Source organism: Burkholderia sp. Bp9004, from assembly GCF_003858025.1.
Classification (GTDB): Bacteria; Pseudomonadota; Gammaproteobacteria; order Burkholderiales; family Burkholderiaceae; genus Burkholderia; species Burkholderia diffusa.
This window is the reverse complement of sequence record NZ_QTQD01000003.1, coordinates 1-113,208: the sequence shown is the minus strand read 5'-3', so window position 1 is coordinate 113,208 and position 113,208 is coordinate 1. Positions and strand designations below refer to the sequence as shown.

At 66.6% G+C, this 113,208-nt stretch carries 103 protein-coding genes and 3 pseudogenes (1 of these 106 only partly in view); 44 read left to right on the top strand and 62 right to left on the bottom strand.

The genetic code is table 11. The features are described from left to right. The 3 genes from DIE08_RS04630 to DIE08_RS04620 form a co-directional block, all read right to left on the bottom strand. A protein-coding gene (locus tag DIE08_RS04630) for a 3-keto-5-aminohexanoate cleavage protein (RefSeq protein WP_124622092.1) crosses the window boundary here: on the bottom strand, positions 1–491 show its 5' portion. 439 nt of this gene lie to the left of the window's left edge; 491 of the gene's 930 nt are visible here — the first part of the coding sequence; it begins with the start codon at positions 489–491; its stop codon lies beyond the left edge, outside the window. A gap of 101 nt (positions 492–592) precedes the next feature. After that, a complete protein-coding gene (locus tag DIE08_RS04625; RefSeq protein ID WP_059600224.1) occupies positions 593–1,546 on the bottom strand; it encodes a choline ABC transporter substrate-binding protein in 954 nt (317 codons plus the stop codon). A gap of 317 nt (positions 1,547–1,863) precedes the next feature. Further along, on the bottom strand, positions 1,864–2,835 hold the full coding sequence (locus tag DIE08_RS04620; protein ID WP_124622094.1) for a LysR substrate-binding domain-containing protein: 972 nt from the start codon (positions 2,833–2,835) through the stop codon (positions 1,864–1,866). A gap of 135 nt (positions 2,836–2,970) precedes the next feature. Between DIE08_RS04620 and DIE08_RS04615 the strand changes: the two genes are divergently transcribed. Beyond that, positions 2,971–5,271 carry an NADP-dependent malic enzyme gene (locus DIE08_RS04615; RefSeq protein ID WP_124901128.1) on the top strand — a complete coding sequence of 767 codons (2,301 nt, stop codon included), beginning with the start codon at positions 2,971–2,973 and terminating at the stop codon, positions 5,269–5,271. A 265-nt stretch (positions 5,272–5,536) separates the two neighbouring features. Here the strand turns inward: DIE08_RS04615 and DIE08_RS04610 are convergent, their stop codons facing one another. The 9 genes from DIE08_RS04610 to DIE08_RS04570 form a co-directional block, all read right to left on the bottom strand. After that, complete coding sequence (locus tag DIE08_RS04610) at positions 5,537–6,106, bottom strand: YdeI family protein (RefSeq protein ID WP_124901127.1); 570 nt, start codon at positions 6,104–6,106, stop codon at positions 5,537–5,539. Positions 6,107–6,366: 260 nt separating this feature from the next. Next, entirely contained in the window at positions 6,367–7,494 is a 1,128-nt protein-coding gene (locus tag DIE08_RS04605; RefSeq protein WP_124901126.1) for an aminotransferase class V-fold PLP-dependent enzyme, read from the bottom strand. A 249-nt stretch (positions 7,495–7,743) separates the two neighbouring features. Continuing rightward, entirely contained in the window at positions 7,744–8,121 is a 378-nt protein-coding gene (locus tag DIE08_RS04600; RefSeq protein ID WP_059600228.1) for a RidA family protein, read from the bottom strand. 264 nt (positions 8,122–8,385) lie between these two features. Beyond that, positions 8,386–8,913, bottom strand: a complete 528-nt coding sequence (locus DIE08_RS04595) for a c-type cytochrome (RefSeq protein ID WP_409360389.1) — start codon at positions 8,911–8,913, stop codon at positions 8,386–8,388. Continuing rightward, positions 8,910–9,410, bottom strand: coding sequence for a cytochrome c (locus DIE08_RS04590; RefSeq protein ID WP_124622104.1), 501 nt, complete (start codon positions 9,408–9,410; stop codon positions 8,910–8,912). Before DIE08_RS04590 ends, DIE08_RS04595 begins: the two co-directional genes overlap by 4 nt. Continuing rightward, positions 9,407–9,952, bottom strand: a complete 546-nt coding sequence (locus tag DIE08_RS04585) for a methylamine dehydrogenase light chain (RefSeq protein ID WP_124901124.1) — start codon at positions 9,950–9,952, stop codon at positions 9,407–9,409. Before DIE08_RS04585 ends, DIE08_RS04590 begins: the two co-directional genes overlap by 4 nt. A gap of 39 nt (positions 9,953–9,991) precedes the next feature. Then, the gene (mauD, locus tag DIE08_RS04580) at positions 9,992–10,627 is read right to left on the bottom strand and encodes a methylamine dehydrogenase accessory protein MauD (RefSeq protein ID WP_124901123.1); all 636 of its coding nucleotides are present in this window, start codon (positions 10,625–10,627) and stop codon (positions 9,992–9,994) included. Further along, the gene (locus tag DIE08_RS04575; RefSeq protein ID WP_124901122.1) at positions 10,624–11,178 is read right to left on the bottom strand and encodes a MauE/DoxX family redox-associated membrane protein; all 555 of its coding nucleotides are present in this window, start codon (positions 11,176–11,178) and stop codon (positions 10,624–10,626) included. Before DIE08_RS04575 ends, mauD begins: the two co-directional genes overlap by 4 nt. A 7-nt stretch (positions 11,179–11,185) precedes the next feature. Beyond that, on the bottom strand, positions 11,186–12,343 hold the full coding sequence (locus DIE08_RS04570) for an amine dehydrogenase large subunit (RefSeq protein WP_059600232.1): 1,158 nt from the start codon (positions 12,341–12,343) through the stop codon (positions 11,186–11,188). Positions 12,344–12,584: 241 nt separating this feature from the next. On the opposite strand from DIE08_RS04570, the gene DIE08_RS04565 reads away from it, so the two are divergent. The 5 genes from DIE08_RS04565 (at position 12,585) to DIE08_RS04545 (ending at position 18,642) form a co-directional block, all read left to right on the top strand. Then, positions 12,585–13,547, top strand: a complete 963-nt coding sequence (locus DIE08_RS04565; RefSeq protein WP_124901121.1) for a helix-turn-helix domain-containing protein — start codon at positions 12,585–12,587, stop codon at positions 13,545–13,547. 142 nt (positions 13,548–13,689) lie between these two features. Then, a complete protein-coding gene (locus DIE08_RS04560) occupies positions 13,690–14,634 on the top strand; it encodes a GlxA family transcriptional regulator (protein WP_124901120.1) in 945 nt (314 codons plus the stop codon). A gap of 483 nt (positions 14,635–15,117) precedes the next feature. Then, positions 15,118–16,830 (top strand): M36 family metallopeptidase, encoded by a 1,713-nt coding sequence (locus DIE08_RS36520; protein ID WP_124901119.1) that lies wholly within the window; start codon positions 15,118–15,120, stop codon positions 16,828–16,830. A 78-nt stretch (positions 16,831–16,908) separates the two neighbouring features. Further along, a complete protein-coding gene (locus DIE08_RS04550) occupies positions 16,909–18,162 on the top strand; it encodes a M20/M25/M40 family metallo-hydrolase (RefSeq protein WP_124901118.1) in 1,254 nt (417 codons plus the stop codon). Positions 18,163–18,279: 117 nt separating this feature from the next. After that, on the top strand, positions 18,280–18,642 hold the full coding sequence (locus tag DIE08_RS04545; RefSeq protein ID WP_059600237.1) for a YbjQ family protein: 363 nt from the start codon (positions 18,280–18,282) through the stop codon (positions 18,640–18,642). A gap of 6 nt (positions 18,643–18,648) precedes the next feature. Here the strand turns inward: DIE08_RS04545 and DIE08_RS04540 are convergent, their stop codons facing one another. The 4 genes from DIE08_RS04540 to betC form a co-directional block, all read right to left on the bottom strand. Then, complete coding sequence (locus tag DIE08_RS04540; RefSeq protein WP_124901117.1) at positions 18,649–19,872, bottom strand: MFS transporter; 1,224 nt, start codon at positions 19,870–19,872, stop codon at positions 18,649–18,651. A 196-nt stretch (positions 19,873–20,068) separates the two neighbouring features. Beyond that, entirely contained in the window at positions 20,069–21,208 is a 1,140-nt protein-coding gene (locus DIE08_RS04535) for a porin (protein WP_059534205.1), read from the bottom strand. A 256-nt stretch (positions 21,209–21,464) separates the two neighbouring features. After that, positions 21,465–22,433, bottom strand: coding sequence for a choline ABC transporter substrate-binding protein (gene choX / locus DIE08_RS04530; RefSeq protein ID WP_124622124.1), 969 nt, complete (start codon positions 22,431–22,433; stop codon positions 21,465–21,467). Positions 22,434–22,478: 45 nt separating this feature from the next. After that, positions 22,479–24,014 (bottom strand): choline-sulfatase, encoded by a 1,536-nt coding sequence (gene betC / locus DIE08_RS04525; protein WP_124901116.1) that lies wholly within the window; start codon positions 24,012–24,014, stop codon positions 22,479–22,481. Between the two features lie 202 nt (positions 24,015–24,216). Here betC and DIE08_RS04515 point away from each other — a divergent pair, with 202 nt between their 5' ends. Both DIE08_RS04515 and purU read left to right on the top strand, forming a co-directional pair. After that, complete coding sequence (locus DIE08_RS04515) at positions 24,217–25,143, top strand: choline sulfate utilization transcriptional regulator (RefSeq protein WP_124622127.1); 927 nt, start codon at positions 24,217–24,219, stop codon at positions 25,141–25,143. Positions 25,144–25,405: 262 nt separating this feature from the next. Next, positions 25,406–26,293: a formyltetrahydrofolate deformylase gene (gene purU / locus DIE08_RS04510; protein WP_059600242.1), complete on the top strand. Its 888-nt coding sequence runs from the start codon at positions 25,406–25,408 to the stop codon at positions 26,291–26,293. Positions 26,294–26,443: 150 nt separating this feature from the next. On the opposite strand, the gene DIE08_RS04505 is transcribed toward purU, so the two are convergent. The 11 genes from DIE08_RS04505 to DIE08_RS04455 all read right to left on the bottom strand — a co-directional run bounded on the left by DIE08_RS04505 (position 26,444) and on the right by DIE08_RS04455 (position 40,784). After that, entirely contained in the window at positions 26,444–28,099 is a 1,656-nt protein-coding gene (locus tag DIE08_RS04505) for an APC family permease (protein WP_124901115.1), read from the bottom strand. Between the two features lie 225 nt (positions 28,100–28,324). Further along, a complete protein-coding gene (locus DIE08_RS04500; protein WP_059692033.1) occupies positions 28,325–29,188 on the bottom strand; it encodes a glycine betaine ABC transporter substrate-binding protein in 864 nt (287 codons plus the stop codon). A 138-nt stretch (positions 29,189–29,326) separates the two neighbouring features. After that, positions 29,327–30,475, bottom strand: coding sequence for a hybrid-cluster NAD(P)-dependent oxidoreductase (locus DIE08_RS04495; RefSeq protein WP_059600245.1), 1,149 nt, complete (start codon positions 30,473–30,475; stop codon positions 29,327–29,329). Between the two features lie 30 nt (positions 30,476–30,505). Beyond that, positions 30,506–31,747 (bottom strand): aromatic ring-hydroxylating dioxygenase subunit alpha, encoded by a 1,242-nt coding sequence (locus DIE08_RS04490; protein ID WP_124622131.1) that lies wholly within the window; start codon positions 31,745–31,747, stop codon positions 30,506–30,508. Between the two features lie 52 nt (positions 31,748–31,799). Continuing rightward, entirely contained in the window at positions 31,800–32,585 is a 786-nt protein-coding gene (locus tag DIE08_RS04485) for an electron transfer flavoprotein subunit beta/FixA family protein (RefSeq protein ID WP_124901114.1), read from the bottom strand. Next, positions 32,582–33,751, bottom strand: a complete 1,170-nt coding sequence (locus DIE08_RS04480; RefSeq protein ID WP_124901113.1) for an electron transfer flavoprotein subunit alpha/FixB family protein — start codon at positions 33,749–33,751, stop codon at positions 32,582–32,584. The genes DIE08_RS04485 and DIE08_RS04480 overlap by 4 nt, the downstream gene beginning before the upstream one ends. Before the next feature lie 4 nt (positions 33,752–33,755). Next, positions 33,756–35,681, bottom strand: coding sequence for a (Fe-S)-binding protein (locus DIE08_RS04475; RefSeq protein ID WP_124622137.1), 1,926 nt, complete (start codon positions 35,679–35,681; stop codon positions 33,756–33,758). Positions 35,682–35,683: 2 nt separating this feature from the next. Continuing rightward, positions 35,684–37,747 carry an NADH:flavin oxidoreductase gene (locus tag DIE08_RS04470; protein ID WP_059600250.1) on the bottom strand — a complete coding sequence of 688 codons (2,064 nt, stop codon included), beginning with the start codon at positions 37,745–37,747 and terminating at the stop codon, positions 35,684–35,686. Between the two features lie 74 nt (positions 37,748–37,821). Beyond that, positions 37,822–38,355, bottom strand: coding sequence for a DUF5943 domain-containing protein (locus DIE08_RS04465; protein WP_006488993.1), 534 nt, complete (start codon positions 38,353–38,355; stop codon positions 37,822–37,824). 139 nt (positions 38,356–38,494) lie between these two features. Then, the gene (locus tag DIE08_RS04460) at positions 38,495–39,466 is read right to left on the bottom strand and encodes a dipeptidase (RefSeq protein ID WP_034186088.1); all 972 of its coding nucleotides are present in this window, start codon (positions 39,464–39,466) and stop codon (positions 38,495–38,497) included. A gap of 43 nt (positions 39,467–39,509) precedes the next feature. Beyond that, complete coding sequence (locus tag DIE08_RS04455) at positions 39,510–40,784, bottom strand: serine hydroxymethyltransferase (RefSeq protein WP_059600252.1); 1,275 nt, start codon at positions 40,782–40,784, stop codon at positions 39,510–39,512. A 448-nt stretch (positions 40,785–41,232) separates the two neighbouring features. On the opposite strand from DIE08_RS04455, the gene DIE08_RS04445 reads away from it, so the two are divergent. Continuing rightward, entirely contained in the window at positions 41,233–42,258 is a 1,026-nt protein-coding gene (locus DIE08_RS04445) for a GlxA family transcriptional regulator (RefSeq protein WP_059600253.1), read from the top strand. 55 nt (positions 42,259–42,313) lie between these two features. On the opposite strand, the gene DIE08_RS04440 is transcribed toward DIE08_RS04445, so the two are convergent. Continuing rightward, positions 42,314–43,726 (bottom strand): discoidin domain-containing protein, encoded by a 1,413-nt coding sequence (locus tag DIE08_RS04440; protein ID WP_124901112.1) that lies wholly within the window; start codon positions 43,724–43,726, stop codon positions 42,314–42,316. A gap of 284 nt (positions 43,727–44,010) precedes the next feature. Between DIE08_RS04440 and DIE08_RS04435 the strand changes: the two genes are divergently transcribed. Then, complete coding sequence (locus DIE08_RS04435; protein ID WP_124901111.1) at positions 44,011–45,432, top strand: PLP-dependent aminotransferase family protein; 1,422 nt, start codon at positions 44,011–44,013, stop codon at positions 45,430–45,432. A gap of 8 nt (positions 45,433–45,440) precedes the next feature. Further along, positions 45,441–46,274, top strand: a complete 834-nt coding sequence (locus DIE08_RS35495; RefSeq protein ID WP_185715830.1) for an ATP-dependent serine protease — start codon at positions 45,441–45,443, stop codon at positions 46,272–46,274. A 93-nt stretch (positions 46,275–46,367) separates the two neighbouring features. Here DIE08_RS35495 and fdhA read toward each other — a convergent pair whose 3' ends face one another. The 9 genes and pseudogenes from fdhA to DIE08_RS04385 all read right to left on the bottom strand — a co-directional run bounded on the left by fdhA (position 46,368) and on the right by DIE08_RS04385 (position 56,280). After that, positions 46,368–47,564, bottom strand: a complete 1,197-nt coding sequence (fdhA, locus tag DIE08_RS04425; RefSeq protein ID WP_059600256.1) for a formaldehyde dehydrogenase, glutathione-independent — start codon at positions 47,562–47,564, stop codon at positions 46,368–46,370. A gap of 268 nt (positions 47,565–47,832) precedes the next feature. Further along, a complete protein-coding gene (locus DIE08_RS04415) occupies positions 47,833–49,023 on the bottom strand; it encodes an efflux RND transporter periplasmic adaptor subunit (protein WP_124901108.1) in 1,191 nt (396 codons plus the stop codon). Then, positions 49,023–50,819, bottom strand: coding sequence for an efflux transporter outer membrane subunit (locus DIE08_RS04410; RefSeq protein WP_409360391.1), 1,797 nt, complete (start codon positions 50,817–50,819; stop codon positions 49,023–49,025). Before DIE08_RS04410 ends, DIE08_RS04415 begins: the two co-directional genes overlap by 1 nt. Positions 50,820–50,917: 98 nt before the next feature. After that, the gene (locus DIE08_RS04405; RefSeq protein WP_124901106.1) at positions 50,918–51,847 is read right to left on the bottom strand and encodes a glycosyltransferase family 2 protein; all 930 of its coding nucleotides are present in this window, start codon (positions 51,845–51,847) and stop codon (positions 50,918–50,920) included. Positions 51,848–51,857: 10 nt separating this feature from the next. Continuing rightward, positions 51,858–53,444 carry a DHA2 family efflux MFS transporter permease subunit gene (locus DIE08_RS04400; protein WP_124901105.1) on the bottom strand — a complete coding sequence of 529 codons (1,587 nt, stop codon included), beginning with the start codon at positions 53,442–53,444 and terminating at the stop codon, positions 51,858–51,860. Next, complete coding sequence (locus DIE08_RS36670) at positions 53,441–54,244, bottom strand: glycosyltransferase (RefSeq protein WP_409360390.1); 804 nt, start codon at positions 54,242–54,244, stop codon at positions 53,441–53,443. The genes DIE08_RS04400 and DIE08_RS36670 overlap by 4 nt, the downstream gene beginning before the upstream one ends. Positions 54,245–54,328: 84 nt before the next feature. Next, positions 54,329–54,724 (bottom strand): annotated as a pseudogene (locus DIE08_RS36665) (glycosyltransferase); the annotation flags it as partial. Between the two features lie 16 nt (positions 54,725–54,740). Further along, a complete protein-coding gene (locus DIE08_RS04390) occupies positions 54,741–55,310 on the bottom strand; it encodes an isoprenylcysteine carboxylmethyltransferase family protein (RefSeq protein WP_059685557.1) in 570 nt (189 codons plus the stop codon). Between the two features lie 67 nt (positions 55,311–55,377). Beyond that, positions 55,378–56,280 carry an alpha/beta fold hydrolase gene (locus DIE08_RS04385; protein ID WP_124901103.1) on the bottom strand — a complete coding sequence of 301 codons (903 nt, stop codon included), beginning with the start codon at positions 56,278–56,280 and terminating at the stop codon, positions 55,378–55,380. Positions 56,281–57,000: 720 nt separating this feature from the next. On the opposite strand from DIE08_RS04385, the gene betI reads away from it, so the two are divergent. Genes betI through betA form a run of 3 tightly spaced genes read left to right on the top strand, consistent with a single transcriptional unit; the run spans position 57,001 to position 60,813 of the window. Then, the gene (gene betI, locus DIE08_RS04380) at positions 57,001–57,585 is read left to right on the top strand and encodes a transcriptional regulator BetI (RefSeq protein ID WP_124901102.1); all 585 of its coding nucleotides are present in this window, start codon (positions 57,001–57,003) and stop codon (positions 57,583–57,585) included. 32 nt (positions 57,586–57,617) lie between these two features. Continuing rightward, complete coding sequence (betB, locus tag DIE08_RS04375) at positions 57,618–59,087, top strand: betaine-aldehyde dehydrogenase (RefSeq protein ID WP_124901101.1); 1,470 nt, start codon at positions 57,618–57,620, stop codon at positions 59,085–59,087. 25 nt (positions 59,088–59,112) lie between these two features. After that, positions 59,113–60,813 (top strand): choline dehydrogenase, encoded by a 1,701-nt coding sequence (gene betA, locus DIE08_RS04370; protein ID WP_124901100.1) that lies wholly within the window; start codon positions 59,113–59,115, stop codon positions 60,811–60,813. A 78-nt stretch (positions 60,814–60,891) separates the two neighbouring features. Here the strand turns inward: betA and DIE08_RS04365 are convergent, their stop codons facing one another. From DIE08_RS04365 to DIE08_RS04340, 6 genes are all read right to left on the bottom strand, one after another. Beyond that, entirely contained in the window at positions 60,892–62,013 is a 1,122-nt protein-coding gene (locus DIE08_RS04365) for a hypothetical protein (RefSeq protein ID WP_124901099.1), read from the bottom strand. Positions 62,014–62,256: 243 nt separating this feature from the next. After that, positions 62,257–62,760 (bottom strand): hypothetical protein, encoded by a 504-nt coding sequence (locus tag DIE08_RS04360; protein WP_059534146.1) that lies wholly within the window; start codon positions 62,758–62,760, stop codon positions 62,257–62,259. 123 nt (positions 62,761–62,883) lie between these two features. Next, entirely contained in the window at positions 62,884–63,708 is an 825-nt protein-coding gene (locus DIE08_RS04355; protein ID WP_059600267.1) for an OmpW family protein, read from the bottom strand. A gap of 73 nt (positions 63,709–63,781) precedes the next feature. Further along, the gene (locus DIE08_RS04350) at positions 63,782–65,035 is read right to left on the bottom strand and encodes a DUF2957 domain-containing protein (protein WP_124901098.1); all 1,254 of its coding nucleotides are present in this window, start codon (positions 65,033–65,035) and stop codon (positions 63,782–63,784) included. A 71-nt stretch (positions 65,036–65,106) separates the two neighbouring features. Further along, on the bottom strand, positions 65,107–66,720 hold the full coding sequence (locus DIE08_RS04345; protein ID WP_059600269.1) for a DUF2957 domain-containing protein: 1,614 nt from the start codon (positions 66,718–66,720) through the stop codon (positions 65,107–65,109). A 629-nt stretch (positions 66,721–67,349) separates the two neighbouring features. After that, complete coding sequence (locus DIE08_RS04340; RefSeq protein WP_059600270.1) at positions 67,350–67,646, bottom strand: cupin domain-containing protein; 297 nt, start codon at positions 67,644–67,646, stop codon at positions 67,350–67,352. 429 nt (positions 67,647–68,075) lie between these two features. Between DIE08_RS04340 and DIE08_RS04330 the strand changes: the two genes are divergently transcribed. The 3 genes from DIE08_RS04330 to DIE08_RS04320 all read left to right on the top strand — a co-directional run bounded on the left by DIE08_RS04330 (position 68,076) and on the right by DIE08_RS04320 (position 70,642). Beyond that, positions 68,076–69,020, top strand: coding sequence for an ABC transporter ATP-binding protein (locus DIE08_RS04330; RefSeq protein WP_059600271.1), 945 nt, complete (start codon positions 68,076–68,078; stop codon positions 69,018–69,020). A 5-nt stretch (positions 69,021–69,025) separates the two neighbouring features. After that, positions 69,026–69,796: an ABC transporter permease gene (locus tag DIE08_RS04325; protein WP_121856849.1), complete on the top strand. Its 771-nt coding sequence runs from the start codon at positions 69,026–69,028 to the stop codon at positions 69,794–69,796. Between the two features lie 144 nt (positions 69,797–69,940). Next, entirely contained in the window at positions 69,941–70,642 is a 702-nt protein-coding gene (locus DIE08_RS04320) for an MBL fold metallo-hydrolase (protein ID WP_059600272.1), read from the top strand. Between the two features lie 42 nt (positions 70,643–70,684). On the opposite strand, the gene DIE08_RS04315 is transcribed toward DIE08_RS04320, so the two are convergent. Next, complete coding sequence (locus DIE08_RS04315; RefSeq protein ID WP_059600273.1) at positions 70,685–70,915, bottom strand: hypothetical protein; 231 nt, start codon at positions 70,913–70,915, stop codon at positions 70,685–70,687. 370 nt (positions 70,916–71,285) lie between these two features. Here DIE08_RS04315 and DIE08_RS04310 point away from each other — a divergent pair, with 370 nt between their 5' ends. From DIE08_RS04310 to DIE08_RS04295, 4 genes are all read left to right on the top strand, one after another. Further along, a complete protein-coding gene (locus tag DIE08_RS04310) occupies positions 71,286–71,717 on the top strand; it encodes a YciI family protein (protein WP_059600274.1) in 432 nt (143 codons plus the stop codon). Positions 71,718–71,849: 132 nt separating this feature from the next. Further along, complete coding sequence (locus DIE08_RS04305; protein WP_124901097.1) at positions 71,850–72,656, top strand: DinB family protein; 807 nt, start codon at positions 71,850–71,852, stop codon at positions 72,654–72,656. Beyond that, positions 72,653–73,384, top strand: a complete 732-nt coding sequence (locus tag DIE08_RS04300; RefSeq protein WP_124901096.1) for an alpha/beta fold hydrolase — start codon at positions 72,653–72,655, stop codon at positions 73,382–73,384. The genes DIE08_RS04305 and DIE08_RS04300 overlap by 4 nt, the downstream gene beginning before the upstream one ends. Before the next feature lie 111 nt (positions 73,385–73,495). Further along, complete coding sequence (locus DIE08_RS04295) at positions 73,496–74,344, top strand: alpha/beta hydrolase family protein (RefSeq protein WP_124622175.1); 849 nt, start codon at positions 73,496–73,498, stop codon at positions 74,342–74,344. An 81-nt stretch (positions 74,345–74,425) separates the two neighbouring features. Here the strand turns inward: DIE08_RS04295 and DIE08_RS04290 are convergent, their stop codons facing one another. Next, positions 74,426–74,656 (bottom strand): hypothetical protein, encoded by a 231-nt coding sequence (locus DIE08_RS04290; protein ID WP_059600278.1) that lies wholly within the window; start codon positions 74,654–74,656, stop codon positions 74,426–74,428. A gap of 280 nt (positions 74,657–74,936) precedes the next feature. Next, positions 74,937–75,842, bottom strand: a complete 906-nt coding sequence (locus DIE08_RS04285; protein WP_124901095.1) for a hypothetical protein — start codon at positions 75,840–75,842, stop codon at positions 74,937–74,939. 78 nt (positions 75,843–75,920) lie between these two features. Between DIE08_RS04285 and DIE08_RS04280 the strand changes: the two genes are divergently transcribed. Together DIE08_RS04280 and DIE08_RS04275 are read left to right on the top strand one after the other, a co-directional pair. Next, entirely contained in the window at positions 75,921–76,259 is a 339-nt protein-coding gene (locus DIE08_RS04280; protein ID WP_044844401.1) for a helix-turn-helix transcriptional regulator, read from the top strand. Positions 76,260–76,861: 602 nt separating this feature from the next. Continuing rightward, the gene (locus tag DIE08_RS04275) at positions 76,862–78,808 is read left to right on the top strand and encodes a Xaa-Pro dipeptidyl-peptidase (RefSeq protein WP_124901094.1); all 1,947 of its coding nucleotides are present in this window, start codon (positions 76,862–76,864) and stop codon (positions 78,806–78,808) included. 167 nt (positions 78,809–78,975) lie between these two features. Here DIE08_RS04275 and DIE08_RS36010 read toward each other — a convergent pair. Together DIE08_RS36010 and DIE08_RS04265 are read right to left on the bottom strand one after the other, a co-directional pair. Further along, a pseudogene (locus DIE08_RS36010) lies at positions 78,976–79,197 on the bottom strand (Zn-dependent hydrolase); the annotation flags it as partial. A 157-nt stretch (positions 79,198–79,354) separates the two neighbouring features. Next, positions 79,355–80,284, bottom strand: a complete 930-nt coding sequence (locus DIE08_RS04265) for a 2-hydroxyacid dehydrogenase (RefSeq protein ID WP_124901093.1) — start codon at positions 80,282–80,284, stop codon at positions 79,355–79,357. Positions 80,285–80,452: 168 nt separating this feature from the next. Here DIE08_RS04265 and DIE08_RS04260 point away from each other — a divergent pair, with 168 nt between their 5' ends. From DIE08_RS04260 to DIE08_RS04240, 5 genes are all read left to right on the top strand, one after another. Beyond that, positions 80,453–81,376, top strand: coding sequence for an ABC transporter substrate-binding protein (locus DIE08_RS04260; protein ID WP_124901092.1), 924 nt, complete (start codon positions 80,453–80,455; stop codon positions 81,374–81,376). Continuing rightward, positions 81,373–82,551, top strand: coding sequence for an ABC transporter permease (locus DIE08_RS04255; RefSeq protein WP_124901091.1), 1,179 nt, complete (start codon positions 81,373–81,375; stop codon positions 82,549–82,551). Before DIE08_RS04260 ends, DIE08_RS04255 begins: the two co-directional genes overlap by 4 nt. Next, the gene (locus DIE08_RS04250) at positions 82,548–83,486 is read left to right on the top strand and encodes an ABC transporter ATP-binding protein (protein ID WP_124901090.1); all 939 of its coding nucleotides are present in this window, start codon (positions 82,548–82,550) and stop codon (positions 83,484–83,486) included. Before DIE08_RS04255 ends, DIE08_RS04250 begins: the two co-directional genes overlap by 4 nt. Next, the gene (locus tag DIE08_RS04245; protein WP_124901089.1) at positions 83,483–84,250 is read left to right on the top strand and encodes an ABC transporter permease; all 768 of its coding nucleotides are present in this window, start codon (positions 83,483–83,485) and stop codon (positions 84,248–84,250) included. Before DIE08_RS04250 ends, DIE08_RS04245 begins: the two co-directional genes overlap by 4 nt. 218 nt (positions 84,251–84,468) lie before the next feature. Next, positions 84,469–85,137, top strand: coding sequence for a lytic transglycosylase domain-containing protein (locus DIE08_RS04240; protein WP_124901088.1), 669 nt, complete (start codon positions 84,469–84,471; stop codon positions 85,135–85,137). 75 nt (positions 85,138–85,212) lie between these two features. On the opposite strand, the gene DIE08_RS04235 is transcribed toward DIE08_RS04240, so the two are convergent. Further along, positions 85,213–86,088: a LysR family transcriptional regulator gene (locus DIE08_RS04235; protein ID WP_124901087.1), complete on the bottom strand. Its 876-nt coding sequence runs from the start codon at positions 86,086–86,088 to the stop codon at positions 85,213–85,215. A gap of 169 nt (positions 86,089–86,257) precedes the next feature. Between DIE08_RS04235 and DIE08_RS04230 the strand changes: the two genes are divergently transcribed. Beyond that, positions 86,258–87,364 (top strand): alkene reductase, encoded by a 1,107-nt coding sequence (locus DIE08_RS04230; RefSeq protein ID WP_124901086.1) that lies wholly within the window; start codon positions 86,258–86,260, stop codon positions 87,362–87,364. Positions 87,365–87,440: 76 nt separating this feature from the next. Here the strand turns inward: DIE08_RS04230 and DIE08_RS04225 are convergent, their stop codons facing one another. From DIE08_RS04225 to DIE08_RS04200, 6 genes are read right to left on the bottom strand one after another with little or no spacing between them, the layout of a single operon-like run. Next, the gene (locus tag DIE08_RS04225) at positions 87,441–87,881 is read right to left on the bottom strand and encodes a dihydroneopterin aldolase (protein ID WP_059452158.1); all 441 of its coding nucleotides are present in this window, start codon (positions 87,879–87,881) and stop codon (positions 87,441–87,443) included. Further along, complete coding sequence (locus DIE08_RS04220) at positions 87,878–88,507, bottom strand: sarcosine oxidase subunit gamma (RefSeq protein ID WP_124901085.1); 630 nt, start codon at positions 88,505–88,507, stop codon at positions 87,878–87,880. Before DIE08_RS04220 ends, DIE08_RS04225 begins: the two co-directional genes overlap by 4 nt. Beyond that, positions 88,497–91,508 carry a sarcosine oxidase subunit alpha family protein gene (locus DIE08_RS04215; protein WP_124901084.1) on the bottom strand — a complete coding sequence of 1,004 codons (3,012 nt, stop codon included), beginning with the start codon at positions 91,506–91,508 and terminating at the stop codon, positions 88,497–88,499. The genes DIE08_RS04220 and DIE08_RS04215 overlap by 11 nt, the downstream gene beginning before the upstream one ends. Next, complete coding sequence (locus tag DIE08_RS04210) at positions 91,505–91,804, bottom strand: sarcosine oxidase subunit delta (protein ID WP_059534095.1); 300 nt, start codon at positions 91,802–91,804, stop codon at positions 91,505–91,507. Before DIE08_RS04210 ends, DIE08_RS04215 begins: the two co-directional genes overlap by 4 nt. A gap of 28 nt (positions 91,805–91,832) precedes the next feature. Then, a complete protein-coding gene (locus DIE08_RS04205; protein WP_006480591.1) occupies positions 91,833–93,077 on the bottom strand; it encodes a sarcosine oxidase subunit beta family protein in 1,245 nt (414 codons plus the stop codon). 15 nt (positions 93,078–93,092) lie between these two features. Continuing rightward, complete coding sequence (locus DIE08_RS04200; protein ID WP_124901083.1) at positions 93,093–94,478, bottom strand: L-serine ammonia-lyase; 1,386 nt, start codon at positions 94,476–94,478, stop codon at positions 93,093–93,095. 261 nt (positions 94,479–94,739) lie between these two features. Here DIE08_RS04200 and DIE08_RS04195 point away from each other — a divergent pair, with 261 nt between their 5' ends. The 8 genes from DIE08_RS04195 to denD all read left to right on the top strand — a co-directional run bounded on the left by DIE08_RS04195 (position 94,740) and on the right by denD (position 102,945). Then, positions 94,740–95,813, top strand: a complete 1,074-nt coding sequence (locus tag DIE08_RS04195) for a GlxA family transcriptional regulator (RefSeq protein WP_059600291.1) — start codon at positions 94,740–94,742, stop codon at positions 95,811–95,813. Positions 95,814–96,019: 206 nt separating this feature from the next. Next, the gene (locus DIE08_RS04190; protein WP_124901082.1) at positions 96,020–96,724 is read left to right on the top strand and encodes a FadR/GntR family transcriptional regulator; all 705 of its coding nucleotides are present in this window, start codon (positions 96,020–96,022) and stop codon (positions 96,722–96,724) included. Positions 96,725–96,808: 84 nt separating this feature from the next. Then, a complete protein-coding gene (gene ltnD, locus DIE08_RS04185) occupies positions 96,809–97,699 on the top strand; it encodes an L-threonate dehydrogenase (RefSeq protein WP_059600292.1) in 891 nt (296 codons plus the stop codon). A gap of 19 nt (positions 97,700–97,718) precedes the next feature. Further along, positions 97,719–99,005 carry a 3-oxo-tetronate kinase gene (otnK, locus tag DIE08_RS04180; RefSeq protein ID WP_124901081.1) on the top strand — a complete coding sequence of 429 codons (1,287 nt, stop codon included), beginning with the start codon at positions 97,719–97,721 and terminating at the stop codon, positions 99,003–99,005. Next, positions 99,005–99,643, top strand: a complete 639-nt coding sequence (locus DIE08_RS04175) for an aldolase (protein WP_124622269.1) — start codon at positions 99,005–99,007, stop codon at positions 99,641–99,643. Before otnK ends, DIE08_RS04175 begins: the two co-directional genes overlap by 1 nt. Positions 99,644–99,782: 139 nt before the next feature. Continuing rightward, positions 99,783–101,108, top strand: a complete 1,326-nt coding sequence (locus DIE08_RS04170; protein WP_170296397.1) for an MFS transporter — start codon at positions 99,783–99,785, stop codon at positions 101,106–101,108. A gap of 60 nt (positions 101,109–101,168) precedes the next feature. Continuing rightward, the gene (otnI, locus tag DIE08_RS04165; protein ID WP_124901080.1) at positions 101,169–101,945 is read left to right on the top strand and encodes a 2-oxo-tetronate isomerase; all 777 of its coding nucleotides are present in this window, start codon (positions 101,169–101,171) and stop codon (positions 101,943–101,945) included. A gap of 28 nt (positions 101,946–101,973) precedes the next feature. Next, positions 101,974–102,945: a D-erythronate dehydrogenase gene (gene denD, locus DIE08_RS04160; RefSeq protein WP_124901079.1), complete on the top strand. Its 972-nt coding sequence runs from the start codon at positions 101,974–101,976 to the stop codon at positions 102,943–102,945. 79 nt (positions 102,946–103,024) lie between these two features. On the opposite strand, the gene DIE08_RS04155 is transcribed toward denD, so the two are convergent. From DIE08_RS04155 to DIE08_RS04145, 3 genes are all read right to left on the bottom strand, one after another. Next, positions 103,025–104,113 (bottom strand): lysylphosphatidylglycerol synthase domain-containing protein, encoded by a 1,089-nt coding sequence (locus DIE08_RS04155; RefSeq protein ID WP_124901078.1) that lies wholly within the window; start codon positions 104,111–104,113, stop codon positions 103,025–103,027. Further along, on the bottom strand, positions 104,110–105,279 hold the full coding sequence (gene hpnI, locus DIE08_RS04150; RefSeq protein ID WP_124901077.1) for a bacteriohopanetetrol glucosamine biosynthesis glycosyltransferase HpnI: 1,170 nt from the start codon (positions 105,277–105,279) through the stop codon (positions 104,110–104,112). The genes DIE08_RS04155 and hpnI overlap by 4 nt, the downstream gene beginning before the upstream one ends. 68 nt (positions 105,280–105,347) lie before the next feature. Continuing rightward, positions 105,348–105,746, bottom strand: a complete 399-nt coding sequence (locus DIE08_RS04145; RefSeq protein WP_124901076.1) for a hypothetical protein — start codon at positions 105,744–105,746, stop codon at positions 105,348–105,350. Between the two features lie 231 nt (positions 105,747–105,977). Between DIE08_RS04145 and DIE08_RS04140 the strand changes: the two genes are divergently transcribed. From DIE08_RS04140 to DIE08_RS04130, 3 genes are all read left to right on the top strand, one after another. Beyond that, positions 105,978–106,637, top strand: a complete 660-nt coding sequence (locus DIE08_RS04140; protein WP_124901075.1) for a response regulator — start codon at positions 105,978–105,980, stop codon at positions 106,635–106,637. Beyond that, positions 106,634–108,085, top strand: a complete 1,452-nt coding sequence (locus DIE08_RS04135) for an ATP-binding protein (RefSeq protein ID WP_124901074.1) — start codon at positions 106,634–106,636, stop codon at positions 108,083–108,085. Before DIE08_RS04140 ends, DIE08_RS04135 begins: the two co-directional genes overlap by 4 nt. Before the next feature lie 70 nt (positions 108,086–108,155). After that, positions 108,156–108,683: a cytochrome b gene (locus tag DIE08_RS04130; RefSeq protein WP_124901073.1), complete on the top strand. Its 528-nt coding sequence runs from the start codon at positions 108,156–108,158 to the stop codon at positions 108,681–108,683. A gap of 269 nt (positions 108,684–108,952) precedes the next feature. Here the strand turns inward: DIE08_RS04130 and DIE08_RS04125 are convergent, their stop codons facing one another. Both DIE08_RS04125 and DIE08_RS04120 read right to left on the bottom strand, forming a co-directional pair. After that, positions 108,953–109,231 (bottom strand): DUF4148 domain-containing protein, encoded by a 279-nt coding sequence (locus DIE08_RS04125; RefSeq protein WP_124901292.1) that lies wholly within the window; start codon positions 109,229–109,231, stop codon positions 108,953–108,955. 71 nt (positions 109,232–109,302) lie between these two features. Continuing rightward, entirely contained in the window at positions 109,303–109,647 is a 345-nt protein-coding gene (locus tag DIE08_RS04120; RefSeq protein WP_124901072.1) for a DUF4148 domain-containing protein, read from the bottom strand. A gap of 204 nt (positions 109,648–109,851) precedes the next feature. Between DIE08_RS04120 and DIE08_RS04115 the strand changes: the two genes are divergently transcribed. Then, a complete protein-coding gene (locus tag DIE08_RS04115; protein WP_124901071.1) occupies positions 109,852–110,541 on the top strand; it encodes an aspartyl/asparaginyl beta-hydroxylase domain-containing protein in 690 nt (229 codons plus the stop codon). A 28-nt stretch (positions 110,542–110,569) separates the two neighbouring features. On the opposite strand, the gene DIE08_RS04110 is transcribed toward DIE08_RS04115, so the two are convergent. Next, complete coding sequence (locus DIE08_RS04110; protein ID WP_124901070.1) at positions 110,570–111,511, bottom strand: LysR substrate-binding domain-containing protein; 942 nt, start codon at positions 111,509–111,511, stop codon at positions 110,570–110,572. A gap of 78 nt (positions 111,512–111,589) precedes the next feature. Between DIE08_RS04110 and DIE08_RS04105 the strand changes: the two genes are divergently transcribed. Both DIE08_RS04105 and DIE08_RS04100 read left to right on the top strand, forming a co-directional pair. Beyond that, positions 111,590–111,988 carry a nuclear transport factor 2 family protein gene (locus DIE08_RS04105; RefSeq protein WP_124622221.1) on the top strand — a complete coding sequence of 133 codons (399 nt, stop codon included), beginning with the start codon at positions 111,590–111,592 and terminating at the stop codon, positions 111,986–111,988. A gap of 61 nt (positions 111,989–112,049) precedes the next feature. Next, positions 112,050–112,127 (top strand): annotated as a pseudogene (locus DIE08_RS04100) (aspartyl/asparaginyl beta-hydroxylase domain-containing protein); the annotation flags it as partial. 241 nt (positions 112,128–112,368) lie between these two features. Here the strand turns inward: DIE08_RS04100 and DIE08_RS36005 are convergent. Beyond that, a complete protein-coding gene (locus tag DIE08_RS36005; RefSeq protein ID WP_260436453.1) occupies positions 112,369–112,590 on the bottom strand; it encodes an ASCH domain-containing protein in 222 nt (73 codons plus the stop codon). A gap of 43 nt (positions 112,591–112,633) precedes the next feature. On the opposite strand from DIE08_RS36005, the gene DIE08_RS04090 reads away from it, so the two are divergent. Beyond that, complete coding sequence (locus DIE08_RS04090; RefSeq protein ID WP_260436452.1) at positions 112,634–112,882, top strand: hypothetical protein; 249 nt, start codon at positions 112,634–112,636, stop codon at positions 112,880–112,882. The last annotated feature ends 326 nt before the right edge of the window (positions 112,883–113,208 follow it).

The window sequence follows — 113,208 nt, the reverse complement described above, 5'->3', positions numbered from 1 at the left end:
TCCGGCTTCACGCCGAGTTCCTGGATGCGCTTCGCGCCGGCGCGCAGTTGCGCGGGCGTCGATACGTAGATGTAGTCGCCGTCGCCGAAATTCAGCGTGCCGCAATCGAGCGTGCAGATTTCCGGCAGCAGTTCCTCGACGTGCGCGAGGCGCGTGAGGCCGCCGACAAGATCGGTGCCCTTGCCGAAGCGCATCGGGTCCTCGCCCGGGCCGATCTCCAGATCGCCGCCCATGCCGGCCGTCAGGTTGATGATCACGTCGACGTCCGCCGAGCGGATCCGGTCGACCACTTCGCGGTACAGGTTCGGGTCGCGGCTGCCGCGGCCCGTCTGCGGATCGCGCACGTGGCAGTGCGCAACCGTCGCGCCGGCCTTCGCCGCTTCGATCGCGGCGGCCGCGATTTCCTTCGGCGTGACCGGAATCGCCGGATGCTTGCCGACCGTATCGCCCGCGCCGGTAACCGCGCAGGTGATGATGACTTCGTGGTTCATGCTGAATGCCCTCGCTTGATTCGGTTTCGTGTCGCTCGACTTCTGTCGTACTGCAGATTATTCGTCGCTGCGCGCCGCCCGCTTGCGGCGCGCACGGGCCGTTACAGGCCGAGATACGCCTTCACGGCAGGCAGGCCGTCCTTGCCGTCGAACGTCTTGACGCCGGCGAGCCAGGCATCGAGCACCTGCGGATTCTTCTTCAGGTATGCCTTCGCGGCGTCCGCCGGTTTCGTCTTGTTCATCACCGACTGCATCAGCTGGTTCTCGAGCTGCGTCGTGAAGCGCAGGTTCTCGACGAGCTTGCCTGCGTTAGGGCAGCGCGAGATGAAGTCGGGCGCCGTCAGCGTGTACACGCGCGCTTCGCCATAGTTCGGGCCGAAACTCGCATCGCCGCCGGACAGGTAGTTCATGCTGATCTGGATGTTCATCGGATGCGGTTCCCAGCCCAGGAACACGACCCACTTCTTCTCGCGGATCGCGCGCTCGACCGTGACGAGCATCCCGGCTTCGCTCGATTCGACCAGCTTGAAGCCACCGAGACCGTATTGATTCGTGTCGATCATCTTCTGGATCGTCGCGTTCGCGCTGCTGCCCGGTTCGATCCCGTAGATCTTGCCGTCGAGTTCCGCGCGGTGCTTCGCGATGTCCTCGAAACTCTTCAGGCCGGCCTGGTATGCGTAGCTCGGCACCGCGAGCGTCGCCTTCGCACCCGACAGGTTCGGCGGCTCGACCACGTTGATCGACTTGCTGTCGAGGAACGGCTGGAGCTGCTTTTGCTGCACCGGCCACCAGTAGCCGAGCGAGATGTCGAGCTGCTTGCTCTTCAGGCCGGCGAACGAGATCGGCACCGATGCGATTGTCGTCGTCGGCTTGTAGCCGAGCCCTTCGAACACGGTCGAGGCGAGCGCCGTGGTGGACGTGATGTCGGTCCAGCCGATATCCGCGAAGCGTACGTTGCGGCAGGTCGCGGCATCCGTTTCGGCGTGCGCCGCGGTCGCGAATGCGCCGGTCGCCAGCACGGCCGCGACGAACGCGGCGATCTTTGTCGACTTCATGGTTTCTCTCCCGATTGGACCGATGTCCGACGGGTTCGCGGAGTGCGTCCCGGCCTGCATCGTGGGAGTAAAAGTAACGAGCCATATTGGTCGAAAGACGACCGGCGGCGACCTTTTCTTGACTATTTGCGACTATGGGTGAAAACCACTACGCTCGGGCAATGGCTTGCATGGCGGGGGTTTCAGGCGAATTACGGTGAAGACGGGTTTGTCCGGATGCGGCGTAACGGATGCCGACGGAGCGTGCTTCGGCGGCGATGCCGGAGCGGGCGTGGCGCCGCTTCCGGCCGGGCGGGTGCGGGCCGGCGCCCGACGCGTTATCGCGGTCCCTCGACGTAGGTTTCCCTGCAGATCTCGCGCAGCGCCTGGACGAGCAGATCCCGCGTCGGCGCATGCGTTTCGGCGGCGCGGGTAAACAGCGCGATGGGCGGCAGCGTCCAGACCAGCGAGTAAGGCACGATCGCCACGCCGGCGATGCGCACCATTTCTTCCGCGATATCGGTCGGCACGATCGATACGGCGTCGTCGCTCGATGCGATCATTTCGCCGATCAGCTTCGACGAGTAGCTTTCGACGATCGGCACGGGCGGCGCGATGCCGGCCGACAGGAACAGGTCGGTCACCTGCTCCCGCATCGGCGTATGCGGCGCGCCGAGAATCCAGTCCAGCTCGTGCAGCTTCTCCCAGTCGAGCTTCATGCGGGCCAGTTTCGCGGCGAGGCGCCGGCTCGCGATCATCCGGGGCTGCTGCTGGTACAGGACTTCGAAGGAAACCTGTCCCAGATCGACCGCCGACGACGCCCGCCCGATGACGAGATCGACGCTGTGGTCCTTGAGCTGGAGCAGCAGCTGGTCGCTGGTGCCTTCGTGGATCGTCACGGTCAGGCGCCGCTCCATCCGGGATTGCAGCCGCTTGAGCGCCGCCGACAGCATCTGGCCCGAGATAAACGGAATCACGCCGATATGCAGGTGGGCGGCATGGCCGGCGGCGACCGCCTCCATCTCGCGGGCGAGATGGTCGAGGTCCTTCAGCATCGCCCTGGCGCGCTCGAGCACGACCGAACCGAGCGCGGTCGGCCGCATCCCGCGCGACGAGCGCTCGAACAGCGGCGTGCCGAACATGCTTTCCAGCTCGGACAGCGCGTTCGTCACGGCGGGCTGGCTGCTCGCCATGTGCTCCGCGACGCGCGTGAGCGACCCGTGCTGCTGGATCTGCAGCAACAGCATCAGGTGCCGCATCTTCAGGCGCGCACCGAGCCGCCTCACCACGTCGTTCGCGTCGAATGTCATTGCCGGACCGCCACATCATCATGAAAAAGTGATGGACCGATATTAAAACAGAATTATCTTCTTATGGACGATCCCTAGAATCACCTCATGGATCGCGTCGGGACTGGCCTGGCGCGCACGCCCGGACCCAAAAACATGAAACAGACAGAGACTCAGCAGCAGGCCGCGTACGACTATCACGAGTTTCCGACCCCGGGGAAGATCTCCGTCGTCGCCAGCAAGCCGCTCGTGACGCAGCGCGATCTCGCGCTCGCCTACACGCCCGGCGTCGCCAGCGTGTGCGAGTCGATCGCCGCCGAGCCGCTGAACGCACATCGCTTCACGAGCCGCGGGAATCTGGTGGGCGTCATCACCAACGGCACCGCCGTGCTGGGTCTGGGCAACATCGGCGCGCTCGCGTCGAAGCCGGTCATGGAAGGCAAGGCCGTGCTGTTCAAGAAATTCGCGGGGATCGACGTGTTCGACATCGAGATCAACGAGACCGATCCGGACAAGCTCGTCGACATCATCGCCGGCCTCGAGCCCACCTTCGGCGGGATCAACCTCGAGGACATCAAGGCGCCGGAGTGCTTCACGGTCGAGCGCAAGCTGCGCGAGCGCATGAAGATTCCCGTCTTCCACGACGACCAGCACGGCACCGCCATTACCGTGGCCGCCGCGTTCATCAACGGGCTGAAGGTGGTCGGGAAGTCGATTTCCGAGGTGAAGGTTGTGACGTCGGGCGCCGGTGCCGCGGCGCTGGCCTGCCTGGACCTGCTCGTCGACCTCGGGCTGCCGGTCGCGAACATCTGGGCGACGGATATCGAAGGCGTCGTCTATCGCGGCCGCACCACGCTGATGGATCCCGCCAAGGAACGTTTCGCGCAGGAAACCGACGCGCGCACGCTGTCCGAAGTGATCGGCGGCGCCGACGTGTTCCTCGGGCTGTCGGTCGGCGGCATTCTGAAGCCCGAGATGCTGAAGGCGATGGCCGCGCGTCCGCTGATTCTCGCGCTCGCCAATCCGACGCCGGAAATCTTCCCTGAACTCGCGCATGCGACGCGCGACGACGTCGTGATCGCGACGGGCCGTTCGGATTTCCCGAATCAGGTCAACAACGTTCTCTGCTTCCCGTACATTTTCCGCGGCGCACTGGATGTGGGCGCAACGACGATCACCCGCGAAATGGAAATTGCCGCGGTTCACGCGATTGCCGGCCTCGCGCAGGAAGAGCAGAACGACATCGTCGCGGCAGCCTATGGCGGCGATGAAGTGTCCTTCGGTCCGCAATACCTGATTCCGAAGCCGTTCGATCCGCGCCTGATCGTGCGTATTGCGCCGGCCGTGGCCAAGGCCGCGATCGAAGGCGGTGTGGCGACGCGCCCGCTCGCGGATCTCGACGCGTATGTCGAACAGTTGCAGCAATTCGTCTATCACTCGGGCGCGTTCATGAAGCCGCTGTTCGCGACCGCGCGTCAGCTCGTGCGTGACGGCGGCAAGGCACGCATCGTGTTCACCGAGGGCGAAGACGAGCGCGTGCTGCGCGCGGTGCAGGTGATCGTCGACGAGAAGCTCGCGCGTCCGATCCTGGTCGGGCGTCCGGAGGTGCTGCTCGCGCGTATCGAGCGATTCGGCTTGCGCCTGCGTCTCGGTCAGGACGTCGAAGTGACCAATCCGGAATATGACGAACGTTTCCCGCAATACTGGACGACGTATTGGGAATTGCGCTGCCGCGACGGCATCTCGAAGGAAATGGCGCGCGTCGAGATGCGGCGCCGCCTGACGCTGATCGGCGCGATGATGGTGCGGCTCGGCGATGCGGACGGGATGATCTGCGGGACGGTCGGCGAATATCACAATCACCTGCGGTTCGTGGACGAAGTCATCGGCAAGAAGCCCGGTGCGTCGACCTACGCCGCGATGAACATCCTGCTGCTCAATCAGCGGACGGTCGCGCTGGTCGATACGCATGTCAACGACAACCCGGATGCGGAGCAGATCGCGGAATTCACGATCGCGGCCGCGCGGCAGATGGAGTGGCTGAATCTCTCGCCGAAGGCTGCGTTGCTGTCGCGGTCGAACTTCGGGTCGGGGAGCGCGGCCTCGGGCGTGAAGATGCGCCGAGCGCTCGAAATCATTCGCGCGCATGCGCCGGATATCGAGGCGGATGGCGAAATGCACGGCGACTGTGCGCTCGACGAGGCGCTGCGGTCGCGGCTGCTGCCGATGTCGCCGCTGAAGGGTGCGGCGAACCTGCTCGTGTGTCCGAACGTGGATGCGGGGAATATCGCCTATAACCTGCTCAAGACCGAGGCCGGCAGTAACGTTGCGGTCGGGCCGTTCCTGCTGGGGGTCAATGGGCCGGTGAACATTCTCACGTCCAGTGCGACCGTGCGACGGATCGTAAACATGACGGCGTTGACGGTGATCGAGGCGAATCGCAACGCGGCCGTGTAATTGCAGTTGATGCGGGTCGGCTACGGCCGACCCCGTCGGTCATCGGGCCGTGGTCCGCCGAAAATCGATATCCGCGATTCAGGTATCAGGATCGTCGGCAAGCGGCGCCAGCTTCGGCAGCCGTCCCTATTCGCGAGACATGGCGATGCAGGTAACGACTGCGTACATCGACGAACCGCCATCTGGCGGGACCGCTGCAGAAACGAATCGGCCATGACAGGTTCGGTGCCCGCGTTTCGCAAGACCTCCATCAGACGCACGAGATCTACGGATGGAGGGTTTCACCGCGGTTCAGCATGTCGATGAATTCCGTAATTTTACGCGCCCGTGTTTCCGGCTTTTTCGCATTCTGTATCCGGAACAGGATGGCGTAGCGGTTGCGGCTATTCAGTGTTTCAAAGAACGCCTTGGCTTGCGAATTTGCATTCAACGCCACCTGCAGGTCGTCCGGCACGGTCGAGTTGCTGGCCGACGTATAAGCAGCCTTCCAGCGGCCGTCCTGCCGCGCCCTCTCGATCTCGCGCATGCCCGGCGCGCGCATTCTGCCCGCGGCGATCAGCGCTTCGGCCCGGTCTTTGTTGAGTTTGGACCAGATGCTTTTTGCGGAGCGTGGAGTGAAGCGTTGTAACCAGTGCGTCTCGCTCTCGGCCTGCTTTTGGCCATCGATCCAGCCATAGCAGAGCGCGCTTTCCAACGCTTGACCATAGGTGACGGTTCCCTGCGTGGCGCCCTTTTTCGCCAGACGCAGCCATACTCCGCTCGACGTGCCGCCATTTTGCGCTAACCAGCTTTCCCATTCGGTCTGACTGGCAAATGTCAGCGCGCATTCGGTCATGTCATTGTCCTGAATGGTTGAGTACGGGCGTGGGAAACCGTCCGCAGTCAAACAGTGCTTATACGAATAGCAGCGTCCGTGGTGCGACCCAATGCGGGCGTGCAGTCGCCACTATCCGTCGGCTCGTTTGGGTCGGAAGCCGCCGCCGAGTCTGGCGGCGTCCAACCTCGGTCGATCGTTCGGATGGCACATCCATTCGATGGCCTCGATCATGTCGAGCGCACCATGCGTGCGCCCCACCCTTGGATCAAAAACGCGCCCTACAGAATCCGTTCCAACGCGCTAGCAAACCTACGGACCGCGGCATCGACGTCATGCAGCTTGTCGAGACCGAACAAGCCAATGCGGAACGTCTTGAAATCCGCCGGCTCATCGCATTGCAGCGGCACACCGGCCGCGATCTGCATGCCGACATCGACGAATTTCTTGCCGGACCGGATGTCGTCATCGTCGGTATAGCTGACCACGACGCCAGGTGCCTCAAACCCTGGCGCCGCCACGCTCCTGAAACCCTTCTCGGCCAGCAACGCACGAATCCGCGTGCCGAGTTCGAGCTGTTCCGCCCGCACCTTGTCGAAGCCGTATGCGTCCGTTTCCTTGATCACATCGCGCAGCGTCGCAAGGCTGTCCGTGGGCATCGTCGCGTGGTACGCGAAGCCACCGTTCTCGTAGGCTTCCATGATCTGCAGCCACTTGCGCAGATCGCAGGCAAAACTGGTGCTGGTCGTCGCATCGATGCGCTCGCGAGCGAGCGGGCTGAGCATGACCAGTGCGCAACCCGGCGACGCACTCCAGCCCTTTTGCGGCGCGCTGATCAGCACGTCGACACCGCTCTTCTCCATATCGACCCAGATCGTGCCGGACGCGATGCAATCCAGCACGAACATGCCGCCGACCGCATGCATGGCGTCGGCCACCGCGCGCAGATACGCATCGGGCAACATCATCCCGGAGGCGGTTTCGACGTGCGGAGCGAACACCAGATCCGGCTTGTGTTCCTGAATCGCGGCGACGACTTCTTCGATCGGGGCCGGCGCAAACGCCGCCTGCCTGCCTGATTCGACAGGACGCGCCTTCAACACGATCGATTCGGACGGAATGCTGCCCATGTCGAAAATCTGCGACCAGCGGAAGCTGAACCAGCCGTTGCGGATGACCAGACACTTCTTGTTCGTCGCGAACTGCCGCGCCACGGCTTCCATGCCGAACGTCCCGCTGCCCGGGACGATGACGGCCGCTTTCGCGTTGTAGACCTTCTTCAGCGCGGCGGAAATATCGCGCATGACGCCCTGAAAGCGCTGCGACATGTGATTGATCGACCGGTCGGTGTACACCACCGAATATTCGAGAAGCCCGTCGCGGTCGACATCGGGAAGTAATCCTGGCACGTTCGCCTCCGGTAAAGGATGAAGCATGGGATGAGGGGGCGCGGTATTCGTGAGTGGCTACCGCTGCGCCCATGCAAATCTGCATGATTGCCTTGACGACGAACGATTCTAACGAATGCAGTCTGACGTTGGGGATTTGCGTGTTTTGTGCGGTGCACGCACGAAGCCAACATGTGGCGCATGTCTCAGCGCATCCGACCGCGTCGCTTGCAAGACCGGCTCTCGTCGGTTTTCCGGCATTTCCCGCGCTCAAGGCCTGCAGGCAATCGCCTCGATCTCGATCTTGGTACCCACCATGTTCGTCGCCTGCAAGGTCGATCGTGACGGCTTGTTCCCCGGGAAGAACTCCCCATAGACACGATTGAATTCCGCGAAGTCGCGCGCGTCCTCGAGCCAGACGGTGGTTTTCACCACGTCGCCGAGTGTGCATCCCGCCAGCGAGAGTACGTGGGCGACGTTCTTCAATGTCTGACGCGTCTGCGCTTCGATTCCGCCCGCGACGAGGCTCCCGTCTTCGTTTCTCGCCACCTGACCGGATACGAATACCAGATCGCCGGCCTTGGTCGCCAACGACCGGGGCAGGTTTCGTGTGACCGGATTGCGCTCTGCAAAGTATTCGATCGCCATTTGAGCCTCCCACGATCCATCCGGCGCCGGTGTTGGCTAACGAAAACGAGCGTAACGCGGAAATGGCGCGCTGCCAATTCGGTATTCTCGGTCGGGAAGCCGCTACGCGCCGCAGCATCCGGTCAACGCAATGCGCATCGCCTGCGCGGCGTGCCCGATCCTCGGCGTCGAGTTGATCCGCGCGTGACGGCGCGGGGATACCGCGCCGCCCCGAATACCGGCAACCCGCCGTGCCCGGTGCCGAATCTCCATCAGCGAAGCCGATCAGTACCGATCCGACACACCGTCGATCCCGCGCTCGTGCAGTGCACGAACCAGCCCGGCACGTACCGTCGCGACATCCGAAAACGCCGGCCGTCGGTGCGAGGCGACTTCGGCGGCGGTATAAGGCTTGAAACCACGCGGCAGCGCATCGCGGTTCATCGTCGTGAGCAGCCAGTTGAGCACGTCGGCGAGTTCCTCGTCGGACAGCGCCGAGTTCGACGCGCCGGGCACGCGCATCACGTACTCGCGCCCCGCCGGCAGATGCGTGAAATAACCGAGCGAATTCGCGAGAGGCGGCACCTTGCCCGGAATGCCGCCGCCTGTCGCCGTGTGGCAGCCCATGCAATTGAGCACCCAGTGTTGTCGCGCGAGTGTGGCGTCGGCCACGCCGTCGGCATGTGCGGGTACGGCAATCGCAAATGCCGCGGCAGCGACCGCCAGCATCGAAGACAGACGGCGTGCCATGAACGCTCCGATCCGCGACGCCGCCACACGCCGGCCGCGACCACGAACACGCACGGCATTCAAAGCCCCAGCCCCTTCGTCACGACCGCACGTTGCGCATGAACGGCCGTGCCGTCCATCTCCTTCGCGCGTGCCGCGCGAATGTCGGCCGCCGTGAACGGCTTCGCGTCGCCGTGCTTGTCGTTGAGATCGAATACGACATAGTTGAGCACGTTCGCAATATCGTCATCGCTCGCACTCGCGAACGACGGCATCTTGAAGTTGTAACGCTTGTCGTGCACCGTGATTTCGCCGAACATCCCGTGCAACAGCGTCGCGACAAGCTGCGCACGGCCCGCATCGGCCGTTGCATACCTGCCCGGGTACTCGGTCAGCGGCGGCGCGAGGCCGTCCTGCCCCTTGCCGCCCGCCTGGTGACACACCGCGCACTGCGCATCGAACAGGCTTTTGCCCGCCGGGTAGTGGACAGCCTGCTGCGCACCGGCGAGACCCGGCCACGCAAAACCCGCAACAGCCGCCACGCACGCGACCACCATCGTTCCAGCTTGCTTCATTTTCATTGCTTCGCCGCCCCCAGCAGGACCGAAACCGAACAGTGGTAATTCGAATTGCCGTTCGCCATGCACCAGTTGATGTCGTTGTTCAGCGACAGCTTGTACAGCGGCTTCTCGCGCTCATTGCGGTTGCAGAAGCACTTGCCGCACGACGTCTTTCCGCAGCAATCGTTGTACGACACGATGTAGTCCGAACCGTCGTGCGGGTTGCGGCACGTGCCGATCCACGTGATCGGCGACGGCGTCGTGCCCGGCGGGCAACTGCTCGACGTACCGCCGCAGCAACTGCACAGCCAGCCGTCGATGGCGCAGTATTTCCAGTAATCGCAGCTCATCGGATCGTCGCTCGCGCCCGGCGCGACAGCCCCCGAAGCCGCCGATGCGCCCGACGCTGCATCCGCTGCATATGCGGTGCGATCGACGGGCAAGAGCGGCAGCATCGCCGATCCGACCAGCACCTTGCCGAGCTTCGCCATCGCGCTGCGCCGCGAACTATGCTGCGCGACGCCGCGCGCCGACCGCTCGAACCATGAATCAAACAGGCCCATGTGGTTGTTCTCCGTTGATGTTGAAAGAGAGCCGGCCGATCACGCGTGCTGCGCGTGCCCTTCGTGACCGCCATGGTCGAGATTGCCGTGCACGAACTGCTGCAGCGATGCAACGCCGCGCTCCTTCGCTTCGAACAGGCTCTCGAGATGCTCGCGGGTGTTGACGAGACCCTTTGCGCGCACGGTACCGGTGTCGTCGAGCAGCACCGCGTAGGGCAGCTTGCCGATCTGGTACGCGAGTCCCAGCTCCTGCGACAGCACGTACGGGAAACGCGCGAGGTCGTGCTTCCGTGCGAAGCGCGTGTGGTCGTCGAGATCGCCGTCGCTCGCGAGCACGATGTTCACCGGCATCGATTCGCTCGCCTGCAGCGACGGCAACAGCGGCAGCAGCTTCTTGCAGACCGGGCACGTCGGCGACAGGAAGAACAGCAGCGTCGCCTTGCCCGATGCATCGATACCGCCGACCTTCACCTGCGAGCCGCGAATGTCGGTCAGCTCGAACGTCGGCGCGATCGCGCCGACCGCCGGCCCCTTGTCGATCATCAACGCGCCGGCCGGCATGATCCGTTCGTACAGGATGCCGATCTGACGCACGAGCGCGAGACAGATCGCGCCGAGCGCGAGAACGGCGACCCACAGCAAGGCGGTGGAAACGGTGAGAGCGGTTTGCATCATGAATTCCTCAGGTGGGAAAGGCGCGGTACGTTGGCGAGCAGCACGTCGACGGTGAGCAGCGCGCAGACGATCAGAAGCACGGAAGAGAACAGCGTCAGGTAGTCGAACCACACGATCGCGCGGCTGCCCGGTTCGACGAACGCGATCGCGGCCAGCACGACGAGCAGCAGCACGCGCGCGACATGCAGCCAGCCGATGCCGCGCGGCGCATCCGCGCGCGCGGCTGCAAGACCGGAGCAGCCGCAGTCGATGTCGGTATGGCCGCGCAGGATGTTGATCGTCATGCCGGCCGCGAAGACGAGCAGCAATGCGATCAAGCCGAGCGCGCCGGTCGTGCGCGTATCGGGAAACAGCAGCGCTGCGGCGAAGACGGCTTCCGCGAGCGGAATCGCGAACGCGGCGGGCGCGTTGAGTACCTCAGGCAGCAGGCGATAGCCGGCGAGCGCCTGCCGGAACGCCGCGGGCCGGCGGACCTTGGCGAAGGCGCCGAGCAGCACGACGACGGCAGCGCCAGCCTGCGCGCTGGTGGCAAGTACGGGATCGAGCGTCATCGCGGCCTCACGGGTTCACGAGCAGCGTCGACGTACTGCCGATCTGCTTCTCGACGTGCTGCGGCTTGCCCGTTTGCGCGTCCATCACGGCAAGATCGGACGTGCCCGTCAGCCCGTAGAACAGCGGCTTGTCGTCCTCGCTGACCTGGATCGACACGAGCGGATCGACCTTCAGCTGCGCGAGGTCCCAGCGCGCGACACGCTGTTTCGACTTCAGGTCGTACACCCAGACCTGCGTGCCGGGATCCTTGTGCGTGCCGTCGCCGCCCTTGTGCATCAGCACGTAGTAGCGGTTCTGCTTCACCTGCACGGCCGTCTGCTGCATGCCGCCCGGGCGCCAGCCTTCGGCTCGCTCGGCGTCGGTCAGCAACGACCACGACTTGCCGAACGCCGGCTTGTCGCCGCTGAAGTCGGCGCTGCGCACGTTGCCGTGGTACGTCGTGAACAGATAGCCGCCGTGGTAGCGCGACGCGTTGATGAAGGCCGGATCATTGTCGACGTCGATGAATGCATCGGACATCGTGCGCTTCACCTCCTTGCCGTTCGCGTCGAGCGTGACGGTGAGCGCCTTGCCGCTCTCGCACAGCGCGGTGAACCGGTCGTTCCCTGACGGATAGGCGAGCACGCATGCCGCGGTATCGATCTCCGACAGCACCGCCCTCGACACCGCGTCGATCACCGTCACCGACGCGGCCGGCGTGATGTTCGCGACGTACAACCGCTTGCCGTCGGCGCTGAACGCGGTGTTGTACGGCGACGGCACGTGCTGCCCGTGCTTCGCCGGAATCACGATCTCGCCGGTGTGATCGAGTGTCGTGTTGTCGGTCATCTCGACGACGTCGGTGCGCGTGCCGTGCGAGCCGCGCGAGAAATAGGTCGTCGCGATGAAGCTCGTCTTGTGGTCGGGCGAGATCGCGAGGCCCGGCGCGAAGCCGCCATCGATCTGGCCGAGCAGCTTCTTTGCGTCGGCGTCGTACACGAAGATGCGCCCGTCGGTCATCGTCGGCATTGCGATATCGACAACGTACACCTCGTGCGGATGCCACGGCGGCATCTTCTGCACGACCAGTTCCTCGGGCTTTTCTGTCGCGTATGCGCTGCCGGCCCACGCCGCCGCGAACGCCAGCGTCGCCGCGAAAGCCGCGGTGCGTCGCCTTGTTCTCATGTCGCCTCCAGTTGGGATTCACGTTATGTGGGGCGACTGTAGTTCGACAATAAATCCGTTCAGCACCCGGACCGGCAACGCGTGCGTGCCGATTCGGGATATTGGAAAACCGCCTGAAAGGCACCCGTGGTCGACACCTTCCGCCCCCTCCCAAACCCCCACGGAAATAGCGCTCATCCGTATTGCACCGACCGTGCGGTCGGTTTAATCTTGCGCGGTCCGAACGACCGCCGGAGGCGCCATGCTCGTGTTTCATCAGATGTTCGACGACGCGGACCGGCATGCCGAGGCGCTGCGCGGCTGGGATCAGCGCTATGACCAGATCGGCTCCGGCTCGTATCGCAGCGCGATCAAGCACGCGGAGTTCGACGGCGTGCAACTGTTCCAGGAAGCGGCGAACGTGCGCATCATTCAGCGCGGGCGCCTGCCGCCCGGCCATACGGTGCTCGGCATGCCGCTCACCGGCTCGGGAACCTTCGCATTCGGCGATGCGCGCATCGAGCGCGGCACGATCGTACTGGCGCGCGGCGGCGCGCCTTTCGAACTCCATTCGCCCGACGACATGTCGCTGATCGGCGTGGTGGTCGATTCCGAGCTGATGCAGCAAATCGAGGATGCCGCCGATGTCCGGCTCGACGAGCGCGCGTTGCGGCGCGGCGTCGCCGATGTGCCGGTCGCCGCACGCGAACGCGCGAGCGTGCAGCTCGCGACGCTGCTCGAACGCGTGCTGTCGGCGCCCGATACGTTCGATACGGCGCGTGCGCAGTCCGGGCTGCGCGGCGATGTCGCGAACGTGCTCGTCGATCTGCTCACGTATCGCATGCCCGAGCCGTCGAATCGTCTGACGCATGCGTGCCATGCCGACATCGTGCGGCGCGTGCACGACTACGTGATCGAGCACCCGGAGGCGCCCGTCGACATCCTGAGCCTGTGCACGCAACTGCGCGTGAGCCGGCGCACGATGCAGAACAGCTTCCAGTCGGTCGCGCAAACCGGCCCGCTGAACTACACGCGCTCGCTACGCCTCGCGCAGGTGCGACGTCTGCTGCTCGACACGCGGCAGTCCGACCTGCCGATCAGCGAAGCGGCCGCGCGCTGGGGCTTCATCCACCTCGGGCATTTTGCGAACGCGTACAAGGCCCAGTTCGGCGAACTGCCTTCGACGACAGCGCGCCGCGCGGTGCGCGGCGCAAAAACGCGCTGAGCACCTGCAAAACCCGCGATAATCGTGCGTTGAACGTTCGGCTTGCGCGAGCCGGGCGCGGCATGCGCGTGCCTGCCCGCTCGCCGTGCCACGTTGCGTCGCGCCAGTACGTGACGACCACCCGATTCCACCCCACGCCCCGATGCCCGAGGATTTCCACTTTCTGTTGCTGCCCGGCTTCTCAGCGCTCGGCTTCATGTCGGCGGTCGAACCGCTGCGCGTCGCGAACCGCTTTCGCACCGAGCTGTACCGCTGGCATGTGATCAGCGCGGACGGCGCGCCCGTCGCCGCGAGCAACGGCATCCCGGTCGCCGCCGAAGCCGCGTACGCGGACGTCGCGCAGGTCGAGACGGTGTTCGTCGTCGCCGGCTTCGATCCGCTGGTGTGCTACGACCGCGCACTCGGCGACTGGCTGCGCCGCCAGAACCGGCACGGCGCGACGCTCGGCGGCATCGACACCGGCAGCTTCGTGCTCGCGGAAGCCGGGCTGTTCGACGCATCGCAAACGCTCACGCTGCACTGGGAAGCGCTCGCCGCGTTCCGCGAACGCTATCCCGGCCTGAACGCGACGCAGGAACTGTTCGAGATCGACGACCGGCGCATCACTTGCGCGGGCGGCACCGCGTCGATCGACATGATGCTCGACCTGATCGGGAGACGGCACGGCGCCGATCTCGCGGCGGCGATCTCCGAGCAGTTCGTCGTCAGCCGCATCCGGCAACGCTCGGACAGCCAGCGGCTCGAGATCGCCGCGCGCTACGGCGTGCACAACCGCAAGCTGATCCAGGTGATCGACATGATGCAGCGGCATATGGAGAGCCCGCTCGGCTCGGACGCGCTCGCACAGGACGTGTCGATCACGCGGCGTCAGCTCGAACGGCTGTTCAGCGCGACGCTGAACGACACGCCGACGCGCTTCTACCTCAACCTGCGTCTCGATCGCGCCCGCGAGCTGCTGCAGCAGACCGACATGAGCATCACGTCGGTCTGCGTCGCATGCGGCTTCGAATCGCCGTCTCATTTCTCGCGCACGTATCGCACGCGTTTCGGCGTGAGCCCGCGCAGCGACCGCCGCGCGACGCGCTGAGCAACGCCGCTTTTACGTACAATCCGGCGCGCTATTGCGCGCTTCGGCAGCGTTTCCCGTCATTCGATGAACAATGCCGCCGATTGATCGACGGACCGAAGCGGCCTTCGAAAATAAATTGCAATGTCGCCGAAAATATTCTGTAACATACCTCGCAATTAATTAGATAGGCAGCCCTAAGGAGATGAGAGCCCGGGCCTGACACACGTCGCGCCACGCAGGCTGCCAAACCGCTATCAATGCCGATCCGAGGGGTATGACATGACGATGCTCGCTTCGCCGTCGCCGCACCTGCCTTCCGTTCGCTTCCCCGCCGCCTTTCCGCTTCAATTCGTTTCGACCTGACGCTTAGTCGTCCTCAGTCAGTCGAATCTCCCTGCACCGCTTTCTCGCACCGGTTCCATCGAGCCGGCGCGTGGGCCGTGTCGTGCCTGCTCGCCACAAGCGCGTGGGCGTGTTCAACCGTTGAGATGAGGATCACGTATGCAGACATCACGCAAAGCATTGCCACTCGCCCTGGGTCTCGCGCTCGGCTTCGGCATCGTCGGCGGCAGCGCGGCCGATACCAAGGTCGCGAACCCGCAGGCGTCGAGCCTGCGCGAAAGCCTGACGCGCGGCGTGGCACCGGCCGCGACCAAGGCCGACACGGCCGCCGGTCAGTTCCGCGCGGACGGCGTCGCCGTCACGCTGTACAACCCCGCGTATCGCGCGAAGAAGGCGGCCGCCACGCCCGCCGCCACCGCGCGCGATTTCGTCGCATCGCAGGCGACGCAGCTCGGGCTCGACCCAGCCGCGCTCGCGAGCCTCGCGGTGACGTCGGAGCGCGACGACGCCGATTTCACCGTCGTGCGCTTCCAGCAGCAGGCGGCCGGGCTGCCCGTATACGGCAGCGAGATCGCGGTGACGGTCGCGAAGGACGGCCGCATCCTGTACGTCGCGAGCAACACGATCAACGGCGTGGTCGCCACCGCGCGCAAGGCGCAGGCCGTCGACCAGCAGCAGGCGCTCGACCGCGCGCGCGCGTATCTCGGCGTCGGCGGCTTCACGAACCTCGACGCGCAGCTCGTCGCGTTCGTCGACAAGGCCGGCACGCATACCGCATGGAAAGTACGCGGCCGCCCGCAGGACGGCCCGAAGGGCGACTGGGAACTGCTGATCGACGCGGGCAGCGGCGAAGTGCTGCGCGCCGAGGACAAGGCGTTCTATGCGACCGACGGCACCGGTTTCGTGTTCCGGCCGGATCCGCTTTCGTCGACGAAGAGCAGCTACGGCAGCACGGGCTACAAGGACAACAACGATGCGGACTCCATGCAGCTCACGGCCTCGCGCGTACGCGTGACGCTGAAGGATCTCGCGCAGTCGAATTCACGCTACGTGCTGTCGGGCCCGTATGCGTCGTGCGTCGATTTCGATGCGCCGCGCGACAACGCCTGCCCGGCACAGGCCACGCCTACATTCGAGTTCACGCGCGGCAATCTGTACTTCGAGGCGGTGAACACGTACTACCACATCGACACGTTCCTTCGTTACGTGAATCAGACGCTCGGCATCAAGGCAATGCCGTACCAGTACACGGGCGGCGTGCAGTACGACCCGCACGGCGAATCGGGCGACGACAACTCGTCGTACTCGTCGAGCAGCGGCCGGCTCACCTTCGGGCAGGGCGGCGTCGACGATGCGGAAGATGCGGACGTCGTGATCCACGAGCTCGGCCACGGCATCCACGACTGGGTGACCAACGGCGGCCTGTCACAGCAGGAAGGCCTGTCGGAAGGCACCGGCGACTATCTCGCCGCCGCGTACAGCCGCGACTTCAACCAGTGGAGCCCGTCCGACGCGCAGTATCACTGGGTCTACAACTGGGACGGCCACAACGAATACTGGGGCGGCCGCGTGACGAACTGGAACGTCGGGCGCACCTACGCGCAGGCACGCGGCGCCGAGATCCACACGGCCGGCCAGTACTGGGCGTCGTGCAACCTCGTCGCGCGCGACGCGATCGGCGCGCAGGCGATGGACAAGGCGTTCCTGAAGGGCCTGTCGATGACCAACAGCTCGACGAACCAGAAGGCCGCCGCGCAAGCGGTGCTGACAGCCGCCGCCGCGCTCGGCTACAGCAGCGCGCAGCTCACGGCGATCGGCAATGCGTACAACAAGAGTTGCACGTACGGCGTGACCGTGCCGCAGAAGTCGTAATTCCGTAGCAGGCGGGGGGCGTCGCACGACCTGCGGCGCGCCCTCTTCCTCGACATCGCCATCCTCACGAGATCGAACATGCCTACTCTGACATTGACCCGCCTGAGCGCCGCGCTGGGCGGCATGCTGCTGACCGCCGCCGCGCACGCCACGCCGGTGTGGATCACGCTCGGCGACACCGCTTTCCGCCAGCTTCAACGCATCGATGCGAGCGCGACCGCGCAATACAGCACCACGTTCGACGCCGGCAAAGCGGCCGACGGCGCCGCGCGCCGCGAAACCGTGCACGTCGTCGAGATCGACGACGCGCGGCTCGGCGAACTCGCCCATGCGGTACACCATGCGCGCGGCCACGGGCCCGGCTACATCGTGCACGACTCGTTCGACGACGCACGCCTGGCGTTGCAGCCGGTACCCGCGGCGCTCGCGAAACAGGTGGCCGCGACCGCTTACACGGTGTCGAACGCGCCGCAGATCAAGACCTGGGTGCAGCAACTGCAGGCCAGTAACATCGTCGGCACGATCGCATCGATGTCCGGCTTCACGAACCGCTACTACACGACGTCGCACGGCGTCGCCGCATCGGACTGGCTCGCGCTGCAGTGGAAGCAACTGGCCGGCTCGCGCACCGACATCGCCGTCGAACAGTTCGCGCATACGGGCTTCGCGCAGAAATCCGTGATCCTGACGATCCGCGGCAGCGATCCCGCCGCGGGCACGGTCGTGCTGGGCGGCCACCTCGATTCGACGGTCGGCCGCACGACGGAAAACACGCGCTCGCCTGGCGCCGACGACGATGCGTCCGGCATTGCCAGCCTGACAGAAGCGCTGCGCGTGCTGCTCGCGAACGACTACCGGCCGAAGCGAACGATCAAGTTCGTCGGCTACGCGGCCGAGGAAGCCGGGCTGCTCGGATCGAAGGCGATCGCCAAGCAGTTCCGCACGCAGAATGCGAACGTGGTTGGCGTGCTGCAGCTGGACATGACGAACTACAAGGGCGATCCGAAAGACATCTACCTGATCACCGACTACACGAGCGCCGCGCAGAACACCTACCTGACGAACCTGGCGAAGACCTACCTGCCGGAACTCGCGATCGGCACGTCGCAGTGCGGATATGCCTGTTCGGACCACGCGTCCTGGAATGCGCAGGGTTATCCGGCGTCGTTCCCGTTCGAGGCTGACCAGAACGACAGTCCGTACATCCATACCGTGAACGACACGCTGGAGAATTCGGACCGGCAGGCGAACCACGCGCTGAAGTTCGGCAAGCTGGCGCTCGCGTATGCAGTCGATCTCGGCGGTGACGGCAGCGCAACCGTAAAACGCTGACGCGACCTCGCCGCCTCGAGCCGCACCGGGCGCGCGCGTCGTGCGCGCCCATTCGAGCGCGTTTCCCGTTCCGGATAGAATCGTCGTTCGATCACTTCCGCAACACGGTGCACATCCATGACCGACCTCCCCCGCTCCGCCGACGATCTCTCGCCCGAGCGCGTCACGACCGCATTCGACCTGCCCGGCCACACGACCGTCCGTTCGCTCGGCGTCGCGCAGGGCATCATCGTGCGTTCGCGCTCGATCGTCGGCTCGTTCGGTGCGGCGCTGCAGACCATTTTCGGCGGCAACATCACGCTCTATACGTCGCTGTGCGAGAAGGCGCGCGAGCAGGCATTCGACAAGATGCTCGCCGACGCGCGCAAGCTCGGCGCGAATGCGATCGTCGCGATGCGCTACGACTCGACCGAGATCGGGTCGGGCGTGACGGAAGTCATCTGCTACGGCACGGCCGTGCGCGTGACGCAGGATGCCTGACGCGCGTCATGCGTCGCGTTCGAGCGACTTCATGTTGGTCAGCTGAGGAAACAGCTTCATCCATGTCAGCGCGACGGCGATCGTCGCCGCGCCGCCGACGACGATCGCGGCCGGGGCACCCCACCACGCCGCCGTCACACCCGATTCGAATTCGCCGAGCTGGTTCGACGTACCGATGAACAGCGAGTTGACCGCGCTCACGCGGCCGAGCATGTCGTCGGGCGTACGCAGTTGCACGAGCGACAGGCGCACGACGACGCTCACGACGTCCGACGCACCCAACGCCGCCAGCGCGACGAGCGACACCGCGAAATGCCTCGACAGCCCGAACACGATGGTTGCGATGCCGAACGCGATCACGCCGCCGAACATCGCGCGGCCCGGCCGCCCCTTCAACGGAAAACGCGTGAGCCACAGCGTGCCCGCGAGTGCGCCGACCGCGGGCGCCGCGCGCAACGCGCCCAGCCCCCACGGCCCGACCTGCAGAATGTCGCGCGCATAGATCGGCAGCAGCGCGGTCGCGCCGCCGAACAGCACCGCGAACAGGTCGAGCGACAACGCACCGAGGATCGCCGGTTCGCGCCGGATGAACGCGATACCGGAAAACACCGAGCGCAGCGTAACCGGCTCGCGGGCGGGGGGCGCGCTGCGCAGCGGAATCGTGCCGCTCAGCACCGCCGCGATCGCGAACGCGACGACGCTCGTGCCGAACGCGGCGGGCGCACCGACGCCATACAGCAGCCCGCCGAAGGCCGGCCCGAGAATCTGCGCGGCCTGGTTCGCGGACGTCGATAGCGCGGTCGCGCGCGGCAGGTCGCCGCGCGGCACGACGGCCGGCAGCAGCGACGACACCGACGGCGATTCGAACGCGCGCGCGGTGCCGACGATCGCCGCAAGCGCATACACGCCCGGTGCGGTGAGCCCGCCTTTCGCCGCGCCGAGCAGGAATACGCCGGCGGCCAGCGCCTCGACGCTCTGGCAGATCGTCGCGATGCGCCGGCGATCGTAGCGGTCGGCCACCTGCCCGACGACGAGCGTCAGCGCGAACATCGGCACGAACTGCGCGAGCCCGACGAGACCGAGCGCGAACGCGCTGTGCGTGAGCGCATAGACGTACCAGCCGATCGCGACCGACAGGATCTGGAACGCGAGCGACGACATCACGCGCGTGCCCCAAAAGCGCTGGAACGGTACGTGGCGGAACAGGTTGGCGGGTAACGGTGCGGTCATCGGAGGGATGTGTGGAAGCGGGCGATCGGCGAGACACGGGGCGCGTCAAACCGCGATGATATCGCCAACCGCCGAAACCTCGTCTCGCGCGCGTCCGCCACGCGCGGCACCACACCGTGCAAAAAAAAAGCGCGAACCGCGGTTCGCGCCAAAGAGAGACCTCGCTGAAGACGTCGAATGAACTACCCCACCCCGCTCAGAACGAATGCCGCATCCCGATCCGCACATCGGCCTGCGTCTGCGTCGTCGACGGCGTGAAGCTGTAGCCGATCACCGCATCGACACCCTGCGAAGCACGCAGGTAATCGCCGGAGATGTACACGTCGGTGCGCTTCGACAGCAGGTAGTGCAGGCCGGCCGTGCCCTGGTTCCAGTGGTGACCTTCGAAGCGCGTGTGCTGGTAACCCGCGATGAAGCTCAGCGCCGGCGTGAACTGGTACAGGCCGCCGCCTTCGTACACCTGCATGTGCGACGACTGGCCGAAGCCCTTGATCGTCGTGTACGAGAAGTTCGCGTCGAGCGACAGCTTGCCGATCGTGTAACTCGTGCCGATGCCGAACGTGCCCTGGCTGTCGACGTCCATCGCGGTGTTCGCGAACAGGTCGGTGCGGGCGCCGGTCGCCGGATCGACGGTCACGGTCTGCTGGCCGAGGAACGTATGCGTGCCGATCATCGCGTACGGGTCGAACGCATAGATGCCGTTCGGGTTGTTCAGGCGCGTGTAAGCGGCGCCGATCGAGAAGTCGCCCTTCGTGTAGCTTGCGCCTGCGCTCCATGCGCTGTTGCGATGGAAGTTGCCGGCGACGTTGCCGAACGAGTACATCGCGCCGAACTTGAAGCCGCTCAGGTCGTTCGACAGGAACTTGACCGAGTTCGGCAGGCGGTCGCCATTGAAACGGTCGAAGTCGCCCTGGTGGATCGCGTAGCCGCTGCCCCATGCCGAGATGTTGTAGATCGACACGAGCTCGTTGGTGATGTCCAGCTGGTTGCCGAACGACAGCGTGCCCCAGTCGTTCTGGAGACCGACATAAGCCTGCCGCCCGAACTCCGCCCCGCCGAAGCCGAGCTGGCCGTTGCCGAGGTGGAACCCGCTCTCGAGCGCGAACACGGCCTTCAGGCCGCCGCCGAGATCTTCCGTGCCCTTCAGGCCGAAGCGGTTCCCGTAGGAAACGCCGTCATCGAACTTGACCACGTGCGAACCGCCCGTGTTGTTCACGTACGTAATGCCCGCATCGAGAATCCCGTATAGCGTCACGCTGCTCTGCGCGTGGCCGATGGCGGGAATACAGGCCGCGCATGCCAGCGCGGCGGCTACGGCAACTTTCTTTTGCTTCATTGTCGACCACCCTCCCTGAACCCTTCGATGGAAAGAACCGTGGCCTGGCGCGCGCAGCAATACGCCGGCTGATTCGAATTCGTTACGTCCGCTGGCTTCGGCATTTCGTTTTCCGCAATAACGCAGCCATTGGCGAAAAATACAAACCCATATTTCAGGCCACCAGTCTGAAGGCGACACCAAATGGTCTTGATGCGACTGGTCGGGAAAACACCGAGACGGGCGGCACGGCAAAAACCGGCCGCCCGGAGGCAGGTCAGCGGGCGTCGAGCGCCGCGCGCACGGCCGGCAGGGCCGGCGTGCCGGATGCGGTCGTCACGCCGTCCAGCCAGCCCTCGACGAGCGCCGGGTCGGCCTTCAGCACATGCTGCGCCGCGAGCGCGGGCGACGTTTTGTGGTCGAGCATGTCTGCGATCATGCGGTTCTCGACGTCCACGGAGAACGTCATCTGCCGGAACAGCCGCGCCAGGTTCGCGCACTGGCCGGCAAAGCCCGGGCGCGTCACCGTGTTGACGGTCGCGCCGCCATAGTTCGGGCCGAAATACGCGTCGCCGCCCGACAGGTAGGTCAAGTGGAACTTCGTGTTCATCAGGTGCGGCTCCCACGCCAGAAAGACGATCCAGCGCTTGTCCCGCACCGCGCGCTCGACCTGCGTGAGCATGCCCGTCTCGCTCGATTCGACGAGCGACCAGTTCGCGGACCCGAGCGCATGGTCGGACAGCATCCGCTTGATGTTCTGGTTCGCGGGCGCGCCGGGCTCGATCCCGTAGATCTTGTCGCCGAAGCGGTCCGCGTAGCGCGCGAGATCGGCGAACGTGTGCACGCCAGCCGCCGCGACGTAGTCGGGCACGGCCAGCGTGAACTTCGCGCCGCTCAGGTTCGCGTGCAACACGTCGATCGACTTCTCGTCGACGAACGGCTTCACGAGCGGCGCCTGCGCGGGCATCCAGTTGCCGAGGAACACGTCGACCTGCCCTTTCTTCAAGCCCTGGTATGTGATCGGCACCGACAGGTTCGCGACGTCCTGCCGGTAGCCGAGCGCCTTCAGCACGACGCCGGCCATCGCGTTCGTCGCGTCGATGTCGGTCCAGCCGGGCGCCGCCATCTTCACGTCGCGACACGTCTGCGGATCGGCGGCGTGTGCGGACTGCATCGCCACCACGCACGCGGCCGCGGCCAGCGCCGTGCCGAGCCTCCGGATTGCTGCATTGCATTGCCGTTTCATGATTCGCTTCCTCCGTCGTTCGTCAATGACCGCGATGCGGTACGTTCAGCGCCCGACGCGCGGAAAGCGCGCCATCGCTTCGAGCGTGTCGAGTTCGATGTGATTGCGCATGTAGCGCTGGCTCGCGTCGGTGAACGGCTGCCAGTCCCATGCCTGGATGCGGCCCTGCGTCGTCGCCGCGTAATGGAACCGGCGCCGCCGCTGGCTCGCGCGCACCTGGGCGTCGAGTTCCGGCAGGTTCCAGCGCCGCGCCGCCTCCGCACGGAATGCGGCGAGCACGTCGGCAGCTTCGGGCAGACCGGCCAGATTCGTACGCTCGCGCGGATCGTCGGCGAGGTTGTAGAGCTGGTCGGGGTCGGCCGGGCAATGCACGTACTTCCAGTCGCCGCGGCGGATCATCACGACCGGCGCGACCGCCCCTTCCGCGAGGTATTCGCCCAGCGCGACGTCGTGCGCGCTCGCGCCCCGCAGATGCGGCACGAGGCTCGCGCCGTCGATCGCGTCGGGCCAGCCGCCGGCCGGCGCCGCGCCAGCCAGGTCGACGAGCGTCGGCAGCAGGTCGACGTGCGACACGGGTCCGCGCACGCGCGCGGCGTCGAAGCGGCCCGGCGCATGCACGATCAACGGCACGCGGCACCCGCCCTCGAAGAACGTCATCTTGTACCAGAGCCCCCGCTCGCCGAGCATGTCGCCGTGGTCGGACGTGACGATCACGATCGTGTCGTCTGCGAACCCGCATTGGTCGAGCGCGGCCAGCACGCTGCCGAACTGCGCGTCGACGTAGGACGTCGCGCCATAGTACGCGCGGCGCGCGGCGCGGATCTGCGCGTCGGTCGGCGGCGTGCGGTCGTTTTCGCAGACGAAGCGCAGCCGCTGCGAATGCGGATCGCTCTCGGCCGCATCGAGCCGCACGGCCGGCATGTCGATCTCGTCATCGCTGTACAGATCCCAGTATTCGCGCGTGATCGCGTACGGATCGTGCGGATGCGTCAGCGAGACGACCATGCAGAACGGCCGCTCGTCATGCCGGGCCGCACGCTCGCGCGCGACGTCATAGAGCTTCTGCTTCGCCGCGAACGTGACTTCGTCGTCGAAGTCGAGCTGGTTCGTGCGCACGCACGGGCCGGCCTCGAGCACCGAGCTCATGTTGTGATACCAGCTCGGCCGCTCGGTCGGGCGGTCCCAGTCGGGCACCCAGCCGAAGTCGGCGGGATAGATGTCGGTCGTCAACCGCTCCTCGAAGCCGTGCAGCTGGTCGGGGCCGCAGAAATGCATCTTGCCGGACAGCATCGTGCGGTAGCCGCCCGCGCGCAGGTAGTGCGCGAAGGTCAGCGTTTGCGCCGGCAGTTCGGCGGCGTTATCGTAAGCGCCAATACCCGACGGCAGCTTGCCAGTCAGCAGCGAGAAGCGCGATGGCGCGCACAGCGGGCTCGCGCAATACGCGGCATCGAACACCACGCCTTGCGAGGCGAGCCGGTCGAGCGTCGGCGTGCGTGCGACGCGATTGCCGTAGGCCGGCAACGCGAACGGCGTCAACTGGTCGGCCATCAGGATCAGGATGTTGGGAGTCGGGTTCGTCATCGGCGGTCGTGGGGAAATCGGTGTTCGAACGGAACGGCGCGACGCCTGGGCAGCGGCGCAGCCAGCATGACGGACGCAGCGTGAAGAAAGTGCCGCGCGCACCGGCCGCGACTGGCTAGAATCGCGGAAGGATCGGCACGGTGCCGTGCCGTCCGAAGCACTATCTCCCGCCCGAATTCGCGCGGGAAGGCGTCCGGCCCTTATGAGGCCATTAGAGAGACTTATGTCGAAATCCGAACCGTTACCGTCGATGCAGGCGCTGCGCGCGTTCGAATCGGCCGCCCGTCTCCAGAGCTTCACGGCCGCCGCGCGCGAGCTCGGCTCGACGCAGCCGGCCGTGAGCCAGCAGGTGTTCCAGCTCGAGGCGGAACTCGGCGTGCCGCTGTTCGAGCGCAGCCCGCGCGGCGTCACGCTGACGAGCGACGGCCAGTGCCTGTACGAAGCCGTGCGGGTGAGCCTCGACACGCTGCGCGGCGCCACCGCGACGCTGCGCGCGCGCCGCGAGCATGGCGCACTCACGATCGTCACGGATTTCGGTTTCGCGACCTACTGGCTGATGCCGCGCCTCGCGGGCCTGAAACGCGTGATGCCGGACGTCGACGTGCGGGTCGTCACGTCACAGGACTTCGACGCGCAGCGCGACCACGCCGACATCGCGATCCTGTTCGGCGATGGCCACTGGCCGTCGTGCACGGCCGCGCGGCTCTTTCCGGAATCCGTCACCCCGGTCTGCTCGCCCGCGTTCCGCGCCGCGCACCCGCACGTCGCCCGGCCCGACCACCTGCATGCGCTCCCGCTGCTGCACGTGCAGCCGACGCGCCCCGAACGCTGGCTGTCGTGGGCCGGCTGGTTCGACGCCCACGGCCAGGACGCGCCGGCCGCCGCGCGCGGCGTGACCTTCAACAGCTATGCGCTCGTGATCCATGCTGCGCTGCTCGGCGAGGGTGTCGCGCTCGGCTGGTCGCCGCTCGTCGACGAGCTCGTCGCGTCCGGGCAGCTCGTGAAGCTCGTCGACGCGCCCGTCGTCACGTCGCGCGGCTACTTCCTCGTGCGTCCACCGCAGCGCCCCGAGCCGGACGCGACCCACGTGTTCCGGCGCTGGCTGCTGGATGCGTGCGCACCTGCCTGAACGATCGTCCGGCCGGCCGGAGGATACGCGCCCGACGCGGGCCGTACCGGCTGCGCCCCGCCGCCCGACGCCCGCCGGCGAGCCCGCACATGAAGCGCCGCCCCCGCCCGGCCGCGCTGGCGCGCCGATACCAGCCACACGGCGGGTTGGTTCTATCCGCGCCGAAAACGTCCTGATTTACTTGAGTCTCCCGCTACCCGCGTAGCCTGGCGCCCCGGTGCGCCGCCGCGCGGGTTCGCGCCCCATGACTCCGAGGAATTTCATGACCGCCGACTCACGCCCCGATCAATTCGTCCTGACGCTGTCGTGCCCGAGCGCGGCCGGCCAGGTCGCCGCCGTCGTCGGCTTTCTCGAGCGCCATCGCTGCTACGTCGATGCGCTGAACGTGTTCGACGACGATCTCAGCAACCACTTCTTCGTGCGCTGCGTGTTTCATCCGACGGATGAGACGCTACAGATCGACGCGTTGCGCCAGGAGTTCGGGCCGATCGCGACCGGGCTCGCCGGCGGCGGTGAAGGCGACACGCAATGGGCGATCCACGACGTGAACGCGCGCCCGAAAGTGCTGATCATGGTGTCGAAGCTCGAGCATTGCCTCGCGGACCTGCTGTTCCGCTGGCGGATGGGCGAGCTGAAGATGGACATCGTCGGCATCGTGTCGAACCATCCGGATTTCGAGCCGCTCGCCGCGCAGCACGGGCTGCCGTTCCGCCACTTCCCGATCACGGCCGACACCAAGGCGCAGCAGGAAGCGCAGTGGCTCGATTTCTTCGAATCGAGCGGTGCCGAACTCGTGATCCTCGCGCGCTACATGCAGGTGCTGTCGCAGGAAACCAGCGCGAAGCTCGCGAACCGCGCAATCAACATCCATCACTCGTTCCTGCCCGGCTTCAAGGGCGCGAAGCCGTATCACCAGGCGCATGCACGCGGCGTGAAGCTGATCGGCGCGACCGCGCACTTCGTGACCGACGATCTCGACGAAGGTCCGATCATCGAGCAGGTGGTCGAACGCGTCGATCACGCATTGCGTCCCGAGCAACTGCTCGCGGTCGGCCGCGACGTCGAATGCATCACGCTTGCACGCGCGGTGAAGGCGTTCATCGAGCGCCGCGTGTTCCTGAACGGCGACCGGACGGTGGTGTTTCCGTAAGCACATACATTCGGCGCACGGCCAACAAAAAACCCGACCGGCAGCAACAACCGGTCGGGTTTTTTATCGCCTGACGTTCGACGCTTCGCGCGACGGCTCCGGGTGCGGTGTCCGGATTCGTCACGCGCCGCGCGTGCCGTGGTCAGGTGCTCACTTCACCCACGCGAAGTGGTACGACAGCCAGATCGTGAGGCCCGCGCCGACCAGCGCCGCATACGGCATCAGGTTCAGCCACATCGCGCGCTTCGGCACCTCGAGCTCCATGTCGCGCTGCATCTGCGCCGGGAAACGGCCGCGATCCTGCCAGTAGTGGCGATAGAGAAACACCGGCACGATCAGCAGCATCGCGATCAGCCCGTTGCGCAGCGTGCCTTCGCCCTGCAGGTTCGCACCCGCGCCGACATAGACGAGGTTCGCGTAGCCGCAGATCGAACCGGCGACGAGCAGCCAGGTCGGGCAGCGGAACGGCCGATCCCAGTCGCCGCGATCCATCCGGTGGATCCAGCCGGACTGAAGGTTCAGGAATACGAACAGCATGTAGCAGACGTTCGAGATCGACAGCACCGTCATGTAGTCCGACATCATCAGCAACACGAGGTTGAAGCCGAGATCGGTCCACATCGCCCGCGTGGGCGAGCCGTGCTCGTTCACGTGCGACAGATACTTCGGCAGCCAGCCGTCGACCGATGCCTGGTACAGCGTGCGCGACGAGCCCATCATCGACGTCATCACGATCAGCAGGATCGACAGCATCAGCATCACGACGACCGCATTCGCGACCCATGCGCCGCCGCCGACGATCTTCGCCATCGCGGCCGCGACGCCGGTGCCGTCGCCGATCGACGGATCGAGCATCGCCTGCGTGCCGAGCGCGCCCTGGAACGCCAGCGGCACGAGCGTCATCACGACGAGACACAGCGCGCCCGACCAGAAGATCGCTTTCGCGGTGTCGCGACGCGGATCACGGAATTCACGCGTATAGCAGACGGCCGTCTCGAAACCGTACGACGCCCAGCCGGCCATGAACATCGCGCCGAGCGCCATCGTGACGCCCTGCCCGTTCCACGATCCGAAGGTCGCGGTCGTGAGGTTGCCTTGCGCATCATGACCGAGCGGCAGCAGCGGAAGCAGGTTCGACATCGGCACGTCGCCGGTGACGAACGGCACGATGCCGACGATCAAGAGCGGCGTGAGCGACGCGATGCCGAGGATGCGCTGCGTGCGTGCCGCCTTCGACGCGCCGCTGTGCTGCAGTTTGAACGTGATGAGAAGCAGAATCGTCGCGATGATGAATGTCGCGTTGATTCGAAGGGAAAGACCCGGCTTGATGAACCCGAGGTCCGCAACCTTGAGCTGCCAGTGCAGCACCGCCGCATCGGCGGGAAAGAGACTCGTGAGCGCATAGCTCGCCGCGAGGCCGCAGCCGAGCGCGAGCATCGGCGACCACGCGAGCCAGTTGCACCACACGGAAACCGGGGCAATCAGCTTGCTGTATCGAACCCAGCCGATCGCGCCATACACCGACGCGCCGCCCGATTTATGGGGAAATAGCCCCGATATTTCCGCATAAGTCGCGCTTTGAATCAGCCCCATCGTGATCGCGGCGATCCAGATCGCCCACGCGGGCTGGCCGATCGTCGCGCATACGCCGCCGATCGTGAACAGCACGCCTGCCGGCACACCGCTCGTTACCCAGAATGCGTCTTTCCAAGTCAGGCCACGGTGCAGCGTGTGGCCCGTCGAATCATGTGAGATGGTTGCCTCAACACCACTGGTGCGATTAGCACGCAGTCCTGCCTGATTCATCCAATTCCTCCTCTCGATCAGCGTGAGCGCTTCAGCGCTTACTCCGGTCCGATGCAAAGCAGATGATTCCGCACAAGGGCGCTAGTGTAACAACTTACGCGCATTTTTGCAGAATCGGAAATAGAAAACCGGGATATGGCCGCATGAATTCACGATTATTTCGGATTCCTGCGGGCCACTCCCGGCGTGTTGTTTTATGATTTCGCGCGACGAATCGCCGCGGTCTTACTGTGCGCCTTCAGTCCACGAATTCACGCGGTCCGCATGCGCCGCAATCCATGCATCGGCGGCTGCTTCCGGCTTCGAGCCGTTCTGGATCGCGAGCATCACGCTGTCGATCTCGCCCGGCTTCCACTGGAACTTCTTCAGGAACGCGACGACCGGCTTGGCCTTCGTTTCGAGCTGCGGGTTCACGACGCTGTCGACGTGCTCCGCGCCGCCGAACACCTTCTTCGGATCCTCGAGGAAGCGCAGCTTCCACTTCGCGAACATCCAGTGCGGCGCCCAGCCGGTCACGATCACCGGCTTGTTCGCGCCGACGGAGCGCGACAGCTCGGCCGTCATCGCGCTACCCGAGCTCGGCATCAGCGTGTAGTTCAGGCCGTAGCTCTTGATCGCTTCGTCGGTCTTGCGCATCACGCCCGCGCCCGCGTCGATGCCGACGATCCGGCCGCCGAAGCTGCTTTTCTCGGCATTCAGGTCGTCAATGCTCTTCGCCTTCACGTAGTCGGGGACGATCAGGCCGATCTTCGCGTCGGGAAAGTTCGCGCCGAGATCGACAACCTTCGCCTTGTATTCGCCCCAGTAGGAACCGTGCGTGACGGGCAGCCACGCGGACAGCGTCGCGTCGAGGTCGCCGCGTGCCACGCCCTGCCACATGATCCCGGCAGCAACCGGTACGAGCTGGACCTGGTAGCCGAGCTTCTTCTCGATCACGCGAGCCGCGACGTTCGACGTCGCGACGCTGTCGTCCCAGCCCTCGACGTAGCCGATCTTCAGCGTGGGCTTCGTATCGGCGAGCGCCGACGCGCTCAGTGCCACCATCGCCGACAGTGCGCCGGTCCACAACAGTTTTCCGAACAACTTCATGGTCGATCTCCTTGAAATGCGCACCGTGCGCGTTGTCTCTCTAGGTTCTTCAACCACAATTCCGCGGTATCGTTGTTTTCCGACGGATGCTTGTCCGGGCGCGACGCGACGCCCCGGACATGCAATGGCTTTTTTTGACTATTTGTCGATCACAAGATCCGACAGCGGCTTGCTGCAGCACAGCAGCACCATCCCCTGATCGATCTCGCGCTGGCGGATGCCGCCGTTGTGCTTCATCTCGACCTGCCCCGACACGAGCTTCACCTTGCAGGTACCGCACATGCCCTGCGTGCACGACGCCGGCAGCCGCACGCCCGACTGGCGCGCCGCGTCGAGCACGTGCTGCTCGGAGCCGCACGAAATCTCGCGGTTGCTCTTCGCGAAGCTGACCGTGTACTGCTTCGTTGCGACATCGGCGCCGTCGGCGGCCGGCACGAGTTCGGCGAGCACGTCGTCGCTCGCGGTCTGCGCGAGCGTTTCGAACGAGAAGCTTTCCTCGTGATACTGCTTGCGATCGAAGCCGGCTTCGTCGAGCAGGTCGCGCACGGCCTTCATGTATGGTGCGGGGCCGCACGTGAAGATCTCGCGCTCCATGAAGTCCGGTGCGATCAGTTTCAGCAGCGGCAGCGTCAGGAAGCCCGTGACGCCCGGCCAGTTGGTGCGTGCACCGACACGCTCGACGACGAACGACGTGCGGAAATTCGTATGGTTCGACGCGATCAGATCGAGTTCGCGCGCGAAGATGATGTCGTCCGGCGTGCGTGCGCTGTGCACGAACAGGATGTCGCGATCCTCTGCAAGATCATGGTGCGCGCGGCTCATCGACATCAGCGGCGTGACGCCCGAACCGGCCGACAGGAACAAATACTTGCGCGCCGGATGCCGCGCGCACGTGAATTCGCCGGCCGGGCCGAGCACACGCACCGACGCGCCCGGCTGCAGGTTGTCGTGCAGCCAGTTCGACACCTTGCCGCCCGGCACGCGCTTGACCGTGATCGAGATCGTGTGCGGCCGCGCCGGCGACGACGAGATCGTGTAGCACCGGTTGATCGTCTCGCCTTCGATGTCGAGCTCGAGCGTGATGAACTGCCCGGGCTCGAACGAGAACGCACGGCCCTGCGGCGAACGGAAGAAGAAGCTCTTCACGTCGTGGGTTTCCTGCCGCACGTGGCAGCACACCAGCGTTTCCTCGACGTCGCTCGTCCAGCGCTCCGGGAGCGCGTTCCAGAACGCCGGGTGTGTAACCCGGCTGTCCGCCGGCTCGAAATTGGCCGCATCTCGCATCATGTGTAACTCCGCTTGCTGTTCCGCTGACTACTACGCGCCGGTCTTTTCGGCGAGCCGGCCGATGTACCAGGCCGAGAATTTTTCGACGAGACCTTCCGTGTACGGCGAATACGGGCCCGGCTCGTACGCGCTGCTGGTCGCGCCGCGCTGCGAGAACTCGACGAGCGCGCGATCCTGGTCGTTGGTCGCGTTCCACACGGCCGTCAGGTTCTTCACGTCGTAGTCGATGCCTTCCTTCGCGTCCTTGTGCACGAGCCACTTGGTACGCACGAGCGTCTTGCCGGCCGACAGCGGAATCACCGAGAACGTCACGATGTGATCGCTCATGAAGTGGTGCCACGAGTTCGGCTGCGTCCAGAACGACAGGCCACCGAGGTCGGCCTGTTCGAACTTGCCGAGCAGCTTCTTCGACGCGACCTTCGCGTCGAGCGTTTGCGATTCGCCGCTACGGTCGAGCGGCAGGCGCTGCGTGCGGAAGCCCGTCACGTCGAGCAGCTTTTCGATTTCGGCGGACGGCAGGCCCATCTCGGCCCACTCCTTGCCACGGCGCACGCAGGTTTCCGCGAATGCGTCCATGCCTTCGGCGTTCGCGTCGGAGCGCTGGTAGCCGAAGCCGTATTCGTACAGCGAGATCGTCAGCTCGGGATGGTTCGCGACGCAGTGATAGCACTCGCGGTTGTTCTCCATCGTGAGCTTCCAGTTGCCTTCCTCGATGATGTCGATCTGTGCGGCGATCTTCGTGCTCGGCAGATCGTGCGGCAGCAGATACGGCTCCATCTGGGCGCGCAGCTGCGCGAAATCGACCGGCGGCTCCTCGGCGAGGCAGATGAAGATCAGCCCCGCGAGGTTCTGCACGTGCACCGACTTCAGGCTGTGCTTGCAGCGATCGAACTGCTCGCCCATGTGCTCGGCGAACATCAGCTGGCCCGTCAGGTTGTAGGTCCAGCTGTGGTACGGGCACACGATGTTGCCGACCGAGCCTTTATCCTCGTTGCACAGGCGCGCGCCGCGGTGGCGGCACACGTTGTGGAACGCGCGGATTTCCATGTCGTCGTCGCGCACGATCAGGATCGAGTCGCTGCCCAGTTCCACGGTCAGGTAGTCGCCCGGCTCGGGAATGTCCGGTTCAACCGCAACCTGGATCCAGTGCTGGCGGAAAATCGCCTCCATGTCGAGGGCGAAGATTTCCTCGCTCGTATAGAACGGCGCTTCGAGGCTGTAACCTTCCTTGCGTCGCTCGATCAGTGCACGAATGTCTGCCGATACTTTCATCGTTTGCTCCGGATTCCTTGCGTCCCAGTGTGGTTGCCGACAGGCATCAAAATCAGTAGTCGATGAGCTGATGCTCGCGCAAATACGCGAGGATCACTTGTGCTTTTTCGACTGAACTCCCTTCATTTACGACGTTGCCGCCGCGGCTTTCCGTTGTCGTCGCCGACAGCATCCGGGCATGCCCGGAGCGCTTCTCGGCGGCGACCAGCTTTACGGGTTTACGCTCGATCGGGCCAACCTTCCACGCGCTGGCATCTGCATCCGCGCCGGTCGACGTCAGCGCCGGGCGGATCGCCCCGGCCCGCAGCCGCGCATACGCGTAGCGCGGCGCCACGTTGGCGAGCGGATGGACCGCGACGACGGCAGGCAGCGCCGCGTCGACGCGCCGCCGCAACCCTTTCGGCAAGAATTGCCGGACCGCCGCGCGGCCGCCGTCGATCGTCACGTCGACGGCCGCGCCGACGAGCGGATAGCCGAGCGTCGCGGCAACGCGATACGGCAGCATCCCGGTGTCGTACGCGCCCTCGGCGCGGGTGCCGGTCAGCACGAGGTCGTAGCCTTCGACGCGCGCGGCGAGCGCATGCGCGGCATCGTCGCCGTCGTGGCAGGCCAGCACCTCGACCTGCCGCGCACCGAGCGCGAGGTATTCAGCAAGCGCTTCATTCGCGGGGTCTCCCGCATGGAGCACGTCGAGCTGGGCGCGATGCCGCTCCGCGAGCTGACGGCCGACCTCGAGCGCGGCCGCGTCGTTGCGGCTGTAGCGCGCGGTGCCGCTGACCGGGTGCCGGCCCACGGAGACGAGCACCGCGATGCGTTGCAACTGGCGGGTGGCGTTCATGCTGCGACTCCTTCGGATTCACGGGCGCCGACCGCGGTCGGCGATTGTCCGCGCGACGCGCGCGCGGCCTGCACCTGTTCGATCAGCGCGGCGATCGTCGCCTGCGCGTCGCCCACCACCGTCAGGTTCGCGCGCTTGGCGATCGGCGCGCTGCCGTCGAGGTTGACCGCGATCACGTGGCGGCAGTCCTTGATCCCCTGCAAGTGCTGCACCGCGCCCGAGATGCCGAACGCGATGTACACGCTGGCCTCGACCGTCTTGCCGGTCGCGCCCACCTGCTTGTCGCGCGTGAAGTGACCGTTGTCGACCGCGACGCGGCTCGCGCCGATCGCCGCGCCGAACGCGCCGGCGAGCCGCTCGAACGCGCCGATGTCGGACACGCCGTTGCCGGCCGACACGATGAAGTCGGCTTCCTCCAGCGCGACCTGCGCCGCGTCGATTTCCTCAAGGCCGAGATCGCGGTACGGTTGCGCCGCGTCGCCGGCCGGGCGGATGAAGTCGGCGGCCAGGCGCTCGCCGGCACCGACGAACGGCAGTTTTGCTTCGACCGCGTTCTGCGCAAGCAGGATCACGTCGGGCAAGCCGCGCGTCGCGAACGCACGGCCGGCCTGCGCATACGCGCCAACGTGCTTCGCGTCGATTTCGACCACGTGGGTCGCGACGCTCGCGCCGGCAGCCGCCGCGTAACGCCGGCCCAGATCGCCGTCGCCGGTCGCGTTGTCGGGCACGAACACGTGCTTCGGCGCGAGCGCCGCGGCGCAGGCCTGCAATGCTTGCAATTCGCTTTCGGGCGCAAAGGCGCGACGGTCGAAGTCGGCCAGCTCGATCAGCTTGTCGACGCCGAGCTCCGCTGCGTCATCCTTCAGTTCGCCGAACGCCAGCAGCGCGACTTCCGTCTGCGCGTCGGCGAGCACCGCGGCGGCGGCGACCGCCTGCCGCGCATGGTCGTCGAGCGCGCCGCGCTCGGTGTGCGCCACCACCAGCATCACGTGCTTCGGGTCCTGCACCGGGCGGCGCGGCTTCGCGGCCGCGGCGCCATGACCGTGCGCGGACCACTGCGTGGCGCTCGCGTCGGCGCTGCCTTCCTCGCCCAGCGTGATGCGCTTCAGGCCCGCGGCCGTGATGATGAACGGCCGGCGCGGATCGATTCGTTTGATCGTGTTCATCGATTCACTCCAGCGAGGCGGCAACGAGTTCGGCCACGTCGAGCACGTCGGGGCGCGGGCCCACGACGCCTTCGAGCATCGCCGTGCAGTTCGGGCATCCGACCGCGACCACGTCCGCGCCAATGGCGCGCGCGTCGGCGATGCGGATGTCGGGAATACGCTGCTTGCCCGGGATGTCGGTCAACGGCGCACCGCCGCCACCGCCGCAGCAGCGGCCGCGCATGCCGTTGCGCTCCATCTCGACGACCTGGATGCCGATCGTCTTCAGCAGCTTGCGCGGCGATTCCGTCTCGCCGTTGTAGCGGCCGAGGTAGCACGGGTCGTGATACGTGGTGCGCTTCTCGCGCAGCGCCTCGACGGCCTTCGGTGCGATCTTGCCGCTGTCGGCCAGCTCCGCGAGGTAGGTCGTGTGATGCTTGACCGTCACGCGCAGCCCGAGCGCGCGGTATTCGTTGCGCAGGCTGTGCATCACGTGCGGGTCGGCCGTCACGATCTGCTTGTACGACAGCGAGCCGAGCGTGCCGATCAGGCGCTTCGCCATCTGCTGGAACGTCGCTTCGTCGCCGAGGCGACGTGCGACGTCGCCGGTGTCGGTCTCGGTCCCGCCGAGCACCGCGTAGTCGACGCCCGCCTTGTTCAGCACCTTCACGAATGCGCGCAGCGTACGCTGGTAACGCATGTCGAACGCACCTTCACCGGCGACGAACAGCACATCGACCGGCTTGCCGGGTTGCGCAACGGGTGCATTCAAGTCGACCGACCAGTCGTAACGTGCAGCCGTGTCGTAGCCGCCCATCGTGCCGGTCTCGCGCAGGTTCGCGAGCACTTCCTGGCCCTTGCCCGGCACCGTGCCGTGCACCAGGGTGCGGTTGCGGCGCATGTCGACGATTGCGTCGACGTGCTCGATCAGCATCGGGCACTCCTGCACGCAGGCACGGCAGGTCGTGCACGACCAGAGCGTCTGCTCCTCGATCAGGCCGGACACGATCGGGCCGTTCGGCTCGCCGCGATGCTGGCCGACCGCGAGGCCCGGCGTCGGGCTGCCGGCGTACGCGGCGTCGGTGCCGCCCGCCATGCCCACGACCAGATCCTGGATCAGTTTCTTCGGGTTCAGCGGCTGGCCCGATGCGAACGCGGGGCACGCGGCCTCGCACTTGCCGCACTGCACGCACGCGTCGAAGCTCAGCAGCTGGTTCCAGCGGAATTCGACCGGCTTCGCGACGCCATACTCCTCGTGCTCGATGTCCGGCAGCTTCAGCGCGGTCGGCGGCGTGGCCGTGCCGTTGCCCGTGAACGATTCGCGGGTGGCCGCGAAACGTTCCTGGCGCGGGTGGAATGCGAGGTGCAGCAGGCCGGCGATCGCGTGCTTCATCGGGCCGCCCTTCGCGGCGCCGACGGTCATCGTGAATGCACCGGCGCCGATCAGCAGCGCGCAGAGCACCGCGAACGCACCCGACATCGCGCCGGCCGGCACGACCATGAACAGCACGAGGCCGAGCGCGAACGAGCCGAGCAGCCAGGGCAGCGCGTTCCACGGGCCGCGCGACAGGCGGGCGGGCACGTCCTTGGCCGCACGGCGGCGCCAGACGAACACCACGCCGACGAGCATCGCGAGCGCCGCGAGGAAGATCAGCTTGTCGAGCCACGGCGAGTAGATCGCCAGGCCGTAGTTGACGAACACCAGCGCGAGCGCGGCGATCGCGCCGCCGGCGGTCGCGACGTGGGTCTTCGCGATGTACGGATCGCGGGCAACCACGTGGTGCAGGTCGACGAAATAGCGCTTCGGGATCGCGAACAGGTTCGCGACGCCGAACGAGCCGGGCGCCGTCGCGCGCCCGAGACGCCAGTAGGACGAGCGCTTCGCGACCGCGAACGCGAGCCCCGCCACCGACAGCCACAGCAGTGCGGTAATGAGGAAAGCCGGATTCATCTTTAGAAATCCTTGACGAGACGCAGCGAGTCGTAGATCGCACCGTGGACGTTGTGCATCGAGATGCAGTCGCCGACACGGAACAGCAGGAAGCGGCCGTTGCCCAGTTCTTCCGACAGGCACGGCTGCGGCTCGGCCGCGAACAGCGTGTGCGGATCGATCTGGCCGTGGTTCACCGACTCCGGCTTGAGCTTCCAGTACAGCTCGTCATTCGGCGACGAACCGTTCTCGATCACCACCTGGTCGACCGCGCGCTCTTCCAGTTCCTCGGTGTATTCGTTGCGCAGCACTGCGATCATCTTGCCGTTTTCCTCGTACACGCGATCGAGCATGGTGTTCGGCGTCGGGATCACGCCGAGCGCATACAGGCGGCGATAGAAGATCGGGAACGTCGTGCCGCCGCAATCGTCGGCCACCTTCACGTCGGGGGTCACGACCTCGACCTTCGAGCCGCGGCTGGCCATGAAGTCCGCCACGCCGGCGCCCGCATGCGTGCTCACGCCGTCGAACAGCAGCACGTTCTGCTTCGGCTCGACCTTGCCGGTCAGGATGTCCCACGAGCTGACGGCCAACCCTTCGGCCACGCCCCAGGCCGGCACCTGCCACGTGAAGCTCGAGCCGCCGGTCGCGAGCACGACGATGTCCGGCTTCTCGGCCATGATCATCTTCTCGTCGGCGGCGACGCCCAGGCGGCGATCAACGCCTAGGCGCTTGGTTTCCATGTCGAACCAGCGAATGATCCCGGACATCTGTTCGCGCTGCGGCGCCTTCGCGGCGATCATCACCTGGCCGCCCACTTCGGTGTTCTTCTCGAACAGCACCACGTCGTGGCCGCGCAGCTTCGCGACGCGTGCGGCCTCGAGCCCCGCGGGGCCCGCGCCGACCACCACCACCTTGCGCTTCGGGCCGCGCGACTTCTCGATGATGTGCGGCATCGTCGCTTCGCGCGACGTCGCGGCGTTCTGGATGCAGAGCACGTCGAGGCCGTTGTACTGGCGGTCGATGCAGTAGTTCGCGCCGACGCACTGCTTGATTTCGTCTTCCCGGCCGTCGCGGATCTTGATCACCATGTGCGGATCGGCGATCTGCGCGCGCGTCATGCCGACCAGGTCGATCATGCCGGTGGCGAGCAGGCGCTCGGCCTGGCCCGCGTCACGGATGCTCTGCGCGTGCATCACTGGAATCTTCACCACCGACTTGATGCCGGCCGCGAGGTGCACGAACGGCTCCGGCGGCAGCGCCATCGGCGGCATGCAGTTGGCGATCGTGTTGTGCGTGTCGCCGCCCGACCCGACCACGCTCAGGTAGTCGATCAGGCCCGTCTCCGACATCGCCTGCGCGATTTCCTTCAGTGCCTCGTGATCGAGACCGTCCTCGTGGAATTCGTCGCCGCACATCCGCAGGCCGACGCAGAAGTCCTTGCCGACCGCTTCGCGCACGGCCGTCAGCACTTCGATGCCGAAGCGCAGACGGTTTTCGAGGCTGCCGCCCCATTCGTCGGTGCGATGGTTCGAACGCTTGCTCCAGAACTGGTCGATCAGGTGCTGGTGAGCGGCGGAGATCTCGATGCCGTCCATGCCGGCTGCCTTCACGCGCTTCGCGGCCGCCGCGAAGTCGCCGATGATGCGGCGGATTTCCTCGATCTCGATGATCTTCGCGTTGCCGCGGTGCACCGGCTCGCGCACGCCCGACGGCGACATCAGATGCGGCCAGTGCTCGCCATGGAACGACGAGCGGCGGCCCATGTGCGTCGCCTGGATCATGATCTTCGCGCCGTGCTTGTGCATCGTGTCGGCCAGGCGCGTGAGCGGGTCGATGATCTTGTCGTTCGACAGGTTCACCGACTTCCACCAGCCCTGCGGGCTGTCGATCGACACGGGGCTCGAGCCGCCGCAGATCGCGAGGCCGACGCCACCCTTCGCCTTCTCTTCGTAATAGCGGATGTAGCGGTCGCCCGGCAGGCCGCCCGGCTCGGCATACACCTCCGCGTGCGCGGTGCTGACGATCCGGTTGCGCAGCGTCAGCTGGTTCAGCTGCATGGGTTTGAACAGGTGGGGATAACGCATCGCAGGCGACCTCTGGCGTTCGAATGTCTCGTGTTGCGGGTGTTGTTGTGTTGCTGTGTCGTGATGTCAGCGCATCAGTGCGCGATCGGCGACACTTCGAAGACGCAGTGGTCGTGGTGTTCGGCCGCACACTGCACTTCCTTCGATTGCGCGCGCGGCGCGCCCTTGCCTTCCGGCGTCGTGTCGTTGACCCAGTCCATCGCGCCGGCGAACCAGCCCGCGAACATGTAGCAGAGCTTGCCTTCCTTGCCAGGCTGCTGGAGCACGAACGACGAGTGGCGCAGCTCGATCTTCGCGCGCGCGCTGGCCGGATCGGCCTCGATGATCGAGAACAGGCCCCAGCCGCGTTGCGACAGGCGCTTCAGGTAGTGCTCGAACACGGCCATGCCGGTCAGCCCGTGCAGCTTCGCTTCCTTGTCGCACCAGTGGTATGCGGACTTGTAGCCGGCCTTGTAGAGGATCTCGGCATACGCCTCGACGCCGAGCGCTTCTTCGACGGCGACATGGTTGTTCGTGAAGAAGTGGCGCGGCACGTACAGCATCGGCAGCGCGTCGGTGGTCCAGACGCCGGTATCGGGATCGACGTTGATCGGCAGTTGCGGTTGCATCGTGGTGACTCCGTGAGGAAAAAAGGCCGCGCGGTTCTGGCGCAGGCACGACATCGTCCGCGTGCCCGCGCTGCAAGCGCCGGCACGTCCCGATTGTTCTTGTGTTGAATCGCGGGCGGCGGTTCGGGTCGGCGGGCGCTTACGCGCCCCACACGTCCTTGAACACGCGCACCCAGTTCTCGCCCATGATCTTGCGGATGCGCGACTCCTTCCAGCCGTGGCGTTCCATCGCCGCGGTCAGGTTCGGGAATTCGCCGATCGTGCGGATGCCGTCCGGGTTGATCACCTTGCCGAAGTTCGTCAGCTGGCGATAGCGGCCCTTGTCGTGCGTCAGCATGTCGAAGAATTCCTTCGCGAAATCCTGCGTGAAGTCCGTGCCGATGCCGACCGCGTCTTCGCCGATCAGGTTCACGACGTAGTCGATCGCCTCGATGTAGTCGTCGATGTTCGCCTCGATCCCGCGCTTCAGGAACGGCGCGAACATCGTCACGCCGACGAAGCCGCCGGCGTCGGCGATTTCCTTCAGCTGTGCGTCGCTCTTGTTGCGCGGATGTTCCTTCAGGCCCGACGGCAGGCAGTGCGAATAGCACACCGGCTTCTTCGAGAACGCGATCGCTTCCGACGACGTGTTGCCGCCCACATGCGACAGGTCGACCATGATGCCGACGCGGTTCATCTCGGTGATCACTTCGCGGCCGAAGTCGGACAGGCCGCCGTCACGCTCGTAGCAGCCCGTGCCGACCAGGTTCTGCGTGTTGTAGCAAAGCTGCACGACGCGCACGCCCATGTCGGCGAACGCCTCGATGTAGCCGAGGTTGTCCTCGAATGCGTGCGCGTTCTGGAAGCCGAGGATGATGCCGGTCTTGCCTTCCTTCTTCGCACGGAAGATGTCGTCGGTCGTGCGCACCAGCGTCAGCAGTTCGCCGTTGTCGCGGATCTTCTTCTTCATCACGCCGATGTTGTCGACGGTCTTGGTGAAGTTCTCCCACACCGACACCGTGCAGTTCGCGGCCGTGATGCCACCCTTGCGCATGTCCTCGAACACCGGCTTCTCGAACTTCGAGATGTTCAGTCCGTCGATGATGATGCTGTCCTGATGCAGCGTGCTCATATCTGCCTCTCGCTCCAGTTTCTGCTTTTGTGGGGGTCGTCGATCAGTAAATCGGGAAGCGCTCGCAGAGCGCGAAAATCTCGCGGCGCACACGCTGTTCGGTCGCGTGGTCGCCTTCCGGGTTCGCGCGCAGCGCGTCGAACACTTCGAGAATCAGGCGGCCGACCTCGCGGAACTCCGCGACGCCGAAGCCGCGCGTCGTGCCGGCCGGCGTGCCGAGGCGGATGCCCGACGTGACGGTCGGCTTCTCGGTGTCGAACGGAATGCCGTTCTTGTTGCAGGTGATGCCCGCCCGTTCCAGCGCCTGCTCGACCGGCGCGCCCTTCAGGCCCTTCGGGCGCAGGTCGACCAGCAGCAGGTGGTTGTCGGTGCCGCCGGTGACGAGGTCCACGCCGCCCGCCTTCAGCACTTCGCCAAGCGCCTGCGCGTTCGCGAGCACGTTGTCGATGTAGGTCTTGAAGTCCGCGTGCAGCACTTCGCCGAACGCGACGGCCTTGCCGGCGATCACGTGCATCAGCGGGCCGCCTTGCAGGCCGGGGAACACGGCCGAGTTGATCTTCTTCGCGATCTCTTCGTCGTTGGTCAGCACGAAGCCGCCGCGCGGGCCGCGCAGCGTCTTGTGCGTGGTCGACGTGACGACGTGCGCATGCTCGACCGGGTTCGCATGGCGGCCGGCGGCGATCACGCCCGCGATGTGCGCCATGTCGACCATCAGCTTCGCGCCGACGCTGTCGGCGATCGCACGGAAGCGCGCGAAGTCCAGCGCGCGCGGGTACGCCGAGAAGCCGGCGATGATCAGGTTCGGCTTGTGCTCGTGCGCGAGCGCTTCAACCTGGTCGTAGTCGATACGCATCGTGTCGCGGTTCACGCCGTATTGCACGGCATTGAACCACTTGCCCGACAGCGCCGGCTTGGCGCCGTGCGTCAGGTGGCCGCCGGCGTCCAGCGACATGCCGAGCACGGTGTCGCCCGGCTTCGCCAGCGCGAGCATCACCGACCCGTTCGCCTGCGCGCCCGAGTGCGGCTGCACGTTCGCGTAGCCGGCGTTGAAGATCTGCTTCACGCGCTCGATCGCCAGCGCCTCCACCTCGTCCGCGAATTCGCAGCCGCCGTAGTAACGCTTGCCCGGATAGCCTTCCGCATACTTGTTGGTCAGCACCGAACCCTGCGCCTCCAGCACCGCGCGCGACACGATGTTTTCCGACGCGATCAGCTCGACTTGCGACTGCTGGCGCTCGAGCTCCTTCAGGATGGCGCTGCGCACCGGAGCGTCGCGCTCGGCGAGGGGCTGCGAGAAGAAAGGCTGGGTGTTCGACATAGTGCGTCCGTGACGAAGAATAAAGGGCGTGCAACCGAAGCTCGAGGCCCGCCATACCTGGGTTTCCAGCGCATCCAGTGCAAGGCTGCCGACGGCTCTATTCTTGTCGTTCGGATTTTCGGCGGATTGATGAATTTAGACGCGTTCTTTGCCTTTTCCGCCATGCGCGTCCGTTTTGTACAAGTGACCGGTCGTGCTTTTTCCGATGACGAAGCAAACCGGCGTGTGCGGTTTGTCCACGGACAGGCACTTCGCCGGTGCCTGAGCTGCGCGTCAAGGGTGCAGCGCAGCCCGCTTACGGTGCAGTGCAGCATCCGCCTTCCACCCTTACGACGTATGCAGCTAGGGTTTAGCCGTATGGCACGCTTGTTGCGCTCGCTCACACAATACGGCAGCCCGATCCGTGCCTCTCGGGCCAAAAGCTATTAGAGATTCAAGGAACGCCCCCATGTCGCCCGACCGCACAGCGTCGCTGTCCCACTTCGCGTTCATGCCTTTACCGAACTTCACGATGATCGCGTTCACCAATGCGATCGAGGTGCTTCGGATGGCGAACTACCTGAGCGGCCAGCCGCTCTATCGCTGGTCGATCATCAGCCCGGAAGGCGGCCCGGTCACGGCGAGCAACGGCCTCACGGTCGACACGGGCCCGGCCGAATGCGTGGGGCAGCCGGATATCGTATTCGTGTGCGGCGGTGTCGACGTGCAACGCGCGACCACGCCCGCCCATCTGTCGACGCTGCGCCGCTTCGCGCGCATGGGACTGCCGCTCGGCAGCCTGTGCACGGGCACCTATGCGCTCGCGAAGTCGGGGCTGCTCGCGGGCTATGCATGCGCGATCCACTGGGAAAACATGTCGGCGCTGAAGGAAGAGTTTCCGGACACGCGCTTCCTGAAGGAACTGTTCGTGGTCGACCGCGACCGCATCACGTGCACGGGCGGCGTCGCGCCGCTCGACATGATGCTGAACCTGATCGCCGCGCGCGTGGGCACCGCGCGCGTCACGCAGATCGCCGAGCAGTTCATCGTCGAACACGTGCGCGACACGAGCGCGCAACAGCGGATGCCGCTCGTCGCGCGGCTCGGCTCGGCGAACAAGTCACTGTTCGAAGTGATCTCGCTGATGGAAAACAACATCGAGGAGCCGCTGTCGCGCGAGGAACTCGCACGACTCGCGAACATGTCGCAGCGCCAGTTGCAGCGCCTGTTCCGCGAGCATCTCGGGATGACGCCCACGCACTATTACCTGACGCTGCGGCTGCGCCGCGCGCGCGAGTTGCTGCTGCAGACCGACATGTCGATCATGCACATCACGATGGCGTGCGGCTTCCAGTCGGCCTGCCACTTCAGCAAGAGCTATCGCGATGCGTTCGGCGTCGCGCCAACGCGCGAGCGCCGCAAGCAGGTCGCGCCGCTCGCGCAGGGCGCGGCGGCTGCCGCACCGGCGTTTCCGGCGCATGTGATTCACGCGTGACGCGGGCGCGGCGCGATAAAAAAGGCGGCCTCGAGGGCCGCCTTTTTGCTGGTGCTTACGATCCCCACACCTGCATTTCGTCGAGCGAGTAACCCCACTGCGTCGCCCGCTTCGTGCCGAGCATCCGCACGTAGCGGCCCTGCGCGTTCAGGTTCGGCAGCGTGACGTGACCGTACGACACGCCGTTGTTCGTCGAGTAGACCGTCGTCCAGTTCGCGTTGTCGGTCGACGTCTGGATCTGGTAGACGAGCGCGCCCGCGTCCCAGTAGAGATCGACGCTGCTGATCTTCTTCACCGCGCCGAGATCGACGGAGATCCACTGCGGATCGACGCCCGTGCCTTCCGGCGAATCCCAGCGCGTGCTCGTCGTGTTGCCGTCGAACGCCTTGTCCGCCGTCAGCGATGCGTTGTAGCTCGCCGACGCAGCAGCCGGACGACCTTGCGACAGCAGCATCCGCTGCGCGGCGGCCGGGCCACCGTAGTAGCTCGAGCCGAGCTTCGCCTTGGTCGTGTCCGCATTCACGCCGAACTGCGACAGGCTCCAGCGCTGGCCGGTGGTCACGTCGCCCACATAGAGCTGATAGCCGCCCGCCGTCGTCGACGAGAAGAACACGTAGTTCGTGCCGCTCACCGGCGCCGGATCGGAGTTGTTGCTCATGCAGTCGCTGATCGGCAGCGCGTTCGGCGTCGACGCCGGATCCGCGGTCTTCGCATAGATCTGGTCGGCACCGCCCGTGTCCTTCCAGCGCGCATAGAAGACCATGCCGTCGCCGCGTACGATCGGATAGTAGGTCTGCAGACCGGCCGGATGATCGAACACCGCCGTCGTGCCGGTCGTGATCGTGCGCTTCATCAGCCCCATGTTCGAGCCGGTGCCCGTCGCGTAGTAGACGGCGCTCGCGTCCGGCGCGAGGAACGGCATCGAGTATTCGGCGCCCGCCGGTGCGTTGGTCAGGCTCACGACCGACGTGAACACCGGGCCCGTGCTCGTGTACGACAGCGTGCCCTGCTTCACGTCGCCGTTCTGCTTGAACACGAGCGTCTTGCCGTCGGCGCTGAACTTCGGATCCTCGTTGCGCGTCGCGCCCGTGCTGTTCGTCAGGTTGACCGGCGGCGTGCCGGCGCCGAGCTGCAGCATGAACACGTTCCAGGCGCCATTGCTGATGCCCATGAATGCAAGCCACTTGCCGTCGGGGCTGAACACGCCGTTCATCGGATCGGTGATGCCCCAGCTGCTCTTGCTCAACTGCGTGAGCGTGCGGGCCGAAAAGTCGTACAGGAACAGCTGGCTCGTGCCGTCGCCGTACTTGACGTAGCTGTGATAGACGAGCTTGCCGGTCAGTGCGGCGGGAAACGACGCGTTGGATTGAGTCGGGGGATTGTTGATGCAAGCCGCTTCGGCGGCGCCGCCGAGCAGGTTGAGCGCGAGGCCGGTAACGAGGCCCGCGACGAGGAACTTCGATTTCACGCTGATTGCTTCCGGGTAAGGTAAGGACGTTGCGCACCCGGTCCCGCACATGGTGCGCGGTCGTCACGGATCCGCCGTCAGGGGGCGTGAAGACCGTATCGATCACGCATCGGGAATAAGGCTTGCGAAGAATGCCGGTTCGCTGGTCTGAAGAAAAGGATCAGAGTCGGCCGAAAACGTGCGTATCAGAGGGTTGCGGATGAACGATTGGGGGCGGGATTGAACGCGGCGGACGCCGTGCTACTCTTTTTTCAGCGACGGCCGTGATCGGCCGGAGGCCAGGCATGAAGCGATATGCGGTGCTCGCACAGACGATTGCCGATTCGATCCGGCGCGGCGACCTGCCGGCAGGCGCACGCATTCCGACCGTGCGCTCGGCATGCAGCGCCTATCGTGTGAGTCCTTCCACCGTGTTTCGCGCGTACTACGCGCTCGAAAGCGAGGGCTTGATCGTCGCGCGCGCGCGTTGCGGTTATTTCGTTGCGAACCTCGATGACAAGCGTGTGCGCGCGGGTCGCGACACACCGCGCAAACCGGCTGCATCACAGACCGGCGGCGACGATGCGCTGTTCCAGCTGATCGACTCGCTCAAACGCGACGACATCGTGCCGCTGGGTTCCGCGTTCGCCAGCTATTCACTGTTTCCGATGAGCAGCCTGTGGCGATATGCGGCGACGGCCGCCCGCAACATGGACCGCGAGAAACTGCTGGCCGGCCTGCCGCCCGGCAACGAGGCGCTGCGCCGCCAGATTGCGTTGCGGTACCTGAACGCGGGCGCGGCGTTGCCGATGGAAGAAATCGTCATCACGACCGGCGCGGCGGAAGCGCTGACGCTGAGCCTGCAGGCGCTCACGCGCCCTGGCGACCTGGTCGCGATCGAACGCCCTGCCTTCCCCGCGGTGCTGCAAGCCGTGCAGCGGCTGCATCTGAAGGCTATCGAGATTCCGGTTGATCCGCGCACCGGCCTCGATCTCGACGCGCTCGCCGACGTGCTCGACACGCATCCGGTGCGCGCGTGCTGGTTCATGACCTCGTTCCACAACCCGACCGGCGCGACGCTGCCCGACGAGCGCAAGCGCCGGCTGATCGAACTGCTCGCATCGCACCAGGTGCCGCTGATCGAGGACGACGTGTTCGGAGAACTACATTTCGGCCCGACGCCCACGCGCCCCGCGAAACTGTATGACGACAACGGGCTCGTGCTGCATTGCGGTTCGTTCTCGAAGTGCCTCGCCCCCGGTTTCCGGGTCGGCTGGGTCGCCGCCGGACGTTACGTGAAGCAGATCAGGCAGGTGAAGAACGCGAGCGCGCCGGCGGCGGACGTGCCCGCGCAGATGGCCGTGTCCAGCTATCTGCGCAACGGCGCGTACGACCGCTTCCTGCGCAGGCTCCGGCTCAACCTCGCGGCCCACCAGGCGCAGATGCTCGCGGCCGTTCGCGCGTACTTCCCGGCCGACACCGAGGTGTATGCCCCGCGCGGCGGATATTTCCTGTGGATCGAATTGCCGCCGCACGTGGATGCGATGCAGTTGTTCGGCGACGCGATGGAGAATGGGGTCAGCCTCGCGCCCGGGCCGATCTTTTCGATGACGGGCGCCTTTCACCGCTACGTCCGGCTGAACTATGGCCGACCGTGGACCCCTGCCGTCGAGGACGCGATGCGCACCATCGGAAGGCTCGCGGGGCGGCAACAGCAGACGAGGTAGCAACGATCATGCAAGTCCTGCCCAACCGGAAAGTCCGCACGCGCGACACGCTGCGCGGCGCACTGAACCTGCGTGCCGAGCCGCGCGCCACCGTCAGCCAGCGCTGCCGGCAGTGCGGCTTCATGGCGTTCCGCGCCAGCGAGCAGTGCCCCGTCTGCGGACAGGGAGGCTGGCCGTTCGCGCCGCTGCGCCGATCGAACGACGATGCGCCCGCCGCGCAGGCCACGCCTCCGCACGAGGCGCAGCCGGTCCCGACGTGGTCGTCGCGCGTCGCGGCCGCGGTGCGCGGCGCGGCGGTCCAGCGGCCGCGCGCGTCGAGCGCGCCGCTGCTGAGCATCCTGACCCTCGTGATGCTGGTCGGCGGCTATGTGACGTATGACCGGACGTGCCGGGTGGATCCCGTCTGTCGCGGACCGGGCGCGTCTCGCCCGGTGACGGCTTACGCCAGTCTGCATGCGGCTGACGCGCCGACGTTGCCGGTCGGGCCCGTGCCCATCCAGGCATTTCATCCGGCCGAGCGCGCGGCAGTCGACGCCGATCGGCTCGCCGACGCCAACGTCGACACCGACGCCGATCGGTCGAGCAAGGCCGCTCAGCCCGGCAATGCGGGCACGCCCCGACACGCGGCAGGACGCCCGATGACGACGCTCGCGCGGCACGCGCCGCCGGTTCACGGGCCGGACAGCGCGCGCGGCGGCGGCATCCGCGTCGCCGACTGGAAAGGCGGTGCCACCGCGACGCGACGCGGACACGCGATACGCCGCGTGACCCTGCATACGCGTCATGGTCGGCGCGCGATGGCGAGCGGGGCCGAAACGGCGATGATCTATCGCGGGCATTGAGCGCGCGGCGCACGGCGACCGCAGCCACGCCCACGACGAAAAACGGGCGGCACCGTCTCCGGTGCCGCCCGCTTCATGCCCGTCGTTCGTGCGTCAGGCCGCCAGCAAGCCGTGCGGATCGATCACGAATTTGCGCGGCGCGCCGCCGTCGAACTTCTTGTAGCCTTCCGGCGCCTGGTCGAGCGAGATCACTTCGACGTTGACGATCTTCGCGATCGGCAGACGGTCGAACAGGATTGCCTGCATCAGGTTGCGGTTGTACTTGAGCACCGGCGTCTGGCCCGTGAAGAACGAGTGCGACTTCGCCCAGCCGAGGCCGAAGCGGATGCTCAGGCTGCCGTGCTGCGCGGCCTTGTCCTTCGCGCCCGGATCGTCCGTCACATACAGGCCCGGGATGCCGATCGCGCCGGCCGGCCGCGTGATTTCCATCAGCGAGTTCAGTACCGTCGCGGGCGCTTCCTCGGAATGGCCCGACGAACCGTGGCCGTGCGCCTCGAAGCCGACGCAGTCGACCGCGCAATCGATCTCCGGCACGCCGAGGATCTGCTCGATCTGCTCGCCGAGCGACGCGTCCTTCGACAGGTCGACCGTCTCGAAGCCCATCGCCCGCGCGTGCGCGAGGCGTTCCGCGTTCATGTCGCCGACGATCGTCACCGCCGCGCCGAGCAGGCGCGCCGACGCGGCCGCCGCCATGCCGACCGGGCCCGCCCCCGCAATGTAGACCGTCGAGCCCGGCTTCACGCCCGCGCTCACCGCGCCGTGATAGCCGGTCGGAAGAATGTCGGAGAGGCAGGTCAGATCGCGAATCTTCGCCATCGCCTGGTCGCGGTCGGGGAATTTCAGCAGGTTGAAGTCCGCGTACGGCACGAGCACGTACTCGGCCTGGCCGCCGATCCAGCCGCCCATGTCGACGTAGCCGTAAGCACCGCCGGCACGCGACGGGTTCACGTTCAGGCACACACCCGTATGCGTGTCCTTGCACATCGCGCAGCGGCCGCATGCGACGTTGAACGGCACCGACACGAGATCACCGATCTTCAGCGTCTCGACGTCCGGGCCCACCTCGACTACTTCGCCCGTGATCTCGTGACCGAGCACGAGGCCGACCGGAGCGGTCGTGCGGCCGCGCACCATGTGCTGGTCGGAGCCGCAGATGTTCGTGCTCACCACTTTCAGGATGACACCGTGGCCGATCGCGCGGCCGGTCGGATCGACCATTTTCGGATAATCGATCTTCTGCACTTCGACCTTGCCCGGCCCAAGATAGACGACACCTCGATTGCTGCTCATCGTATTGTCTCCATGTCTCGTTGATGGCGCTGCCGCGCGCCGACGGATGCGGCGCTACGCAACGTGCTGTTCGAGAGTAGTCCCGGAGGTGGGGGCCCCGATGTCTCAAACGCGACATGCGTTTGAACGGTGCCGACATCCATGGCGGAAACACGAAAGTCGGGTCAGGAAAGACGGCCGGAGTGCGCGATCGTGCACGGCACGGAACGCGTGAGCGCGCGACCCGGCCGATCGGCGCGAGCAGGCCGCCCCGTCGGTCGGGTGCGCGTTACCCGCCCTGATTCTCGCGAACGATCGCGGCGGCCGCCGCTTCCGCGTCGCTCGCCACCCCGTCGTGCACGCGCGTACTGACGGCCGGCGTCGGCGGCTCGCTGTCGAGCGCATGGCCGTCGCGGTTGCGCGTATCGACGGTCGCACGCATCGACAGCCCGACCCGCAGCGGATGCGCGGCCAGATCGCGGGGATCGATCGCGATCACGACCGGCACGCGTTGCACGACCTTGATCCAGTTGCCGGCCGCGTTCTGCGAGGGCAGCATCGAGAACGCGCTGCCGGTGCCGGCCGAGAAGCCCTGCACGCGGCCGCGATAGGTCACGCGCGAGCCGTAGAGATCCGACACGATCTCGACCGGCTGCCCGATGCGCATGTGGCGGATCTGCCCTTCCTTGAAATTTGCCTCGATCCACAACTGACTGAGCTGCACGATCGACATCAGCGGCACGCCGGGCCCGACCTGCTGGCCGACCTGCACCGAACGTTGACCGATCGTGCCGTCGACCGGCGCGACGATCGTCGTGCGCTTCAGGTTCCGGTACGCGAGCTTGAACTGCGCGGCCGCCTGCACGACGGCCGGGCTTTCGTCGACGGGCAACCGGGTGCCGAGCGCGCGCGCCGCATCGAGCTGCGCCTGTGCGGCCGCGAGATTGGCCTGCGCACCGGCGACCGCCGCGCGCGCGCGCGCCAGTTCCTCCGGCGCGACGATCTCGACCGACGCGCCCGAGCGCGCGGCGAGCGCGCGCTGCGCGAGCGACAGGTCGGCCTGACGCGCGGTCACGGCTTCGACGTACATCGTGTTCGAGATCTTCGCGTTCGCGACCTGCCGCACGGCCTGCACGAGTTGCGCCTTCGCCTGTGCGAACGCAACGGACGCCTCGGTGTCGTCGAGCCGCACCAGCGTCTGCCCGGCACGCACGGCCTGCGTATCGGCGACCAGCACGTCGGTCACGGTGCCCGGAATCTGCGCCGCGACCTGCACGATGCTGCCTGCGACGTACGCGTCGTCGGTGTCTTCGTAATAGCGGTCATGCAACAGCCAGAACGCGATCCAGACGAGCGCGGCCAGCAGCACGACCGCGAAGAACAGCGTGAAGCGCTTGCGGCGCGTCGCCCGGCGCGCGTCGAGTGCGGGATCGTTCAGGGCAGCCGGCTGCGCGGCGGTATGAAGGTTGTCGTGGTGCATCAGTCGCTTTGCGTAACGATCAGGCGGTCATGCTGGAACAAGGGGATCGGCGGCATGGCCGACGGGCCCGGCGCTGGATTCACTGCCGCCGTGCGCGCGGAAACGGGGGCGCCGCGAGGCGTCGCGCCGACGGCCGGCGTGCGGGCCGCGTCGTCGCGTCGTGCAGCCGCCGCATTCGATGCTGCGACGACCTGCGGGACGGCCACGCTCCGCGCACGCGCATCGGCCGACGGCCCCGCCACCGACTGGCTGGTGGTCGCGGCGGCGGTCGGTGCGGTCGTGGCGGTCGCAGCCGCCACGACGGGCGCTGCGGATGTGGCGATCGAAGCACCCCGCTTCGCCGCCCCGCCGCGCGCCCGATGCACGGTCGGCGCCTGCGCGACCGTCGCGCCTGCGTCGAACCCGCCGCCCAGCGCACCGATCAACCCGACACGCAGCGTCCGCTGTCGGCCGAGCAACGCGATCATCTGTGCGCGCTCGTCGATCAACGTGAGATCCGCGACATCGACGTCCTTCTGCATCAGCACGCCGCGCCGATGACGGTCAGTCGCAATCTCCACGATCTTTTGCGCGGCCGCGACCGCGTCCTGCTGCTGCGCGACGAGCGTCTGCGACGTACGCAGAGACGTGACGATCTGCGCGACCTGACCGAGCGCGTCGTCGACGGTCTTGTTGTACAGGCCGATCGCGACGTCGGCCTGCGCGACGTCCGCGCCGAGCTTCGCCTTCAGCCGGCCGCGATCGAACACCGGCAGCGAGATCGCCGGGCCGACGGAGCCGCCAAGCGCGTCGCGCGAGAACAGCGACGCGGGCGTCAGCGCGAACACGCCGCCGAGCGCGACGAGATTCACGTCCGGATAGAACTGCGCGCGCGTCGAATCGGCATTCGCGAACGCGGCCTCGACACGCAGCCGCGCGGCGACGATGTCGGGCCGACGGCCCAGCAGATCGGCCGGCAGCCGCGCGGGCAGCGCGCCGCCGGCCAATGCGCCGACGCGCGGCCGCTGCAGCGCGAGCCCGCGCTCCGGGCCGCGGCCCGACAGCACACCGAGCTGCAGTTGCGCGAGCTTGATCTGCTCGTCGTTCAGCGCGATCTGCGCGAGCAGTTTGCTGCGCTTGATCGATGCGTCGCTCGCGTCGTACGCGTTGTCGAGCCCGCGCGCGGTTCGCTCGCGCAGCACGGCCGTCACGCGCTGACTGACCTTCAGCTTCTGCTGCAGCAGATCCTGCGTCGCGTACGCCTGGTCGAGCTGGCAGTACACGGTGACGATCGCGACCGCCAGCGTGAGCCGCACCTGCTCGGCTTCGACCCGCGCCGCTTCACGCAGCGACATCAGGCTCTTCGTCGCCGCGCGGTTCTTGCCCCACAGGTCGAGCTGGTAGTTGAGCCCGACGAACACCGACGACGGCGATACGTTCGGATCGCCAAATATCTCGACGGGCACGCGATAGCCGCCGACCGAAACGTTGGCGACGTCGTCGCCCGGCTTCGGCATCCGCGCGCGGCTGATCGTTGCGCCGGCCGTGCCCGTCAGCCCCGTCAACGAATCGAACTGCTGAAGCTGCGCCTGCGCGATCCGCAACCGCGCCTGAGCGACCTGCAGGTCGGGATTGTTTTGCGATGCCTCGGCGACCAGCGCGTCGAGCTGCGGATCCTGCAGTTGCTTCACCCAGTCGGGTGCGGGCCACGCACCGTTCATGCCGAGGCCGGCCGTGTGCGCGAGCGCATCGTCGGCCGGCGCGCGCAACGACAGCGACGGCAGGAAGCCCGTCGGCACACATCCGCCCAATGCCATCGCCGCCGCCGCGGCGCCGATCAACGCACCGCCCTTCACGCCACGCGCCAGCGCTGCCGTATTTTCTTTCACACGCCGCATCGTTTCCCTCATCCCTGCTAGACGCGTTGCGCACGTGCGGCCAGACGCGGCCGCGTGCGCTCGAGCGGACCGAGCCGGCCGAACAGGCCGTCCGCGATACCGAACAGGATGCCGGCGAGCTTGTCGCGCTTGTCGCGCTCGACGAGCGCGATCTGCACGACCTGCCACACGGTCAGCAGGTTCGGCACGATCGCCACCGGAAAGCGCAGCCCGTACTGCATCCCGAGCTGCACCGCATTGCGTGCGCTGTAGTAGCGCCGTTGCCACGAGTGATTCATCGACGTCATTTCGAAAGGGCCGAACGCGTGACGCTGCTTCGCGCCGATCCGGTGCGGCAGCACCAGCGACGGCACAACGTAGAGCGGCACGTTGCGCGCGAGCGCGCGGAAGCTGTATTCGGTATCGACGTGATCGATGAACAGCGTCTCATCGAAGCGGCCGAGCACGTCGAACGCGGCGCGCGACACGACGCAGCCCGACGAGATCAGGAACGCACAGCGCTGCAATTGCGCATCGGGATCGACGCGCAGCCGGCGTAACGCGATCCCGTTGGTCGCCAGCTCGGGCAGGAAGCTGCGCGCGTTCTCGTCGAAGATGCGCGGGCCGGCAAGGAACGCGCGCCCCACGAGCCCCGCGCAGGCGTCGCGCATCGTCGCAAAGTAACCGGCCGGCACCGACGAATCCTGGTCGAACAGCGCGACCGCATCGACGTTGTCGCGAAACAGCGCCGCGAGCCCCGCGTTGTACGCGCCCGCGACTCCGCCGCGATTGCCGTGATGCAGCAGCGCGATGCCGTCACGCGCGCACAGTTCGCTTGCGCGCGGATCGGGCTGCGGCGTGTTGTCGACGACGAGAAGCGCGTCGCACGCATGCCGCCACGTGCCGAGCGCCGCGAGCTGCGCGTCGGTCGGGTGATACAGGATCACGAGTGCGCCGAGTGTCGTCATGCCGCTCTCCTCAATGTCCGAACGAAGCTGCCGCGCCGCGCTTCGGCCGCGTGAGCCACATCATCGCGGCGAGCACGAGGCAGGTCATGCTCGCCATCCAGAACATGTCGCCCGTCGCCATCATGTACGCCTGTTGCATCACGACCTGGTGCAGCGTGGATAGCTCGCGCACGCCGTCCACGCCCATCGCGTTCAGCGTGTGCACGAAGCGCTGCGTGTTCGCCGACGCGTGCGTGACCGATTGCGACACGATGTCGTAGTGATAGGTCGCACGGTTGTCCCACAGCGTCACGCTCATTGCGGTGCCGAACGCGGCGGACAGCGTGCGCAGGAAGTTCGACAGGCTCGACGCCGCCGCGAGCCGGTCGTCCGGAATGCGCGACAGCGTCGCGGCGGTCAGCGGAATGAAGAAACACGGCAGCCCGATGCCCTGGATCAGCCCGGGCGCGGCGATCTGCGCGAACGTCATCTTCAGCGTGAAGTGCGCATCCCATGCGAGCACGGCCGCGAACACGAGGAAGCCGAAGGTCGCGAGCACGCGCGCGTCGAAACGGTGCGCGTGCAGGCCGACGAGAATCGAGAACACGAGCGCGAGCACGCCGAGCGACGCGGTGGCGAGCCCCGCGTGGAATGCGTTGTAGCCCATCACCGCCTGCATCCACAGCGGGAACACGACACCCACCACCGAGAAGCTCATCATCCCGAGCGAGATGATCAGCACGCAGAACGAGAACGTGCGATCGCGAAACAGGCTCAGGTCCACGACCGGATGGGCCTCGCCCGCCTCCCAGATCAGCAGCGACACGATCGCGAGCCCCGCGACCACCGCGAGCGTGACGATCAGCGGCGAATCGAACCAGCCCTTGTCGTGGCCGAGATCGAGCATCGCCTGCAGCGAACCGACGCCGATCACGAGCAGCACGATGCCCGGCACGTCGATCGGGCCGGCCTCACCACGCTGCGCGTCGGGGCGCAGCATCGCGGTGCAGACCGCGAACGAGAACAGCCCGATCGGCAAATTGATCAGGAAAATCCACGGCCACGAGAAGCTGTCGACGATCCAGCCGCCGACCACCGGCCCGAAGATCGGCGCGAGCAGCACCGTCATCGCCCATAGCGCGAGCGCGACGGTGCGCCTGTCCGGCGGGAACGTGCGCAGCAGGATCGTCTGCGACAGCGGCACCATCGGCCCCGAGCACAGCCCCTGCAGCGCGCGGCAGACCACCAGCACGTGCAGGTCGCGCGCGAGGCCGCACAGCAGCGACGTCAGCGTGAACAGCAGCACCGCGCCGACGAACAGCCGCAGCTCGCCGACGCGCCGCGCGAGCCAGCCGGTCAGCGGCACCGCGATCGCGGCCGCGACCGAATACGAGCTGATCACCCACGTACCCTGGCTGTTCGAGACGCCGAGACTGCCCGAGATCGCGGGCACCGCGACGTTGGTGACGGTCGAGTCGAGCACTTCGATGAAGGTCGCGAGCGACAGCGCGAACGTCAGCAGCGCGAGCCGGGCGCCGCGCACCGGCGGCGCAACGGGTGCGGGTTCGCTCGCGTCGAAGGCGGCGGGCGTGTCCTGAAGCGGCGATGCCGTGCTCATGCGCCCGCCAACGCGACAACGGGCGGCGAGATCGCGCGTCCGCGGCTCGGCACGAAGCGCTCGATGTAATCGGCAGCCGTTTCGCAGCCGTCCGGCGCCGCGTTGATCAGCGCACGCGTGCGTTCCGCATGCAAGGACAATTCGGGTTCATCCAGCACGCGCGCGAGCGCCGCACCGAGACGCACGCCGTCGACCGCATCGTCGACGCGCACGCCGGCCCCGCTTGCCGCGACGCGCTGCGCGTTGTCGAACTGGTCGTGCGCGAACGGTGTCACGACCTGCGGAATTCCGGCTTCGAACGCGAGCGCCGCCGTGCCGATCCCGCCGTGATGCACGAGCGCGCGGCAACGCGGCAGCAGCGTGCGCATCGGCACGAAGCGGCGCACGAGCAGCCGATCGCCGTCCGGCGCCGCATCGTGCGGGCTCAGCAGGATCCCGCGCGCGCCGTTCGCGCGCAGCGCATCCGCCACCGCGCGCGCATACGCCGCGTGATCGACGCGTGTCGAACCGGCCGTGAACACGACCGGGGGTTCACCGGCCGCGAGATACGCATCGAGTGCCACATCTTCGTCGGGTGTCGCAATATCGTTGAACAACGGGAAACCGCTTTGCAGGTGATTCGACGGCCAGTCCGGCTGCGGCGGCGCGAACCAGCCGGGAAACAGGCACAGCACGCCGTCGGTCGAATGCAGCCAGCGGCCCAGCACGCGCCGCGCGGGCGCGAGCCCGAGCTCGCGGCGCACCGCGTTGAGCGCGGGGCCGCAGGTGCGATCGAGCACCTGGCGCTCGATCAGCGTCATCAGCGCCGCCTTCACCGGCAGCGGCCAGCGTGCGGGAATCGTCAGGCGCGGGTGCGTCGGCGGCGCATGGGCGGACAGCAGCGTCGACGGCGACACCTGCACCGATACGTACGGCGTGCCGTGCAGTTCCTGCATGAAGCGCGCGGAGAACGCCCACAGCGTGCCGACGAGTACCGTATCGCCATCAGCCAGTGCGCGCAGCGCGTCGTAGTGCGGGCGCAGCGTCGGCGCGATCACCTGCCACAGCGTGCGAAACGACGTGCGCGAATCCCACAGCGCGGGGTTCGCCATCGCGGCCTCGTATTCGGCCGCGGTGCCGATCGGCACGAACGCGAACCCGCAACGGCGCACGATCGCCTCGAACGGCGCGTGCGTGCAAAACACGACGTCGTGGCCGCGCAGCGCGAGCGCACGCGCGACGCCGAGCAGCGGATGCACGTCGCCCGCCGACCCGATCGCGGTCACGATCACTTTCGCCATCGCGCGCCTCGCGGGGTCAATAGAAGCCGGGGATCAGCGCCGCGACCTCGCGGCGGTATTGCGCGTACGCCGGCCCGAAATACCCGGTCAGCCAGCTTTCCTCGACGCGTACCTTGTACGCGAGCGACGCGAACACGAGCGCGACGCCAAGCGCGCCGCGCCACTCGCCGCCGATCAGCGCGGCGCCGACCAGCGCGATCAGGCAGCCCGTATAGATCGGGTGACGCACGAGCGCATACGGCCCGGTGCGGACGAGTTCGTGGTCTTCCTTCAGCGTGACCGACACGCTCCAGTTCGTGCCGAGATGCAGCCGCGCCCACACGGAGAACAGCAGCCCCGCGACGAGCACCGCGAGCCCGCATTGCGCCTGCAGGCCGAAGCGCTGCCAGTCGGGCACGAGTGCCTGCCACGACGGATCGGGCAGGATGATCAGCGCGCCGCCGACGATCAGCGGAATCGACTGCAGCGTGCGCGAGCGCGACGCCTCCTTGCGCACGGTCGTCTTCACGGCCTGCGACGTCGCGATCCAGTAGGCGAGCCACGCGGCCCAGGGAACGACGATGGCGATGGTCTGAACGATATTCACGGCTGGCCTGCCTCGTGTGAAAGAAAATTCGGATGCGCCCGGTGTGCCAGGTGCGCGACGTGCTGCGTCATGACGACAGCGCCGGCATCGGCGCGGACACGCATGCGTGTGCGGCGCCGAGCGCGAGGCCCGCGGCGACGGGCGGCGTATCGCAGAAGAAGTCGAGCAGCGCCGCGCGCGTGGTTTCGCGCTGCGCGCGGCCTTCGATGTCGAGGAAATGACCGGCGTCGGGAATCGTCGCGAAGCGCGCGCGCGGCACGTGCGCGGCGAGCTGGCGGACATCGGCCGGCGTCGTGTATTCGTCGCGCTCGCCGTTCAGGAACAGCAACTCGCAGCCGATGTTGGAAAACTCGCTCAGGTAGCGCTCCGGCTGCAGCGACAGGATCTGGTCGACGTGGAACGCGACCTGGTCCTGCTCGTCACGCGGCAAGCGCGTCAGATAGCGGTAGTTGTAGAGCTTCATGATGCGCGGCAGGTAGCGGCCGACCGTATCGTTCAGCAGCTGCGCGGCCTTCAGGTTCTCGCCTGCCGCGATGTGGTCGCGGGCGCGCGTCACGTAGTCGACCATCGCGTCGTTCAGGAACGGCGAGAACGAGCAGATCGCCGCGCGCCGCACGCTCGGGCAGCCGCGCGCGAGCGCGAACAGCGACGCGACACCGCCCCACGACACCGATACGAGGAACGCCGGCGCGAAGCGTTCGACCAGATGCTGGAGAATCGCGGCCTCGTCGTCCTTGGTCAGAATGAAGCAGCCGGGGTTGTGCTGGCGCGACTGCCCCGCATACGGCAGGTCGAAGCAGATCGTGTTCATCCGCTCGCCGAGATACTGGACGGTCTGCCCGAACGATGCGGTCGTCGCGAGCGCGCCGTTGACGAGCATCGCCGTATCGAACGACGGATCGAACACGTTCCGTTCGACGTAGACCTTCAGACCATTCGGTAGCGGGACCACGTGTTTTTCGGTCGGCATCGTCGTTCTCCGGTGGATGCGGCGTCTCGGCGTCGCGGCATGCTGCAGGTGCGCAATGGCGGGCGCCGGCCCTGTCGCGGTCGTTGGCCGCGCCCATTGCCGACGCACCGCGGGAAAAACCCGCGGCGCCGATTCATTCCTTTTGGTTCGGCGCCATACTAATACGGGCAATATTACTTACTCAAGTCATTCCAACGATCCCCTCTACTCCGCCCGGAAATACGCCGGATTCAAATATATTTTGCATTTTTTATGGTAGACGGACACGGTCCCAAGTTGACAGCAATCGTTTGCGATCGAGCCGATAAACAATCTATCATCAAAATTATTTCCTTTAATTTCAACACGATATCAAGTTTCAATCGGATGATTGAAACGAATTCCGGGAAATTACCCACGACGAAACCCGAGACTCGAATTTTCGAATTTCAGAAAATCTCACATAGCTCGACATTCTTTCGGCGTGTAATAAATCGATTCAATTAACTTTCGCAACCATTGCGCCATCTTTTCGGAAATCGTTTTAAACAAACTTCAAGTTATTTAACCTTCTTTCAACGCGTTTTTCCGCACCTGCACAATCACGCCGGCAGCGTCTGCTCGCCCAACCGATCGCTCGATTCACCGTCGGACCCTGTTTTTTTGTTGATTGAACGGTCAATAAAAAACCGATAAGCTGTCGACTTCCAGGAACGGCCCGTTCGGGCGAAGGGGATCGCAATGCCGAAGGTCGGAATGCGGGAGATTCGTCGCGCGCAGTTGATCGACGCGACGCTGCGCTCCATCGACGAGGCCGGCCTCCCCGGCACGACGCTCGCATCGGTCGCGCAGCGCGCGAACATCTCGACCGGTATCGTCAGCCATTACTTCGGCGACAAGGACGGCCTGCTCGAAGCCACGATGCGGCACGTGCTGCGCGATCTGTGGGCGGCCACCACGCGCCGCCGCGTCGCGGCACGCAAGGACCCGCGGTCCCGGCTGCGCGCGATCGTCGCCGCGAACTTCGACGACACGCAGGTCAGCGCACCCGTGATGAAGACCTGGCTCGCGTTCTGGTCGCAGAGCATGCACGACGCGATGCTCAAGCGCCTGCAGCACGTCAACACGCGGCGCCTCCATTCGAACCTGTGCGCGGAATTCGCCAAGGCGTTGCCGCGCGCGAAGGCACGGGACGCCGCCAGCGGCCTCGCCGCGCTGATCGACGGCCTGTGGCTGCGCGGTGCGCTCGCCGGCGGCCCGATCGACACACGGGCTGCACTGAAGCTCGCCCACAATTACATCGACCTGCTCCTCGCGTCAGACTGACGCGTCACGCAGTCGCCCTCAAGGAGATCCTCATGTCCGTATACGGTTTGCAGCGCCTCTACATCGGCGGCGGTTACGTCGACGCCACCAGCGGCAAGACTTTCGACACCTTCGACCCCGCCACCGGCGAACTGCTCGCACAGGTGCAGCAGGCAAGCGCGGCCGACGTCGACCGCGCGGTCGCATCGGCACAGGAAGGCCAGCGCGAATGGGCCGCGATGACCGCGATGCAGCGCTCGCGCATCCTGCGCCGCGCGGTCGACCTGCTGCGCGAACGCAACGGCGAACTCGCGGCGATCGAGACGCGCGACACCGGCAAGCCGATCGGCGAGACGCTCGCGGTCGACATCGTCACGGGCGCGGACGTGATCGAATACTACGCGGGCCTCGCGACCGCGATCGAGGGGCTGCAGGTGCCGCTGCGCGCCGAGTCGTTCGTGTATACGCGCCGCGAACCGCTCGGCGTGTGCGCGGGCATCGGTGCATGGAACTACCCGATCCAGATCGCGTGCTGGAAGACGGCGCCCGCGCTCGCGGCCGGCAACGCGATGGTGTTCAAGCCGAGCGAAGTCACGCCGCTCACCGCGCTGAAGCTCGCGGAAATCTATACGGAAGCCGGCGTGCCGGCCGGCGTGTTCAACGTCGTGCAGGGTGACGGTTCGGTCGGTGCGCTGCTGACGGGCCATCCGGACATCGCGAAGGTGTCGTTCACCGGCGGCGTCGAGACCGGCAAGAAAGTGATGTCGCTCGCCGGCGCATCGTCGCTGAAGGAAGTGACGATGGAGCTCGGCGGCAAGTCGCCGCTGATCGTGTTCGAGGATGCCGACCTCGACCGCGCCGCCGACATCGCGGTCACCGCCAACTTCTTCAGCTCGGGCCAGGTCTGCACCAACGGCACGCGCGTGTTCGTGCACGGCTCGGTGAAGGACACGTTCACGCAGAAGGTGCTTGAACGCGTGAAGCGCATTCGCGTCGGCAAGCCGACCGATGCCGACACCAACTTCGGCCCGCTCGTGTCGGCCGCGCAGCTCGACAAGGTGCTCGGCTTCATCGAGAGCGGCAAGGCCGAAGGCGCGAAGTTGCTCGCGGGCGGCACGCGCCTGACCGACGGCCACTTCGGCAGCGGCCAGTACGTCGCGCCGACCGTGTTCGGCGACTGCCGCGACGACATGAAGATCGTCCGCGAAGAGATTTTCGGGCCGGTGATGAGCATCCTCGATTTCGCATCGGAAGACGAAGTGATTGCCCGCGCGAACGACACGCACTATGGCCTCGCGGCCGGTGTCGTGACCGAGAACCTGTCGCGCGCGCATCGCACGATCCACCGCCTCGAAGCCGGCATCTGCTGGATCAACACGTGGGGCGAATCGCCGGCCGAGATGCCGGTTGGCGGATACAAGCAATCCGGTGTCGGACGCGAGAACGGCATCACGACGCTCGAGCACTACACTCGAATCAAGTCGGTGCAGGTCGAGCTCGGCCGCTACAACCCGGTGTTTTAAGGATCACGAAAGGAGACTGACCGTCATGACGACACGCGAATACGACTACATCATCTGCGGCGCCGGTTCCGCGGGCAACGTGCTCGCGACGCGCCTGACGGAAGATCCGAACGTCACGGTGCTGCTGCTCGAAGCGGGCGGCCCCGACTACCGCTTCGACTTCCGTACGCAGATGCCGGCGGCACTCGCCTATCCGCTGCAGGGCCGTCGCTACAACTGGGCCTACGAGACCGACCCCGAGCCGCACATGGACAACCGCCGGATGGAATGCGGCCGCGGCAAGGGGCTCGGCGGCTCGTCGCTGATCAACGGGATGTGCTACATCCGCGGCAACGCGCTCGACTACGACAACTGGTCGACGCACAAGGGGCTCGAGAACTGGACGTATCTCGACTGCCTGCCGTACTTCAAGAAGGCCGAGACGCGCGACGTGGGCCCGAACGACTATCACGGCGGCGACGGCCCCGTGTCGGTCACGACCAGCAAGCCGGGCGTGAACCCGCTGTTCGAGGCGATGGTCGATGCGGGCGTGCAGGCCGGCTATCCGCGCACCGACGACCTGAACGGCTATCAGCAGGAAGGCTTCGGCCCGATGGACCGCACCGTCACGCCGAAGGGCCGCCGCGCGAGCACCGCGCGCGGCTATCTCGACCAGGCGAAGGTGCGGCCGAACCTCGAGATCGTCACGCACGCGCTCGCCGACCGCATCCTGTTCGACGGCAAGCGCGCATCGGGCGTCACGTACCTGCGCGGCAGCGAGCGCGCGACCGCGCATGCGCGCCGCGAAGTGCTCGTGTGCAGCGGCGCGATCGCGTCGCCGCAACTGCTGCAGCGCTCGGGCGTCGGCCCCGGCGCGTGGCTGAAGGAACTCGACATCCCCGTCGTCCTCGATCTGCCCGGCGTCGGCCAGAACCTGCAGGATCACCTGGAGATGTACATCCAGTACGAGTGCAAGGAGCCGGTGTCGCTGTATCCGGCGCTCAAGTGGTGGAACCAGCCGAAGATCGGCCTCGAGTGGATGCTGAACGGCACCGGCCTCGGCGCGACCAACCACTTCGAGGCGGGCGGCTTCATCCGCACGCGCGACGACGATCTGTGGCCGAACATCCAGTATCACTTCCTGCCCGTCGCGATCAACTACAACGGCTCGAACGCGATCGAGATGCACGGCTTCCAGGCGCACGTCGGCTCGATGCGTTCGCCGAGCCGTGGCCGCGTGAAACTGCGCTCGCGCGATCCGAACGATCATCCGAGCATCCTGTTCAACTACATGGCCGAATCGCTCGACTGGCGCGAGTTCCGCGATGCGATCCGCGCGACACGCGAGATCATGCGGCAGCCCGCGCTCGACCGCTATCGCGGCCGCGAGCTGAACCCGGGTGCCGACTGCAAGAGCGACAAGGAACTCGACGCGTTCGTGCGGGCCCGCGCGGAAACCGCGTTCCATCCGTCGTGCTCGTGCAAGATGGGTTACGACGACATGGCCGTGGTCGACGAGGAAGGCCGCGTGCACGGGCTCGAAGGGCTGCGTGTGGTCGATGCGTCGATCATGCCGATCATCACGACCGGCAACCTGAACGCGCCGACGATCATGATCGCGGAGAAGATCGCCGACAAGATCCGCGGCCGCACGCCGCTGGCGCGCGTGGACGTGCCTTACTTCGTCGCGAACGGCGCGATGGCGCGCAATATCGCGAAGGCGGTGCGGCAGCCGGAAACGGCGTAACCGCGCGAGCGCCCTTCCCCGGGGCGCAGCAGCAACATGCACGGCTCGCCGCGTTCTCGCCGCGAGCCGTTTTTTATTTCATCGGGCGCGCTCGCCGCCCGTACTGAAGCGCTTGATCGCAGCCACCCTCGGCCGCACGCGTTTCGCGCGCACGATCGGATTCGATCGCGACGTCAGGCTCATCGCGCCGCTCAGACGCTCGAACGCGACATCCTCCTTCATCCCGAAGCGACCGACCGCGGGCCACGCGAGCACTTCATCGAGCCACGCCTGCCACGCGTCGCCATGAAAACGCCGCGCGAACTCGCGCACCATGCCCGGCGCCGCGATCACGATGCCCGCCAGCAGGTAATACGCCCAGAAACTGCCCGCACCGACGAGCCGGTCGAGCCGGCACACGAACACCGCCGCAAGCAGGCCGTCGACCGACGCGAGATCGGCACGTCGTTCGCGAATCGCGCGCGCGACGAGATTGTGCCGACCGCCGTACGCGGCAAAGGACGCCCCTTTTCCGGCAGCCAGCTCCGCGCAGAACATCGCGAGCGCGGCCATCTCGTCGATGCGGGCGGCATCGTCGCGCGGCCCGCAGATGCGCAGCACGATCGCGTCGATGATCGCGCCGGGCCGCGCGGACGGGTCCACGCACGCGGCCACGACTGCCGCCCGTCGTTCTCTCAGGTTCTTCGCGGGCTGTGCTTCGCCGCTCGCGGGTTGTTTTCGGCCGTCGTGCCCGTCGGCGCCGTCGACACCGCCAGGTTCGACGCCGCCGGCAATGCGCTCCAGCGCGGCCCAGCCGTCGGCGGGATCGTCGAAGGCCCACGCATCGACGACACCGTGCGCTGCTTCGAATACTGCGCGCGATCCCGGGCAGCATCGTTCCGCGTGCGCAAGTTGCCGCGCATTCGGCACGTGGATGCACGCGCCGAGCGGCTCGGTCGCGTCGCACGCGCAACCGCCGCCGTCCATTGCCGTCCACGGTGCGAGTTCGTGGAGGACGGCAAGCGCTTCGTGCGGCAGCGGCACGCCCGTGCGCACGCTGGCCGTACGCGACGACCGCGCGGTCGTTGCGCCAGCGTCGTCCGTCGCCACGCAAGCCGCTGCGTTCAGATATTCGATCAGGTACTGCAGCCACGCAGCCGTGCGCAGCCGGTCGGGCGTCGCAGCGCGGGCATCGCCATACTTCGCTGGGTCGGTGAGCATGGGTAGTCCGGAATGGTTCTGGCAAATTCGAAACGATTGTTCTATGTCCGTCGACGCAGGCGGCACGGTGCGTCGCACCGGCCCCCTGCATGGCCACCCGCATCGGATCGCGAAGCAGGCGGCCAGCCGGTCGTCACGCGGAACCAAACGACGACGCGAATGCATCGCGAAACCGGCACGCCCGCCGCGCATCGTTGCACGGCCCTCGTCCCTGGCGGGCGCCCGGTTCCGATCGCGCGACGCTTACTGCACGTGGAACTTCGGCGACGTGGCGACCGTGCCGCTGACCGTGCAGTCCGGTGTCAACACCGCGTTGTTGAACGTCAGTGACGAGTTCGGATCGCTCCACGTCGTCACGACCTTGCTCGGCCCGCAAGCGCCGAGCAGCGAAACGGTCACCTTCGCGTTGTTGATCGACAGTTGCGTCGTACTGTCGGCCTGGCCCGTCCACGGCGATGCGCTGGTCGCGCTACCGCTGATCAGGCCGCACGTCGCGGCGCCCGTAAACGTCGTCGACGTGATGTTGACGATGCCCGTCGAGGAGATCGTGCCGTTGAACGTCGCGTTGCAGGTTGCGTTGATCGACCCCTTGGCCAGAACAGTGAGGCCCGTCGCGGAGAACGGCTCCCCGTTCGGGTTCATGGCCTGCCCGTCGGCGCGCGAGACGGTCACGGCGAAAGCAGGCGCGGCCGAAACCGCGGTGAATGCCACTGCAGCAACAAGCGATACGATTTTGCGAATGCTCATTTGAACTGCCCCCTCTCTCTTCACAAATGGCGGCATGCCGCCAGGAACGCGACGCCCCGGCCGGATCGGCCCGGCCGCTCGGTCGCAGGAAACCGCCGGCGTGCCCAGTGCACGCCGGACGGCTCAGAACTTGTAGGAAATCCCGACGAAGGTGATCAGCGGATCGGCCTTCAGCCGCGTGCGCGTGGTCGCGAGCGTCGAGCCGTCGGCGGCCTTGATCACAAGCGACGAGTAGGTCTTCAGCGGCATGTAGGTCAGCGTCGCCGTCAGCCCCCAGTGCTTGTCGATCGCATAGCTCGCGCCGACGTTGTAGACCGGCGTGAACGACGACGACGCCTTGCCCTCCACCGACGTCGGCCCCGGCTTGCCGGCGCCGGCCGCGAGCACGCTGCCGAGGTTCTCGTTGATGTCCTTCGCGAAGTTGCCGTTCAGTTCGATGTTGCTGAACCAGCTGTAGGCCACGCCGATCCCGACGAACGGACGGAACTTCGCTGTCGGTGCATTGAAGTAGTACTGAAGAATGATCGTCGGGCTCCATTGCCGTGCATTCTTCACGGCCGGCTGGTTCGACGGATTGTCCATGTTGACGCTGCCGAGCGACCCGGCCGGGCCCGGCGGCCGGATCACGCCGTGCCCGGTCAGCGTGAACTCGGGTGGCACGCCGAGCACCGACGTCACCGCGATATGGTCGGTGAAGAAGTGCGTGAGCGTGAGGCCGACCGTGTCGGCGTTGTTGACCGTCAGGCTGGTGCCCGGCGACGTGAACGACCCGGGCAGCCGCAGCGGCCCGTTGATCGGCATGCTCGCGAGATTCGTCGTCAGCCCGTTGGTCGAATCCTGCGGCATGATGTGCAGCCACCCCAGCGTCGCGACATTGTCGCCCGCCTGTTGGGCCGATGCGAGCGTCGACACGCCTGCGACGACACTCGCGACAATCAGCTTCTTCATGAAGTCTCCCCCTCATTCCATCCGGGCGCCGCGCAGCCATGCGCGACGCCGCCGTGTCTCCATCCGCGTGTGATCACTGCACGAACGCGCCGACCGTGAAGTACGGATTGCTCGTATCGGCCATGTCGAGGAACCCGAACACGCCGCCCGTGAACACGAACTTGCCGGTCGCCGGCCCGGACGCCGCGTCCGCGTGCACGGTCGTCACGACGCCCGGCACCTTCTGCGTGTAGTCGAGGTTCAGCGCACGCGTGAGCGCGGCCTGGGACGCGTTGAACGGATCGAGCAGCGTCGCCTGCGCACCGACGAGCGCGGTCGCGCGGTAGTTGAACGCGCTGTCGACGCCCGTGTACTCGCCGTTCTCCGAGCCTTGGGTGATTGCCGTCTGCGGGCTCAGGAACGAGATGCCCGATTCGTCGTCCGCGCTCGGCGGCCCCTGCGTGAGGTCCGCGTTCGCGGCACCCGTGCGGATGAAGACCGGCACGAGCTGATTGCGCAGCTTGCCGACGATCAGGATTCCCTTGCCGCCCTTCGCCGGATCGAGTGCGGCGAGCGTCGGCGGAATCTGCGGCTGGTAGTTCAACGACTGGAGCGCCGGTGCGTCCGGGCGCAGCGTGAACGGCTGGTTCACGGTCGCGCTCGATGCGAGCGGCTGCCCGCCGTTCTTCTTGCCGAAGTTGTCGGTCTCGACGTAGCTGCCGTCCGCGTTGATCGTCACCTGCTGGTCGAGCGCCACCGGCTGGAAGTTCTGCGACGGCACCTGGTGGTAGCCGAGCTGGTTGTACGTGCCCGCGATCTTCGTCAGGTCGGTTTCGAGCGACGAGAAGCTGATGAACGGGTAGTACGGGAACGTCGTCTTCGGAATCTTGCCCACGCCGATCATGCCGTCGAACTGGATCGTCGCGCCCGGAATCGCACCACCCAGCACGCCCTCACCGAGGAACAGGCGCGCCGGCCGGCTCGGGTCGAGGCTCGCGTTCTGCATCCGGAACGTGCACTGGTTCAGCTTCACGGTCGGCAGGCCCGTTTCGTCGGCCAGCGTGCCGTCGACAACGTTGGCCGGCGCCGTGTCGCGCGTCGGCTGCACCGTGCCGGTGGCCGTCGGCACCGGCGATGCGAGGTAGGTCATCCGGTACGTCATCTTCGTCGTGTCGAGCTGCACCTTCACGAGTTCGCCCGAGCCGGAGCCGCCGATGAACACTGTGTTGTAGTCGATCGTCTGCGGACACAGCCTGACCACCGGCGCGGGCGGCGGGTCGCCGTCGCCGCCGCAGGCGACCAGCACGGGCGCGAGCGACGCCGCGGCCATCCAATTCTTCACATTCATAGGAATCCTCTAGAATTTCGATTCGCCGGCGGCGACGCGTGCGCCGCCGGTGTTCCGTGTTCAGTCCGCCGTTACTGGACGAACGCGCCGACCGTGAAGAACGGGTTGACCTTGTTGTTGTTGACGACCATCGCGTAGATGTTCCCGGCCGTCACGAGCCAGCCGGTGTCGCCCTTGCTGAAGATCGCCACGTTGCCGTTCGCCCCCTTCGCGTTGAAGTCCTGCGACGCCGTGACCTTGATCTTGCCGGGCGTGGCCTGCGTGTAGTCGAGCGCGAACTGCGACGTGACCGACGACGTCTGCGGGTCGATGAACGCCGCGGTGGCGCCCTGGAACAGCGTCGACGTGTAGTTCGCGGCCATTGTCGATACGGCGGTACCGTCGTTGCAACTGCCGGCCTGCGCCAGGAAGAAGGTGCCGTCGAAGGTGCCGGGCAGATCCGGATGCGGGACGTTGTTGTTGAAGCTCGGCCCCGCCGTCGCGATCGCGAACGTCGCGGTGCTGGGTGCCACGACACCGCACGCGGATGCGCTCGTTGCGCCGATGAAACCGCCCTTCAACGAATTGGCCGAGACGGCCGTCGTCCGCGACAGCATCGAGATCCCCACCTCGGCATCGGCGACCGACGCCAGCAGGTTGCTCGCGTCGATATGCGTATAACCCACGCGAATCACGACCGGCACCAGAACGCCGTTCAGCTTGCCGACGATCATGATGCCCTTCGCCTGACTCGGCGCGACGATGACGATTGCCGATCCCTGCCCCGCGAACGGATAGATGAGGGTGCCGCCCGCGTTCGCCACCGCGTGGCTCACGAACACGTTGTCGGACGAGCCGTCCGCGTTCTTGCGCAGCGCCCACGGCGTTCCGGTGGTCTGGCATGAGTAATCGCTGCCTGCCGTGATGGTGCACGAGCCGTCGGCATTGAACGTCTGGTTCCAGTTGACGACGTCGGGTTGCCAGCCGACCGCCCCCGTGCTGCTCTGCGCGCTGCCGCCGACCGGCGACAGGTGGATGCCGAGTTCGTTGTAGTTGCCCGCGACCTTCGAGAAGTCGGTTTCGGTATCGGTGAAGCCGATGAACGGATAGAAATCGAAGGTGCGCGACGGCACGGTGCCGAGCACGATGCCCGGGAACGGCTCGAGACCGGCGAACGCGATCGTTGCGCCCGGAATCCCGCCGCCAACCACCCCGTTGCCGACGAACAGCATCGGCGGATCCGCGCGATTGATCGTCACCGCATACGCGCCGTCGCTCGTCGCGCCGCTGTCGAGCACGAACGCACAGCGGTTCTGCTCGGCGGTCGGCAGATTGGTCGGATGATGGAATGCACCGCTGATCGTCAGGCCCGCGCGCGTGTTGTTGACCTGCCCCGCCGAGGTCGGCACCGACGATTCGATGAACTGCATCTGGTAGGTGAGCTTCGTCGTGTCGAACTTCACCTTCACGTATTCGCCGCTGCCGGCGCCGCCCGTGTAGGTCGTCGTGTAGTCGAGCGAATCCGGACACAGCTTCGTCACGACGGGCGGCGTCGTTTCCGCGCCGCTCGGCCCGCATGCGCTGCCTGAGCACTGCGGCACGTTGATCGGGCCCGGATCGTCGCCGCCGCCGCAACCGGCAACGAACGGCAGCGCCAGCACGGCGCACGACAGGATCGCCTTACGCCAATCAGGAATGCAAAGCATCAACCCCTCCTTTTGAGGTACGACAGGTCTCGTCCGGACGGGCTGCGTGGCCCACCGGTTGGTATCGCGCCGACGCGACGATGCGCGGCACATGACGATGCGCACGATGTGCGCCGCGTTGCCGGTCACGCAAATGCGATCAGGATCGACGTGGCAGGCAAGCGCAATCCGGCGCCACCGTCATGCGGTACGGCGCCATCGGGGAAATCGAAATGGAATGGGGTGCGTCGCTACCGCGGCAACGCGATGCGATGACGCAGGCAGCGCGCAATGCGCGGCGCGCCCGCATCCGGCGAAAAGCAGGGAAACGGCAGTGCGGCAAGGCCCTCGGATAGGCATGTCATGTATTGGTCTCCGTACGTACGCTTGATTCGTTATCGTGATGCGTCGTTTGTCGAGACTATGATCGGACGATCCGCACAAGTAAATGGATGCAGAGTTCCAAACGTGCCGAACCGCGCGATCCTCGGTGCGAGCAGGGTGTTTGACAGTTTTTCAAACAGCCTTCAATTTATTTGCTCAGACAAATACCCGGGCTGTATAACGCGCGTTTGAATGTCGGTGGTCGACCTCGCGCAAGGCCCGGCGTGCGGACCTCCGGCGGCCCGCGCGCATGCCGCGGCGCAACCTCACACGTCGATGATCGCGAGCGTGCCGTGACTGCCCGGCAGCACCGCGTGGCGCAAGCCGGCGGCAGCAAGGTACATCTGCCCGGCTTCGACGACGACCGTCTCCGCGTCGACCTCGAGCATCAGCCTGCCGTCGAGCACCAGCAGCCCTTCGTCGTAGTCGTGCACTTCCGCTTCGTACGGCTGTGCGTCCATGCGCAGCACCTTGATCCGTGCCGGCCCGACTTCGCCGACGATCGTGGATTTCCATGCAACGGCCTGCGCGGCCGCGACGGACTTGAAATCGATCAAGGACATGTGCTTCGCTCCGGGACGTGAGAGGAATGCATTATCGCGAGCGCGCCGCATACCGTCCCGGTACGGCCCGACGGCGTTCGAGCGGCACAGTCGGCCTGGTGCCCGCCCCGCTGCCGCGCGCAAGCGCGCTCGCCATCCCGTTGCCCGAAAACCGCGCGCATTGTTCACCCGATTCGAATAAAGCGCCGCTTTATTGAATGACGCGCACACATTTTCCGCAAATCCGACACCGGCATCGCATGACCTTTGCGTCGAAATGCATTTCCATCTTCCGATTGCTAATATGGCGGTCCTGCGATCCCGCACCACAACGCCGTTCGACATGACGCCCGTTCGCCATGCCGCACCCGACACCGGCCGCCTCGCAGCGGCGGCACCGGGCACGCGCGGCGGGCAGCGTCGGACCGACCGGCCGTGCCATCCGTGAGCATGCAACCGATCCTTTCCGTCTCCGACCTCTCCAAGACTTACGCGTCCGGCTTCCAGGCGCTGAAGCACGTGACCCTCGACATCCGCCCGGGCGAGATCTTCGCGCTGCTCGGACCGAATGGCGCTGGCAAGACCACGCTGATCGGCTCGATCTGCGGCATCGTCACGCCGACCGAAGGCCGCGTGACCGTCGGCGGGCACGACATCCGCGATCAATACCGCGCCGCCCGCGAAATGATCGGCCTCGTGCCGCAGGAGCTGACGACCGACGCGTTCGAAACCGTCTGGGCGACGGTGTCGTTCAGCCGCGGCCTGTTCGGCAAGGCCCCCGATCCCGCTTACATCGAGAAAACGCTGAAGGCGCTGTCGCTGTGGGACAAGCGCGACAACAAGCTGATGACGCTGTCGGGCGGCATGAAGCGCCGCGTGATGATCGCGAAGGCGCTGTCGCACGAGCCGCGCATCCTGTTCCTCGACGAGCCGACGGCCGGCGTCGACGTCGAGCTGCGCCGCGACATGTGGAAGCTGGTCGACTCGCTGCGCGAAAGCGGCGTGACGATCCTGCTGACCACGCACTACATCGAGGAAGCCGAGGAAATGGCCGACCGGATCGGCATCATCCTCGGCGGCGAGCTCGTGCTCGTCGAAGAGAAGCGCGAGCTGATGCGCAAGCTCGGCAAGAAACAGCTGACGGTGCAGCTCGAGCATCCGCTCGCGACCGTGCCGGGCGAACTCGCCGCGTTCGGGCTCGAACGCGCGGACGACGGCACCGCGCTCGTCTACACGTACGACTCGCAGCGCGACGACGCGAGCATCGCGAAGCTGATCAACGCCCTCGGCTCGGCCGGCATCGGCTTTCGCGACCTGCACACGACGCAGAGCTCGCTCGAGGACATTTTCGTCAGCCTGATCGACAACCGCCGCAACGGCACACAAGGGGCCTGACGCACATGGCGAACTGGAATCTTCACGGCATCCGCGCGATCTACCGCGCCGAAATGGCCCGCACGCGCCGCACGCTGATGCAAAGCATCATCGCGCCGGTGATCTCGACGTCGCTGTATTTCGTCGTGTTCGGCTCCGCGATCGGCTCGCGCATCAGCGACGTGAACGGGATCGGCTACGGGTCGTTCATCGTGCCGGGCCTCGTGATGCTGTCGCTGCTGTCGCAGAGCATCTCGAACGCGTCGTTCGGCATCTACTTCCCGCGCTTCACGGGCACGATCTACGAGATATTGTCCGCGCCCGTGTCGTATTGGGAGATCGTGATCGCGTATGTGGGTGCGGCCGCGTCGAAGTCGTTGCTGCTCGGGTTGATCATTCTCGCGACGGCAGGCCTGTTCGTGCCGCTGCACATCCTGCATCCGTTCTGGATGGTGCTGTTCCTCGTGCTGACGTCGATCACCTTCAGCCTGTTCGGCTTCGTGATCGGCATCTGGGCCGACAGCTTCGAGAAGCTGCAGCTCGTGCCGCTCCTGATCATCACGCCGCTCACGTTCCTCGGCGGCAGCTTCTATTCGGTCGACATGCTGCCGCCCGCGTGGCGCATCGTCACGCTGTTCAACCCGATCGTCTATCTGATCAGCGGCTTCCGCTGGTCGTTCTACGGGCTGGCCGACGTGCACGTGGGGATCAGCCTCGCGGCCACCTCGCTGTTCCTCGCGATCCTGCTCGCGATCGTCGCGTGGATGTTCCGCACCGGCTACAAGCTGAAGAACTGACGCGCCGCGGGTTGCCCCGGTTCGCGGATCCGGGGCGGCGCTGCTAGACTGGATCGGAAGATCGACTGCCGCCGTCTGCCGCACCGCAACGCGCGGTGCGCGGGCGGCGCGGCTCCCGCCCCCTTCCCTGCGCGAGGATCCCCGATGAGCGCCTCCCGAATCGACGCCGTCCGCGACGGCCTGTTTCGCGCCACGTCCTACGTCGACACGCTGAACCTGAGCTTCAGTCAGTTCTTCGTACGATCGTCGCACGGTGACGTGCTGTGCGTCGAAACGGGCACGCGTTCCAACTTCACGCAACTGAGTGCGGCGCTCGACACCGTCGGCATCGCGCCGTCGATGGTCAGCAACGTGATCGTCCCGCACTTCGAGGCCGACGAAATGGGCGCGCTGCCCGACTTCCTCGCGGCCAATCCGGCGCTCGTCGCGTACGGACATCCGATGTGTACATGGGGGCTTGCCGACGTGTTCGGCGTACGCGCGATTCCGTTGAAGGACGGCGAGCCGACGACGCTCTCGGGCATCGACGTCGTGCCGGTTTTCACGAAGCACGTGCATCAGTGGGACGCGCTCGTCGTGTATCTGCCCGCGTACAAGGCACTGCTGTCGTCGGACATCCTGATGCGCTTCGGCAGGGAGGAGACCGACGACCCGCTGCCGGCAATCCTCGACGCGATCACGCGCTCGGACTACCTCCCGTCGCTCGCGCACCTGGCGAGCGCGCTGCGCCGCATCCAGGCGCTCGATCTCGACATCATCCTGCCGATGCACGGCCCGGCGATCACGCATGACATCGCGCGCGTGATCGCCGGTGTGATTGCATATTGCGAGGCGGCCGCGGCGTAACGCACGCGCTGCCGTGTGCGGCCGCCCGTCGTACGTCGCCGGTCAGGCGCCGGTCACGACGAATTCCGCAGCGGCCTTGCTCTGGATCGCGGCCATCACTGCGAGTTCGCGCTTGCTGCGCGGCTCGCCGGATACGACGCCCGTCGCATGCTTGGCCTTCGCGCCGAGCGGGAAGAATACGAACGACGCGCCGGCCGGCGCTTCCGGCTCGGCACGCAGGCGTTTGTTCAGAATCTTCAGGTACTTTTTCTTCGAGACTTCCTTCGTTGCCATGGCGCCCTCCACATGAACGTAATGCTGACCAGCATACCAGTTTTGACCGGGGGCTCCGGCGCGTCGCCGCACGATCGTCCCGTGCTGGAATCGACCGGGTTGCGCGACTCGCCACACCACGCCGGGCCGGGCCGCGGCCGGTGCCGTCCGCCTCCGGTTTCACGCGGGCGAATCCTCCACTCCGCGCGCCTCGTCCGTTACGCGATGCTGCCCACGACTGCCGCCTCCCCGTCACCGGTCATCAGAATTGTTTGCGCGCGATGTCGATTCGCGCGCATGTCATGCGTCGTAGTGTCGTAACCGATCGTTTTGCCGACCGCACGGCAGGCCGATTGCGGATGTTCCCTTTCCCGTTCAAGGAGTAGCGACAATGCGCGTCATGGTGATCGTCAAGGCAACGGCCTTTTCCGAATCGGGCACCATGCCCGATACCGAACTGCTGGCCGCAATGGGCCAGTACAACGAGGCACTCGTGAAGGCCGGCGTGATGCTGGCCGGCGAAGGGCTGCACCCGAGTTCGCGCGGCAAGCGCGTGCACTTCTCCGGCAAGGACCGGACCGTCATCGACGGCCCGTTCGCCGAGACCAAGGAACTGATCGCCGGCTACTGGCTGTGGCAGGTGAATTCGATGGAAGAAGCCGTCGAATGGGTCAAGCGCTGCCCGAATCCGATGCCTACCGAATCGGACATCGAGATCCGCCAGGTCTTCTCGCCCGAGGATTTCGGCGAGGCGTTCACGCCGGAGCTGCAGGAACAGGAAGCACGGCTGCGCGCGGAGATGGAAGGCAAGCGGGACGCATAAGGCTGGCCCGGCCGGGGCGCAGCAGCGCAATCGAAGCGGGTGCCCCGGCCGAATCCTCTGCATAAACGGATTGACGGCGCCTCGCCGTGTAACGTAGCATTTTGATACGTTACACGGCGAGGCCTTGTCGTCATGCATTCCCGTTTTGACCGTTTTCGCGCGACGCCACTCGGCGCGCAGCTCGAAGCCCTGATTACGCAGCCCGCCCGCTATCTGGAATTCGCGGCGCTGTCGCGCGTCGGCGTCGCGGCGATCGGCGCGATCCAGCACGAGATCGCGCACAAATTCCCCGAAATCGAAGCCGATACGACCGCCCGGCAGTTCTGCGGCGCGATGGTCGCCGACGTGATGCGCCGCCACGGGCACGACGTCGTGCAGGCGCGCGGCCGGATCGGCGGCGCGCTGTTCAGCTACGGCGCGGTATTCAGCGCGTTTCCGCAGGTGCTGCCGTTCGCCGACGTCGTCGCCGCGCTGGCCGCGATGCCCGACCGGTTCGCCGCGTATGCCGCTCGCGTTCCCGCCGCGCTGGCCACGCGCCGCCCCGCCGGCACGGGCTTCTCGCTCGTCGAACATGCGTGCCACCTGCGCGACCTCGACGCGGTGTTCGCCGAACGCATCGATGTCGTGCGCACGCACGAACTGCCGGTGATCGCGTCCGTCGACGGGACCGCGCTCGCCGCGCAGCGCGACTACCTCGCACAGCCGCTCGACGGCGCGCTCGCCGCATTCCGCGCCGGCCGCGCCGCGCTGTGCGCGTCGGCCGCGGCGCTGCAACCGTCCGAACGCCAGCGCTGCGGGCTGCGCGACGGCATCCGCCGGATGTCGCTCGACGAACTCGTGCGCGAGCTGCTCGACCACGATCGCACGCACGCGCTCGAACTCGACGAACTGCTCGCCGAATTCGAATTGCCGCCCCTTCCGTTGCCGAACGCCCAATGAGCCAGCCCGCTCCGCCCGTCGTCTTCGTTCACGGTTTCATCGGCACATTCGACGTGCCCGGATGGCCAGGCCCGCATCTCGCCCCCGACCTGCTCGGTTACGGCATCCATCGCGACGCGCCGTCCGACGCGATCACGCTCGCCGCGCAAGTCGAGCATGTCCGGCAGGCAATCGACACGCACTTCGGCACGCAGCCGGTCGATATCGTCGGTCACTCCGTCGGCGGCGCGATCGCGATGCTGGTCGCCCACGCGCATCCAGCGCGCGTGCGCCGGATCGTCAACGTCGAAGGCAACTTCACGCTCGACGATGCGTTCTGGTCGGCGTCGGTCGGCCGCATGTCGGCCGTGCAAGCCGACGCGATGCTCGACCGCCTGCGCGGCGATCCGTTCGGCTGGCTGCGCGGCTCGATCGACGATCCGTCGCCACGCCAGCTCGACGACGCGCGCCGCTGGCTCGCGCATCAGCCGGCGTCGACGCTGCGCGCGACGGGACGCTCGGTCGTCGCGACGACGGGCGACCCCGATTATCTGCAGGCGCTCGCCGAAGTATTCGAGCGCCATCCGGTGTGGCTCGTCGCGGGCGAACGCTCGCGTGCGGGCTGGCACGTGCCGGACTGGGCGCTCGTGCGCTGTGCAGGCTTCGAAACGATCGCCGGCTGCGGGCACCTGATGCCGGCCGAGCAGCCTGGCGCGTTCCTGGAGGCGCTCGCACGCTGCCTCGGCTGACGCGAACGGCCCCGGCCCCGCCACCTGACAATCCGTAGGTTTCGCCGAAATATGGCTGAAAGGGACGGTTGCTAGAGTCGCCGAACAGGGTTTTCCCGATGCGAGGGCTCCATGAATCTGGTACGCGCGTTCTGGCTACTACTGCTGCTCGCCGCCGCGGGCCCGGCCCTCGCCTATCAGGCGCGGGTCGTCGCGATTCCGAGTGCCGCGATGAACCAGACGCTGAAGGCGACCGTCGTGCTGCCCGACGACTACGCACGCCTGCGCCACGGCCCGGAACGCGGCGTCGAGCGCTTTCCGGTCGTCTACCTGTTGCACGGCTCCGGCGGCGACCACACCGACTGGACCGCGAATACGCACATCGCGGCACTGGCCGATCGCTACCGCGTGATCCTCGTGATGCCCGACGGCGGACACGAAAGCTGGTACATCGACAGTCCGTTCGACTCGGGCAGCCGCTACGAAACCTTCGTCGGCGACGAAGTCGTGTCGTATGTCGACATGCACTTCAGAACGATCGCGACCAAGGGCGCGCGCGCCATCACCGGGCTCAGCATGGGCGGCTTCGGCGCGCTGCGCATCGCGCTCGACCGGTCCGACACGTTCGGCGCGGTCGGCAGCATCAGCGGCGCGGTCGATCCGCGCTGCTGCGAGGACGAACCGGGCATCGACCACGTATTCGGCGACCCCGGCCGCCATCCGTCATTCTGGAACCGCAACGCGATCGTCGAAAACGCGCGCGCGTTCGTCCGCGCACATCTGGACCTGACGATCGACTGCGGCCGCGACGACTCGTTCGTCGGCTCGAACCGCACGCTGCATCAACGACTCGTCGCGCTCGGCGTGCCGCACGACTATGCGGAGCGTCCGGGCGGACATACATGGGACTACTGGGCACACGCGATCCGCTACCAGATGCAGTTCTTCGCGACGTCGTTCCAGCACGGCGGTTACGCGTAGCATCCGGCAGGCGCGACACGGGCGTGTCGCATTTCTCACTCAGCCATACGCGGAAGTGAAGGTAGAAGCCGCGAATCGAGTTCAGTTGCCGTGCGCCGCGTCGGCCCCCACCACGCGATCGAAGAACTCCTGCGCACGCGCCAGTTCGTCGAGCGCGCGATCGAGGCGCGACATCGCACGTGCATATTCGGCCGACGAGACGTCGTCGTCGCTTTCGCCGCGCACCGCGCGAAACGCCTGATCGACGTTGCGCGTCGCTTCGACGAAGCGTTGCGCCGCTTGGGCTTCCCGCGAACAGATGTGGATCGACATCGACACGTCTCCCTCAGGATTGCAGTGTGAAGCAAGCCGACGCCCAGCGTGCGTGGTGCGCATGTCAGCGGCGTGAACGACGGCGAGCAGCCTGTCGACGCACGAGCCACCGCGCAGCACGCTTCGTGGCGATTGTCTCGCGACGCTTGCCGATCTGCCACGGCGAATTTGCAACACATTCTTGCGCGCGCCGCGATGGCGGCCACACGCATGCGTGTCGTTGCACGCGCATTCAGCGGTCCTGCTTCACGTCACGCACCGCACATGCGCGGCGCGAACGTCATGCGCGCCCAATACGCGGATGTGCGATACCGCCGAACGCGGCCGCTTCGCCGGGAGACAGATCGAACAGATCGCCGGTGAGCCCGCTCGGATGCTCGGCCGTGGGCCGGCTGCGCAATCGCGCGACATGCGTGGGCGCGACGTAGGCGGCCGCCGTTTCGATCGGCGGCACGTCGAACAGGTCGCGCGTGACGCCACGCACGGCATCCGTCGGCGAACGGCCGCGCAAGCGCGCGACCAGTTCGACGAAGCGATCGAAATCGCCGGCGCGCGTCGCCTTGTTCACCTCGGCGAGATCGCGCGCCTTCAGCACGCACGGCTGCGCGAGTCGCACGAAATACGGTGCTTCGAGTTCGACCGACAGCGCAAGCGGATAGCTCTTGCCAGTTTGCTCCTTCGCGCGCCCGATGCAATCGACCACGGCCGCGCCCTGCGCGACGCCGAGCGGCTTGCCCGTGCTCACGCTGCGCAGGTGGTCGGGGAACACGCGCAGTTGCGTGCCGACCGTCAGTGCGGTGGACGATGCGCAGACGAGTGCGTAGTGCTGTTCGCGGCGCCGGCCCGACGGCAGCGTCGAGCGGCTCGCGATGAAGGTGTGCGCCGGCAGCGGCCGCACCTGGCCGCTTGCGTCGACCCATGCATTCCACAGCAGCGCGTCCTCGCGCCTGCGCTCGCCGGGCCGCGTGCGCGACGCGACCGGCGAAAACAGTGCGAGCAGCGAGCCCGTGCGATGCGCGGCGACTTGCGCGCTGCTGCCGAGCGGCTGGTTGATCCCCCACAGAAAACGCCCGCCCCCGAGCCGGCGCTCCCATTCCTTGCGGAGCACGACGGTCGGCAGTTCCTCGCCGGACTCGGTACCGATCTTCGTCCAGCAGAACGTGGGAGGGAGGTGTTTCAGTGTCATCAACTTTCTCGGGATACAGCCTCGCTGGTGACAGCAAGCCCATTCAACAACCGTAACTGTATAGGTATAATGCATCGCATGGAAGCCCCGGACCATGATTTTCCTGTACAAGACCTGTTGCGCCGTCTGATGGCGGACACGCGCTCGTCCAGCGAAATTGCGAGGCTTTCCGGCGTCAGCCAGCCAACCGTGTCGCGCCTTCGGCTGTCGAACGGGCATCGGCTGCGACGCAGCGCGCCATTCAATAAGCTATGCAGTTTCTACGGCGTCGATACCGGCCCGGCGCGCCGCCGGTACAACGACCTGCTGCGCGACGCGATCGTCGACGCGTGGGACGGCTCCGACGAGCACGGGCGGGCGCTGCTGGTCGTGATTCAGGGGTTGAAGGATCTGCAGGCGAAGGCCGACGACGGCTGACCCTCACAGGCGTTCATGAATGGATGCAAGACTGAAAGCATCCAGCGAGCGGGCGATGGCGAACACGATTCGTCATCGCCCGTTTTGCATCGGACGACGCGGCGCGAAGCGGCGGCAGACGCGCCGCCAGCACACCACGCGCCCCGCATCGACGACGTCTCAAATATTTTTTACTCACAGTTAAAAAAGTTTGACACGCCGTTTTCACTGAGATAACTTTTGCGCAAGCTTCCGGAAAGCAAACGCGAACCGGCAAGCCATCACGATGCGCGGCGCGGCCGAAACCGCCAATCCGTTTCATTCCGTCGCCGCACGCGCATCGCGTCGTGTTTTTCCGCAGCGCAGCACCGCAGCTCGCAACATCCCCGTCTCATCGAATGATGTCGTTCCGCCTCACCTGGAAGGACGCGCGGCATGCGCACATTTACTTTGCAGTCCTGTATGACATGCAGGCCGAAGTCACGGCTTTCCGGCCGGCGCATGTCGTCGGTGATGTCCAGATGGTGCGGTTTCCTTTTCGTTGCATGCAGTAATCGGCCCGGCCCGCAGGGGGCGTATCGCGGAACGGTCGTATCCACACAATCAAAAGAACGAGGTCGGCAATGCAATTTCATTTCAGAGGATCGCGCCGCGCATGGCTACCCGCGCTCGTTGCAGCCGCGACGCTCGCCGCCTGCGGCGGAGATGACGGCGGCAGCGTGGCGGGCGTGTCCGCGCTCGCGCAAGGTCAAGGGCAAAACCAGGATCAGCAGGGTGACAATGCACAAGGGCGCGTGTCGCCGTCCGGCGTCCCGTACGCGAATCCGGCCAGCGGCGGGCGCTACAAGCCGGTGATCACCAACGGTCAGGTACAGCCGTCGCTATCCGGCGGCACGATCGAGGAAAACGCGTGGGTCGACACGCCCGTCGACTCCGACGGCGACGGTACGCGCGACCGCATTCACGTGCGCATCGTGCGTCCGTCGGAAACCGCCAGCGGCGCACGCACACCGGTCATCGTGCTCGCAAGCCCGTACTATGCAGGGCTCGCCGACAGCCCGAACCACGACGTCGACGTCGAACTCGACGGCACCCCGCATCCGGCCGCCACTGCGGCCGCGGCAGCCACCGGCGCCTCGGCGCGCATCATGGCCGCGGTGCCGCAGACGCGCATGCTGCAGCAGCTCGAGGCGGCCGCGGCCGGCCGTTCGTGGATCGAGGGCTACTTCATTCCGCGCGGCTTCACGATCGTCTATGCGGATTCGCTCGGCACCGCCGGTTCCGACGGCTGCCCGACGATCCTCACACGCGACGAATCCGTCGCGATGGCGTCGGTGATCCGCTGGCTCGGCCGCGATGCCGCCGCGAAGGATGCGAGCGGCAAGCCGATCGTCGCGAACTGGTCGACGGGCCACGTCGGCATGTACGGCGTGTCGTACGACGGCACGCTGCCGAAGATGGTCGCGAGCCTGCGCACGCGCGGGCTCGACGCGATCGTGCCGATCGCCGGCCTGTCGAACATGTATGGCTACTACCGCTCGGGCGGGCTCGTGCGCGCGCCGGAGGGCTATCAGGGCGAGGACGTCGACGTCTATATCAAGGCACTGCTGACGAACGCGCATCCGGAGCGCTGCACGCACCTGATCGACGAGGCATTGCAGCAGGAAGACCGCAAGACGGGTGACTATTCGCCGTTCTGGGCCGCGCGCGACATTCCGACCGCGCACGCGGTCGCGCCGGCACTCGTCGCACAGGGGCTGACCGACGACAACGTGCGCGTCGACCAGTCGACGTCATGGTATCTGGCGATGCGGCGCCAGGGCGTGCCGACGCAACTGTGGCTGCATCGCCTGAAGCACACCGACCCGACCCGCGTGCCGGCGATGGCCGATGCGTGGACTGCCGAGGTGAACCGCTGGTTCACGCGCTACCTGATCGGCGTCGACAACGGCGTCGAACGCGATCCGCGCGCGGTGGTCGAGCAGGCCGACGGCACGCTGCTGAAGGAAGCCGACTGGGCCGCGCGGCACGCCACGCCGGTCGCGTACTTCGCGGGCGGCGACGGCACGGGCACCGGCACGCTGTTGCGGCTGCCGAGCGGCGGTCCGCTCGCGCGCTTCACCGACGATGCGTCGATCCCCGCGCTCACGCTGGCGAACGCCGCGACCGGCGAGCATCGCAGCCGCTTCGAGACAGCGCCGTTCGCGGCTGCGACGCGCCTGTCCGGCACCGCGACCGCACGCGTGCGGCTGACCTTCACCGGCGTCGCGAACGTGACGGCACTGCTGGTCGACCGCGCACCGGATGGCTCGGCAACGATCGTCACGCGGGCATGGACCGATCCGCGCAATCGCGTGTCGGACTGGTTCTCGCAGCCCGTACTGCCGGGGATGCCGTATGACCTGAAGCTGACGTTCATGCCGCGCGACTACATGCTCGCAGCGGGTCACAAGCTCGGCCTCGTCGTGCTGTCGAGCGACAACGAGGCGACACTGCGGCCGACGCCCGGCACGGGTCTCGCGCTCGATCCGGCAGGCACGTCCGTGACGGTGCCGCTGGTTTCGTCCTGAGCCGGCGCGGTCCGGCACGACTGACCGCCACGCGCGTGCGATCGCGCCCGATCGCATGCGCATGACGCCGGGTGACACGTATCGAAGGCGCCGCGCGACGATGCTTCACCGTCGCACGGCGCCGTTCTTCGTCGGCCACGCGATCGCGTCTGCCATGCGACGCCCCGCACGCCGTAGCAGCCGTCGAGTGCGCCAGCGTTGGTCACGGTGTCGATGTGCGAGCCCATCATCAGCGGCCGCTCGCTGCCGTCGCCGGAGGCGGAACGCAACGTGCCCAAAATGTTGCCGATCCGATCGACCTGAACGTCGAGGTCAAGCTCGCGCATCCATTCGACGACGAGTTCGCGCCCGGCCCGCTCGTCGTCCGTCAGCGCGATGCGCGTCAAGCCGATAGCCTGACTTGATGGAGTGAAATGCCATTTCAGCAGGATCGATATTTCGACGCTGAACTAGCGGCCACGACGCAATGTTCCCTCGCCTTGGCGGGCCGGTTCATCTTCGTGCCGGTGCGTCCTTCATCCCTTCCGCACGCGGCGGCGCCCCCGCTCACACCGGCGTCACCACCGGCTCCCCCGCGAAATGCCGCGCGGCGTTGTCGAGAAACTGCTGGACCGAACGATCGAGCGCCTCCGGCGACCAGCCGCCCATGTGCGGCGTCAGCACGATATTGTCGAGCGCCGTGAGCGCGCGCGGCGGCTCCGGCTCGCCTTCGTACACGTCGAGCCCGGCGCCCGAAATGCGCCGTTCGCGCAGCGCATCTGCCAACGCAGCGGTATCGACAACGCTGCCGCGCGACACGTTGACGAGAAAGCCGCCGGGGCCGAGCGCGTCGAGCACCGTGCGATCGATCAGATGATGCGTGCCTGCGCCGCCCGGCGTCGCGATGATCAGGAAATCGGCCCATTGCGCGAGCGCCTCGACACGATCGAAATAGCGATACGGAACATTCTTCGCGGAACGGTTGTGATAACCGATCTCGATGTCGAAGCCGGCCGCGCGCCGCGCACACTTCTCGCCGATCTTGCCGAGCCCGACGATACCGAGCTTCTTGCCCGACACGTTCGGCGGCATCGGCAGCGCGTCGCGCCATACGCCGGCGCGGGTGTTCGCATCGAGTTGCACGACGTTGCGCACGGCCGCCAGCAGCAGCGCGAACGCATGATCGGCGACGCAATCGTCGTTGGTGCCCGCGCCCGTCACCACGGTGATGCCGCGCGCCTTCGCATGCGCGACATCGATGTGCTCGTAGCCCGCGCCGAGCGCGCTGACGAACGTGAGCTGCGGCAGACGATCGATTTCGGCGGCAGTCAGGCCCGTGCTGCCGTTGGTCAACACCGCGCGGATCGTGCTGCCGTGTTCGGCGATCGCGCGCTCGCGTTCATCGGCGAGCGGTGCATGATGGACGTCGTATGACGCGGCGATCTGGCGGTGCGCGTCGCCGCGCAGCGCGATAAGGACCAGCAGCTCAGGCTTCATGTCAGCAAATGTCCGCAGGCGGGGGAATGCGTTCCAGTTTAACAACGGCGCGTGACGCGCGCGGGTTATCCCCACGCGCGCTGTGGACGTGCCGCCGCACATGGTTTGCCAAAGCCGACTCAGTCAAGTAACTTTCGGCGTACGTCCCCGTTCTGGAGAATGGCCCCGATGAAGCTCGCCCTGCCCGCCCGAATCCTGGGCCTCGCGTTCGCCGCCGCTGTCGTGGCACCCGGCGCGCACGCCGACACGCCCGTCGTGGTGTCGTCGAAGATCGACACCGAAGGCAACCTGCTCGGCAACGTCATCGCACAGGTGCTGAAGTCCCATGGCATCCCCGTCACCGAAAAGATCGCGCTCGGCACGACGCCGATCGTGCGCAAGGCGCTCACGAGCGGCGAGATCGACATCTACCCCGAATACACGGGCAACGCCGCGTTCTTCTTCAACAAGGCCGACGATCCCCTCTGGAAGAACGCAAGCCAGGGCTACGACACCGCGAAGAAGCTCGACTATGCCGCCAACCATCTCGTCTGGCTCGCACCGGCGCCCGCGAACAACACGTGGGGCGTCGCCGTGCTCGCGCCGGTCGCGCAAGCGCAGCACCTGAAGACTTTCTCGGATTTCGGCAAGTGGATCGCGGGTGGCGGCAAGCTGAAGCTCGCGGCGTCGGCCGAATTCGTGAACAGCGCGTCCGCGCTGCCGTCGTTCGAGAAGGCCTACGGCTTCAAGCTGAAACCGGATCAGCTCGTCGTGCTGTCGGGCGGCGACACGGCCGCGACGATCAAGGCCGCCGCGAACCAGACCGACGGCGTGAACGCGGCGATGGTGTACGGCACCGACGGCGGGATCGCATCGAGCGGCCTCGTCGTGCTCGACGACGACAAGCACGTGCAGCCCGTCTACGCGCCGACGCCGGTCATTCGCGAAGTCGTGCTCAAAGCGCATCCGCAAATCGCCGAGTACCTGAAGCCGGTGTTCGCAAGCCTCGACCTGAAGACGCTGCAAATGCTGAACGCGCGCATCCAGATCAACGGCGAGCCGGCCGCCGGCGTGGCAAAGAGCTACCTGAAGTCGAAAGGCTTCGTCAAGTGACGGGTCGCGCGGTGGCGTCCGCGCGACGCATCGCGCTGGATAAAGTCGGCATCCTGATCGGTGTCCTGACGATCGTCGCAGTGTTCGGCATGCCGTTCATGGTGCTTCGGCCGAACCGGATCGCGGCCGGCACCGGGCTGTCGGCGTTCGCCGCGCTGCCCGCGATGCAGGGGGCCGCGCTCGCCGCGTTGTGGGTCGTCGGCGCGATATGGGCGATGACGGCGAGCCGCCCCGCATGGCGGCTCGCGGCGGGCTGCACGTGGCTCGCGACCCTCGCCTACGCGGTCGGCGCCGCGGCGACGCACGTCGTCGCACCCGACGACGTGCTCGCACGCGTGTCGCCCGCGGCAGGCGTCTGGCTGTTGCTGTTCGCCTGGGCGGTGCTGGTCGCCGACGCACTCGCGCGGCTCGCATTCGGCCCGTGGCGCCGCCTCGTCGCACTCGTCGTCGCTATCGCGGCGATATCGGTACCGCTTGCGACCGGCTGGTGGGACGGCCTGTCCGTGATGCGCGAATACGCGGTGCGCAGCGACGACTTCTGGCGCGAAGCAATCCGGCACGTGTCGCTCGCGGGCGGATCGGTCGCGGCCGCGCTTGTCGCGGGCCTGCCGCTCGGCATCGCGTGTGCGCGGGTCGCACCGGTGCGCACCGTCGTGATGCCGGTGCTCAATGTCGTGCAGACGATCCCGAGTATCGCGATGTACGGGCTGATGATGGCACCGCTCGGCCTGCTCGCCGCGCACGTGCCGCTCGCGGCCGCGCTCGGCATCCGCGGGATCGGCGTCGCGCCGGCCGTGCTCGCGCTGTTTCTCTACTCGCTGCTGCCGATCGCGTCGAGCGTCGTGGTCGGGCTCGAGCAGGTGCCGCCGCATGTGACCGAAGCGGCTCGCGCGATGGGCATGACGCGCGCGCAGCGGCTGCTGCGCGTCGATCTCGTGCTCGCATTGCCGGTGATTCTGAGCGGCGTGCGCATCGTGCTCGTGCAGAACATCGGGCTGACCGCGGTCGCCGCGCTGATCGGTGGCGGCGGTTTCGGTACCTTCATCTTCCAGGGGATCGGGCAATCGGCCGCCGATCTCGTACTGCTCGGCGCGATCCCGACGATCGCGCTCGCACTGGCGGCCGCCGTCGTGTTCGAAGCCGCGACCACGCTTGCGAAGGGACGTACCGCATGATCGAGATCGAACGCATCGGCAAACGCTTCGGCGACGTCGTCGCCGTCGACGACGTATCGCTGACGATGAAGCAAGGCACGATCACCGCGCTCGTCGGCGCATCGGGCAGCGGCAAGTCGACGCTGCTGCGGATGATCAACCGGCTGATCGCGCCGACCGCCGGCACGATTCGCATCGACGGCGTCGACACCGCGAGCGTGCCGCCCGAGCAGCTGCGGCGGCGCATTGGCTACGTGATCCAGGGGCACGGCCTGTTTCCGCACTGGAGCGTCGCGCGCAACATCGCGACCGTGCCGCGCCTGCTCGGCTGGCCGGCCGAGCGCATCGACGCGCGCGTGCGCGAACTGCTCGACCTGTTTCATCTTGCTCCGTCCGAGTTCGCGGACAAGCTGCCGCATGAACTGTCGGGCGGCCAGCAGCAGCGCGTCGGCGTCGCGCGTGCGCTCGCGGCCGAGCCCGCGATGCTGCTGATGGACGAGCCGTTCGGCGCGCTCGATCCGATCATCCGCAACAAGGCGCAGGACGACCTGTACGCGCTGCAGCGCCGCCTCGGCATCACGGTCGTGATCGTCACGCACGATATCGAGGAAGCGCTGAAGCTCGGCGACACGATCGCGGTGATGGACGGCGGACGGCTGCTGCAGGTCGCGCCGCCGGCAGAGATTCTCGGCAAGCCGGCCGCGGGTGTCGTCGAGCAGCTCGTCGCCGGCGTCGACCGGCCGCTGCGCCTGCTCGCGCTGACGCCGATCGACGCGGTGGCCGAACCCGGCCATGCCGACGGCGAACCGATCGCCGCGACGCGCACGCTGCGCGACGCGGTGTCCGAGCTGCTGTGGCGCGGAGCGGACGCCTTGCCGGTCGACGACGGCAACGGGCGCGCTGCGCGCCGCATCACCCTCGATGCGATCCGCGCGCATGCGAGGAAGCCCGCATGACGATGAAGCCCGCGCGTTCGACCCTGCCGCGGCGGTTTCCTGCGTATGTCGCGCGTGCGGCCGCACTTGCGCTGCTGCTCGTGCTGCTGCTGCGCCCCGCATGGCTGCAGGGCGTGTTCGCGCCGTTCGCGGACAACGGCGCGCCGGTCATCTACGATCGTGCGAGCCTGCTCGACCTCACGCTCGCGCATCTCGGCACCGTCGCGCTGTCGAGCCTGATCGGCACGCTGGTCGCGGTCGCGGCCGGCATCGCGGTCACGCGTCCGGCCGGCGCGGATTTCCTGCCGGTCGCGCGCAGCGTCGTCGACATCGGCCAGACCTTTCCGCCGGTGGCAGTGCTTGCGCTCGCGGTGCCGGCCGTTGGCTTCGGGCTGAAACCCGTGCTGATCGCGCTCGTGTTGTACGGTCTCCTGCCGATTTTCGAGAGCACGATCGCGGGGCTCGAAGACGTGCCGCGCGATGTCGTCGACGCCGCGCGCGGGATGGGGATGAGCGGCTGGCAGCAATTGGTGTCGGTCGAGCTGCCGCTCGCGTTTCCGGTGATCGTGAACGGGATCCGGCTCGCGGTCGTGATCAATCTCGGCACCGCGACGATCGGGTCGACGGTCGCCGCGCGCGGGCTCGGCGATGTGATCATCGCAGGCCTGCAGACGTCGAACACGGCGTTCGTGCTGCAGGGCGGCGTGATCGTCGGGCTGCTCGCGGTGCTGGTCAGTGATGCGATCGGCGCGCTTGCACGGGCGGCAAGCGCGCGGCGGGCGTAGCACGCATCCGCGATCGCGATACGCGTGTGAAATGGGGGACGCGAGAGAAAATCCGGCCGTTCTTCATCCGGACTCCGATACGTGTTCGTGCAACGATCGAGTCTGTGCGAGGCACCCGCCGACAAAAGCCTACATCGCGCTTTCATTCGAGCCCGCGCTCGCACACGCCAGATGATTGGCCGATATACTATGCGCCTCCCATTTCCCCGCACTTCACCATGCGACGACGGTTTCTCTGGCTGATCGTGTTTTCGCTCGGCATCGCGCACCAGGCCTCGGCGCAGCAGGCGCCCGCATTGCCTGCCTCCGCGCCCGAAGCCGCCGCATCCGCGCCGACCGAGGCCTCCGTCCCGCTCGCGAACGATCAGCCCAACGAAGCAAACCGTCGCATCACGTCCTACCTGACGAAGAAATTCGGCGTCGCGAGAGAGCGCGCCGCGAAACTCGCCGATATCGTGAACATGACTGCGACGAAATATTCGCTGCCTCCGGCACTCGTTTACGCCATTATCTCGATCGAATCGCGCTTCCAGGAAAAGGCGCGCGGCCAGCGTGGCGCGACCGGACTGATGCAGGTCGTGCCTTCCGCGCACCGCGGCATGCTGCGCAACGTGAAAGACCTGACCGAGCCGAATGCGAACGTCGAAGCCGGCTCGAAGATTCTGTCGGGCTATGTGCGGGCGGCCGGCGGCAACGTGCAGGCCGGGTTGAAAAGCTACGGCGGATCGAATGCGTATGCGGCGAAGGTGATGCAGCGGGTCGACACATTCCGCTTCGTGCTCGAACCCGAAGACGGCGCGAAAGGCGCGAACGATACGAACGCGCGCATGATGCCGGTCAGCGATCTGTCGACCGCGGCACCCGCCGCGAACCGCAACGCGAAGTAAGCGCACCTCACGCTACGCACCGCGCGTACCTGCGTATCCCCCAGCGGCGGGACTCACGGCGGCACGTACCGCCGCTCACTCGCGGGCGAAATGCGCGCGCAGAAATTCGATGAAATGCTGCGTTTTCGCGGGCAGCAAACGCGTTTCGGTCATCGCATAGATGGGCACCGGGTTGCCCTCCCATTCCGGTAGCACGCGGCGCAGCCGGCCGGCGACCACGTCGTCGGCCACCACTTCCTCCGGCAACTGGATGATCCCCGCGTCGTGCACGGCCAGTTGCCGGTTCATGCCGACGCTGTTGACGACGAACCGCCCGCCCACCGGCACGTCGACCGTGCGCTCGCCGCGACGCAGCGTCCACGCGGTGACGCGTTGCACGCTCAGACACTGATGGCGCGTCAGGTCGCCTGGTTCGAGCGGCTCGCCCAAACGTTCGAGATAGCGTGGCGACGCATACAGGTTGCTGCGCAACGTCGCGAGCCGCCGCGCGACGAGCTGCGAATCCGCGGATTCGCCGATGCGGATCGCGACGTCGAACGGCTCGCTCACCAGGTCGACGCGCCGCGACGTCAGCTCGAAATCGAACGTCAGCTTCGGATACCGTTCCGCGAATTCGACGACCAGCGGCGTCAGGTAGATCACCGCGAAATCGACCGGAAACGACGCGCGCAGCACCCCGGACGGTTCGGCCAGCAGCCCGCCGAGCTGCTCGTGCGCGAGCCGCGCCTCGTCGACGATGCGCTTGCAGCGCTCGAAGTACAGTTGCCCGGCCTCCGTGAGCTCGATCCGGCGCGTCGTGCGATGCAGCAACCGCAGGCCGATCGCCTTTTCCAGCGCGCCGATCCGCCGCGACAACGTCGAATTCGGCATCCCCAGCGTCTGGGCGGCACTACGAAAGCCGTGCGCCTTCACGACCTCCACGAACAGCGCCATGTCGTTCAGCAGTTCCATGCCGACTGCTCCATCAATGGATCAATGATCTCCACGATACCCGATTTATCTCGAAAAGGAAGCAATGGATGATGCTGACGTGGAGGCGAGGCCGGCGCAACGCGCGCGGCCGCCGCCCGATGCGGCATCGCCCCGGTGGCGCATCCCGAACTTCGATGAGGAAAACACGATGAAACAACTGTTCGTTCCGGCCCCGACCGATCAGGACACGCCGCAACTGTTCACCCCGGTGCGCGTCGGCCGGTACACGCTCGACAACCGCCTCGTGATGGCGCCGATGACGCGCAGCCGCGCCGCGTTCGACGGTACGCCCGGCGCGTGGGCCGCCGAGTACTACGCGCAGCGCGCGGGCCTCGGGCTGATCGTCACCGAGGGCACGCAACCGTCGGCCGACGGCCAGGGCTACCTGACGACGCCGGGTATTTATACCGACGCGCACGTCGCCGGCTGGAAGCGGATCAGCGACGACGTGCATGCGCGCGGCGGCCGCCTGTTCATCCAGCTGATGCACGTGGGCCGCATGTCGCATCCCGACAACACGCCGCACCACCGACAAGGCGTCGCGCCGTCGGCGATCGCGCCGGGCGTGCCGATGTTCACGGCGACGGGCATGCAGGAGATTCCGGCGCCGCGCGCACTGACGACGGCCGAGGTGCGCGACACCGTGAACGACTTCCGCTTCGCCGCGCGACGCGCGATCGAGGCCGGCGCCGACGGCGTCGAGATTCACGGTGCGAACGGGTATCTGGTCCAGCAGTTCTTCGCGCCGAACGCCAACATGCGCACCGACGAATACGGCGGGTCGATCGAGAATCGCGCGCGCTTCGCGATCGAAGTCGCTGCCGCGATCGCCGACGAGATCGGCGCGGATCGCACGGCGATCCGCCTGTCGCCCGGCACCACGCTGTGGGGGATCGACGAAGGTCCGGAAAGCGCCGAGCTTTACCGCTACCTGGCGACGCAGCTCGACTCGCTCGGCCTCGCCTATTTGCACGTGATGCATCAGGGCGATGAATCGCTGCTCGCGGACCTGCGTGCGCGCTGGCGCGGCACACTGATCCTGAACCGCCCGGGGCGCACGCGCGACGCGATCGGTGCCGATGTGGCATCGGGTCTCGCCGATCTCGAAGCGTATGGCCAGATGGTGCTCGCCAATCCGGATTTCTTGACGCGCGTGAAGACGGGCGCGCCGATGAACGACGCGCAGCGCGAGACGTTCTTCGGCGGCGATGCACGCGGGTATGTCGACTATCCGGCGCTGAGCGGCGCGGCATAAGCGCTGCAAAGAGAAACGGCGCGTCGTGACTTCGTCATGACGCGCCGCATTCGAACGATACGGGCTGCTGAGCCCGTTACAGCTGCCCCGCCGCCCCCGTCCACCGCAGGTAATCCCCACGCGTCCAGTCGAGCGACACGCCGACGCGCTTCGTCCCCGGCCGGATCTTCGGCTTGTACATCGACAGCGTCAGCGACTCCAGCGCGGGCCATTCGCGGAACGACATCACCGCGAGATCGGCGACGAGCGTTTCGAGCAGCCGCGTATGCGGCTTGTGCGACAGGAACGACGCGACGCGGGCGCAGTAACCGTCGTAGTCGATCCACTCGCCCTGCTCGCTCGGCTCGCAGCGATAGCCGAGCCGCGCATCGATCACGATCGGCTGCGGCGCCTCGTGCTCGTGCGCGTGGATGCCGATCCGCGCGGGCACCTTCAGTTCGTCGACGAACACGCTCCAGCCGCGCCCGCGCAGGCGCGGCGCGTCGATCGCCACGAACGGTTCGTCGAACGGCTTCATGACGCGAGCGGCGCCGCGGCGTCGAGCATGATGCGCACGAAATAGTCGGCGAAGCTGCGACGCAGGACGATCTCGAACGTATCGTCGCCGGTCGGGATCAGCGTGATCGGCGACTTGAAGTAGTGCGACTGCGCACACTGGCCCGGCTTGAGCACGCGCGGATGCAGATCGAGCGGGCAGCCGCGCGCGATCACGTCGCGCACGCGTTCGCCGCTGACCTCGACGACCGTGTAGCCGCTGCCGACATCGACCGCCGCCGCATACGAACCCTGCACGGCCTCCGCGAGCTGCGCCTCGAGCACGCCCGCCTGCACGGGCCCGTTCGAGCGCACGAGCCACTCGTCGGGACCGAGCCACAGCACGTCGTACTCGGCGCCGCGCGCCACCGTGTTCGGTGCCGACGGCGGCCGGCAACCGACCACGCGCTCGAACGCGCTGACGAATGCCGGGTCGCTCAGCTCGCCGCGCACGTTCACGAGATCGAGGAAGGCCCGCTCGCGCAGCATGAACTTCTTCGATGCGCGCGCCTGATGCGCCTTCAGCACATCGGCCGCGCCGACGAACGGCGATTCAAGCCTCACGCCCGCGCCCGCCACTTGCGACTGGTTTCTCGTTTCATTCCACATGCTGGCGCACCCCTTCGGTATCGTAGAAAACCGGGCTCGAGATCTTCGCGGTGACGCGCTTGCCGTTGGCCAGCGGAATCACGACGCTCTCGCCCATCTTGTTCAGGCCGCCCTTCACCACCGCCAGCGCAATCGAGCGCTTCAGGATCGGGCTGTAATAACTCGACGTCACGTGGCCGATCATCGGCGTCGGATCGACCGCCGACACCTGCGTGTCCTTCGCGATGATCTGCGCGCCTTCGGGCAGCACGAACTGTTCGTCCTCGGTCAGCAGGCCGACGAACTGCTTGCGGCCTTCCTTCGACGTATCGGAGCGCGACAGCGAACGCTTGCCGAGGAAGTCCTTCGACTTCGCGACGAGCCCGCCCATCCCGAGGTCATACGGCGTGATCGAGCCGTCGGTATCCTGGCCGACGATGATGTAGCCCTTCTCCGCGCGCAGCACGTGCATCGTTTCGGTTCCGTACGGCGTGATGTCGAACTCGGCACCGGCCGCCATCAGCGCTTCCCACACCGCGCGGCCCGCATTGGCCGGCACGTTCACTTCATACGCGAGTTCGCCGGAGAAGCTGATCCGCATCACGCGCGCCTTCACGCCCGCGACGGTGCCGTTCCGGTAGCTCATGAACGGGAACGCGTCGTTGCCGAAGTCGATGTCCTGGCACACCTTCTGCACGACCTTGCGGCTCTTCGGGCCGACCACCGCGAACGTCGCCCAGTGATCGGTGACGGACGCGAGCCGCACCTTCATGTCGGGCCATTCGGTCTGCAGCCAGCGCTCGAGCCACGTGAGCACGCGCGCCGCGCCGCCGGTGGTGGTCGTCATCATGAAATGCTGGTCGGCGAGGCGCACCGTCACGCCGTCGTCGAACACCATCCCGTTTTCGTCGAGCATCAGCCCGTAACGGCACTTGCCGATCTCGAGCTTGTTCCACGGGTTTGTGTACATCCAGTTCAGCAGCTTCACTGCATCCGGACCCTGGATGTCGATCTTGCCGAGCGTCGACGCGTCGAGGATGCCGACGCTGTTGCGCACCGCCAGGCATTCGCGCTTCACGGCCGCATGCAGGTCCTCGCCGTTCTTCGGGAAATACCACGGCCGCTTCCAGTTGCCGACGTCTTCGAACATCGCACCGTGCTCGACGTGCCATTCGTGCACGGCCGTCTTGCGGATCGGGTCGAGGAAGTCGCCGGTCTCGCGGCCCGCGAACGTACCGAACGACACGGGCGTGTAGTTCGGGCGGAACGTCGTCGTGCCCGTTTCCGGAATCGTCTTGCCCAGCGCCTGCGCGAGGATCGCCATCCCGTTGATGTTGCCGAGCTTGCCCTGGTCGGTGCCGAAGCCCATCGCGGTGTAGCGCTTCACGTGCTCGACCGACTCGAAACCTTCGCGCGCGGCCAGCAGGATGTCGGCGGCCGCCACGTCGTTCTGGAAGTCGACGAACTGCTTCGGCCCGCGTGCGGCGGCCTCGCGGCTGCCGACAAGCCACAACGGCTGCAGCGCGCCTTCGACGGCTTCCGCGACCTGCGGCGCGACGGGGCGCTGCGCGGCCGTGAAGCCCGCTGCCTTCGCCGCTTCGGCGCCCGCGTCGACCGCGAGCCGCAGCGCACGGGCGAGACCGAACTCGCCAGCGGCCGCACCGATGCTCGCTTCCGCCTGCACGGGCTTGCCCGGCAGGAAGCAGGCCTTCTCGTCGTTCCAGCACGCCTTGCCGCCCGACTGCGCGAACAGGTGCAGCACCGGGCTGAAGCCGCCCGACATCGCGACGAGGTCGCACAGCAGCGACTGCAGCTTGCCGCCGGTCTGGCCGTTCGTGTAGGACGCGACGTCGACCGACGATACGCGCCACTTACCCGAAGCAGCCGTCACGACTGCACCGCTCATCACCGTCACGCCCTGTCGCTTCGCGGCCGCGGGCAGCGCGCCGTTCGACGACGCACGCGAATCGACGACCGTCACCTTCGCGCCGCACGCCTTCAGGTCGAGCGCGGTCTGGTACGCACGGTCGTTGTTCGTGAACACGACCACGTTGCGGCCCGGCAGCACGCCGTAGCGATGCACGTAGGTGGACACCGCGCCGGCGAGCATCACGCCCGGCAGGTCGTTGTTGCCGAACACGATCGGACGCTCGTGCGCGCCGGTCGCGAGGATCACGCGCTTCGCGCGGACCTTCCACAGCAGCTCGCGCGTGCCCTTGCGCATCGACACCGGCTGGTGATCGGTCAGGCGCTGCGTGACCGTCACGAGGTTGTGGTCCTGATAACCGAACGCGGTGCTGCGCGACAGGATCGTCACGTCGGGCAGCTTGCGCAGTTCGGCCTCGATCTTCTCGACCCACTGCAGCGCCGGCTTCGCGTCGATTTCCGCGCGGCACGACAGCAGGCTGCCGCCGAGCTCGCGCTGGTCGTCGACGAGGATCACGCGCGCGCCGGCCGTCGCGGCCGCATGCGCGGCGGCGAGGCCCGACGGGCCACCGCCGACCACGAGCACGTCGCAGTGCGCGTAGCATTTGTCGTAGCGATCGGCGTCGAGCACCTCGGGCGCCTTGCCGAGGCCGGCGGCCTCGCGGATCTTCTCTTCGTACTTCGGCCACATGTTGCGCGGCCACATGAAGGTCTTGTAGTAGAACCCGGCCGGCATGAAACGCGAGAACTTCTGGTTGATCGCGTACTTGTCGTTCTCGAGCGACGGCTCGGCGTTCACGCTCGTCGCGACGAGGCCCTGGTACAGCTCGATCTCGGTCGCGCGCGCGTTCGGCACCGTGTACGGGCCGGTCTCGAGCTGCACGACGGCATTCGGTTCCGCGACGTCCGCCGTCACGATCCCGCGCGGACGGTGGTACTTGAAGCTGCGCGCGACGAAGTGCACGCCGTTCGCGAGCAGCGCGGACGCGAGCGTGTCGCCCTGGAAGCCCTGATACGTGCGGCCGTTGAACGTGAACGTCAGCGGAATCGCGCGATTGATGCGGCCACCGGTGCCGAGGCGGTCTTTCTGGCTCATTTGCTCGTGCCCTCTTCGTGTGCGTTGCCGGCGGCTGCGCCGCCGAACTTTTCGTAGCCCTTGATATCGTAGGTCACCGTGTCGCGCGTGACCTTGAACCAGCGGCGGCAGCCCTGCGTGTGCAGCCACTGCTCGCGGTGGATACCGCGCTTGTTCTCGCGCATGAACACGTATTCGCCCCATTCGCGGTCGGTCATGTTCTCATTCGCAACCGGGCGCACGATGTCGGCTTCACCGCCGCACGTGAACTCGGATTCGGCGCGCGGCCCGCACCACGGACATTCGATCAGCAACATGTTTCTTTCTCCTCGTTCAGTGCGGGGGTCAGTGCGCGACGGCGGCTGCGCCGTGCTCGTCGATCAGGTGGCCCGTGTAGAAGCGGTCGAGCGCGAACGGCGCGTTCAGCGGATGCGGTTCGTCGCGGGCGATCGTGTGCGCGAACACCCAGCCCGAGCCCGGCGTCGCCTTGAAGCCGCCGGTGCCCCAGCCGCAGTTGAAGTAGAGCCCCTTCACGTCGGTCTTGGTGATGATCGGGCACGCGTCCGGCGACACGTCGACGATGCCGCCCCACTGGCGGTTCATCCGCACGCGCGAGAACACCGGGAACATCTCGACGATCGCCTGCAGCGTGCTTTCGATGATGTGGAAGCTGCCGCGCTGGCCGAAGCCCGTGTACTGGTCGATACCCGCGCCGATCACGAGGTCGCCCTTGTCGGACTGGCTGATGTACGCGTGCACCGCGTTCGACATGATCACCGAGTTGACCACCGGCTTGATCGGCTCGGACACCAGCGCCTGCAGCGGGTGGCTCTCGATCGGCAGGCGCACGCCGGCCATGTCGGCGAGCGTCGTCGTGTTGCCGGCTGCGACCACCGCGACCTTCTTCGCCTTGATGAAACCCTTCACCGTATCGACGCCGACCACCGCGCCGCCTTCGCGACGAATGCCCGTCACCTGGCAGTTCTGGATGATGTCGACGCCGGCGCGGTCGGCGCCGCGGGCGAAGCCCCAGGCCACCGCGTCGTGACGCGCGACGCCTGCACGGCGCTGGATCGATGCGCCGAGCACCGGGTAGCGGCTGTTCAGGTTGATCGTCGGCTCGATTTCCTTGATCTGCGCGGGCGTCAGGAATTCGGCATCGACGCCGTTCAGGCGGTTCGCGTTCACGCGACGCTCGGTGTCACGCACGTCCTGCAGCGTGTGCGCGAGGTTCATCACGCCGCGCTGGCTGAACATCACGTTGTAGTTGAGGTCCTGCGACAGCCCTTCCCACAGCTTCATCGCCTTCTCGTACAGCGCGGCCGATTCGTCCCACAGGTAGTTCGAGCGCACGATCGTCGTGTTGCGCGCGGTGTTGCCGCCGCCGATCCAGCCCTTCTCGAGGATCGCGACGTTCGTGATGCCGTGCTCCTTCGCGAGGTAGTAGGCGGTCGCGAGGCCGTGGCCGCCGCCGCCGACGATCACGACGTCGTATTCCTTCTTCGGTTCCGGGCTCTTCCACTGCTTTTCCCAGTTCTCGTGATACGAGAGGCCGTTGCGGAACAGGCTGAATATCGAGTAGCGGCTCATGTTAGTGATCCTTCGTTAGCATTCGATGACGTTCACGGCAAGACCGCCGCGCGACGTTTCCTTGTATTTCGTCTTCATGTCGGCACCCGTCTCACGCATCGTCTTGATCACCGAATCGAGCGATACGTAGTGCTGGCCGTTACCCTTGAGCGCCATCCGCGATGCGTTCAGCGCCTTGATCGCGCCCATCGCGTTGCGTTCGATGCACGGAATCTGCACGAGCCCGCCGACCGGATCGCAGGTCATGCCGAGGTTGTGCTCCATCCCGATCTCGGCCGCGTTCTCGACCTGGTCGGGCGTGCCGCCCATCACCGCGGCGAGCGCGGCCGCGGCCATCGAGCACGCGACGCCCACTTCGCCCTGGCAGCCGACTTCCGCGCCCGAGATCGACGCCGTTTCCTTGTAGATGATCCCGATCGCCGCGGCCGTCAGCAGGAATTCGACGATGCCGGCTTCGTTCGAGCCCGGCACGAACTTCACGTAGTAGTGCAGCACCGCGGGGATCACGCCGGCCGCGCCGTTCGTGGGCGCGGTGACGACCCGGCCGCCCGCCGCGTTCTCCTCGTTGACGGCCATCGCATACAGGTTGACCCAGTCGAGCATCGACAGCGGATCGCGCAGCGACTCCTCCGAACGCGCCCGCAGGCGCCTGTTCAGTTCGGCCGCGCGGCGCTTCACGCGCATCGGGCCCGGCAGTTCGCCCTCGACCTTGCAGCCACGCTCGACGCACGCGGCCATCGTGCGCCAGATCGCGAGCAGCCCGGCGCGCACTTCGTCTTCCGGACGCAGCGTGGATTCGTTGCGCAGCATCAGCTCGGCGATCGACAGCCCGTGTTCGCGGCACTGGCGCATCAGGTCGTCGCCCGTGCGGAACGGATACGGCACTTCGGCCGCAGCACGTACGCCGTTCACGCGATCGCCGTCGCGGTTCACGACGAAGCCGCCGCCGATCGAGTAATACTCCTTCTCGACGAGCAGCTGGCCGTGCTCGTCGAACGCCTGGAAGCGCATCCCGTTCGGATGCACGATGCTGGTGCCGCTCATCAGCTTGCGATAGAAGCCGATGTTCTCCTTCTCGTCGAAGCGAATCGTCTGCTTGCCGAGCAGCGCCAGCGACTTCTCCGCGCGGATCGCCGCGAGCCGCGGCTCGATCAGGTCCGGATCGATCGTGTCGGGCAGATGGCCCTCGAGGCCGAGCAGCACCGCCTTGTCCGTGCCGTGGCCCTTGCCCGTTGCACCGAGCGAGCCGTATAGTTCGACCCGCACGCGGCGCACGAAGCCGAGCAGGTTCGCGTCCTCGATGTGCGACGCGAAGCGGCACGCGGCGATCATCGGGCCAACCGTATGCGAGCTGGACGGGCCGATACCGATCTTGAACAGGTCGAACGCGCTGACGTTCATCTGACTTCCTCTGGGTGGGCGTACGTGAAATGTCGTTGGCATCAGTACATCAAAGCGTAAAATTGGCCGATAGAACAAAAACGGCATCGGCGTGGGATACCGCCGCCAAGCCCCGCGCAGGACGGCCGGAAAGTGCGTTTTGACGATGGTTGGCGACGAAAAACCACAAGTCGGCCGGGGTCCGCGCCAGCCGGCAACCGTGCCCGCGAACAGATTGCAACGAGTGAGACCCGCCTTCCCGGCGTGACGAGATTGACCGCGATGACACCCGACGTACCCGCTTCCCCCCTCGCCGAACCCGCGCCGCAGCGCATCCGTTTCGGCATCGTGCTGCTGCCGAACTTCACGCTCACGGCCTTCTCGGGTTTCGTCGACATGCTGCGGCTGTCGGCCGACGACGGCGACTACAGCAAGCCGGTGCGCTGCGCGTGGAGCGTGATCGGCGAAACGCTGGCGCCGGTGCGCGCGAGTTGCGGGATCCAGATCACGCCGTGGGAAACCTTCGAGAGCGCCGAGCCGTTCGACTACGTCGTCGTGGTCGGCGGCCTGCTGCATTCGGGGCCGCAAGCCGGCCCCGAAACGCTCGACTTCATCCGCCGCGCGGCGACGGGCGGCGCGACGCTCGTCGGGATCTGCACGGGCGTGTTCACGCTGATGCGCGCGAACGTGCTCGACGGCTACCGCACCTGCGTGAGCTGGTTCCACTACTGGGATTTCATCGAGCGCTTCCCGCACGCCGATCCCGACATGCTGATCGCCGATCGCCTGTTCGTGATCGACCGGCGACGGATCACCTGCTCGGGCGGGCGGGCGTCGATCGACGTCGCCGCCGCGGTCCTGCTGCGCCATTTCGATCATGCGACCGTGCAGAAGGCACTGCGCATCCTGCTCGTCGGCGAGATGCAGAAGGGCAATGCGCCGCAGCCGCATCCGCCGGGCCTCGAGCCGGCCACGCACCCGAAGGTCAAGCGCGCGATTCTCCTGATGGAACAGCATGTCGGCCGCGCGCTGCCGCTCGAGGAACTCGCGTGCAAGCTCGACATGTCGACGCGGCAACTCGAGCGGCTGTTCAAGGCCGAAACGGGCAAGAGCCCGCAGGCGTTCGCGAAGCAGGTGCGATTGCGCACGGCCGCCTGGCTGCTGACCAGCTCCGACCGCACCGTCGCCGATATCGCGTCGAGTTGCGGGTTCGCCGACGCATCGCACCTCGGCCGGGAGTTCCGCAAGCAGTTCGGCGTGCCGCCGGCGACCTATCGCGAACGCGGCGGGGACAGCACGGAGGCCGGCGCACCGATGGCGGCTGATCCCGATCCCGTCGAAGACATCGCCGACTGACGGTCGCGCGCGCCGCCGGCGCGCGTCCCCTTTCCTTCCCCTGCCCACGCCTCGACGCCACACACGATCGCGGCAGTTTCAGGTCAATTGGAACCGGTTCCAGTCAATTTCGCCGACGTTACAGCCCATTGACCGAGGGTTATCCCGGATGCTGACGCACCTTCAAATTTGTATGATGACCACATCACCTTACAAACCTGAGCGCCATGTTCGAGAAAATCCCCGCCCGTGCGATGAGCGACCACGTCGCGCAGCAGCTGCTGAAGCAGATCGAAGTCGGCAGTTTCTCGGCCACCGGCAAGCTGCCGACGGAAGCCGTCCTCGCGCAGGAATTCGGCGTGAGCCGCACCGTGATCCGCGAAGCGATCTCGCGGCTGAAGAACGAAGGCGTGGTCGAGCCGCGCCAGGGCAGCGGCGTGTACGTGAACCAGCACGGCGCAATCCGGCCGCTGCGGATCGACTACGCGGAGGCCGTCGAGGCCAGCTCGCTGCCGCACCTTCTCGCGGTGCGCCGCGCGATCGAGGCTGAAGTCGCGGCCGAAGCCGCGCTGCACCACACGGCCGACGACATGGCCGACATCGACGACGCGCTGCGCAAGATCGACGATGCGGTGGCCGAAGGGCGCGACGGCGTCGCGGAAGACGTCGCGTTCCACCGCACGATCGCGGCCGTCACCGGCAACCCGTATTTCCTGAAGACACTGCAGTTCCTGAACCAGTACCTCGAGGCCGGCGTGAAGGTCACGCGGCGCAACGAAGCGACGCGCGAGGATTTCTCGCGGCAGGTGCGCGAGGAACACGCGGCGATCGCCGACGCGATCCGCGCGCGCGACCCGATGGCGGCACGCAACGCGGCGCGCACGCACATGTACAACGCCGCCCGCCGTCTCGCGGAACCCGGCATCTGCTGATGAACGATTGCTGAATGCGGCGGCCCGTGCCAGACCGGTGCCGTCGTTGTCCCGAACCTCTTCCCGAATCGATCAAGGTTGACCATGTCACGAAATGTTGGAGTCATCGGCCTCGGCGCGATGGGCCTCGGCGTCGCCCGCTCGCTGCTGCGCGCGGGGTTCCGCGTGCATGCATGCGACGTGCGCGACACCGTGCTGCAGGCGTTCGCGGCCGAAGGCGGCGTGCCCTGCGCGAGCCCCGCCGAACTCGGCGCGCGGTGCGATGTCGTCGTCACACTCGTCGTCAATGCCGCGCAGACCGAAACGGTGCTGTTCGGCGAGCATGGCGCGGTCGCGGCGATGAAGCCCGGCGGCGTCGTGATCGCGAGCGCGACCGTCGCACCCGACTTCGCGGTCGCGCTCGGCGCGCGCATCGAGGCCGCGGGCCTGCAAATGCTCGACGCGCCGGTGTCCGGCGGCGCCGCGCGCGCGGCCTCCGGCGAGATGACGATGATGACGTCGGGCCCCGCCGCCGCGTATGCGGCCTGCGACGACGTGCTCGACGCGATCGCCGGCAAGGTGTATCGCCTCGGCGACGCGCACGGCATCGGCTCGAAGGTGAAGATCATCAATCAACTGCTGGCCGGCGTGCACATCGCGGCGGCCGCCGAGGCGATGGCGCTCGGCCTGCGCGAAGGCGTCGATGCCGACGCGCTCTACGACGTGATCACGCACAGCGCCGGCAACTCGTGGATGTTCGAGAACCGCGTGCCGCACATCCTGAATGGCGACTACACGCCGCTGTCCGCCGTCGACATCTTCGTGAAGGATCTCGGCCTCGTGCTCGATACCGCGCGGCGCAGCAAGTTCCCGCTGCCGCTGTCGGCCACCGCGCACCAGATGTTCATGAGCGCGTCGAGCGCCGGCCACGGCGGCGAGGACGATTCCGCCGTGATCAAGACTTTCCCCGGCATCACGCTGCCGCCCGCCCGCTGATTCGAACGACGTTCCTGCCATGACCGCTTCCGCTTCCCGTCCCCTGCTCGGCTGCATCGCCGACGATTTCACCGGCGCGACCGATCTCGCGAACATGCTCGTCAAGAGCGGCATGCGTACCGTGCAGACGATCGGCGTACCCGCCGGCGACGCCGCAATCGACGCCGACGCGATCGTCGTCGCGCTGAAGTCGCGCACGATTCCCGCCGCCGACGCCGTCGCGCAATCGCTCGCCGCCCATGAATGGCTGCGCGCACAGGGTTGCCGGCAATTTTTCTTCAAGTACTGCTCAACGTTCGACTCGACCGACGCGGGCAACATCGGGCCCGTCGCCGATGCACTGCTCGATGCGGCCGGCGGCGGCTTCGCGATCGCGTGTCCGGCGTTCCCGGAGAACGGGCGCACGATCTTCCGCGGCCATCTGTTCGTCGGCGACGTGCTGCTGAACGAATCCGGCATGGAGAACCACCCGCTCACGCCGATGAAGGACGCGAACCTCGTGCGCGTGCTGCAGCGGCAAACGAAGTCGCATGTCGGCCTGATCCGCTACGACACGATCGCCCTGGGCGCAGCCGCCGTGCGCGCGCGGATCGAGCAGCTGCGCGCGGAAGGCGCGCGCTTCGCGATCGCCGACGCGTTGTCGGATCGCGACCTCTACGTGCTCGGCGAAGCGTGCACGGACCTGCCGCTCGTCACCGGCGGCTCGGGCGTCGCCCTCGGCCTGCCCGCGAATTTCCGCCGCGCTGATCAACTGCCCGAGCGCGACAACGCAGCCTCGCTGCCGCGCATCGACGGGTTGTCCGCCGTGCTCGCCGGCAGCGCTTCGAAGGCGACCAACGCCCAGGTCGCCGCGTGGCGCGAAAGCCGCCCGAGCTTCCGGATCGACCCGATCGCGGCCTCGCGCGGCGAACCCGTCGTCGACGCGGCACTGGCATTCGCGCGCTCGCACCTGCCCCAACCCGTGCTGATCTACGCGACCGCGACGCCCGACGAAGTGAAGGCCGTCCAGCAGGCGCTCGGCGTCGAGGCGGCCGGCCAACTCGTCGAGAGCACGCTCGCCGCGATCGCCAGGGGCTTGCGCGACCTCGGCGTGCGCAAGTTCGTCGTTGCCGGCGGCGAGACGTCCGGCGCGGTCGTGCAGGCGCTCGACGTGAAGTCGCTGCAGATCGGTGCGCAAATCGATCCGGGCGTGCCGGCGACGGCCACCATCGACGCGCAGCCGCTCGGCCTCGCGCTGAAATCCGGCAACTTCGGCACGGTGGACTTTTTCGACAAGGCGCTGCGCGCGCTCGACGGAGCCGCATGATGAGCCACGAAGCGAAACTGCGCGAAGAGATCTGCGTCGTCGGCGCGAGCCTGTACGCACGCGGCCACGCGGTCGGCAGCGCCGGCAACATCAGCGCGCGTCTGGATGACGGCTGGCTGATCACGCCGACCGACGCCTGCCTCGGCCGGCTCGACCCGAACGACATCGCGAAGGTCGGCCTGGACGGCCAGCCCGTATCGGGCGGCAAGCCGTCGAAGACGCTCGCGCTGCATCGCGGCATCTACGCGCGCAACGCGGAAGCGAACGGCATCGTCCACACGCATTCGACGCACCTGGTTGCGCTGACGCTCGCGGGCGTGTGGCGCGACACCGACGTGCTGCCGCCGATCACGCCGTACTACGTGATGAAGGTCGGCCACATTCCGCTGATCCGCTATCGCCGCCCCGGCGATCCGGCGGTCGCGGCCGAAGTCGCGGCGCTCGCCGACCAGGTGCGCGGCGTGCTGCTCGACCGCCTCGGCCCGGTGATGTGGGGGCAGTCGGTGTCGCACGCGTCGTACGCGCTCGAGGAGCTCGAGGAAACCGCGCGGCTCTGGCTGATGACGAACCCGAAGCCCGAGCCGTTGTCCGACACGGCGCTCGACGAGCTGCGCCAGACCTTCGGCGCACGCTGGTAACGCAACGCATCGCGTCCGGATCACGCAGGACTACGAACCGAGTACCATGCCCGCCGTGTGCGCGGGCCCCTCCATCAGCACACACGACACAATCCGGCGGCGTGCGCGCCGCCGGCACATGACATCCCAGGAGACGACAATGACTGCTCTCGACGCGGCCGCAGGCCGCTCGCCCGCCGCGCCCGCCCAATCGGCCGAACTCGACCGCACCTACAAGAAAGTGTTCTGGCGCATCGTGCCGTTCCTGATGCTCTGCTACGTGGTCGCGTATCTCGACCGCGTCAACGTCGGCTTCGCGAAGCTGCAGATGTCGCAGGACCTCGCGTTCAGCGAAACCGTGTTCGGCCTCGGCGCCGGCATCTTCTTCCTCGGCTACTTCCTGTTCGAGCTGCCGAGCAACATGCTGATGCACCGCATCGGCGCGCGCATCTGGATCGCGCGGATCATGATCACGTGGGGCCTGCTGTCCGCGCTGTTCGCGTTCGTGAAGACGCCGACGCAGTTCTACGTGCTGCGCTTCCTGCTCGGTCTCGCCGAAGCCGGCTTCTATCCGGGCGTGATCCTGTACCTCACGTACTGGTTCCCGTCGCATCGCCGCGCGAAGATCATCGCGGTGTTCATGTCGGCGATCCCGGTGTCGGGCATCTTCGGCAACCCGCTGTCGGGCTGGATCATGGAGCGCTTTCACGGCGGCTCGGGCTTCCACGGCTGGCAATGGATGTTCATGATCGAGGCCGTGCCGGCCGTGCTGGTCGGCATCGCGACGATCCTGTATCTCGACAACAGCATCCGCAGTGCGAAATGGCTCGACGAGCGCGAGAAGCAGATCCTCGAGGATGAAATCGCCGCGCAGCCGCAGGAACAGCAGAAACACGGCCATTCGCTGAAGGCCGTGTTCTCCGACCCGCGCATGTGGTGGATGTCGCTGATCTACTTCGCGTTCGTCACCGGCCAGTACGGCCTCACGTTCTGGATGCCGACGCTCGTCAAGTCGACCGGCATCACTGATACGTTGCAGATCGGCCTGCTGTCGGCGATTCCGTTCGTCGTCGCGATCGTCGTGATGAACCTGTTCGGCCACAGCGCGGACAAGCGCCGCGAACGCCGCTGGCACCTGATCGTGCCGGCGCTGATGGGCGCGGTCGGGTTTGCGGTCGCCGCGTCGTACTCGCACAATACGGCGGTGTCGATCGTGTTCCTGTCGCTCGCGGCGGGCGGCGTGCTGACCTGCGCACCGCTGTTCTGGTCGCTGCCGACCGCGTTTCTCGCCGGCTCCGCCGCGGCCGCCGGGATCGCGATCATCAACTCGGTCGGCAACCTCGCCGGGTTCGCGAGCCCGTACGTGATCGGCTACCTGAAGGACGCCACGCACAGCACGGCGTCCGGCATGTACGTGCTGGCCGCCATGCTGGTGATCGGCGCGATCGCCGTGTGGCTCACGCCCGCGAAACTCGTGAACCGCTGATCCGTCATTCGACGCGGGGCGCCGTGCGCCCTGCCCCATTCATTCACAGGAACCGCTGCCATGCCCCGCTTCGCCGCCAACCTCTCGATGATGTACACCGAGCACGCGTTCCTCGAACGCTTCGCCGCTGCCTCGTACGACGGCTTCAAGGCCGTCGAGTACCTGTTCCCGTACGACTTCGCCGCCGAGGACATCCGCGCACGCCTCGACGCACACAACCTCGAGCAGGCGCTGTTCAACGCGCCGCCCGGCGACTGGGCCGCCGGCGAACGCGGGATCGCGTCGCTGCCGGGCCGCGAGGACGAGTTCCGGCGCGGCATCGACCAGGCGCTCGACTATGCACGCGTGCTCGGCAACAAGAAGCTGCACGTGATGGCCGGAATGGTCGCGCCGGGCGCCGACCGCGCGCGCCATCGCGATACCTACGTGGCAAACCTGCGGCATGCGACGCAGGCGGCGGACGCGCATGGCATGACGATTCTGATCGAGCCGATCAACCAGCGCGACATGCCCGGCTATTTCCTGAGCCGCCAGGACGATGCGCATGACATCCGCGCGGAAGTCGGCGCGCCGAACCTGAAGGTGCAGTTCGACTGCTATCACTGCCAGATCGTCGAGGGCGACCTTGCGATGAAGCTCAAGCGCGATTTCGCGGGCATCGGCCACATCCAGATCGCCGGCGTGCCCGAGCGTCACGAGCCGGACATCGGCGAACTCAACTACCCGTATCTGTTCGCGCTGATCGACGCGCTCGGCTACGACGGCTGGATCGGCTGCGAGTATCGCCCGAAGGCCGGCACGTCCGAAGGGCTTGGCTGGCTCAAGCCTTATCTGTAATCCAGGCATTCCGAAGAGGGCTCACAACATGAAAGTACTGATCACCGGCGGCGCCGGCTTTCTCGGCCAGCGTCTCGCGCGCAAGCTGCTCGAGCGCGGCGAACTGACCGGCCCCGATGGCCGGACCGGCAAGATCGACGAACTGGTGCTGCTCGACGTCGTCAAGGGCAGCGATTTCGGCGACGCCCGCGTGACATCGATCGTCGGCGACATCGCCGATCGCACGGTGCTCGAACGCGCGATCGACGCGCAGACGGGCGCGATCTTCCATCTCGCGGCGATCGTCAGCGGCCAGGCCGAAGCCGATTTCGATCTCGGCATGCGGATCAACCTCGACGCGTCGCGCACGCTGCTTGAAGTGTGCCGCGCGCGCGGCCATCGTCCGCGCGTCGTGTTCACGAGCTCGGTGGCCGTCTACGGCGGCGTGTTGCCCGACGTCGTGCAGGACGACACCGCGCTGAATCCGCAATCGTCGTACGGCGCGGAAAAGGCGATCGCCGAACTGCTGCTGTGCGACTACGCACGGCGCGGCTTCGTCGACGGCCGCGTGCTGCGGCTGCCGACCATCAGCGTGCGGCCGGGTCGCCCGAACGCGGCCGCGTCGTCGTTCGCGAGCGGTATCATCCGCGAACCGCTGAACGGCGAGGAAAGCGTATGCCCGGTGCCCGGTTCGACGCGGCTGTGGCTGCTGTCGCCGCGCGGCGCGATCGACGCGCTCGTCGCGGGTTGCGAAATCGACAGCGAGAAGCTCGGCAACAAGCGCGTGATCAACCTGCCCGGCCTGTCGGTGTCGGTCGACGAAATGATTGCGGCGCTGCGCGAAGTCGCGGGCGACGACGTCGTGAAGCTGATTCGCCATGCGCCGGACGAACGCATCGAGAAGATCGTCGGCAGCTGGCCGGGCCGCTGGGACACGGCGCGCGCCGAAGCGCTCGGACTGAAGGGCGACACGTCGTTCGCGGACGTGATCCGCAGCTACATCGCCGACGAGCGGCGTTGATGGCCGCGCCGCCCGGCGGGGCACGTGGCCGCGTCGGCGAGCCGCTTCCCGCCCGGCTGGCAGGCAACGTCGGGCCGCATCAGCGCGGCCCGGCGGACTCCCCGACGGGCATCGATGCGCGCTTCGCCTCGTACGGCGAGCGCGCCGCGCCGGCCGCATGCTGCCATGCCAGCAAGCCCGGCAGATAGAACAGCAAGTCGCGCACGCGCCGCGCGCCGGCGAGCGCCAGGCAAGTCGTCGCGTCGAACCCGAGCAGCCCGCCGATCAGCACGAACCCGCCCTCCTGCACGCCCAACCCGCCCGGCATCAGGAACGCGATGCTGCTCAGGAGCTGGATCAGCGCTTCGATCGCGAGCGCCTGCGCGAATGTAGGATCGGCGCCGAGGAAACGCAGCGCGAGCCAGATTTCCAGCGCATAGCCGACAAATTGCAGCGTCTGCCAGATCGCCAGATAGCGGACGACGATACCCGTCTTTCTCCAGATCATCCGGATCGACTGATCGGTGCGTGCCGATTCGCCGACCAGCGCCACCACCTTGCCGCTCGTGACGCGGTTGACCACGCGCATCGCGCGCTCGAACGGCCGCGCGTGCTGAACCAGCGCGAACAGCAGCAGCACCGGCACGAGCGCCGCCATGCCGATGGCGAGGCGCGCGGCCACCTGCGCGGCGTCGGACGACACGTGTTCGAGCACGTAGCCGATCGCGACCAGCGCGAACACCAGTTGGCTGATCAGCGTCAGCTGCATGTCCGCGACGAGGCTCGCCACGGCGGTCGCCGGGCGCACGCCCGCCTGCCGCAGCAGGCTGAACGACACGATCTCGCCGCCGATCCGCGCGACCGGCAACAGCCCGTTGATCGATTCGCGGATCCACACGAGCTTGAGCATCGTCGCGAACGACGGCCGGCGCGGGCCACGGATCAGCAGCCGCCAGTCCCACGCATTCGCGAGCATCGGCAGGATGTGGGCCAGCGCGGCGATCAGCAACCCCGCGCCGGCGATCCGCAACCGGTGCAGGATCTCCAGCGGATGTTCGCGCCAGATCAGCCACACCGCGAGCACCAGCCCGGCCAGCGCCGCCGCGCGCCCCGCATGCCGCAGCCGTGCGTCGCGACGCGCGGACCGCCGGTCCGCGCCTTCGACATCGAAATGCGTGTCCTGCATCATGATTTCCCTGCCGGCGACAGCAAGCCCTCGCGATCGACGCGAAAGCGCGTGCCGCGCCAGACGACGTGCGACGAGAAGAAGCTCGACACGAACACCAGGAACTGCAGCAGATCGACGAACGGCAGCCAGAGGGCGCCGCGCAGCCCGGCACCGGTCGCACGGCTCGTTTTCAGCATCAGCAGCGCCCGCGCGGCGAGCGCCGCGACCGTCAGCCAGCAGGCGGCGCGCGTACCGCCGGAGAACAGCACGGCCAGCAGCGCGAGCGGCACCGGGTGCATCAGCACCGACCCGGCGTGACCGAGCCGGTCCGCCGCGCGAATCGTGCAGCTCCAGCGCAATTCGTGCGCGTACAGGCTGGCGAAGGTCTCTTCGACACAGGCATGTCCGACGACGAACGACGGGACGACGACCTGCGCGCCGACCTGCCGCACCGCTTCGCCGAGCGCGTGATCCTCGGCCAGGTGATGCGCGAAACGCGCGAGCCCGCCGATGCGTTCGAGCGTTGCGCGCGTGATCGCAATCGTCTGGCCAAAGCACGGACGGGCGCGCCCGATGAAAAGCCCGGTAATGACGCCCGGCAGGAAATGGTAGTTCGTCATCGCGACGGCGACACCGGGCCAGAAGCCCGGCGACGCGATGCCGCGATACACGCTCGTCACGATGCCGACTTCCGGCTGCTGTAGCGCGCCGACGACGGCACGCAGATAATCGCGCTCGACCAGCACATCGCTGTCGGCGAGACACAGCACCGAATGCTCCGCATGTTCGAGCATGTTGACGAGATTCGCGATCTTGCGGTTCGGCCCGTACAACCGCGCATCGGCGACGACCTTGATGTTCGCGTCCGGATAGCGCGCGCGCAGCGTCTCGACGGCCGCGAGCGCCGCGTCGCCCGCATCGTGCACCCCGAACAGATGCTGTACCGGCCCCGGATAATCCTGGACGAAGAAGCTTTCAAGATGCTGTACGAGATTCCATTCGTCGCCGTGCAGCGGTTTCGCGACGGTGACGCCCGGATAATCGCGCGGCATCGCCCGCGCGCGCGAAAAGAACCGGCCGACGAGCACGCTGGCCGTGACAGTGTAGGCAATGCCGAGCAACACGCCCAACCCGCAGGCGATCGACATCGCGCCGGCCAGCGCGTACAGCACATGCAGCAATACCATGCTTCTCCCCAGTGGTGGCCCAGTGACCGCGACGCCCGGGGCCGGAACGCGCGAACGCGCGCTCACCCTTACACGCCGCCGTATCGATTCCCGTTGAGCCGGATATGCAGGACGATCAACCAACGGTACGCGCAATCAGATGACACGACTACCGTGCGGCGATCGATTCCGGACACGCGCACATAGCCGCACACGTCAGCGGCCCTGAACGCCGCATCGGCCACCTTACGGGCCGACAGGATCGCGGTTGTGACCGCGACGACGGTCCACATGCGGAATGTCATCGTCGTGAAAAACGCTTCGGGTACGCGCAGCGCAAACAACGAAACCAGCACGAAACACTGAATGAACATACCGGCGAGCGCGGCGATCAACAAGTAGGCGCGCCAGCGCTCGATCGTCGAGGGTGCCATCAGGAATGAACCTCCCGTGCGGACGGCCCGCATCGATCGTGCGTCGATCGACATGGTCGCGGGTGGACGGGCAAGCGCGTGCCGGACGCGCCGAACCCGGTTCGGGATCAGGGGAAGCGGAGATCGTCCCGAGAAATGTTGTGGCCGATGGTAGCGGGAATGCCGGTGCCGAACCTTAAGCGTTCTTCAGAATCGGGCGATATTTGAGGGAACGCAATTACAATCCGTTGCACGGCGCGCACAGTCGGGCTCGTACAATTGCACGTATCTGCACACGAATCGACCATGCGACTCCTCCTTGTCGAAGACGACGACCTGATCGGCAGCGGCCTCGAAATCAGCCTGAGTCAGGCCGGTTACCAGGTCGACTGGCTGCGCGACGGTCATGCCGCCGCCGCCGCGCTCGCGACGACGCGCTTCGCGCTCGTCGTCCTCGATCTCGGCTTGCCCGGCAAATCGGGAACGGAACTGCTGCGTGCGATGCGGGACGCGGGCGATACCACGCCGGTGCTCGTCCTGACCGCGCGCGGCACCGTGGCCGATCGGGTCCGCGGCCTCGATGATGGCGCCGACGACTATCTCGCGAAACCGTTCGAGCTATCCGAGGTGCTCGCCCGCTGTCGCGCGCTCGTGCGGCGCTCGCAGGGTCGCGCCGGCGACGAGATCGTGTGGCGCAACATCACGATCGACCTGACCACCCAGACGGTGACACGCGATGCCGCGCGCATCGCGCTGACGTCACGCGAATGGACCATCCTCGTTCAGCTCGTCAGTCGTGCGGGCATGCCCCAGTCGCGGGCGCGTCTCGAGGACGGCCTGTATGGATGGCAGGAAGGCATCGAAAGCAATGCGATCGAGGTTCACATCTCGAACCTGCGCAAGAAGCTCGGCGCGGAACTGATCCGGACGGTGCGGGGCATCGGCTACGTCGTCGACAAACCATGACCTCGCGCTCGATACGACGCCGCGTTTCGTCGATGGCGCTCGGCTGCGTGACCGTCGTGTGGATCGTCGCCGTGTTCGGCAGCTTCCGGCACGCGACACGCGAGATCGGCGAATGGGAAGACGCCCGTCTCGTCGAATATGCGTCGCTGCTCGTCGATCTTGCACCGGCCGACCTCGAGCGCCTCGCCCGCTTCCCGCCCGACGCGCGCATCGAACTGGCGCACGGCACGTCGGCCGCGCCCCGAGACAACGACGGTGATCGTCTGCCGCGCGACGTGCTGTTCGAAGTCCGGGACGCTCGGGGCAACGTCGTTGCGTCGAGCCTTCCGGTCGACGCCCCCGGCCGGCCCGATGCAGCGGGCCGAAGCGACACCCCTTCAACGATCGTCGTGCGCGGCACGCAATGGCGCACGCACACGCTGCGCAACGACGTGTCGGGGCGATGGATACGGGTGATGGAGCCGGCCAACACGCACAGCGATCTCGCGACGGGCATCGCGCGCGGCATCGTCTGGCCGCTGATCCTCGCGCTCCCGGTGCTGGCGTTGCTGCTCTGGTACCTGATCGGGCGCAGTCTCGCACCACTGAAAACGCTGTCGACGCAGATCGGCGCGCGCGATGCGCGCTCGCTCGAACCGCTCGCCATCACGACCGTCCCGGAAGAAGTCCGCACGCTGGTCGACGCGATCGACCGCCTGCTCGCCAGACTGCGGCAATCCATCGTGCGCGAGCGGGCATTCACGTCCGACGCGGCGCACGAACTCAAGACGCCGCTGGCCGCGATCAAGGTGCAGGCCCAGGTGGCGCTCGCGACCGACGATCCCGTGCGCAAGCAGCTCGCCATGCAGCGCGTGGTGCAAGGCGTCGATCGCAGCGCGCGTCTCGCCGAACAGTTGCTGCTGCTCGCGCGACTCGACGAATACGAACGCATTCCGGTGCGCGCCGTCGTCGTCCGCGAACTGGTCGACGCGGCCATCGAGCGGCATCTCGCGAAGGCGTCGGATCACTTCATCGACATCGTCGCCACCGGCACGCCCGGACGAGCGATCCAGGCCGATCCGATCCTGCTCGGCATCCTGCTCGACAATCTGCTCGACAACGCGATCAAGTACGGCCGGCAAGGTGGCCGCATCGAAATCGACGTACACGACGACGGCACCGCGCAGCGCATCGTCGTGCGCGACGACGGGCCCGGCGTCGCCCCGGGCGAGCACGAGCGGCTTGGTGATCGTTTCTATCGCGGCGTCGGCACGCAGTTGCCCGGCAGCGGACTCGGGCTGTCGATCGTCCAGCGCATCGCGCAATACTTCGGCGGAACCGTACAGTTCGGGCCCGGCATCGGCGGCCGCGGCCTCGGCGTCACGATCGCGTTGCCGTCGGCTGAATCCGCTCGGATCGATGGCACGCAGGCGTTACCCGGCGAAGTCGCTGCGCGGCCGCACGCTTAACGTTTCGTTAAGGATTCGGCCGTAAAATCCGCCGGAAGATACGGTCCTCATCCGCTTGCCAGGAGCTTTTATGTCTACAACCGCCCGATACGACGCAGTTGCACGCCTTCTTCACTGGCTGATCGTGGCGTTGGTCGTCGCGCAGTATGCAATCGGCTGGACGATGCCCGACGTGCATCGCGATACTCAACCGGTCGGCCTGATCGCCGCGCACCTGATCGTGGGCACCGCGCTGCTTGCCGCAATGGCTTGCCGCGTGCTCTGGCGCGTGACGCATCGCCCACCCGCCGACGAACTGTCGCCCGCGATGCGCGCGGTGTCCGGCGCGACGCACTTCGGGCTCTATGCACTGCTGATCGCGGTGCCGTTGCTCGGCTGGATCAATGCGTCGTCGCGCGCATGGGCCGTGACGCTGTTCGGCGTCGTCCCGTTGCCGGCGCTGTCGGCGGCCGGCTCGGGATTCGGGCACGCGATGGGCGATGTGCACGGCATCCTCGCGTGGGCACTCTTCGGCGGCATCTGCCTTCACGTCTCGGCCGCGGTCGCGCATCGTTTCGTCCTGCGCGACAGGGTCATGCAACGGATGATGCCCTGGTAATTTCGCCGCCGGCTCCCCCTTGTGCACCGTCACGGGCAGATACCCCGCAATGGCCGATCGCGCGCTCGCCTGCATCGCGGCTCATCCTGCAATCCACCTGCGCGCCCGTCGGAATCGGGCAACGAGCTGATCGCGGCGCCGCGCGAAGCGGCGCGCGATCGACGGCCTCGCCGTCCGTGCAATTCGGCCAGGCCGCGTGCCGCGAACGGCATGCGTATCGCCGTACCGCGAACACGTCGGCCTGAAGACACACACGTACATGTCGACACCTAGTTGCCGGTCTGCACCGGCATGACGGAAGCCGGCGCCGGCGCGGCGGGCAAAGCCGCCATCCTCGCCCGATCCTGCTCGGCGAGCTTCGCCAGCGCGGCCTGAATGTCCGCAGGATATTCGCCGTCGTCCCCCTTCGACGGATCGTAGCCCGCCGCTTCCAGACGAATCAGTTCCTCACGAACCTGGGCGCGCGTGAGCGGCGCATTCGATTGCGCGAATGCAGCTTGACCGGATATCACGCCGATCATCATCAGTAGTGCGATACATGTTTTCATCATCAACTCCTTCAATCTTGCGCGCCGATCAACCTTCGTGGATTTCGGGCCGGCCGCGGCAGTCCGCTACGTCAGCTTCCGAAATACGGCGTGCAGAAGCTCTCGGGGCCCACGCACGCGGCCGAACGCGGACGCGACGGCAGTACCGTCGGCCTTCCCGCATCCGAAGTCGCGGCCGGATCGCTGCCGACCGCCGTTTCGGCCTGATGCCGAGGCATCTGTTCGGCTTGCTGCTGGAACAGCGGGCTCACGTCCGGATACGACGTATCGGTCACGAAGCGCAGCCCGTTGTTTTCGGCGTCGATCAGTTGCTGCCTGACCTGCGCGCGCGTCAGTGCCTGTGCCGACGCTTGCGGCACGATACCCGCGAGAGAAATCGCCGCCACGGCGGCGGCCACCAGCCAATGCGTGTTCATGTTCCACTCCTTGAGAAGTCAACGAGACGACGTGCTACACCCGTATGACGACGCTGGGTGTCCGTTTATTCCCGGAATGGCGAACCGCTTGTGCCGGACGTTCATCGAACTGTCATTCTTTCGTCAGCCGGCGTAACCTGACGTAACGCAGGCCCCACCTCGCGTGGGGCAGACTGACGACACCTTGTGGATCGCGCCTCGATCATGTCCGTCGCTTACGACTATGCAGCCGGCCTGCTTCGCGCACTGTTCGACCGTCATATCGACAGCGGTCCCGTGATCGACTCGGCCATGTTCCCCGACGCCGAGCGATTCGTCCGCGCGTGGCCGGCCATTCGCGCGGAAGCGCTGGCCGTCGCGCGCGACCTGCCCCGCATCCCGCGTTTCCACGAGATCATGCGCGAGCAGCACGACATCTCGGCCAACGATGCGCGCGACTGGCGGATGTTCATCATGCAGGCTTACGGCCAGCCGTTCCCGCGCAACCTGTCGCGCTGCCCGACCGTCGCGTCGATCGTCGCGGCGTCGCCGGACGTATTGTCCGCGTCGCTGTCGTTCCTCGCGCCCGGCAAACACATCCCGCCGCATCGCGGACCGTTTCGCGGCATCCTGCGCGGCTATCTCGTGCTGTCGATGCCGAAGCGCGCCGACGGCACGCCGGCCGCGGTGCTGAAGGTCGACGGTCATGAATACCGGCTCGACGAAGGACGTTTCCTGCTGTGGGACGACACGTTCGTGCACGAGGTATGGAACGACAGCGACGAAGTGCGGATCGTGCTGCTGCTCGATATCCGACGGCGCGGGATGCCGCGCTTGCTTACGTGGGTGTCGAATGCGGTGATCGGCGTGGTGCGGCTCGGGATCAGGATTCGCGGGCGGTCGATTCCGGTTTAGCCAACTGCACGGCGCGCGCCCTTCGCGGTCAATCCTCGCGCGCGAGACGCGTCAGAACCTCCGCGAGCGCTTGAATCGCGGGTTGCGCGGCGCGCTGCGCCGGGTAGACGAGGTAGTAACCCAGACCGTTGCGCACCACCTCCGGAAACGGCGTGACCAGCGCTCCGGCAGCCAGCCGATCCGCCGCCATGCGCGGATCGCCGATCGCGACGCCGTGCGCGTGAGCCGCGGCCGTCAACGTCAGTTCGAGCGTATCGAATACGAGCCCGGTGCCCGGGTCGATCTGCGTTGCGCCGACGGCGTCGAGCCAGCATCGCCATTCGTCGCGATTGCGCGCGGGATGCAGCAGCGTCGCATGCGCGAGATCGGCGAACGACTTCAACGACGTGCCTGCGTCGCGCGTGCACATCGGCGTAAGGCACTCGTCGAATAAAGGCACGACCACCATTCCCGGCCAGTTTCCGGTACCGCGCACGACGATGGCATCGAAATCGGCGTCGGTGAAATCCGGTGTGTCGTCTGCCGACGTGTGAATACGCAATTCGGTTCGCGGCAACGCGTGATTGAGGGCCGAGAGCCGCGGCAGCAGCCACCGGATCGCGAACGTGGAAGGCAAGCGCAACGTCAGGGTCGACGCGGAATCCGCATGGGCATGCGCGTGTTGCGCCAGTTGCGCGAGCACGTTGACGGCCACCGTCAGCAACGCGCCGCCTTCCGCGGTCAGCGTCAATCCCGACGGATGACGGACGAACAACGCACATCGGTAGTGCGCTTCCAGTTGCTGCACCTGACGGCTCACCGCACCCTGGGTCCGGCACAGATGCTCGGCGGCCCGGTTGAAACTGCCGAGTTCGGCGGCGGCGACGAACGCCTGGAACGCCGTCAGCGGCGGCAGCGCACGCGTCAGATCCGCCAGCGGATATGCGCGGGCGACATACCCGGGTTGCGGATTATTCGTTTGTTCGGTCATCGCGGCATCGCTATCGTGGTTGAACCGGTTCGCGGCGGCTGTCGCGGCAGGCTCGTCAACAATCAGCGGAGAAATACCATGGTCTCGTCGTCCGACGCACTATACACGCGGCAGGTCGATACCTACCTGAAAGCACTCGAACGCGGCGACGTCGCCGAGATCTGCGCGCTGTTCGCGCCGGATGCACGGATATTCTCGCCGTTTCTCGGCTGGATGGCGCCGCAGCCCTTCTTCGAAAAAGTCGCGGCGGCATCCGGACAAAGCCGGATCACGCCGCTCGACATCTGCGTCAGCACGACGGGCGCACGTCGGGCCACCGGCTATTTCGTCTACGACTGGGGACTGAAGGACGGCTCCGAGGTGCGGTTCGAGTGCGTCGACGTCTTCGAGTTCGACGACGACGCGCGCATCGAGCGCATGGTCATCATCTACGACACGCATCCGGTGCGAAGTACCGTCGGCGACAAATATGCCTAGCCGGATCATGGCGCGACGCAGCAACGTCGTCGCACCGCCGGCCGCACGGCAAATGTCGCTGCTTACGTGGCTGTCGAATGCGGTGATCGGCGTCGTGCGGCTCGGGATCGGGATTCGCGGGCGGTCGATTCCGGTTTAGCGCACGTCACCGGCGCGCGCCGGGTGATCGATCGTTTCTACCGGCCGCTTGTGTGTCGAAAGGGGACGCGGCACGCCCGGGATGCCGGCGCAATCATCAGGATACCTTGCCGGAGTCATCCGTCAACGCATAGATACCGCGCCTGGCGACGCACGGAAAAGGTGGATCGATCGCACGCACATTCGTCAGTTCCCAGCATACGTATCCGGCGCACCATTGCTAGCCTTGCGCGCGGGCTTCATCAGGCGTTCAGTCGTATTCCCCACGACGTCGACCCACGCGAGCGCGATACCATCGGGATCCTCCTGTCCGTCCTGTCGCAGGAAGATCGTGTTCTGCACCAGCACGAGATCGCGCAGCGGCAGGGGGCCGGCGGCGCCCACGACCGGATTTCCACCCGCTTGCGGCCCGCAACGATATCGTCGACGGCGGGTTTGACGATCGACAGCGCGGATCGCGGCACGGCAACGGTTTTCTTCCTCGGTAAATAACGTCACTTCCAGGCGTTGAAGGTTTCATTACAGGCGCAGGAGATTTCCGCCTTCACGATCCATGATCTGCGGCGCTCAGCCTCCAAGTTGCTGCATGAACAGTGCTGGGAGGCGGACGGGGTGGAGAAAGCGTCGAATCACACCATCGGCGGTGTGCGCGACGTCTACAACCGGGCCGAATATGTTGACCAGCGGCGGAAGATGCTGCAGGCGTGGTTGGGCTACATCGACGGGCTGGCGTCGGCGCGCAATCTTGTGGTGTGAGCAGGTACTGGCGCCGGGCCATGGCAAAACCGCTGCCCCTTGTGCGCCCTTCACGACGCAGAATCAGCCGACCTACGCCATGCGCAATATCAGTCCAGGACCCGGCCTAGACTCCCCCCCAGCATTACTGACGCACGCCTTTTTTCGCCCCCGGCCAACGAGAATGGCTGTGCGCTGAAATGAATTTTGTACAGTTAGCCGCCCATCTAAACGGCTTTTCAGATCGATCCTATATTCAAATCGCGAGTAATTGCGCACGCTTGTGCCTGGAGAATTTCATGTACGTCCACATGCTGAGAGCCTGCTGCTAGTCATTCCTTCACTAG

What these genes read in the sequence shown, in the direction of transcription:
- DIE08_RS04625 (WP_059600224.1), bottom strand. Translation starts at nt 1,546, where the DNA reads ATGAAGTCGACAAAGATCGCCGCGTTCGTCGCGGCCGTGCTGGCGACC.
- DIE08_RS04620 (WP_124622094.1), bottom strand. Translation starts at nt 2,835, where the DNA reads ATGACATTCGACGCGAACGACGTGGTGAGGCGGCTCGGTGCGCGCCTG.
- DIE08_RS04615 (WP_124901128.1), top strand. Translation starts at nt 2,971, where the DNA reads ATGAAACAGACAGAGACTCAGCAGCAGGCCGCGTACGACTATCACGAG.
- DIE08_RS04610 (WP_124901127.1), bottom strand. Translation starts at nt 6,106, where the DNA reads ATGACCGAATGCGCGCTGACATTTGCCAGTCAGACCGAATGGGAAAGC.
- DIE08_RS04600 (WP_059600228.1), bottom strand. Translation starts at nt 8,121, where the DNA reads ATGGCGATCGAATACTTTGCAGAGCGCAATCCGGTCACACGAAACCTG.
- DIE08_RS04590 (WP_124622104.1), bottom strand. Translation starts at nt 9,410, where the DNA reads ATGAAAATGAAGCAAGCTGGAACGATGGTGGTCGCGTGCGTGGCGGCT.
- DIE08_RS04585 (WP_124901124.1), bottom strand. Translation starts at nt 9,952, where the DNA reads ATGGGCCTGTTTGATTCATGGTTCGAGCGGTCGGCGCGCGGCGTCGCG.
- mauD (WP_124901123.1), bottom strand. Translation starts at nt 10,627, where the DNA reads ATGATGCAAACCGCTCTCACCGTTTCCACCGCCTTGCTGTGGGTCGCC.
- DIE08_RS04575 (WP_124901122.1), bottom strand. Translation starts at nt 11,178, where the DNA reads ATGACGCTCGATCCCGTACTTGCCACCAGCGCGCAGGCTGGCGCTGCC.
- DIE08_RS04570 (WP_059600232.1), bottom strand. Translation starts at nt 12,343, where the DNA reads ATGAGAACAAGGCGACGCACCGCGGCTTTCGCGGCGACGCTGGCGTTC.
- DIE08_RS04565 (WP_124901121.1), top strand. Translation starts at nt 12,585, where the DNA reads ATGCTCGTGTTTCATCAGATGTTCGACGACGCGGACCGGCATGCCGAG.
- DIE08_RS04560 (WP_124901120.1), top strand. Translation starts at nt 13,690, where the DNA reads ATGCCCGAGGATTTCCACTTTCTGTTGCTGCCCGGCTTCTCAGCGCTC.
- DIE08_RS36520 (WP_124901119.1), top strand. Translation starts at nt 15,118, where the DNA reads ATGCAGACATCACGCAAAGCATTGCCACTCGCCCTGGGTCTCGCGCTC.
- DIE08_RS04550 (WP_124901118.1), top strand. Translation starts at nt 16,909, where the DNA reads ATGCCTACTCTGACATTGACCCGCCTGAGCGCCGCGCTGGGCGGCATG.
- DIE08_RS04545 (WP_059600237.1), top strand. Translation starts at nt 18,280, where the DNA reads ATGACCGACCTCCCCCGCTCCGCCGACGATCTCTCGCCCGAGCGCGTC.
- DIE08_RS04540 (WP_124901117.1), bottom strand. Translation starts at nt 19,872, where the DNA reads ATGACCGCACCGTTACCCGCCAACCTGTTCCGCCACGTACCGTTCCAG.
- DIE08_RS04535 (WP_059534205.1), bottom strand. Translation starts at nt 21,208, where the DNA reads ATGAAGCAAAAGAAAGTTGCCGTAGCCGCCGCGCTGGCATGCGCGGCC.
- choX (WP_124622124.1), bottom strand. Translation starts at nt 22,433, where the DNA reads ATGAAACGGCAATGCAATGCAGCAATCCGGAGGCTCGGCACGGCGCTG.
- betC (WP_124901116.1), bottom strand. Translation starts at nt 24,014, where the DNA reads ATGACGAACCCGACTCCCAACATCCTGATCCTGATGGCCGACCAGTTG.
- DIE08_RS04515 (WP_124622127.1), top strand. Translation starts at nt 24,217, where the DNA reads ATGAGGCCATTAGAGAGACTTATGTCGAAATCCGAACCGTTACCGTCG.
- purU (WP_059600242.1), top strand. Translation starts at nt 25,406, where the DNA reads ATGACCGCCGACTCACGCCCCGATCAATTCGTCCTGACGCTGTCGTGC.
- DIE08_RS04505 (WP_124901115.1), bottom strand. Translation starts at nt 28,099, where the DNA reads ATGAATCAGGCAGGACTGCGTGCTAATCGCACCAGTGGTGTTGAGGCA.
- DIE08_RS04500 (WP_059692033.1), bottom strand. Translation starts at nt 29,188, where the DNA reads ATGAAGTTGTTCGGAAAACTGTTGTGGACCGGCGCACTGTCGGCGATG.
- DIE08_RS04495 (WP_059600245.1), bottom strand. Translation starts at nt 30,475, where the DNA reads ATGATGCGAGATGCGGCCAATTTCGAGCCGGCGGACAGCCGGGTTACA.
- DIE08_RS04490 (WP_124622131.1), bottom strand. Translation starts at nt 31,747, where the DNA reads ATGAAAGTATCGGCAGACATTCGTGCACTGATCGAGCGACGCAAGGAA.
- DIE08_RS04485 (WP_124901114.1), bottom strand. Translation starts at nt 32,585, where the DNA reads ATGAACGCCACCCGCCAGTTGCAACGCATCGCGGTGCTCGTCTCCGTG.
- DIE08_RS04480 (WP_124901113.1), bottom strand. Translation starts at nt 33,751, where the DNA reads ATGAACACGATCAAACGAATCGATCCGCGCCGGCCGTTCATCATCACG.
- DIE08_RS04475 (WP_124622137.1), bottom strand. Translation starts at nt 35,681, where the DNA reads ATGAATCCGGCTTTCCTCATTACCGCACTGCTGTGGCTGTCGGTGGCG.
- DIE08_RS04470 (WP_059600250.1), bottom strand. Translation starts at nt 37,747, where the DNA reads ATGCGTTATCCCCACCTGTTCAAACCCATGCAGCTGAACCAGCTGACG.
- DIE08_RS04465 (WP_006488993.1), bottom strand. Translation starts at nt 38,355, where the DNA reads ATGCAACCGCAACTGCCGATCAACGTCGATCCCGATACCGGCGTCTGG.
- DIE08_RS04460 (WP_034186088.1), bottom strand. Translation starts at nt 39,466, where the DNA reads ATGAGCACGCTGCATCAGGACAGCATCATCATCGACGGACTGAACATC.
- DIE08_RS04455 (WP_059600252.1), bottom strand. Translation starts at nt 40,784, where the DNA reads ATGTCGAACACCCAGCCTTTCTTCTCGCAGCCCCTCGCCGAGCGCGAC.
- DIE08_RS04445 (WP_059600253.1), top strand. Translation starts at nt 41,233, where the DNA reads ATGTCGCCCGACCGCACAGCGTCGCTGTCCCACTTCGCGTTCATGCCT.
- DIE08_RS04435 (WP_124901111.1), top strand. Translation starts at nt 44,011, where the DNA reads ATGAAGCGATATGCGGTGCTCGCACAGACGATTGCCGATTCGATCCGG.
- DIE08_RS35495 (WP_185715830.1), top strand. Translation starts at nt 45,441, where the DNA reads ATGCAAGTCCTGCCCAACCGGAAAGTCCGCACGCGCGACACGCTGCGC.
- fdhA (WP_059600256.1), bottom strand. Translation starts at nt 47,564, where the DNA reads ATGAGCAGCAATCGAGGTGTCGTCTATCTTGGGCCGGGCAAGGTCGAA.
- DIE08_RS04415 (WP_124901108.1), bottom strand. Translation starts at nt 49,023, where the DNA reads ATGCACCACGACAACCTTCATACCGCCGCGCAGCCGGCTGCCCTGAAC.
- DIE08_RS04410 (WP_409360391.1), bottom strand. Translation starts at nt 50,819, where the DNA reads ATGGCATTGGGCGGATGTGTGCCGACGGGCTTCCTGCCGTCGCTGTCG.
- DIE08_RS04405 (WP_124901106.1), bottom strand. Translation starts at nt 51,847, where the DNA reads ATGACGACACTCGGCGCACTCGTGATCCTGTATCACCCGACCGACGCG.
- DIE08_RS04400 (WP_124901105.1), bottom strand. Translation starts at nt 53,444, where the DNA reads ATGAGCACGGCATCGCCGCTTCAGGACACGCCCGCCGCCTTCGACGCG.
- DIE08_RS36670 (WP_409360390.1), bottom strand. Translation starts at nt 54,244, where the DNA reads ATGACGCTGATCGAGCGCCAGGTGCTCGATCGCACCTGCGGCCCCGCG.
- DIE08_RS04385 (WP_124901103.1), bottom strand. Translation starts at nt 56,280, where the DNA reads ATGCCGACCGAAAAACACGTGGTCCCGCTACCGAATGGTCTGAAGGTC.
- betI (WP_124901102.1), top strand. Translation starts at nt 57,001, where the DNA reads ATGCCGAAGGTCGGAATGCGGGAGATTCGTCGCGCGCAGTTGATCGAC.
- betB (WP_124901101.1), top strand. Translation starts at nt 57,618, where the DNA reads ATGTCCGTATACGGTTTGCAGCGCCTCTACATCGGCGGCGGTTACGTC.
- betA (WP_124901100.1), top strand. Translation starts at nt 59,113, where the DNA reads ATGACGACACGCGAATACGACTACATCATCTGCGGCGCCGGTTCCGCG.
- DIE08_RS04365 (WP_124901099.1), bottom strand. Translation starts at nt 62,013, where the DNA reads ATGCTCACCGACCCAGCGAAGTATGGCGATGCCCGCGCTGCGACGCCC.
- DIE08_RS04360 (WP_059534146.1), bottom strand. Translation starts at nt 62,760, where the DNA reads ATGAGCATTCGCAAAATCGTATCGCTTGTTGCTGCAGTGGCATTCACC.
- DIE08_RS04355 (WP_059600267.1), bottom strand. Translation starts at nt 63,708, where the DNA reads ATGAAGAAGCTGATTGTCGCGAGTGTCGTCGCAGGCGTGTCGACGCTC.
- DIE08_RS04350 (WP_124901098.1), bottom strand. Translation starts at nt 65,035, where the DNA reads ATGAATGTGAAGAATTGGATGGCCGCGGCGTCGCTCGCGCCCGTGCTG.
- DIE08_RS04345 (WP_059600269.1), bottom strand. Translation starts at nt 66,720, where the DNA reads ATGCTTTGCATTCCTGATTGGCGTAAGGCGATCCTGTCGTGCGCCGTG.
- DIE08_RS04340 (WP_059600270.1), bottom strand. Translation starts at nt 67,646, where the DNA reads ATGTCCTTGATCGATTTCAAGTCCGTCGCGGCCGCGCAGGCCGTTGCA.
- DIE08_RS04330 (WP_059600271.1), top strand. Translation starts at nt 68,076, where the DNA reads ATGCAACCGATCCTTTCCGTCTCCGACCTCTCCAAGACTTACGCGTCC.
- DIE08_RS04325 (WP_121856849.1), top strand. Translation starts at nt 69,026, where the DNA reads ATGGCGAACTGGAATCTTCACGGCATCCGCGCGATCTACCGCGCCGAA.
- DIE08_RS04320 (WP_059600272.1), top strand. Translation starts at nt 69,941, where the DNA reads ATGAGCGCCTCCCGAATCGACGCCGTCCGCGACGGCCTGTTTCGCGCC.
- DIE08_RS04315 (WP_059600273.1), bottom strand. Translation starts at nt 70,915, where the DNA reads ATGGCAACGAAGGAAGTCTCGAAGAAAAAGTACCTGAAGATTCTGAAC.
- DIE08_RS04310 (WP_059600274.1), top strand. Translation starts at nt 71,286, where the DNA reads ATGCGCGTCATGGTGATCGTCAAGGCAACGGCCTTTTCCGAATCGGGC.
- DIE08_RS04305 (WP_124901097.1), top strand. Translation starts at nt 71,850, where the DNA reads ATGCATTCCCGTTTTGACCGTTTTCGCGCGACGCCACTCGGCGCGCAG.
- DIE08_RS04300 (WP_124901096.1), top strand. Translation starts at nt 72,653, where the DNA reads ATGAGCCAGCCCGCTCCGCCCGTCGTCTTCGTTCACGGTTTCATCGGC.
- DIE08_RS04295 (WP_124622175.1), top strand. Translation starts at nt 73,496, where the DNA reads ATGAATCTGGTACGCGCGTTCTGGCTACTACTGCTGCTCGCCGCCGCG.
- DIE08_RS04290 (WP_059600278.1), bottom strand. Translation starts at nt 74,656, where the DNA reads ATGTCGATCCACATCTGTTCGCGGGAAGCCCAAGCGGCGCAACGCTTC.
- DIE08_RS04285 (WP_124901095.1), bottom strand. Translation starts at nt 75,842, where the DNA reads ATGACACTGAAACACCTCCCTCCCACGTTCTGCTGGACGAAGATCGGT.
- DIE08_RS04280 (WP_044844401.1), top strand. Translation starts at nt 75,921, where the DNA reads ATGGAAGCCCCGGACCATGATTTTCCTGTACAAGACCTGTTGCGCCGT.
- DIE08_RS04275 (WP_124901094.1), top strand. Translation starts at nt 76,862, where the DNA reads ATGCAATTTCATTTCAGAGGATCGCGCCGCGCATGGCTACCCGCGCTC.
- DIE08_RS04265 (WP_124901093.1), bottom strand. Translation starts at nt 80,284, where the DNA reads ATGAAGCCTGAGCTGCTGGTCCTTATCGCGCTGCGCGGCGACGCGCAC.
- DIE08_RS04260 (WP_124901092.1), top strand. Translation starts at nt 80,453, where the DNA reads ATGAAGCTCGCCCTGCCCGCCCGAATCCTGGGCCTCGCGTTCGCCGCC.
- DIE08_RS04250 (WP_124901090.1), top strand. Translation starts at nt 82,548, where the DNA reads ATGATCGAGATCGAACGCATCGGCAAACGCTTCGGCGACGTCGTCGCC.
- DIE08_RS04245 (WP_124901089.1), top strand. Translation starts at nt 83,483, where the DNA reads ATGACGATGAAGCCCGCGCGTTCGACCCTGCCGCGGCGGTTTCCTGCG.
- DIE08_RS04240 (WP_124901088.1), top strand. Translation starts at nt 84,469, where the DNA reads ATGCGACGACGGTTTCTCTGGCTGATCGTGTTTTCGCTCGGCATCGCG.
- DIE08_RS04235 (WP_124901087.1), bottom strand. Translation starts at nt 86,088, where the DNA reads ATGGAACTGCTGAACGACATGGCGCTGTTCGTGGAGGTCGTGAAGGCG.
- DIE08_RS04230 (WP_124901086.1), top strand. Translation starts at nt 86,258, where the DNA reads ATGAAACAACTGTTCGTTCCGGCCCCGACCGATCAGGACACGCCGCAA.
- DIE08_RS04225 (WP_059452158.1), bottom strand. Translation starts at nt 87,881, where the DNA reads ATGAAGCCGTTCGACGAACCGTTCGTGGCGATCGACGCGCCGCGCCTG.
- DIE08_RS04220 (WP_124901085.1), bottom strand. Translation starts at nt 88,507, where the DNA reads ATGTGGAATGAAACGAGAAACCAGTCGCAAGTGGCGGGCGCGGGCGTG.
- DIE08_RS04215 (WP_124901084.1), bottom strand. Translation starts at nt 91,508, where the DNA reads ATGAGCCAGAAAGACCGCCTCGGCACCGGTGGCCGCATCAATCGCGCG.
- DIE08_RS04210 (WP_059534095.1), bottom strand. Translation starts at nt 91,804, where the DNA reads ATGTTGCTGATCGAATGTCCGTGGTGCGGGCCGCGCGCCGAATCCGAG.
- DIE08_RS04205 (WP_006480591.1), bottom strand. Translation starts at nt 93,077, where the DNA reads ATGAGCCGCTACTCGATATTCAGCCTGTTCCGCAACGGCCTCTCGTAT.
- DIE08_RS04200 (WP_124901083.1), bottom strand. Translation starts at nt 94,478, where the DNA reads ATGAACGTCAGCGCGTTCGACCTGTTCAAGATCGGTATCGGCCCGTCC.
- DIE08_RS04195 (WP_059600291.1), top strand. Translation starts at nt 94,740, where the DNA reads ATGACACCCGACGTACCCGCTTCCCCCCTCGCCGAACCCGCGCCGCAG.
- DIE08_RS04190 (WP_124901082.1), top strand. Translation starts at nt 96,020, where the DNA reads ATGTTCGAGAAAATCCCCGCCCGTGCGATGAGCGACCACGTCGCGCAG.
- ltnD (WP_059600292.1), top strand. Translation starts at nt 96,809, where the DNA reads ATGTCACGAAATGTTGGAGTCATCGGCCTCGGCGCGATGGGCCTCGGC.
- otnK (WP_124901081.1), top strand. Translation starts at nt 97,719, where the DNA reads ATGACCGCTTCCGCTTCCCGTCCCCTGCTCGGCTGCATCGCCGACGAT.
- DIE08_RS04175 (WP_124622269.1), top strand. Translation starts at nt 99,005, where the DNA reads ATGAGCCACGAAGCGAAACTGCGCGAAGAGATCTGCGTCGTCGGCGCG.
- DIE08_RS04170 (WP_170296397.1), top strand. Translation starts at nt 99,783, where the DNA reads ATGACTGCTCTCGACGCGGCCGCAGGCCGCTCGCCCGCCGCGCCCGCC.
- otnI (WP_124901080.1), top strand. Translation starts at nt 101,169, where the DNA reads ATGCCCCGCTTCGCCGCCAACCTCTCGATGATGTACACCGAGCACGCG.
- denD (WP_124901079.1), top strand. Translation starts at nt 101,974, where the DNA reads ATGAAAGTACTGATCACCGGCGGCGCCGGCTTTCTCGGCCAGCGTCTC.
- DIE08_RS04155 (WP_124901078.1), bottom strand. Translation starts at nt 104,113, where the DNA reads ATGATGCAGGACACGCATTTCGATGTCGAAGGCGCGGACCGGCGGTCC.
- hpnI (WP_124901077.1), bottom strand. Translation starts at nt 105,279, where the DNA reads ATGGTATTGCTGCATGTGCTGTACGCGCTGGCCGGCGCGATGTCGATC.
- DIE08_RS04145 (WP_124901076.1), bottom strand. Translation starts at nt 105,746, where the DNA reads ATGTCGATCGACGCACGATCGATGCGGGCCGTCCGCACGGGAGGTTCA.
- DIE08_RS04140 (WP_124901075.1), top strand. Translation starts at nt 105,978, where the DNA reads ATGCGACTCCTCCTTGTCGAAGACGACGACCTGATCGGCAGCGGCCTC.
- DIE08_RS04135 (WP_124901074.1), top strand. Translation starts at nt 106,634, where the DNA reads ATGACCTCGCGCTCGATACGACGCCGCGTTTCGTCGATGGCGCTCGGC.
- DIE08_RS04130 (WP_124901073.1), top strand. Translation starts at nt 108,156, where the DNA reads ATGTCTACAACCGCCCGATACGACGCAGTTGCACGCCTTCTTCACTGG.
- DIE08_RS04125 (WP_124901292.1), bottom strand. Translation starts at nt 109,231, where the DNA reads ATGAAAACATGTATCGCACTACTGATGATGATCGGCGTGATATCCGGT.
- DIE08_RS04120 (WP_124901072.1), bottom strand. Translation starts at nt 109,647, where the DNA reads ATGAACACGCATTGGCTGGTGGCCGCCGCCGTGGCGGCGATTTCTCTC.
- DIE08_RS04115 (WP_124901071.1), top strand. Translation starts at nt 109,852, where the DNA reads ATGTCCGTCGCTTACGACTATGCAGCCGGCCTGCTTCGCGCACTGTTC.
- DIE08_RS04110 (WP_124901070.1), bottom strand. Translation starts at nt 111,511, where the DNA reads ATGACCGAACAAACGAATAATCCGCAACCCGGGTATGTCGCCCGCGCA.
- DIE08_RS04105 (WP_124622221.1), top strand. Translation starts at nt 111,590, where the DNA reads ATGGTCTCGTCGTCCGACGCACTATACACGCGGCAGGTCGATACCTAC.